This window comes from Ligilactobacillus pobuzihii E100301 = KCTC 13174, assembly GCF_000349725.1.
Classification (GTDB): domain Bacteria; phylum Bacillota; class Bacilli; order Lactobacillales; family Lactobacillaceae; genus Ligilactobacillus; species Ligilactobacillus pobuzihii.
On sequence record NZ_KB714693.1, the window covers coordinates 14433 to 129775 of the forward strand.

Consider the following 115343-nt stretch of genomic DNA (forward strand, 5'->3'; position numbering starts at 1 on the left):
GTGCCAAAAATCATAGCGTTTCTAGTCGTCATAGTAACAGGTAGTTTTGTCAACCATTTTCCAGGTACACGAGCGATCTCTGCCAATCCACCCGTATGATCGACCCCCAAACCATAACCTGCACCTAAAACCTGGTCTCCTTCTTTAAATTGTGGATCTTTCGAGGTCAACACTGTGCCAGCTAGATCAATTCCTGGAATCTGTGGATAATCACGGATCACGCCACCATTTTTCTGAAATGCCAGCATATCTTTATAATTCAAAGAAGAATATTCAACCTTAATAACTACATTACCTTCCGAAAGATCCGCTAAACTTAAAGTTTCTAATTCACCTTTTATCTCTGAACCTTCGTCACGTATAATAAATCCCTTAAATTTTTGCATACTCTGTTTCTCCTTTCGATCCAGGCTCGCTATGTCTTATTAATTTTAACATATAAAGCGCTATCATTAACTAAAGACCAACATTTGATCAAACTTATCAAATCAAGCCAGATTTTTTAGTAAGATTAATGTTAAAGTGAAATATACACAATTGAGTAGACAAACGAGGGCCTAATTATGAAAATTATTATTTCCCCAGCTAAAAAAATGGTTGTTGACCAAGATAATTTTTTACCAACTGGACAACCAATTTTTCTGGAACAAACAGAAAAGATCTTACATAAAATGCAACAACTTTCTTACTCAGAAGCACAAAAGCTCTGGAAAACAAGTGACAAATTAACCCAAATAAATTACGAACAACTACAAAATATCAAACTTGACCGTCAATTAACGCCCGCTGTTCTTAGTTATTCAGGGATCCAATACCAATACATGGCTCCAGATATTCTAACTAAACCTGCGCTCGACCATTTACAAGATACCTTGCGGATTTTATCTGGTTTCTATGGGATCTTAAAACCATTTGATGGGATCGTTCCCTATCGTCTTGAAATGGGAGCCCGTCTAAAAGTCGCAGGTAAAAACAACCTGTATGCTTTTTGGGGAGAGAAGTTATACTCTACCTTAAAAGACGACGGACCGATCATTAACCTCGCTTCAAAAGAGTACTCAAAGGCGATCGTTCCTTACTTACAAAGTACTGATCAATTCGTTGATGTAGTTTTTGCTCACTTAGTCGATGGTAAATTGCGGACTCGTGCAACACCTGCCAAAATGGCGCGAGGAGAAATGGTCCGCTTTGTTGCCGAAAATCACCTGACTGGAGTCGAGGAGCTTAAGGAGTTTGAATCCCCAACTTATAGTTTTGATGAAAAAAGGTCAACAACCAACAAGTTAGTTTTCGTCCACTAAAAAGGAAGTGAGACAAAAGATGCTACAAATCCGAATTATAACGATGATTGCGTTATTTTGAGTCGTAGCGAAGCGAAAAAACCAAAATAACACAATCGTTGTTACAGCAAGGCTTCGATCTTTGGGAACACGTTTAAAGGCCGTCGATTTAACCCATTAATGGGTTAAATCGACGGCCCTTTTAGAATCGCACAGTTAGTTATGTCCCAGCCTCTTTTTTATAAGTTTTTAAGACTGATCAATCTTTATGAGCGTACTTGTAACTCCATTGTGTACCAGCAGTATTGTGAATAATACCCTTCACGTTTGATTTTTGTAGATAAGCGGTAACTTGCTGATAAACAGGTGTCATTGCTTGTTCAGAATTCAAGATCTTAGTAGCTTCGATCAAGTCTTGCCAACGCTTGTTTTCATCATTAGCGTCTTCATTTTGAGCGCGTGCAACTAATTCATCATACTTTTTATTCGAATATTTTCCTTGGTTATATGATGTGTCACTGGTTGCAGTTTGTAAGAAAGTGATCGGATCACTGAAGTCGCCGCCCCAACCTGATAAATACAAGTCAAAGTCACCATCAGCAGCACGTTGGGTTGCACTATGAGTTGGAATATCGCGAATTTCAATATCTAAACCAGGTAAGATCTTATGGTAACGTGACTGTAGATATTCAGAGATCTGTTTACCATTTGCATCATCGTTATTGGCTAATAATGTCAATTTCAGACCTTTTTCCCCAATTTCTTCCAAACCTTTATCCCAATATTGCTTAGCTAATTTCGTATTGGAATCAACCGTATTTTTAACATACTGCTGATCAGCAAAATCTTGACCTGTTTTTGGATCTTGAGCCAGATTAGAAGCGACGAAACCTTTTGGAGTTTCTGAGCCATCGCCTAAAATTTTCTTAGTCAAAACGTCACGGTCGATCGCTAATGACATCGCCATACGAATATTCTTATTATTCATCGCCTTACGTTTAGTTTCATCTGAATCATTAAAGTTGTACTTGATGTAAGTCACATATGAATAAGGATACTGTTTAAATTCTTTGTCCTTCTTAAAGTTCTTGACCTGTTGACTTGTCAAAGGAGTCAAATCAAGCTTGTCTTGTTGATATAGTTCTTGACCTGTTGTCGGATTTGAAACAACCGTAAAGTTGATTTTATCTAACTTGACCACCTTTTTGTCCCAGTAATTGTTATTTTTAGTGAACTTCCATTTATTACCAGTCCCAGTCCAATCTTTAATTTTAAATGGTCCTGAATAAACCATGTATTCTGATTTAGTGCCATACTTCTTACCGTACTTATTAACTACTTTTTCATTTTGCGGTCCGAATAGCGGATAAGCCATCAAGGTCTTAAAATAAGCCATTGGTTTTTCAAGTTCAATAACTACAGTTTTTTTATCTGGTGCGAAGATCCCAATACTATCGGATTTAGCCTTACCATCGATAATCTTGTCCGCATTTTTGATCCCGCTAAATAAGTATGAATACGGGGACTTAGTCTTTGGATCAAGTGTCCGACGCCACGAATAAACGAAGTCATCTGCGGTGATCTGGTCACCATTGCTCCATTTAGCATCACGTAACTTAAAAGTCCATTTCAAACCATCATCTGAAACTGAACTACTCTTAGCTAATCCAGAAGTGACTTTTCCTTTATTCCCTAAACGATAAAAACTTTCAAACACATTACCAGTCTGACCATAACCAGTTGATTTAGAAATATCGATCGTATCTAAAGGTGCCGTAGCACTGAGATCAAGTTGTTGCTTGTTGTCGCCTTTGTTACTGGCACCATTTTTACCACAAGCTGCTAAAATTATAACTAACGATGCGGCAAAAATGGTAACTAAAATTTTATGTATCTTTTTCATCTTAAATCCTCCTCGTGTAAATAAGCAAAACAAGCCGCTTAAAAATTAAACATCTCAAATTAAAAACCGTTTACACTGATACCATTGTTGCAAAAAAATGTTCTGCTAACTCTTCTGACAGTCATAAAAACTAACAAAAAAATCACCTTTAATATACAAAAAGACGCGGGCATTCAGTTAAGAATCCTCGCGTCTGGGCTTTGTTCATTATACTTGTCTAGTATAAACTAAATTATTGCAACAATCGCAAAAGTCAATACTTAACAGGCCGAACATCGCAGCAGACGCGATGTACAGCAACAGCACATATCAGTATTAACGAATTGATTTGTCACAATGAATACCCCCTGTTAGTAGTTAAGTTAAATATAATCAAAGGATAAACTAAAGTCAAGCAAAATATTACAAAGAACAAAAATTTGTAACTAACATACAACCTAATTAGAACACTACTGCATTCAAATATTTATTTAGAGCTTCCTTTAGCGTTTCATTCAAGCGGAAAAAAATTATCCCGTGACTCTTGCAAACAACCGCATCGCCCCAGTTTTCTGGATGACCAACATCACTGTTTTTAAATCGTGGTAAATCACCAAATCTTTTAGCAAAAGTATTGACCGAAATGTTGAGAGTTTGAGCTAAATCACGTGCATCAGAAAAATACTCACTATTAATTTCATCACCCAGATCGGTACAATTTTTCAATAGTTCCCAGTATTCACGCATTATAATTCCTCCCTGGTTTTATAATAAAAATATATAGCTATAATTTATATTATAACACTTAGCTTATTATTTTTTAAAATAAAAAAGGAAGATGATTACAAATTATACGTTAATTATACTTATATATTTGCTCGAGCAAACCAACAACCTGTTCCTATACAAAAACTGCCTAAGGTTTTGTCCTTAAGCAGTTTTTTATCAAGAATAATTAACTATTTCAAATCAAAGCTGAACCGATCAATTGTAATAAAAACAAACCAGCTAAAACTACGAGTGTTTTTGAAAGATCTTTTTTCTGACCTGCAGCCAACTTGGCAACTGGATAAGCGACAAAGCCAAAAGCCAAACCTGTCGAGATCGAACCCGTTAGCGGAATTAGAACAATGATCAAAAAAGCAGGAAACCATTCAGAAAAATCAGTTAGATCTACTTGTCCAATCTGTTCCATCATTAGAGCCCCGGTAATTAAAATCACTGGTGCGATTGCTGCATCCGGAACATAACTCAATAACGGAATAAAAAATAATGATAGCAAAAACATTATTCCAGCAGTTAGTGAGGTCAGACCTGTTCTTCCACCACTTTCAATCCCTGAAGCACTCTCAGCTGCTGCTACTGTTGGACTAGTTCCCATAAAGCTCGAGCAAAATGCTGACAAAGCATTGGCACGATAAGCTCGCTGGAAATTAGACGAATCACCTAACAGGCCTTGTAGTAGTCCCATTGATTCAAAAACTAAGATCATGGTCATTGAAAAAACAGCTACCAGGAATTTAACGGTAAATATCCCATCAAAATCTGTTTGGAATAGTAGCTTCCCGTATGAACCAAGCATTGATAAACTAGTACTACTAGCAGCTTTGGTATCTAAACGTAAAATAAAAGCTAAGATACTAGTTACAACGATCCCGATCACAAAACCACCAGGAACTTTACGTAAATACAAAACCAACGTTAAGATCAAACAAAATAGCGCCAAAAGTACTAACGGGCTACTTAGATCACCTAAAGCAAGTAAAGAACGCTGTCCACCAGAACGGATCAACTGGGCTTTTTCTAGACCAAGAACCACTAAAAACATACCGATCCCAGCTGTGATCCCATGTTTAAGACTAGCGGGGATCGCATCTGCGAACAATCGACTCAAGGGGGTAAATGCCACGATCAAATACAACAACCCACTAACAGCACTAACGGCTAAAGCTTGCTGCCAGGTAAATTTCATCGACTGAACTAAAGTATAGGTGAAAAAAGCATTAACTCCCATTCCCGGAGTAATGATCACAGGCGCATTTGCAATAAAATACATTAACAAACAACCAAGTGCCGAAGAAAAAATTGTCGCAAAAACACTCAAAGATGCCGGAATTCCAGCATCTTTGAGAATAATTGGATTAACGATGATAATGTAAGAAATCGCGAAAAAACTGGTCATTCCCGCAATAAATTCTGTCTTTAAATTAACATTACTATTAAAACTATGTTGCTTTTTCATATTAGATTACCAGACAAATACTCCGACCATCGCTGCAGACAACAACGACACTAAGATCCCAGAAATCAACATATAACCAACATTAGCAGCAATTACGTTATTCTTTTCTTTATCAACTAAGCCCTTGAAAGCTCCGATGATCATACCAACCGTTGAAAAGTTGGCAAAAGATGTAACAAAAACTGTCAAAACAGCACGGTAGTGTTCAGAAAATGCTGCAGTTGCGATCGTCTTAGTAACTTTACCCATTACAACGAATTCGTTAGTAACTAATTTTTCACCCATATACTGTGCAAACTGGAATGCATCATCAACAGGTAGGCCCATCAGCCATGCAAATGGGAACATAACCACACCCAATATGTGTTCAAGTGACAGCCATGGTGTGATCCAACCCAAGACCTTATCGATCAAAGCGGCTAAGGCAACGAAGGCTATAACGTTGGCAGCAATAATTAAAACCAATCTACCAGCACCAAGGATAGAGTCACCCAAGAATGAGAAAAATGGTTCTTTTTTACCATTCTCATCAGCGTCCCCTGCTTCAGTTGCAGCAGAGCCGCCCATCGTAGCGATCGTATCCTCTTCATCAGGAACATAAACTGGATTAAGCATTGAGGTTACGATCAAAGCATTGATCACGTTGATCGGAATGGCTGTCAGAATAAATTCAGCCGGCATCATCTGTGTATACGAACCAACGATCGATGCAGTAACACAACTCATTGACATCATGGCGATCGTTAAGTTACGTTGAGCCTTCATTTGTTTCAACTGTAACGAAGAAACAGCTAAAGCTTCAGTATTACCTAAAAACATCATTTCAACCGCAAAGAATGATTCAAAACGTGGTTGGCCGGTTAACTTAGATAGCCCGCGGCCTAACCATTTGATGACCCAAGGCAAAACTCCAATGTAAGTCAAGATATCAAACAATGGAACGATCATTAAAATTGGCAAAAGAACCTGTACAAACCAATCCATTTGTTTAACATTGACCATACTTGGTAAAGCAAAAGCAATACCAGTATATGCTACATTAACCAGTTCATTAAAACCAGCAGCCGCAACATCAACGATCGTCCGCCCGATCGAAAAGCTTGTTAAGAACCAAGCTAGGAATAAGTTAAAGATAACCATTATAATAATGGCTTTCCAGTTGATCTTGGATCTGTTTTTAGATAGAAGCCAACCGAGCAATAGAAAAATTGCTAAACCGACAATATTTATCGCTAAGTACAAAAAAATCCCTCTTTCCTTATGTAGTATGACGAGGTTTAAGTTATCTTTGTGAAAAGATATTCCTAAGCCATTTCAAAATAAATTTACTAGAACCTAGTATAACGATTTCGCTGGTTAATGTAAATAAAAGGCGAACATTTGTCATTATGTTTTCAGTTTTCTTTAATGACAATATTAAGAATAGTAATAAGTAACTGTCTAGTGTTTAAACTTGGCGTATAATTGTATTATTATATCGATATGATCATACATTATTAGGGGGCATGACAGTGGAAAACAAGGCAATCAACGTTGGCGTGCTGGCCGGCAAGATTCTTGTTGAAGCAGGTTCAGAAATGTGGCGTGTTGAAGATACGACCAAGCGGATCGTTGACCATGCGTCAAACAATAAAACGGAAGCTTTCACAAGTTTAACTGGTTTACTAGTCAACCTTAAAGACACTCCATATACCCGCTTTATGCAAGTGGAAAAACGGGGGATCAATATGAATAATATTAATTCTGTTAACGACCTCTCCCGTCAATATGCCCAAGATAAATTGACCTTGGATGAACTCGAAGAAAAACTATTACATTTGCAACATAAAAAACCACAGTATCCTTTATGGTTACAAACAATCGGAGCTGGTTTTGAAGGCGCCTTTTTTATGTTTACTTTCACTCAAACATACAACTGGGAAGACTTTCCACTGGCCTTTTTCGCCGGAGCCTTGGGTTATTTAGTGACCTACTATGTTGGTTCACGTGTCAAGATCCGCTTTATGAGTGAATTTTTAGGTGCATTAACGGTCGGCTTGTGTGCTGTCATTGGTGTTCGACTTCATCTCGGAATCAATGTGCAAAATATTATCATTGGAGCCATCATGCCACCGTTACCCGGCGTTCCTATCATCAACTCCATGCGTGATATTTTTGAAGGGAATTTACTTTCGGGGATCGAACGACTAATGGAATCATTGATCATCTTAAGTGCGATCGCGTTTGGGGTAGGGTTAGTCCTACGTTATATGTAAGGTAAAGGGGGATTTTATGACGCTATATCATTTTTTAATTCAAGCAACTTTTAGTTATTTAGGGACATTTACTTTTGGTCTATTTATTAATCTCCCTCAAAAAGCGCTCAATTCTTCTAGCTTGATCGGTATGGCCGGTTGGCTTTTGTATTGGTTCATCTTTAAACTAGGTTACGGTTCGATCTTGGGCAACTTCATGGCCGCATTATTGGTTGGCATACTGGGACTTTTTTGCTCGATCAAAAAGAAAATGCCCACTACCATGTTTAGTAGTGGACTAGTGCCACTTGTTCCAGGAGCTAGTAGCTACCAGGCTTTATCTGCTTTCATTAACAGTGAAACAACGACTGCTATCTCTAAAACCATTCATGTGGCTATGGTTGCTGGTGCAATTGCTTTAGGGTATGTAACTGCACAAATGATAGCTGACCTGATTTATAAACGAAAAAATGTTTAATTTTCTGACAGTTAGTCCTACTTTCTTTGTTCTTAGGGAGCGTTTACCACACTGTATTATTCAGGTATACTGAATAATGTATGCTCCAAAGAAAAATTATTTACAAAAGATGAATTACATAGGAGGTTTTTTTATGTCTGAACCAATGACATGTCGCCAAACACTCGCTATTACTAGTCATCGTGTACTAGCCGGAGATTTGAACGAACATGAAACTGTATATGGTGGACGTTTACTAGAAATGTTAGATGGCACTGCCTCGATCTCGGCTGCAAGGATCGCCAAGTCTGTTAATGTTACTGCTTCAATGGATCAAACTAACTTCATTGCCCCATTTGGATTACAAGACTCTTTTTGTATCGAAACTTATGTTAGTGGTTGCGGCAATCGATCGATCGAAGTATTTGCTAAAATTATCGGCGAACATTTACAAACTGGTGAACGTTATATTGGTCTGACATCATTTCTAACTTTTGTGATCACTGATAAAAATGTTTCTCTAGATAAAATCATCCCAGAAACGGTAGAAGAAAAAATGATCAATGCTGGCTATAAAAAACGTCAGGCAGAACGAATGAGTAATTTAAAATCACAAAAAGAATTTAACGCATCACTAAGCTCTGATTACCCTTGGGATATCGAATAAGAAAATAAGACAAAGGATGCTTTGAAGCCAATCAGTAATAATGGTCGCGTTATTTTAGGCTGTAGCAAAGAACAAGAACAACGCAATTGTCAATTATTGTTATAATATGGGTCTTGTGGAACTTGTGGAACACGTTTAAGGGGTCGTCGATTTAACCCATTTAATGGGATAGATCGACGGCCCCTTTTAGAAGCGTACAGTTAGTTATGCCCAGCCCCTTATTCCTAACTATTTTCCAACTTTTTTACTTGTTTATCAGATGTGATCGAAAACACCTTACTTTGACTCTGATGTACAGCTTTAGCAGGAGTACCAACTACAGTTTTTTTAGGAGCAACATCTTTCAAAACCACTGCCCCAGCACCTACTTTGCTAAATTCACCAACTTCAAGTGAACCTAAAATCTGTGCATTGGCACCAATAAATGCTCCTCTTTTGATATGCGGGTGTCTTTTCTTTTCATCCGTCGCGTACCTTGAGCCCAACGTGACTCCGTGTAAAAGAGTGACATCATCTTCAATAACTGCAGTTTCACCAATCACAACTCCTACACCATGATCAATAAAAATTCTGCGACCGAGCTTTGCTGCAGGCGCGATCGAGATACCCGTGGTTTTAGCAGCATGTTGGCTAAGTAAACCAGCCAAGGTATACAAATGATGCAGGCTTAGATAATGTGCGATCCTATACCAAAAAAGTGCGCGTATACCTGGATAAGTCAACACAACTTCTAATAAACTGTGTGCCGCAGGGTCTCGTTTAAGAATCGAGCGCGCCGTTTCGAACATGATCTTGGCTTCCTTTCAAGTTGGCAAAACCTTGCTCTAAATCTAACAGTAGATCTTTAGGGTCTTCTACACCTACAGATAAACGGATCAATTCATCTTTGATCCCATTTTCTAAACGTGTTTCACGCGGAATAGCGCCATGTGTCATTAAAGCAGGAATCTCGATCAATGATTCAAGTGCACCTAAGCTCTCTGCTAATGTCACTAAGTGTAAGCCTTCCACAAATTCTTTGGGATCTAAACCATCTTTTAATTCAAATGAGATCATTGCACCAAAACCATCCATTTGTTTTTTCGCCACTTCATGATCCGGATTGTTAGGATCTCCTGGGTAATAAATTTTACTGACCAATGGCTGTTTGGATAGATAATCGAAAACTTTTTTTGTATTAGATAAATGTGCACGCATCCGTAAAGCTAGAGTCTTAATACCACGTTGTAATATCCAACTTTCTTGCGGAGCTAATATACTACCAATCGAGTTTTGTAAATAACCAATTTGCTCTGCCAATTTTTGGTCATTTGTTACGACTAGCCCTGCGATCACATCACTGTGGCCACCCAAATATTTCGAAGCACTATGGATCACAATATCAACGCCTTGTTCTAAGGGACGTTGAACATAAGGTGAGGCAAAGGTATTATCAATGATACTCAAAACGCCATGTTCTTTAGCGATCTGTGCAACTTTAGCAATATCAGTTACATGGAGTAATGGGTTAGTTGGTGTTTCTAAATAAATTGCTTTTGTGTTATCTTGAATTGCATTTTCAACAGCAGCCAGGTCACGTGTATCAACTACAGTAAATGTCATACCAAATCGTTTAAGCACTGTATTGATCAACCTGAACGTACCACCGTAAACGTCATTTCCGATCACAAAATGGTCACCTACTGAAAACATAGAAAAAACTGTATTGATCGCGGCTGATCCTGAAGAAAAAGCAAAGCCGTCATTTCCATTTTCTAAATCTGCGATCAATTTTTCAACAGCATCACGTGTTGGATTGCCCGAACGAGAATATTCATACTCTGTTTCTCCCACCTTTTCTTGGTGGAAAGTCGATGCCATGTAAATCGGGATCGAAGTTGCTCCAGTATATTTATCTTCACTTACACCTGCATGTATTAATTTTGTTTCAAATTCCACAATTTTACCCCTTTTCGTTTTTAAATTTCTACTTTAATCGTAAATTCCTTGGCTCAAATAGCGTTCACTACTATCAGGAAAAACCGTGACGATCGTGCTATTTTCTGGTAATTCCTGTGCAACTTGCAAACTAGCTGCAAGTGCCGCTCCACTTGAACTACCAATAAACAATCCTTGGTTTTTAGCAATTTGTTTGACCTGATTAAAGGCTGCCTGATCTGAGATCGTTAGTACTTGATCGATATTCAAATCAGAAAAGAATGGTGGTATAAACTCGACTCCGATCCCTTCTGTACGGTGGGCGTGGGCGAGTCCACCATTCAAAATCGAGCCTTCAGGTTCAACAACGACTGTTTTAATTGCTGGATGACGTTCTTGCAGATACTTGGCGACCCCAGCAAAAGTCCCACCGCTTCCTGCACCTGCAACAAAAGCATCAATTGGTTGATTCAATTCATTCACTAACTCAGGTGCTAAAGTGTAATAATATGCAGCTGGATTCGCTGGGTTTTTAAACTGCATTGGTACATAACTATTGGGTATCTTCGCAGCAATCTCCATGGCTTTTTTGATTGCGCCTTTGATTCCTTCTTCACTCGGTGTATGCACTAGTTTGGCACCTAACGCTTTCATCAACTGTTGTTTTTCAAAACTAAACTTTTCCGGAACTACCAAAATCGTTTTTAAGTGATGGGTACCTGCTGCTAAAGCTAACCCGATCCCAGTGTTTCCAGCAGTCGGCTCAATGATCGTTGTTGTTTCGTTAATTTTGCCCTGATTGATCCCGTCTTGAATCAGATATTGTCCTAAACGGTCTTTCATGCTGCCTCCTGGGTTAAACATTTCTAATTTGGCATATATGTGACTATTTTTCGGAACATCGATCTGTAAATCAAATAACGGAGTTTTACCGACTAACTGTGAAACTGATTTGAGTATCATATCCTAACCCCCAACAATTCATTAAATTTTTAATTTGTTCAAATCTATTTTATAAATTCTGATATAAAAAAAGAGCACGAAATTCTGTTTTCCAGAATTATCGCGCCCTTAGTTCAATTCCAACCCATGTGGACATTGAACATTTTAAGGTCATTATTCCTCAAAAAATGTTAATGTAAACAGGTCGAACATCGCCAAAAACGCGTTGTTCGACAACAACAAGTATTTACATTAAACATAAATTGTTTCATAATGACACCTCCGTTTGAATTAACTTAAATATACCTGAATTAACTAGACATTGTCAACAACTTTTGTTTTTACCAACTCAAGTTTACACAACTCTATTTAAAGCCTGTCCTAATTATTTATCTTCATCAAGAATCTTTAATAGATCATTGTACTGATTAGTCATCCACTCTTTATAGTTTTTATCAGCTGGCAATGTTTCAGTAACTTGAAGTACTGGAACATCATTTTCTTTAGCTAATGAAATAAAATTATCTACAGTCTTATTACTAACTTGTTTATTATAAACAAAAAAGGCAATTTTATGTTGTTTAATATTTTTTTGCATCTCACTGATTGTTTGTGGAGAAGGATCAGTTCCTTTTTCGACAGAATTTTCGAATTTCTTATCGCCAATTTTGAACCCCATCGATTCGATCGCATAATCAAAAACTGGTTCAGAAACATAAACCCCCTTATTATCTGACTTAGCGGCAACATCTTTTAGTGTTGCTATTTTTTTATCGACTGGTTTTAAAGAATCGATGTATTTCTCTGCATTTTTTTGAAAATACTTTTTATCTTTGGGCTGTTTCTTCCCTAATTCTGTAGCAATTCTTTTCGCAAGTTTAGGCATTGTTTGCGGATCATACCATAAATGCGGGTTGTCGCCGCTTTTTTTATCCATCACATCTTCGCCGACTTTAACATATTTTGCCTCACTGTCGTTATTTTTAACTAGGTTATTCATCCAACTATCATAACCCATGCCATTAGCGACAACTAACTGTGAGCCCGCTACTTTTTTAGCTGTTTTTGGTGTTGGGTCATAATCATGTGGATCAACACTAGGTTTGTCGATCACAGACGTAACTTCACCCTTATTACCAACGACTGCTTTAGCAACTTCACCATAAAAATCAGTCGTAGTAGTAACTTTTAATTTATCGGAGTTTTCATTAGCAGAATCACTAGAACACCCTACACCCACAAACATTAGTACAATAAGTAAAAGAACTATCCCCAAATTTCTGCTTTGCTTATATTTACCCATTATCTTTCATCTCCTTAGTCAAATGGTAATAATTACTCTTTAAAGATAATATCATATCGGTCATATAAATACAAATTAGTTTATACGAAATCACTTTTCCACCTGTGGATACATCTCACATATAGTTATACACACTTTTGGATTGTGGGTAAGTTTTAATTAATGAAGTTATCCACAAAAAACATCTGTATAAGAAAAAAGCCGAAATAAAGCCTGATCAATTACAAACACCGACCTAGGTTTTATTTCAGCTAATTTTTATTTAATTTTTGCAAGAAATTTCTTAATACCAACCATTTTGGAGCCAGAATGTTTTGGCACCATTCCATGAACCATAAGCGCTTGTCACATAAGCATTTGCAACCTTTTCTTGGTTAGCTGCAGAATAATCATGGTTCAAATAGGCATCCGTTAACTGGTAACGACCATAATATTGACCATTTTTTGCAGTATATGAACCGCCAGATTCCTTTTGCGCGATCCATTCCTTAGCAGCTGCTTCACTCGTAGACACGTTTTGCTTTGGCGTAGTTGTTTGTGTTGAATTTGTTGACTTCTGACTCATAGTTGGCTGCTGAACTTTAGGTTGCACAACTTTTCTTTGCACTGGTTTAGAAACATTTTGCTTACTTACTGTTTGCTGTTTAATACTACTTGTTACGACTTTTCTTTCAACCGGCTGTTGAGTTTCTGTTGTTGAGCTGGCAGATTCAGCTTGTTTTGATACTTGGGATCGTTCTTGAGCAGTAACAGACTTTGTAACACCATTATTAGTTTTTCTTGTCTGTGCGACAGAACTTTCAGTATTTACTTCATCAGTAGGGTTGTTTAACTCAGAAGACTTTGCTGTAGCCTTAGTTTCTGATGCCTTGACTTCTTGTTCACTAGTCTGTGCTTCAGCTGAAACTGATTGTTGCTTAGCAGATGCCTTTGTTGGTTCGCTTTGCTCACTAACTTGCGGTGTAGAACTAACTTGTGCATTTGCATTTGTATCCAACGTAACCTGTGAAGCTTGTTTAGACACGGTTAAATTCAAACTTTGACCTGGTTGAATGACCGATGAATTTAAGTCCAAACCATTAGCCTGGCGCAATTGAGCAACGGAAATACCCGCACTTTGCGCGATCGTCCATAAACTGTCGCCAGCTTTTACGGTATAACTACCATTTGTTTTAGCTTTAGGTTGAGCTTGAGTTTGATCTGAGTTGATCGTTAATTTTTGTCCTTGATAAATAATGTGAGTTTGTGGGTCAATTTTATTTTGCTTCTCAATTGCATCTTGTGACACACCATATTTTTGTGCCAATGCCCACACTGTATCATTTGAACTAACTGTATGTACCTCAGAAGCATTAGTAACTGCACTGGAAGCTAAAAACAAACCAGCTGCACCAACCGAACCCAAAGCAACATTTTTCACTGTTTGATTCATATTGGTTCACTTCCCCCTTTATTTTATGAATACGCATTAATTTTAATTAAAGCACGATACCCCAAATTAAGCAACTAATTCTGCTGCAAATGTATATTTTTCACAAAAGTTCTCCAATTTAAAATGTTAAACCTCAAACTCTGACAAGAAGTGTTCGATGCCTCTTTGTTTGGCTAATAGGCGATAATCGTCTGCTTGATTTTGTACTTTTCTTTTCTGTTTCATATATGATTCAACATCATCTAGCAACCGCATAAACTGTTCAGCTTTTAGCACATACTTGTGTCTGGAATTATCCTTTTCAAATATTTGCAAGACACTTAATGTTTGTGGATCAGTAAAAAGCCAATAACCCACCATGTGCCCAATTTCAGAATAATTTTCCATTCCTTTCACACCTCACTTTCCTTTATTTAGCATATCTATATTCTACAGTAATCTAAAAAAAAGCGTCGCAAGTCCCAAAACTCGCAACACTTTATATTCACAGAAAACTATACATCAATTGAATTAACAATATATTTAGCACTTTGCCCGGCAGCCATCGCACTCACATTTTCAGCAACGATCTGGGCCATATCATCACGTGCTTCAACAGTCGCATTACCCACGTGAGGAGTCAAAATCACATTAGATAGTTTTTTCAACTCATCACTAACAAAAGGCTCTTTTTCATAAACATCCAAAGCAACTCCAGCTATTTCTTTACTTTCCAACATTTCAGGTAATAATTGTTCATCGATCACCTGTCCACGAGCAGCATTAACTAAAATTGCTGAATCTTTCATCAATTTAAACTCACGTTCACCTAAGTAATGCGTCGTTTCTTTAGTAGCTGGAATATGCAAGGTTACGACATCAGAGCGTTTTAATAGCTCGTCTTTGGAAACATATTTGACATTAAGTTTTTCTTCAAGTTCACTAGGAGCTTGATGACGTTGAGTATATAAAATTTCCATGTCAAAAGCACGGAGACGTTTAGCTACTTCCTGACCAATTTGACCTAAACCAATGATCCCTACTGTCTTATTGAGCAACTGGTGTCCCAAGAAAAATAATGGCGCCCAACCATTAAAGCCTTCCGTTCTCATCAGCGCGTCACCTTCTACAACACGATGCATTAGTGCTAATATCAAACTGATCGTAACTTCTGCCGTTGAAATTGCTGAAACATATGGCGTATTAGTAACGGGGATCTTCTTTTGAGCAGCATATTCTGTATCAATGTTATTAGTTCCCGCGCCAAAGTTAGCAATCAACTTTAACTTAGGTGCAGCATCAATTACTTCTTTGTCAACCTGCGTTGATAAAGGGGTGATCAAATATTCAACGTCGGCAACCTTTTCAATCAACGTCTTTTTGTCAATCAGCTTTTCTCCTTGATACATCTCAAAGGTCAGGGCATTCTTCTTTAAAATTTCTAAAGCTTCTTGCGGTATTTGGTCTGCGATAAAAACATTCATAAACTTCCTCCTAGTTTAACTTGCTTATTTATAGTAACCCTAATTTTAGAATATTTTCCATAACGCCTCTTATTATACCGCTTTCATAAATACGTTAACAAGCCCCGATTCTTTTACCAGAAACTGATGACCTACATAATTTATATCATTAAAATAGACAAATAGCCGTCAACAAGTCACTTATAATTTAAAATAACCGGAAGCTTAGTTAATCTTAAAAAGATTTTATTATATTTCTTCTTCCACTTGTTCTTTAACACCCGTATGATTCAACAAAATGTTTAAGATCACAACAGTAAAGCTGCCGACAACCATCCCATTCCCTAAGATAGTTTGTAGCTGAGCGGGTAAAAATTGCAAGAGGTCTGGTTGAGTCGTAACGCCGAGTCCCAGCCCAATCGAAACAGCCATAATCAATAAGTTTTTATTATTCATTTCTACTGCAGATAACATTTTGATACCTTGGGCGCCGACCATACCAAACATCACAAGCATTGCACCACCAAGAACTGAACTGGGTATCAAAGTAGCGATCGCGCCGAACTTCGGTATCAAACCTAAAACCATTAATAAACCTGCTGAATAATAAACTGGCCGTAACTTCTTGATACCAGAAAGCTGCACAATACCCACATTTTGCGAGAAAGTCGAGTATGGAAATGTATTGAACACACCGCCTAAAATCGCAGCTAAACCTTCAGAACGATAACCACGTTTCATATCATCAGTACTTAGATCTTTGCCAGTCACATCCGCCAATGCATAATAAACTCCGGTCGATTCGATCATACAAGTTAAAGCCGCTAACACCATAGTTGCGATCGAGGACCATTCAAACTTTGGAACTCCGAAGTAAAATGGAATTGGTAATTGAAACCAGTTAGCCGAACTAACTGGTGAGAAACCGACACTACCTAAAGCGATAGCTAATAACGTTCCGGCCAAGATCCCGACTAAAATTGAGATTTGTTTGAAAAAACCACGACCCCAAATGTTGATCACAATAATGACTAACGCAGTCGTAAAACCTAAAATCAGATTAATTGGTGTACCAAAACTCTTAGCTGTTGAATCGCCACCGCCTAAATTTTGAAATGCCACGGGGATCAAAGTAAAACCGATCAATGTGATCAAGGAGCCTGTCACGATCGGCGGAAAAAAACGACGTAATTTGGCGAAAGGCCCGGCAATCAGCATAATGAAGATCCCAGCTGCAATAATTCCGCCATACATATAAGCCCAGCCAAAATTATTACCGATATTTTGCAATGGAGCTACATATTCGACCGCACAACCTAAAACAACTGGCATTGCGATCCCCGTCCACCGAGTTCTCTTGAGCTGTAAGAGCGTTGCGATCCCGCACATAAAGATATCCATCGATACCAAATATGTCATTTGTTGGGCGTTAAAGTTTAATGCTCCTCCGACTAACAATGGCACTAAAATATCTCCTGAGTACATTGCTAACAGATGCTGCAAGCCTAAAACTAAGTTTTTGGTGATCGATTTGTCTGTATTTTCCAAAGTTTTGTCTCCTTGTTCGATATTTACTGATTTATGTGTAGATTTTACCACCTAATCATCTGTTAAACAATGCAAATATGAATTTTAAACACAATTATAATTATAATGTACGTTTTTAAAATGTAAGTGCTTTATTAAACATCATGCGCGCACTCAGTTATAATATAATGTGAAAGGATTCACTGTGTCGACATCACGGAAAAGGGGCGTTTAATATGACACAGAGCAAAAATATTAATGTTAATCTCTCTCAGGTTCCGACAACCATGCGTGCCTGGATAGTTGAGAAGCAAGGACCAGTTGATTTGGATCCATCACCCTTAAAATTTGTTACCAAAAAAGTTCCACAACCAAAATCAGAAGAAATCTTGGTACGAGTTTTAGCTTGTGGCGTATGTCGAACTGATCTCCATGTCACGGAAGGAGACTTACCCGTCCATCAACAACATGTTATTCCCGGTCATGAAATAATCGGAAAAGTTTGTGCAACTGGACCTCATACTTCCCGTTTTAAAATCGGTCAACGTGTTGGTATCCCTTGGTTACGTTACACCTGCGGTAAATGTAGTTTTTGTCGCTCTGGAAATGAAAACCTCTGTCCCAATTCTAAATATACCGGTTGGGATCATGACGGTGGTTATGCAGAATACACAACTATCAACGAAGCTTTCGCTTATGAGATCCCAGCCTCATTTAGATCCACAGCTGCCGCACCACTTTTATGTGCTGGGATCATTGGTTACCATGCTTATCTAAAAGCCAATGTACCTGCTGGTGGAACGTTAGGCCTCTATGGTTTCGGTGGTTCAGCACACATTACAGCAGAATTAGCATTAAAGCAAGGTGTTAAAGTTCATGTTTTAACACGGGGCAAAAATGCCCAAAAACTTGCACTAAAATTAGGCGTTAGTTCAGCTGCGGGGGCTTACGACTTACCGCCTGAGTTGTTAGATTCAGCCATTATCTTTGCACCTGCTGGCCCGATCATTCCGAAAGCCTTAGAAGGATTGAAGCCTGGTGGTACATTAGCTTTAGCAGGTATTCATATGAGTGACGTCCCACCATTAAATTACCAACAACATCTTTTCCACGAAAAAATGATCACCAGTGTGGAAAGTAATACTCGTAAAAATGGCGAAGAATTTTTAAATTTGGCCGCTCGACTCAACATTCAACCGAAAACTCGTGAATATCCACTGGAGAAAGCACAAACCGCACTGCATTATTTAGCAGTTGGTGACGTTGAAGGTGCAGGTGTTTTACGGATCGCCAACGATTAACGATCAACATCATTTCTAGCTTTTAGTTAAAAAATAAGAAACTGGGACGTTACTAGCTGTGCGATTCTAAAAGGGCCGTCGCTCTATCCCATTAAATAGGATAGAGCGACGGCCCTTAAACGTGTTCCAAAAGACTAAAGTCTTACTGTAACGGCTTCAAACCACCTTTGTCTCACTTTCATTATTAACTTACAGGGTTTTCTAAGGTCGAATCTCCGGGCTTCCAATTGCGATAACCTTGATAATCAGCACAATGTAGCAACTTCTGAGCATTTTGAACCCGCTCATCTGAAGGAGGTTCAATTCCATCTAAACGGTACTTGACACCCATTTCAGCATACTTATGCACACCCATCGTGTGATAAGGTAAAACCTCAAACTTTTCCACATTATGCAATGTTTTAACAAAATCGCTAGTTTCAGTCAGAAATTCGTCGTTATCAGTGATCGTAGGGATCAAAACTTGTCTGACCCACATTGGTTGACCAATGTCAGAAAGATAATGAGCCAAATCTAGAATGTTGTCATTTGGATAACCCGTCAATTTCTTATGTTCTTCAGAATTGATGTGTTTGATATCCAATAGAACAATGTCTGTAACATCTAACAGTTTATTAAATTTGCTAAACCACGGCTCACGTCGGGTAAACGGCTGACCACAAGTATCCAAGCAAGTACTGATCCCTAACTTTTTACACTTAGTAAATAATTCAGTCGCAAATTCAATTTGCAATAAGATCTCACCACCAGATAAGGTGATCCCGCCTTTGTCGCCCCAAAAATCTTTATAGGCAAGTGCCTGATTTAAAATCTCATCGGAAGTCATAGGTGTTCCCACATTTTTCTTCCAAGTATCTGGGTTATGACAAAATTTACAACGCATGTTACAGCCTTGCATAAAAGCTACAAACCGTATTCCGGGGCCGTCAACAGCACCGAACGTTTCGATCGAATGAACGTAACCTTCAACTTGACCATCACGCATTGGTAATGGACGTAAGCGTGGATTTCTTTTTCTGGTTTTCCTTGTTCTTGTTCTCGTTTCTGTACTCATAATCTCTCTCTTAACCCCCTGCTTCTAGATAACTGTACAAACAATTACATTGAAGTATGGAATGTTCTTGAAATAACATCATCCTGTTGTTCCTTAGTCAAGTCTGCAAAGTATACGCAGTAACCAGAAACACGAATAGTCAATGTTGGGTATTGTTCTGGATGCTTCTGTGCATCGATCAAAGTTTCACGTTTAAAGACATTGACGTTGATATGATGTCCACTATTCTTCATGTAACCATCGATCATATTAACTAAGGTATCTTCTTGTTCATCTTCAACCTTACCAAGTGTTGTTGGTGTCACAGCAAATGTGTTAGAAATACCGTCTGTTGCATACTTGTAAGGGATCTTAGCAACTGAAAGTAGTGATGCTAAAGCACCTGAAATATCTGCACCGTATGCTGGGTTAGCACCTGGGGCAAATGGTTCACCTTGTTCACGACCATTAGGAGTAGCACCCGTATTCTTACCATAAACAACGTTTGAAGTAATTGTTAAAGCAGACGTTGATAATTTAGCACCCTTGTACAAATGATGGGTGTTCATCTTTTCGTACATCTTCTTAACTAACCAGGTGACGATCTCATCAGCACGGTCATCATTGTTACCATAACGTGGATATTCGTTATCAGCCTTAAAGTCAACTGTTAAGCCGTCTTCGTTACGGATAGCTTTAACATGACCATACTTGATAGCTGAAATTGAGTCAGCTGCGACCGACAAGCCTGAAAGACCTGTAGCGAAAGTATAATCTAAATCAGTATTCTTCAAAGCCAACTGTGCTGATTCATAGTAATACTTGTCATGCATATAATGGATAATGTTCAAAGCATTAACATACACGTCAGCCAACCAATCCATCATCTTATCTAATTTATCCATGAATTCATCATAATCAATGTATTCAGAACTCATCTTCTTTAGTTCAGGACCAACCTGTTGGCCAGTAATTTCGTCGCGACCCTCGTTCAAAGCATATAGAACTGTCTTGGCTAAGTTAGCACGAGCACCGAAGAATTGTACGCCTGAATCAATTGGTTGTGCAGAAACACAGCAAGCAATACCATAGTAATCTGTACCCCATTGTCTCTTCATTAAATCATCATTTTCGTACTGGATCGTTGAACTTTCAATAGAAACACTGGAAGCATAACGTTTGAATGACATTGGCAAGTTGTCTGACCATAATAATGTAATGTTTGGTTCAGGAGCAGCTCCCATGTTATGCAAAGTATTCAAGAAACGATAAGCTGTCTTAGTTACATGATGACGACCATCCAAGCCAGTACCTGCCAATGAAAGTGTGGCCCAAATTGGATCACCTGTGAATAATGAGTTGTATTCAGGTGTCCGCATAAAGAAGACCATCCGTAATTTCATTGTAAATTGGTCGATTAATTCTTGGGCATCTTTTTCAGTAATAACACCACGTTCTAAGTCACGGTTGATATAAATATCGATGAAAGTATCGATCCGACCGATCGACATTGCGGCACCATTTTGCGTCTTGATAGCTGCTAAATAACCAAAGTATAGCCATTGAATAGCTTCTTGAGCATTAGTAGCTGGTTTGGAAATATCAAAGCCATATGAGGCAGCCATTGTCTTCATATCTTTCAAAGCACGGATCTGATCAGAAATATGTTCACGTTTTTCAATGATGTCACTGGTCATTTCTCCGTCACCAGTATTATTCAAATCATGAACCTTGCCTTCGATCAAACGATCAATACCATACAAAGCAACACGTGGGAAATCTGAAACGATCCGGCCACGACCATAAGCATCTGGCAAACCAGTTAAGATCTTGTTATGACGTGCATGACGAATATCTGCGTCATAAGCATCAAAAACACCTTGGTTATGTGATTTTGCAATCTTAGTATAGAAATATTCAACTTCTGGATCGAGTTTGTATCCATTTGTTTCCAAAGCATCTTTGGCCATCCGGATACCACCTTGTGGCAACAAAGAACGCTTCAAAGGTTTATCTGTTTGTAAACCAACAATTTTTTCTAAATCCTTGTCAAGATAACCAGGAGCATGCGATGTGATCGTAGAAACAACCTTTGTATCAGCATCCAAAACCCCTACTTTACGTTGTTTCATCTTCAAATCTGTTAATTCGTCATTTAACTTAGTAGTAGCTTTTGTTGGACCTTGTAAAAATGACTCATCACCATCATATTGTACAAAGTTCTTCTCAATAAAGTCACGGATATCAAGTTCTGTTTGCCATTGGCCTTTTTTGAAACCATCCCAAGCAGAAGATGTAGTTTCTTCAACCTTATTCATCATAATAAATAACCTCCCCAAATTTGAAAGCGCAATGTCAAACGCTTTCTTCTCTATTATATTACAACACTTTGTGATTGTTTTCAACATTAAAGTAGCTTGCTTTTTAGGTCACGTTTCACAAAGAATTCAAGCTTTTAAAAACCGGTTTTCATTTCTATGTTACCGTATACATTGTTGTTTGTTTAGCAAACTTACAAAAAATAAAGTCATGCTATTTAGCAAAAAAATTAGCAATTTAGTTCACATAATTTTGCAAAATATAAAATAAATTAATCTTTTTGAACTTTATTCACTAATTAAAAATAAAAGGGGCTGGGACAAAACTAGCTGTGCGGTTATAAAAGAGCCATCGATCTATCCCATTAAATGGGTTAAATCGATGGCTCTTAAACGTGTTCCAAAAGATTGAAGCCTTACTGTAACAACGATTGCGTTATCCTAGTTCTTCGCTTCGCTACGACCCAAAATAACGCAATCATCGTTACAAATCGGCTTCAAAGCATCTTTTGTCTCACTCTCTTTAAATATAGAGCTAATTATTGCTTGAATTCTGTGCATAATGCAGCAAAAATAAAATCGCCTCTTGGTACGAACATGAACGCCTATTCATTACTGTTTCAACCAATTCTTCAGTTGAGGCTTTAGCTGTTAGTGCCATCCAACATTCCTCCAATACCGAATACCACGTTATCCAAACGTCCGTTCCGATCACCTGTTACTTACCTATTCTAACGCCCTTATTATTGAATTAAAAGAACGAATACAGTTAAAATATTTTACTTGACACATTTTTTCTTCATACAGCACGTAATTTGACCGAGAAAAAAATTTTTATGCTGCTGATTTTCTTTAATTTTTATGTATAAAAGAAATATCTAAAGCAAGAAAATAAATTATTTTCTTAATTTAACAGCATTTATAAAAGGTCTTTCTCTGCATATTTCAAAAAAATATCATTTTTATCTCAAATTAAAAAAGAAGATGTATCAACTATATAAAAGCAATATTTTTTTAAGTTCTGATTAAAGAGTTTATTTTCAAAATCATTGATAAGATTTATCTTAAATAAAATATAGGATAATGTTATAATTGTTTGTCGAAAATAAAAAAACATCCACAAAAAATGTTCTTATTTGAGGATGATTTCATTACTTTCATTTTTCTTTTAAAAACTACTGTAACCAACTTTTATTTAATGTTTCTAAATACCCCAAACGTTGTCTAAAACGTTTGTCTGGTCACGATCTGGACCAACAGAAAAAGTCGAAATTTTAACGCCAACTAAATCTTCGACTCGATGAATGTACGCACGAGCATTTTCCGGCAGGTCTTCTAAAGTCTTACAGCCAGTAATATCTTCCTTCCAACCTGGGAGTGTTTCATAAATTGGCTTACATGCCTTTAGTTCTTGCAAGTTAGCTGGATAATGATAAATCTTTTCACCATTTAAATCATAAGCTGTACAGATTTTTAATTCATCGAGCCCCGTCAAAATATCTAAACAATTTAAAGAAAGATTTGTCAATCCAGATACACGTTTGGCATGACGCATTACAACACTGTCGAACCAGCCGATCCGACGTGGACGTTTAGTGACCGTTCCATATTCATGACCAACCTCTCTAATATGAGCGCCGACTTCATCAAATAATTCAGTTGGAAATGGTCCACCACCGACACGTGACGTATATGCTTTGCATACCCCAACTACCTTGTTGATTTTAGCAGGACCAACACCACTACCGATCGTAACCCCACCAGCAACAGGATTAGATGAAGTTACAAATGGATATGTTCCTTGGTCAATATCAAGCATAACACCTTGTGCACCTTCAAAAAGTACACGTTTTCCGGCATCTAATGCATCATTTAAAACAACCGATGTATCTGTCACATACTCTTTTATTCGTTGGCCATATGCATAATATTCTTCGAAAATCGTATCAAAATCAAGCTGATCTCCTTCATAATCATACATATTCTTAAATAAACGATTTTTTTCTTCTAAGTTAACTTTTAATTGGGCTGCAAAGATATCCTTGTCCAATAGGTCAGCGATTCGGATCCCGACCCGAGCAGCTTTATCCATATATGCTGGCCCAATACCATGAGCAGTAGTACCGATTTTACTATCTTTCTTAGCTTTTTCTTGTAATTTATCTAAGACAATATGATAAGGCAAAATAACATGGGCTCGATCTGAAACACGCAAGTTGTCTGTAGAAACTCCTCTTTCTTTCAAATAGTCAATTTCTTGAGTTAAGGACTTAGGATTTACCACGACACCATTACCGATCACACTAATTTTATCTTGATAAAAAATACCAGACGGGATCAAACGTAGTTTATAAGTATCTCCATCGAATACGATCGTATGTCCAGCATTATCGCCACCTTGATAACGTGCGATAACTTCCGCATCATGACTCAGAAAGTCTGTAATTTTACCCTTTCCTTCGTCGCCCCATTGACTCCCAACTACTACTACTGATGACATTACATTCACCTCATTAATATAATTGTTGATCACAAATTTCAGTTTGTGCTCGTAAACACACCTTGATAATTGTATCAAACTACCACCTATCAATCAAGTTAAAACCGAATATTATTATATATCGATGTTTAAAAAATGGAAATTAACGAACTTTATACTTAAAAATAAGTAAAAAAACAACAAGTTACTGTATCGTTATTTTTTTGTATCACCAGGGATCATACGGCCTGAAAGGTAACCAACTACGTTGCCGATAAAGTTTTTCCATTTCTTTTAAGGTGTTAAATGTGGTGTCGCCGATAGAAATAGTTCCCTTAACTTTCAAGGAATACATCGCTAATACCACTTCTTCCATGATCTTTTGCGGTGGGATCTGCCGCTTATTTAATTTTTCTTCGGCCCGATCGATGATTTCCTGAACTTCCGCCCCACTAGCAGCATTTTCTATTTTAAAAATTGTCATCAATTGATTGGCTTGAGCCGCAATTGCTTTATTGGACTTCAATTTTTCATCTCATTCCGTAAATATTTAGTGTTATTATCCCATTTAATGATTATAATAACCAACTACTGCTCAAAAATATAGTGTCAACTTTATCAAAACTAAATCTATCCCTTGTTCAACATTTACTTGTAAGTTAGATAAAATCATCATCCCATCAATTCAATAAGACAGATAATTATCAAAATCACCGTTTTTAAGGGTGATCCAGTAACTTCCAAAAAAGACATCAAAAAACGTTATGACACAGCTTGTTCACATGTCATAGCGTTTTTTATTCAACTATATATGTTGTAATGTTCCATCCTTAATTTGACTGGTGACCACCTTTTTCAAAGCTCGTTTATTGATTTTACCTGTTCCATTCAAGGGAAATTCCTTAGTAAAATAATAAAACTTAGGGATTTTATACTTCGTCAAAAAGCGCAGCGCGTAGTCACTAAGATCTTTGACTAATTCAGTCGTCTCTCTAGGACATTTGTCCTTTAAGATCACCGCTGCAGCAACCGATTCCCCCCAGCGGTCATTAGGGAATGGGACGACACACACATTTCTTACAGCTGGATGAGCATGCAAAACATTTTCGACTTCAGACGGAAAGACATTTTCTCCTCCAGTAATTATCATATCTTTTTTACGGTCAACGATAAAATAGTCCCCATCTTCATCTTCATAGGCTAAATCACCTGTTCTAACATATTCCCCTGCGAATGATTCGAGTGAAGCTTTAGTATTATTCCAATAACCAATAAAACCATGTTCACCCGCGATTTGTAACTCACCTACTTCTCCTTGTTTGACTTCAACGCCGTCATCACCAATTAGTCGTACTTTTGCGAACATAAATGGTTTACCAACGGACGTAGGTTTATTTGTAACAGTTGTTTTACTCTTATTAAAATTATTAGGTCCAACTTCGGTTATACCATAAGAATTTTGAATGTATAAACCTTTCTCTTCGAAAGCCTGTTCAACTTTCTGGGACGGTGGTGCCCCACCAGAAATAAGCTGTTTGACTGATGATAAGGCCTCATAGTCGATCATACCTCTTTGCCAGAGATCATAATACATAGTAGGAACCATGAAGACCCTCGTTGGACGATATTTCGACATATTTTCTGTAGTTAACTGAGCTTCATAAGTCGGTTGTAAAATAACTGTTCCACCAACCAACAACAATGGGACCGTAAAACAAAATAATCCTGCTGAATGAAACATCGGTCCAATCGTGATAGTTGAATCTTGCGCAGTCAACTTCCAATTTGAAATGGTAAAGAATGCGTTATGAATTATCCCACTATGGCTTAGTAAAGTTCCCTTAGGAGCACCCGTCGTGCCGCTTGTGTAGATCATGACAGCTGGTTCATCTTTTTTCACATAGTTAACTTTTAAGTGTGCAAATTCTTTCTGCGAAAAAACATCTTCATAAGCTACCTGATGCACATCTCGTAGTTGATATTTATCACCAATATAAACCACTTCTTCTTTAACACGTAAACTTTCATCATAAAAAATAATTGTTGGATCACAGTCAGACAAAATATCATTTAATTCCATCAATGATAACCGCCAGTTAAGTGGTACAAAAATTGCACCGATTTTACTGGTTGCAAAAAAGAGATCTAGGTGACTAATATCATTTTTTGCAAATAAAGCAACTCGGTCTCCTACACCCACCCCATGTTGTTGCAAATAAGCAGCCAGTTTTCTTGCACGTTGATTTAAGTCAGTAAAAGTCCACTTTCTATCAGTCAACGAATCGATCACTGCGACTTTTTGGGGATCGATCTGTGCTCTTTTCTGTAACCAGTCAATATCCACTTTAATTGCCCCCTTAGGCTAAACAAGTTTTAAATCATGCTATCTTTTTGACTTTGATAAAAAAACAAATTGTTGTTCCTTTTTATGTGCAACAGTATATCTGTTCAGTAACAGGAGAAAAGTTCCTGGGTAACCATTGCTTAAACTTATCCATCCATTACAGTCTCTATATGGAAATACCATATACCAAGATTTTCTGTCCTGTTATTTATATGTACCTAGAGCCCCAGTGACACTTGTCCCTGGAGTCTCTAGTCTAACTAAAATTACCACCAAGTTGCATTTAGTTAATTATTTACCTGCAGCGCTAAAGTCTGGTCTGTATCCACCGACTGACGCCTCCAAGCCGATTTTAGCTTCTGGGTCAGCAAACATTGGTTTTAACTGTGATAATTCATAATCAATACCTTCATCGATCGTCATATTTGTCTGTTTGTCGATAATTGCAGGAATAACTTTCACTGAGTGAGGTGATTTATGAGAAATAGTTTTAGCAACCTTTTGAATGAAAGCGTCGTCTACTCCATCAACCGATTCGCCCTTCAATGTTTTCTCAATATTTTCATCAGAGAATGCGATCACAATCTGTTGATACGTAGCAGGTGTTTCACGATCATGATACTTATCATTTTCTCCAGCTGCTTCTAATTGTCCAATTGCTTCATCAACTTCTGTTGGAGCCGTATACTTAGTTATAATACCTAAGTCATTTGCTTCTTTTGCACCAACTGTCTTACCGGTTAAGACAAAGTACTTAGCGATCTCTTTACCGACCTGTTTGTTAAAGCGAAGCATGCCACCGTAACCTGGGAAGATGCCTAAACCACTTTCGGGGAAGCCAAATGTACCCTTGTCTGTTGCGACGATCGCCTGAGCAGACAATGCTAATTCTGAACCACCACCCAATGATAAACCATCAAGAACTGCGATCGTTAACTTGCTTGAAGTTTCGATATCACGGAAGAGTTTATGTCCGTCACGTGTAAAGTCAACAATATTATCTAAAGTACCATTATTTACATTTTCCACGAAGAACTTCAGGTCAGCTCCGGCAACGAATGCTTTACCAGCACCCTTAAAGACGATCGTCTTAACGGCTGGATCTGCTTCAGCTTTATCAAAGGCCTTACGTAATTGACCAACAACCACGTAATTCAAAGCATTCATGGCTTCTGGGCGATTGATCGTAATTGTAACTTTATCGCCGACCTTGTCGTAATCAACATAACGGAATTCAAATGGTTTTTTGGATGCGGCTTGGTCCTTCAACATTTTTACTTCTGGAAAACCAAGACGAGCTGCGGCCATTTCTTGTGTCCATTTGTAGACATTTTCGACTCCAAATTCATTAGCCAATTGGAAAGGCCCTAAGCGCCATTTCAAGCCAACAATCGCACCACGATTAATATCTTCGACTGTTGCGCCACCCTCATCAACTAATTTAGCAGCTGCACCGATCGATGTTGCCAACAATCGATGAGCAACCTCGTCGAATTTTGTACGGTCAACGTCCCCGTCTTCAACGTCCCACAAATTACCTTCTTCAACCTTGTCAACCAGTGTTTGTGGTGCTTTGTAAAATGGACTTAATTCCCGTTCAAACGATTCAGCTGAGTGCAATGCGATCGGAATACCCGTGGCATTCATCAAGGCAAAAGGCCCCATACCGATTTGGAATGCTTCTTCAGCAGCTTTGTCAATTGTTGCCTTGTTAGCAATACCTTCTTCATAGATCTTAACGCCTTCTGTTAACCATGGAACAAAGAAACGATTAACTGCAAATCCGGGGGAGTCCTTAACAAAAATTGCTGTCTTACCAGTTAAATCTGCGAATTTCTTAGCGATTTGGATCGTTTCATCTGTTGTTCCATCATGAGCAATGATCTCAAGCAAACGGTTCTTAGCTGGATGAAAGAAGTAATGAGTCCCCAAAACTTTCTCTGGCCGATTTGTTGCTTTTGCAATGTCACGAACATACAAACTTGAAGTGTTTGAACCCAAGATAGTTTCTGGTTTGCAGATCGCATCAAGTTTTTTCATGACGTCTTGCTTAACTTTCAGGTCTTCGAACACAGCTTCAACAACAAAATCAACGTCTTTAATTGCTGAATAATCTGTCGCCAAATTTACGCGGCCTAATGTTTCATCAACGTATTTTTGTGTAAATACGCCACGTTTTACACCTTGATCAAGCATGTCTTTGATTTTCTTGTACCCTGAGTCAACTTGCTCTTGTGTTACATCAACGATCGTTACAGGAACACCTTCTTGTGCGATTTTTTGCGCAATACCGGATCCCATTGTACCTGCTCCAACAACTGCTGCTGTAAATTCTGCCATTGTTCATCTTCCTTTCTTGTTCAATAAATCTTTTATTTTCTTAAATTTCTCAATATATCAATATAATTTCTTAGGAGGAAAAGAGAGGTCCTCGTTTATCAGCTTAAAAACGATAGATAAAGTTAGGGTGTTGGTATGATAACTATATAAGCCAAAGCTTGTTTTGCTCACTTATCCCTTCCAGTATCCGTTTTCTAACAACATTGCAATTCCTTGACCACCGCCGATACATGCTGATGCGATTGCATAGTGTACATCTGGACGGTTCTTGAATTCATACAAGACTTCTGTCAAGATCCTGGCACCACTCATACCTAATGGGTGTCCCATTGCTACAGCACCACCATGGGGATCAAAGTTGTTTTTATAATAATCTGAATCTGTTGAGATACCTAATTGCTTCAAGCAGCCTAAAGTTTGCGCTGAAAAAGCTTCGTTGATCTCTAATAAATCGATATCTTTTTGCAGATCCATCCCGCGACGTTCTAACAGATCTTGGATAGCCGCTACTGGTCCTAAGCCCATGTATTTTGGGTCGCACCCGGAAATTTGGTAATCAACCACCCGACCCATGATCTCAAGGCCCTCTTTTTTAGCAGTTGTTTCCGTTGTCATGATTTCGAAAGCAGCGCCATCATTCAAGCTTGACGCGTTACCAGCAGTAACTGAACCATCTTTTTCAAACACAGGTCTCAACTTGTTCAATTTTTCAATTGTTGTGTCTGGACGTGGATCACCATCTTTATCAACGACTGTAACTTTGCCTTTTCGTCCCTTAACTTCAACTGGGATGATCTCTTGTGCAAAGCGACCATTGTTTTGGGCTTCAACTGCGTTCATATTACTGCGGTAAGCGAACTTATCTTGTTCTTCGCGACTAATATCTAATAAATGGGCCACATTTTCAGCAGTATTACCCATGTGGTTGATACCCGAATCTTTACCCGAAGCTGTACGATGTCCTTCATCGTTAGCATCGATCAAGCGTTGATCCCCAGACTTCAAGCCGGCATAGCGCACTGATTCTGGCAAATAATAAGGTGCACGTGACAATGATTCTGCACCACCAGCAGCGATAAATTTCTTATTGCTAACTAAAAGTTCTAAAGCAGCTGAGACAGCTGATTGAATCCCGGAACCACAGATCCGGTTAACTGTCATACCTGTAGATGTCTTTGGTAAACCAGTATCGATCCCGATGATATTTCCCAAGTTATTGCTCGTCTGTGAACCAGTGACATGGCCTACGATAACTTCATCGATGTCTTCTGTTTTAACATTTGACCGTTTAATTGCTTCAGTTAAAGCTGTCACACCTAGTTCTTGTACAGGTACCGTTTTCAAGTCTCCCAAATATGAACCAACAGGAGTTCTTGCGGCACCAACAAATACGATATTATCTTCTTTTGCTTTTAACATTTTACTGATCCTTTCTTACTTTTCTTTTGCATTAATTTTGCTTTTACTCTTTAAACAAAAGCACCTGTGCCGGTATAATAACGGCCAATGATCAATGAATTGATCTCATTTGTTCCTTCGTATGTGTACATTGCTTCTATATCTGTGAAGAAGCGTACCACATCATATTCAAGTAAGATCCCATTACCACCACAAACTTCACGTGCCAGTTCGGAAGTTTCGCGAGCTTTCAGACCGTTGTGCATCTTTGCCATTGAAGAATTTTCTTCTAAATAGATCCCTTGCTCTTGTTCCTCAGCTAACCTAGCAGAGATCGCTAACGTTGACTGACAGTTCATTGCCATCTTAGCTAATTTTTCTTGGATCAACTGGAACTTAGACAATGGTCTACCGAACTGTTGTCTTTCACGTGTATATTTCAAAGCTGATTCAAATGCTCCAGCAGTTGCACCAGCTAATAACCAAGCAACATCGGAACGAGTATTCCGTAAGATGTGTGCTACATCTCTCCAGGAATTGACCTTTTGAGCACGGTCTGCCTCACTAACTTTTACATCTTTCATGATGATCTCAGCGTTCGGCATCATACGAAACAAACCTTTTTGTGGTTGAACAAATGTCTCGACTCCTTTTGTTTCACGTGGAACATAGAATAATTTAACTTGATCATCGTCAACATCACGAGCGAAGAACCCTAAGTATTCAACTACTGCTCCGCCACCGATCCACTTTTTATGACCGTTCAAGATCCACGTGTCGCCTTCACGTTTGGCTGTGGCTGAAACACCACCGGCAATATCGGAACCATGTTCTGGTTCTGTCATAGCCATTGCACCAGGATGTTCCCACGAACGAACACCAGGCATCAAGCGGGCAACCTGTTCATCACTTCCGCCCAAACGGACACATTCATGGAATAAACCGGCATTTTGTGTATAGAATGTTCCCACAACTGGGTCAGTTTTAGCTAAGGTATAAGCTCGGAAACCCCGGTATAATTCGGAAGTACTTTTATCTTCACGTCCTTTTGTCAATGAAGGGGCATCGATCAAATGTAGATCGTAGAGTTTTTGCATAGCATCTAATGGATACTGTGCTTTGTCCCAACCATCTGCCAAAAGTGGATGAATATCTTCTTGCAGCACTTTTTCTAATTCTTGCAACTTACTTTTTTCTGCTTGAGTCAATTTGTTAGAAAAACCGTAAAGGTCTGAGAAAAATAATCCGCGCTCTTCAAATTTTTGGTCTGCTTTTGATTCTTTCATGCTAGACATCCTTTCTTTATGGCTCATCCCAACTAGTGGGCTTACTATTTTGTTTTGGCATTAACGATATCAGCCAGCTTACCCCATTTTTCTTGGAAGATATCTGGGTTCATTTCAACTAAGTTTTTAGATACTTCTGGTTCGAATTCCATCTGGTCGATAATATCTTTTTGTAGATCGATACCAGGAGCGATCTCTATCAAACGTAAATGATTATCATGAAGATCAAAAACCCCGCGTTCTGTAACGTATAAAATATTCTGTCCCTTTTCAGTAGCGAATTCACCGGAGAAGGTCACCTGAGAAACATGCTTAACAAACTTCGGCATTTTTCCTTGTTTGTCGATAATGACCTTTCCATTTTCAACATGTGACTTACCACCAACAGTCAACGTCCCAACAAACACAATATTTTGTGTGTTTTGTGATATGTTGATAAAACCTCCAGGACCAGCAACTTGGTTACCAAACATTGAAACATTATCGTTACCCGCTTGATCGACTTCACCGATCCCTAGAACTGTTAGATCTAAGACGCCGCCGTCGTATAAGTCGAAGTGGTTGGCCATCGAGATCGATGCTTCAGCATTGTAAACAGCCCCAAAATCAAGTCCAGAAACTGGGCTACCACCCCAAACACCATTTTCAACTGTACTTGTAAACAAATCACCGATCCCTTCTTCTTGGGCAACGACTGGTACCAAGTCTGGTGTCCCAACTCCGACGTTGATTACTGTGTTGGCTTCTAATTCCATTGCAGCTCGACGCGCGATGATCTTCTTAGGTGAAAGTGGCAAAGGTTCCTTATCCTTGTCTAAAACCACTCGGATCTGGTTTGAAAGAGCTGGATCATAAACAACACCTTGTGTTTGCTTATGGTCTTCTTGTGGCGAAACCACGATATAATCGACGATCCCACCAGGAACAACAACTTCTTTTGGATCAAGTGAGCCATTTTCAACCAAGTGGGCAACCTGAGCGATCACGATCCCACCAGAGTTTTTAGCGGCTGAAGCGGCTTCTAAAAGCTCTAAAGTAGAAATTTCTTCTCTGATACTTAAGTTTCCATTTTCGTCTGCGTATGAACCGCGGATCAAAGCAACATCGACCTTCAAATCTGGGTAGCGTAAGTATTCTTTATCATCGATCTTAACTAACTCGATCAATTCTTCTTTAGTGATGGTTGTTGCTTTAGAACCATCTAAACGAGGATCAACGAAAGTTTTCAAACCAACCTGAGAAATAAGTGGTTTGTGTCCTGCGATCGAACGATACATTTGTGTGATCGCCCCTTGTGGCATCAAGTATGCTTCCACTGAGTTATCATTAACTCGTTTAACAGCTGCAGGAGAAGCCCCAACGTAGCCTGTGATGATCCGTTTGACTAAACCATCCTCACCGACCAACGGATCAGCACCTTGTCCATCTGTCCAGTTGCCTAAACCACATGACCACATAAATGTGATATCTCTAGGGTGACTTTGTTCCTGGAATCTCTTTTGGACCCCCTTGATCAAGTGCATTGGATAACCAGCCATTCCGATACTTTGAGCGGTAACTAAATCTCCGTCCTTGACTAAAGCGGCCGCCTGTTTTTGTGAGATCACTTTATTCTTACCCATTTTCGATAAGCCTCCTCTTGGAAAAATTTCCGTCAATGATCATCCCTATTGCTTTTTTATCTGATCTTTAACTATAGTTTATCTATAACCCCTTATAAAAGCATCGATATAAGCAATGAATGCGATTACATTTTTTGGTTAATTTGTAGGAAATTCCTATATTATCACCTTTTATCAGTGGACATTCATTGAAAAAATACTACAAATTATCCCATGATTCTATCAGCCATTACTTATTTTTTCTTTTGTAAACGCTTTTTTGGTATAATAAGCTTATTAGATAGACTGGTTAGCTACAAATACTCGTTAATTTAACCAAAATCATTAATAAAACTCATTTTAAGCCTTGAAACTCACAAAATATCACTACGTTAGTTTTATCCACTTTCCATCAAGCTTCTTGGCTTTCTAATTTAAAAGGAGATCATTATTTGAAACACACAGATCATACAATTAAAGAAGAAAAATTCATTACTTCCGTTACCAGACATATGAAAGAACTATCACACAAAGTCATGAAATTTGATACGCGCGATGAAATACTCCGCTATACTGCCCAAATGTTTGCCGATAACTTTAAGTGTGATCTGATCGCGATTGGTACCATCGTCAACGACCATATTCAATTGAGCAGTACTAACACCAAAGAATATGACCTCAGTGCTTTATTTCCCTATCCGTTAGCTAAGATCGATCCACTTTTTTTCGAAAAAAGTATGAATAGTAAGTCAAATGAATTTACACAAAGTACCCAAATTTCCCGGTATTTTCAACAAATCGGCTTTAAAAGTTGGTTTACCGTTCCACTGGTCGATGAAAAAAAGACCTTTGGCCTCTGTATTGTGGGCTACCGCGAACAAAATATTATATACGATGACTTACAAAGCCGTTTTGACGAAATGGGGCGTTTTATTGGTGTCGCACTAAACTTGATCACTCGTAATGAGGAAAAAGAAAGATCCTTATTCGAAATGCAACTACTTAGTTCTGACTTAGACTTACCGGCCATTATCAAAAATTTAGTCGAGAAAACCATTGTTTTTTGTGGACGTGAAACAAATTCAAGAACTGCTGCAATTTACTTATTTAATGAAACAAAAGACAAGTTGATACTTTACCAACCTGTTTACGGGATCAACGACAAAAAAAGCGTGATCCCGCTAGCCAAAGATAACTCGATCCATACTTACTTTCCAAATGTCGAAACGATTGGTTATACCTCAATGACTATTCCTTTAACTGTAGGGATCTCAATGATAGGTGTCTTATACGTCCAAAAAGAGATTGGTTATATCTATACTAGTAACGACCTTAACAACCTTAAAATGTATGCCAACTACTTTACCGTAATGTATGAAAACTCACAGTTGACAAATAAAGAACACAAACAAAAAGAAAATTTGCAGGAATTATTAAAGATCCAGCAAGCGATGCTCCATCAAACGATCCATTCTGAAAATTTCACTCAGATCAACAAGTCTTTTGGCAAATTATTTAATTCGAGCATTGTCTTATATGACCGCTATTTTAACTTGATCGATTACCATTTAAAAGAAGATGACCCGTTAACTCAAACACAACTAGTGGCTGCTGGAAAAAATTCTCACCAATTAAAAAACAAGGAACCAACCAACATTGCGATCACCGAAAAGCGCAACTTTAAATTACTCGAATTGACCGACGGGAGTGAATTACACGGTTATTTCGCCTTAGAAAATACAGACAATATCGACCCAGAATTATTTGACATCGTTCTAAGTATGGTGCGAAATATTTATTCGCTACAATTCATCAAAAAAGAAATTAAAACAACATCCATTGAAAACATTAAATCTGATTTAGTTTCACACTTATTCTCAGAACAAATCAAAGATCCACAAAAGCTAGCAACGGATGCCAGTGCCTTTAATTGGGACTTACATCGTCCCTACTATACAGCTATTTTCGCCTTACGTGAGCAACCCGAAGCTAAAGGGGCGGATCTACTAGAGATCCAAACTAAAAATAACGCCGCCTTTGCAGTAATGAAACAAATCATCAGCCGCTTATTACCCAGCGCGATCACAGCTATTTTTGAACAACAGTTACTCTTGTTTGTTCCAGAAAATTCCACTAATGAGACTAACTTTTGGCAGACTTTTTTCAAACGCATGCAACATATCAGTCAGCGTGAAGGATTTGAAAAAGAATTTGTGTTAGGGATCGGTGCATTATGTAACCATCCCAAAGATTATAATGAAGCCTATCAAAAGGCTGATAAAACCGTGAACGTTTTGTTAAAAGGTAAACTAGACATAAACTACGCGGCTTTTGACCAATTAGGGTCTTACACTGTTTTGAATACTTTTAAAGATGATCCGACTACCGAATTATTCGTACGTAAATATTTAAAAAAGCTCCATCTTGAATCACAAAATAGCCAAACCAACCTCTTTAAAACACTTGCAGTCTATTTAAACAATAATGGAAATGTGACCCAAACGGCCAAAGAGTTGTACTTGCACCGCAGTACTCTTGTTTACCGTTTAAATAAGATCCAAGGACTTTTAGAAATTGACATTAATGACGCTAATGAGCGTTTTAATTTACAATTAGCTTATAAAATGTCTGACCTCTATGATGACACGATCTTCGAATAATAATGTCCCAGCAAAAAGCTGTGCGATTCTAAAAGGGCCATCGATTTAACCCATTCAATGGGATAGATCGATGACCCTTAAACGTGTTCCAAAATATTGAAATCTTACTTCCTTCTACTTTAGTAGAAATGTAATTCGTATTTCTTTTTCTTACGATCTAGAAATGGTATCCTTCGACGTAAAAACGGATTCAACCAATAATCAAAACCAATTTTAAAACGATTAGGCCCAGCCAAGAGAATAATGATCCCCAAAAATAACAATAAAGGGTTAGTAGAAATTGAACCAGCTAACAAATAAATAAAATTCAACGCCAGACCAAAGAAATTGGCCAGCGTAGTCAACGTTCCTAACAACAAACCCAAACCGATCAATAATTCACCATATTGAACTAAGAAATTAAACAGTCCCATTTGTGGTTGAACAATTGTTTTAAGAAATGCCGTAAACCACGGATAGGCTTCATTTCCAAAATCATCTTTTACTGGGTGGTTGATTGCTTGCATAACAAAAGGTTTAGCTGTAAAGTTTCCCTTAAACTTGCTCAAACCTGCGATCAGCCATTCGATTGCCACAAACAGTCGGACTAGTGTTACGACTATCAAACCGCCCTTAGAATTTTTCAACCATTGTATCATCAAGAGCCCTCCAATATTATGTTTAAATAGTAACGCTACTTCACTTAATCTTATAGTACCTCATTTGCTTTTTTGACTAAACGCGGATTAACTAGTACTTCTGCCAAAATAACACAACCTACATTTGCGAAAGCAAATACTAAAAATACCCCTGCTGTACCTAATATATCCATCAAAATTGGGAAAATTAAACTGATCACGAAATTAACGATCCAAGTCGTAGCTGTCCCGATTGAATTAAAGGTCGATTTCACATGTTGTGGAAAAAGTTCTGACAATAACAACCACGTAACAGGACTAACTACTCCTTGTTGGATAGCTAAGAAAATCGCTAAGATGATCAAGACTAAAATATTGTTAGTTGTTTGAGAAAACATATCTGTTTTCATGACCACATTTAAGATAAACAAAGTCACACCATTTGAAATCAATCCAGCTACTAATAAATGCTGGTGGTGGACCTGGTCTAATAAACGACTTCCGACTAAAATAGCCAATGACGAAACTAGACCGATCAAAATATTACCGTAAAGTGAAGCACCAGACCCTAAACCGACTTTTTCTAGGATAACTGTACCATAATACATAACCGTGTTGATACCAGATGCTTGTTGAATAAAACCAACAGTAATCCCAGCAATGAGTAGGTAAAGCAAGTACTTATCTTTAAAAACACTGCTCCATTCAAATGAATCACCATTTTTAATTTCTTGACGTGCTTCAGTTATAGCTTCACGAATATCCAAACGTGGGAAATGCAAACGTCTGAAGGTTTTGACCGCTTTAGAACGGCTTTGGTTAAGTAACTGCCAAAAAGGGCTATTCGGTAGATCAAATGATAAAAGCCATAATAAAATTGCTGGAATTGCCGCTACAACCATCATAACACGCCAGATAGCATGCCAATCTCCAAAGATCGAGCCTAAAATAGCATTGACTGTGAATGCTGCTAACTGCCCTAACACGATCGCAATCGCATTTTTATTAACATTTTGAGCTTTAAGACGTTCCGGTGAAATTTCATTTAAATACAAAGGTGATAAACTTGAAGCCACACCCACTGATAGACCTAAAACAAAACGCGAACCAATCAACATTATTGGGTTAAACGACAAAGCACAAGCTAAGGTTGCAAGAGTGAAAATCACAGCGACCCACTGTAATAACTTCTTTCGGCCAATATGGTTAGCTAAATAACTATCCGACAATGCTCCGAAAGTACACCCTAAAACCAGTGAACTTGAAACTAAACCCTGTGCGGACGAAGATAAATCCAGCTGGTCTGGTAAGCTCAAAAATGACAACGCACCATTGATCACACCAGTATCATAGCCAAACAAAAATCCGCCTAGAGCAATAACATAAGAAGAATATCTTAAAAGCGAGCCACTAACTCGTTTTGAGCTACTATTTTCTCCCAACTCTTTCCTCTCCTTTTTGATTTAGCTAAAAAATTCTGAGCATTCTCAAAAAATAATCTGAGGACGCTCATTTTTCTGCAGCTAACTGTTACAAACCAAATATTTTTATACACTTCAAAAATAATTTTATTTGCCAAAGCTGTCAAGTAAAAGGGGCCCTAACGCCGTTAGTAAGCGGTTTACCATAAAAATAGACTGTTCTAGCAGCTTAAAAATTTTAAGCGCTCGTTACTTGTTGTTAACATATAAAGTATAATTAGATATAGCATATAAGAAAAACAAGGGGGTCATTAGTATGTTGATCAAAAACGTGCACATCAATAACCAAGCACAAGCACGAGACATTCGTATCACTGATGGTAAATTTAATCGTATTGCAGAAAATATCACGCCTAACGCCCAAGAAAAGGTGATCGATGGGAAAGAAAATGTTTTATTACCACCTTTTATCGATTCACACGTACACTTAGATACAACTTTAACTGCAGGTGAACCAGAATGGAACGAAAGCGGGACTTTGTTTGATGGGATCCGGATCTGGTCAGAAAGAAAGAAATCACTCACAAAAAAAGACGTCAAAGACCGTGCTAAAAAGACGATCTTAAAGCAAGTTAAAAATGGGGTTCAACATATACGAAGCCACGTTGACACCACCGATCCTCATTTAGTCGCAATGGAAGCTCTATTAGAACTTAAAGATGAGTTGAAAGATATTGTTGATTTACAGTTAGTCGCATTTCCGCAAGAAGGCATCCTGTCATATCCCAACGGTAAAGAATTACTAGAACAAGCAGTCAAGGAGGGCGCAGACGCGGTCGGTGGCGTACCTCATTATGAATTCAACCAACAATATGGTGCCGATTCAGTTAAATATTTAATTTCATTGGCTGAAAAATATGACAAACTCGTTGACGTGCACTGTGATGAGATCGATGATCCAAATTCGCGAAATCTTGAAGTGTTGGCCACACAGGCTTATGAAACAGGACTAAAAGACAGGGTGACAGCCAGCCATACCACAGCGATGGGCTCATATAATGATGCTTATACTTACAAACTATTTCGTTTATTGAAAATGGCAGGATTAAACTTCGTCTCTAATCCACTAGTTAACATGCATCTAGGCGGAAGATTCGACACCTACCCTAAACGTCGCGGATTAACACGGATCAAAGAATTAGACAAAGCTGGGATCAATGTGTCATTTGGTGAAGATGACGTGGCTGACCCGTGGAGCCCACTAGGCTGTGGTAATATGTTGGATCCCTTGTCGATGGGTGTTTATGCTGGTCAACTTATGGGTTACCAACAACTGCAAGATTCCTTTAACTTCGTGACTTACAATGGTGCTAAAACTCTGCATATCACAGATGATTATGGTATCGAAGTCGGTAAGTTCGCTAATTGCATTATCTTGGATGGCACAAACTTCTATGATATTTTAAACGAACATCGTAGCGTATTATTTAATATCCGTCATGGTAAAGTATTGATAGAAACTAAACCTGCAGAAACGACATTCAATTTCTAAAAAACAACACAAGTAATATTTAGCTGGGGACCATTCCCGAATATTACTTGTGTTGTTTTATATATATTTATTTTATCCTAACTCGAAAGGGACTGAGACAAAACTAATAATTCTGGATATAATACAGTTCTTGTTTTTATCCCAGTTTTTTTCACTTAGCGTTTATTTTGTCCAACCTTCCAAGAACTTTTCAGATACTAATTATACAAAATTAAACCTGAACTGCAATTTAAAAGAGATTATTGACAATTTAAGTTACACATCCTAAGCTAACTCCCGATTTAGTACAGGTTCTAGAACAACTTCAAATAAATTGTTCGTTAATTAGCATCAAAAAAGCCGCCCACTCCATCAAGGAGCAGACAGCTTGAGTTTAAGCTATACTAATTTCAATTAATTTGGTTTATCAGTACAGTACCACTTAACAAAAAATTATTTTTAAAGCTTGTGCTTAATATTCGCCCCAGTACTTAGACATTGTTTGTTTACCAACGCCTGGATTGAAACTGTTGGTTGGATCATTTTTCTTATAGTGGTTGACTAAGTCAGGTGATGCTAAGTATAAGTGCCCTACATTGTGCTCTGCCGGATAAACAGCGTGACGCTCATCCAAAATTTTTAGCATTTCTTCTTTTAGCTTATGTGCATCAACACCTGGTTTTAAAATATAATCCTGGTGCATGACGTGATCAAGTAAATGACCATAATAGATTTTGTACTCTATTTTATCTTCGATTTCCTTAGGCAAATGTTCAAACCATTTATATTCATTACTTGCCAATGCAATATCTAATGGCAAAATATCAATACTGTCCTGCTTTAATTCCTGATAACGAATAGCAACACCCGCTGTTACATAGCGGTGCGTTGCCGCCTTACTGGTCTCATTTGCATCAGCTTCAAAGTAGTCACCACTAGCCTTTGCGAAGTAAGACTTGAGGTATTCACGAGCTTCTTCAATTCCATTGCCGGCCATCTTTAATTGCAAATAATGGTCATACTTTTCATAATAGTCATCTAATCTTTTAGGCATTTGATTGGGGAATAAATGACTCAATGTTTGAAGTAAGCGATCTGGGAAATAATTTTTGAAAAATGGGATAGGCTTCAAGAAACGTTCGCCCCACGCTTTTAGCGCAAACAATTGTGGCAAGTGTCCTGTACCTATTTTTTCGATCACGACCAAAGAATCTTTACCATACTGCTTGGCTAATCTATAAGCATCTTTATGCATGTATTCACCAGAAACAGGTAATTCTTTGAAAGTTGTCATGATATGCCGACGTATATCTTCCAACTCGTCAGGATTGTTTGTTCCAATGTAAAACATTTGTGTTTTCTTATCCATTGGGAATGTATCTAATCTGACGGCAAGTGCGGCAACGTGACCAGAAGATCCAGATACTTCATACAATTCTTTAGGGTTAGAATTGTAGCGAATGGGTTTATCTGAATCAACATCACGCACAACTTTTTCATGTTGGTACATTGACCCATGACGTTTGGTAGCTGGAACTTGATTTACATCAAAATTACGGTTTTGCAAATTAGTAATAATTTCTTCAGGCGTTTCACCCAAATCAATACCTAAATGATTAACTAAGTGCATTTCGTCATTTTCATCGATCCACACATACAATGATAGCTCTGTATAAGCTGGGCCTCTTCTGATCAAAGCACCACCAGAATTGTTGTTAATGCCACCAATTACTGATGCACCTAAATTAGATGAGCCAATAACTGAATGTGGTTCTCGCTTGAGTGGCTTTAGTTTGTTTTCTAATTCAAACAGTGTCGTTCCAGGGAAAGCAAGTGCTTGTTTCCCATTATTGATCAACTGTAGATCTTTAATTTTCGATCCGCTTACGACAACTGCCGGCCGGTCATAACCGGGAGCTGGTGTGGATCCCTCTGTCAAGCTAGTGTTGGATGCCTGCATGATAATAATAATGTTGTTGTCATGCAAAACATTCAAAACACGCCACATTTCCATTAAAGTAGTTGGAAATACTACCGCTAGTGCATCCCCCTGACCTGAACGATATCCTTTTCGGAAACGTAAAGATTTTGCTTTGTTGGTAATGACATTTTTTTTACCAACAACAGTGACTAAGTCATCAACTAATTTCATATTAACTTCTCCCCCTCTATAACATTTCAATGACTATATTGTTATATGATACGCTTTTTTTATCATTTTGAGTAGTAAACAAACTCATGAAAAGTACTTAAAATCCAGGCCTCTAAAAAAATAGATAAATTGGCTTTTTGTCCATTTCTTCTTTTGAAGGAATGTGTTAATTCTGCATGTTTATTCTGGTTTTTTCAGAAAGATATCCTAAACTAAAAAAATTAAAGTATAGACCACACTTTTGAATGAACACGTCTTCTCATAGCAAACTTTTCATACACTATATAAAAAAGAGACCACAATTTTTCAATTATGATCTCTTTTGCTACTTTTATTCTTCTGGTTTAGTAATATCTTTACCAAAGTACTTTTCAGACAATTCCTTCAAAGTCCCATCTTTTCTAAGAGATTGAATTGCCTTATTAAATTCTTTTCTTGTCTTAGGTGTCTTCTTATTAAACATAGCTTTAATTTCAACTGGTTTTTCTTCACCATTTACATCTTTAAAATTCAAACCCTTAGTTGAGTTTTTCTTTTCATAAGAGTACCAAGCTTCAGCTGAATTGATCGTCCCATCGACACGGCCTTTTCTGATCAACGAAAGTGTAGCAGCGAAGTCGCCTGAATCAACTGTCTCAGCCTTATACTTCTTAGCGACACGTTCATTGTTTGTACCAGTACCTTCAGCAAACTTCTTGCCTTTAATATCTTTTAAACTAGAAATAGAACTATCATCAGGCGTGATCAAAGCAAAGTGAGAATAGATATACGGTTTAGAAAAATCATAAGACTTTTTACGTTCTGGTGTTTCAGAGATATTGTTGATCACAACGTCTTGTTTCTGCGAACCCAAACCTGCGATCAATGAATCCCATTTACCTGGGACAAACTTGGCTTTAACGCCCATTTTCTTAGCAGCTGCCTTACCCATTTCAACTTCGAACCCAGTTAATTTACCATCCTTACGATATGAATAAGGGGCATAAGTACCTTCAAGTCCGATCGTTAATTCATCCTTGTTTTTTAACTCTGATTTAAACGATTCCTCCTTACTATCTGCTCCATTTTTATTACCACAGGCAGCCAACGTTAATGTTAAAGCAACAATCATTAACGAAAAAAATAGTCCCCGAAACTTCTTCATTTTTTTAACTCCTTCTTTCTACATACTTATAATAATTATTCTTGTGGTGTTCCTTCTTTAATCCCTGTAAAAGACATTGATGAAATAAAATCATGGATCCTGGGATTCCCCTGTCTTTGGTCAAAGAACTCCTGGGACGATCCATCAAAGATGATCTGTCCGTCTTCGACAAAAACAATTTTAGACGCGATTTGCCGTGCGAAAAACAAGTTATGCGTCACTATGATCAGTGATTGCTTTTCATTTGCTAGATCAGCTAACACCTTCAAAACTTCCGCTTCAAGTTCTGGATCCAAGGCTGAGGTCGGTTCGTCTAGTAAGATATACTCTGGATGCATTGCTAAAGAGCGTGCGATCGCAACCCGTTGTGCTTGTCCACCAGATAATTGATCTGGATAAAAATCAGCCTTTTCCTTTAAACCGACCTTATCTAGTAGTTCATAGGCTTCTTTAGTTGCGGCATTTTTGTCTTGTTTTAAAACTTGGACTGGCCCTTCAATCACGTTTTGTAAAACTGTCTTATGTGGGAAAAGGTTATAATCTTGAAAAACCATCCCTGTTTTCTTCCGCACATCTAAGACTTGCTTGGAAGATATTTTTTTAGAAAAATCGATATTTAAATCCGCGACTTGATACAGTCCACTTTCTGGACGTTCTAACAAGTTCAACGAACGTAATAAAGTTGACTTACCTGATCCAGAAGGCCCAACGATCACGGTCGTCGCCTTTTCAGGTAATTCTACAGTGATATCTTGCAAAACACGGTTACTGCCAAATGTCTTATTAAGTCCTTGTAATTGCACTAGCTCACTCCCCTTCAGTCTGGTTCAAATGCCGGTTAGTTCTTTTTTCCAGGTAGTTTTGCCCAACCGTTAAAATTGAACAGAATATTGCATACACTAAAGCTACCAACGTATACATGATCAGTGGCTGATAGTTTTCTGCCGCGATCTGCTGACTAACTTCAAACATTTCGACGATCGTGATCGAAGCAGCCAAGGAAGTGTCCTTAACCAAACTAATAAAACTGTTAGCCAACGGTGGCACTGAGATCCTAAAGGCCTGTGGTAACACTATCCGACGTAATGTTTGACCGCGAGTCATCCCGATCGATGAAGCTGCTTCCCACTGACCATTCGGAACTGATGAGATCGAAGCACGAATAGTTTCCGAAGCATAGGCACCAGTATTCAAGGAAAAAGTAATGATCCCAGCGATAAATGGACTAAATTTGACCCCATTTTCAAGAATGCCAGGTATCGTCAAATACGGCAAACCAAAATAAACAATAAATAACTGCACGATCAAAGGTGTCGACCGAAAAAGCCAGACATAAAAACGAAAAATACCCTTAACGATCACAAAAACACCGCCACGATGAGATATCCTGACTAAAGCAGTCACTAAAGCAAGTGCTAAGCCAATGGCAAAAGCTATCAACGCTAACGGGATCGTGAACTTAACTCCAGCAGAAAGTATCTGGGGCAGTGAATAGGTAATAATATCCCACATAAAAAATAATTTCTCCTAACTTTTCAAATTTAATGATAATTCTTTTAATAAATACAACTGTTAACAAACCAAAGAAAGCTTGTTTTATCAACTAAACCTAACAAGCATAGTATATCATCTATTACTTTTTGAATGAAAAAATAAGTATCAACTGATTTAAAAAACAGTGCTCGCCAAACCCATTATCTAATATACTACTTTCCTTTCATTTTGTTAGCAAATTTTTTTACTTTTATATTTAATCGATTTTCTACTTGTTATGAAACGCGTTCCACAAGATAAACTATGTAGTGGACATAGAATTAGTAAATGTTGGCTCAAAACCAAAAGAAAAGGAAGATAAATCTCATGATCAAACATATATTTTTAGATATGGATGGAACTTTATTAAATAGTACAGGAGTAGTCAGCACCAACAATATTATGGGCATCAAAGATAGCGGACTCAAAGCAACTTTAGTCTCGGCACGTGCACCAATTGAAATGGCACCCGCGATCACACAATTAGGTTTAACTGCACCACAAATTGCTTTTAATGGTGGAATGATATTTCAGCCCCAAGTTAACGGCACTAATGAAATTATGGAAGCTTATCCGATCAAAAGTCAAACCAGTTTTCAGCTTATCTCTTGGCTCAACCAACATTATCCTGACGTTTGCTTAAGCTATTACACTAAAGATCGCTGGATCACAGATAAAATCAACTCCGGTATCGAAATTGAAATGAAGTTGACTGGCTTAAAGCCGAGCTTGACAGCTCAAAGAACTTTGAACTCTGACGCTCAAAATGGCATCTTTAAAGTAATGTTGATCATATTGGACAAGAAAGTTTTATTAAAGGTTCAAGCTGAATTGTTAGCCCTTGGTTTAGAAGGGATCAATATTCAACAATCAGGTACTTCTTATTTGGAGATCACTAGTCAAGACGCTACTAAAGCACGTGGGTTAGCATACATTATGCACGAACAAAACTTGCTTAAATCTCAAACAGCTGCTTTTGGTGACGGACATAACGATTTACCAATGCTGACAGCTGTGGGGACCCCGATAGTCATGGGAAATGCACTTGAAGTTATCAAAACCGCTGGCAAGTTTATCACAAAAACTAACGATGAAGATGGTGTAGCATACGGTATCAAAAACTTTATTAATGGACCTAAAGTAGATATGTCCCATATTTAAAAGCCAAAAAGTGAAACGGCTAAATTTAACTAACCAGACAAATTCTTTTTACATGGTATAGTAAAGGTGAAAAAATATTGCGGCTAGGGAGCTTTTGTATGACAAATATCAGAGATATCGCTAAACAATCCGGTTACTCAGTTACGACCGTTTCACGTTACTTAAACCAAAACGGCTATGTTTCTGAAGCAGCAGCACAAAAAATCAAAGAAGTGATCACAAAGTTAGATTATGTGCCAAATTCGATCGCACGAGATTTAAGTATTGGCCAGACTTCGACTATTGGTGTGGTCGTACCACACATGCACCATCCTTACTTTACCCAATTAGTCGCCGGGGTCATGGAAGCTGCATTTGCTAAACGGATCAATGTGACATTATTGCAGTCAAGATATGATGCTCAGCTTGAAATTAAATACCTAGAGCAACTGCATCAAAAAACTTACGATGGGTTAATATTTACTTCACATGGTATCTCACTAACCGACATGGTCAAATATCAAAAATATGGGCCAATCGTTTGCTGTGAAGATCCAGGAGAAATTAATTTATCAGCTGCTTATACGACACGAAAAACCACCTATCTCCAAGCTTTTGCTCACTTAAAAAAGCACCATTTTACCAATATTGGGATCATGTTGAGCCGGCCATATGAACTTAGCGCTACTAGTAAGCTAACTTTAGATTGCTATCTGCAAGTTTTCAAGCACTATCCTAATAAGCATTTATTACAAACGACCATTACTACTTATTCAGACGGGTATCAAGGAGCGTTAAAATATTTAAAATTAAGCTCCCAGCCAGATTTCGTCTTTACAAATGGTGACGATATTGCTGCCGGCGTCCGCCAGTGTTATATAGACCACCACCATACCGTGCCCCCATTAATGGGGCAAGAAAATCAACTAGCCAGTCAGTTAATGCAAATATCTACGATCGGCCATCATTTTAAACAAGTTGGTGCGCAGGCGTTTCATCTTCTATCTTCTCCACAAATCAAGCAAGTTCCTGTCACTGCTGAGCTAATAATTCGATAAAAAACGAGAAAACGGGCTCAGACAAAACTAGCTGTTCAATCTTAGAAAGGGCCGTCGATTTATCCTATTAAATAGGATAAATCGACGGCCCTTAAACATGTTCCAAAAGGTCGAAGCCTTGCTGTAACAACGATTACGTTATCCTGGTTCTTCGCTTTGCTACGACCCAAAATAACGCAATCGTCGTTAAAAATCGTCTTCAAAACATCTCTTGTCTCACTCTATTATATTTTACCTATTACCTAGTTTAACTATTCTTCTACAAGTTCAGGAGCTTCATCTGAAGTATAAACTGGGAAGATCTTATTTGGATTAAGGATCAAGTTAGGGTCAAAGGCTAATTTAACACGACTCATCAATTTGACATAATCAGTGCCATAGAAGTCTTCGAAATAATCTTTACGAGCATAGCCAATACCATGTTCACCAGACATTTCACCATCAGATTCTTTAGCAACCTTATATAAAGCTTTTAAGACGCGATCTGTCTTTTCACCAAACTCTGCATCTGAATAATCATCTTGACAAATATAGATGTGTAAGTTTCCATCACCTGCATGTCCGAAATTAGGTAATCTGATTTGTTCTTTTTCAGAAACAACAGCAACTTCTTTTAAAACTAATGGGATCTTGTTGATCGGTACAACCACATCAGCTTCGTCCATTGCTGTTGTGGTTTCTTGAACCGCTGTTTCAAATTGAGACCGTGCATCCCAAACTTCCTGTGCTACCGGATCTTCGGTTTTCATGATCAAAGTATTAGTAACTTCGTTTTCTTTAGCAACGTTCACAAGGTCAGCCAACTCACCATCAACCATCTTGTCATCATTACCGTCAAAGCTGACCATCAAATAACCACTACCATTTTTAACAGGGAACTCTTGATCAGCATATTCTTCCCATTTTTCAACAACTTCTTGACTGAAATATTCCACACTCGTTGGTGTTAAGCCTGCCGCAAAGACCTTTGGAACAGCTTGAATAGCACGTTGAATGTCAGGGAATGATAAGAGGATCGTTTTTTCATAACGTGGACGTGGAATTAAACGAAGAACAACTTCTGTCACAACAGCTAATGTACCCTCACTACCAATGATCAAGTCTTTGATATCATAACCAGAACTATTCTTAACAGTTTTATGACTACAGTTGATTTGTGTACCATCGGCTAAAATAGCTGTTAAACCGCGAACGTGTTCTCTTGTCGTTCCATATTTAACTGCCTTCATACCGCCAGCATTGGTGCTCAAATTACCACCGATCGCAGCCCACTTCATAGCGGGAGAAGGAACATAAACAAATGGTTCACCTTGCAAATATTCTTCAATGTCACGGATCCGCAAACCAGCCTGAACAGTTAATGTCAGACTACCTGGGTCATATTCCAAGACTTTATTCATCTTGATCATATCAATGGCAATTCCGTGTTCAACCGAAATATTAGCCCCCATCAAGCCTGTGGCATTCCCACGTACAGCAACTGGGATATGATGCTCGTTAGCATATTTCATAACAGCAGATACTTCATCATTACTGATCGGTTGTACCGCTACATCAGGCGCAGATTTCTTACCATTAAATTGATCATGGTCATAGTGCTTAGTCGTAGGACAGAAAAATCTATCTTCTGGAATGATCTTCCGTAATTCCGTAATGTCTGCTTCTGTAACCTTAGAATAATTCATATAAAATTCCTCTCCTTATAAATAAAATTTAAGTTATCTAAATCTAATTATTATAATATAAATATATTATAAAACGTTCACGTAAACGTTTTCAATAGTAAAGCAATTATTTCTTGCTTTTCTAAAAAAATTAGAAACAACAATTACCTACTTCACATATCTGTCAAAAACTTTTAACGAACAAGGCTTAAAATAACATCGAATTCATTATCAAAATTATTTCACTATCTTTCACAAGCAAAAGTTAACCACTTACATAAACCTTAACATCTGTAGTATACAATATTTGTTATATAATTTACAAGCTTTTTTAGAAACCGCATACATTTCATTTAATACAGATATTATTTTTTTATAGTAAGTTTAGTTACACCTGCTTTACAAATCTTATTTATTTGATCTAACTACATCCATCTACTTAAACATTTAACCAAAGTTTACTTTTAACAAGAAGAAAAGCATCATCTTTATTTCTCCGCATCATTTATTATCATACTCCAAGTCTATTATTACGATAAAAATTATGAATACAGGCAAACATATAAAAAGCTTCTAGTAACAACGAGATAGCTTAGAACTAATCCCACTATTACTAAAAGCTTACCAATATCATTCTTTTATTTGACTAATTGCTTCTTCTAACATTTTAAGCTGCAAAATAGTTTCTTCATCCTTAACGGTTTTTTCTTGTCGCTCAGTTAAGGTCTCATAAATATCTTCATATACGCGACTGTAATCGCCAGGTTCAGATGGCACTTTTTCTTCATGATATTTCCCCTGTTCATCCACATAAGTCAAAGTCCCATAATGTTCTGGTCGATCGATCCCAAAATCAGCATGATCCGGCATGTAAAACATTTTAAGATGTTCTTCTTGGCGATCTTTTGTTTCTTTAACAAACATCCCCTTTTTCCCATAGACGACAAAGCTTGGTCGTGGTTTGATCCGGAAATAGCTTGATTTGACTGAAACCTTCAGTCCACCATAATAAAGATCTATATCAAAATAATCATTCATGCGACCAGGACCTAATAATTGGCGAACATCATAGTGTACGTCGTCTGGCTTGCCAAATAATGAAATAACTTGATCTAAAGTATGGCAAGCGTGACTATAAACAAAACTGTCCGCCTGCGAAAATCCATGTGTATTTTGTGGTACTTCTGGGCGAAAATAGTCAAAATGCATTTCTATTTCTGTTAAATCGCCTAAAACTCCACTATTGATCACCTTTTGAACGGTTAAAAAGTCAGAATCATATCTGCGATTTTGATAACATTGGATGAACAAATCTTTTTGTTTTGCTAAAGCAAATAACTCTTCAGCCTCCTCAACGGTTTGTGTAAATGGTTTTTCAACTAAAACATTTTTACCATGTCCTAAAACTTCTTTCGCATACTGATAATGAAATTTAGGCGGTGTTGAGATAACTACTAGGTCTATCTCAGGATCATCATATATTTCATTAATATCCGTGGTGTAATGAACACCATCAATTCGTTTCCAATCATCTTTTAAATGACGCGAAAACATGGTCTTTACATGGAATTTATTTGGTAATTTTAAGACAAATGGCAAATGGTAGCGGTTAGCACTTTTGCCATTTCCAATAAAAGCTATATTTAACACTTTCGCAACCTCCATTATTCTATGAACTAAACTACTTACTTATTTTAACAAACTAATTACTAACAACACTAATAACTAAGCCAAAAAGTTTCACGTGAAACAATTGGAGCAAATGGCGAGAAGAATGATGGATATGTAGTATTATGTTGTATAGTCGGCATGACACAAAATTCCTCTGTAAGTTTTTGTTGGATACTTTAATTATCCAGATATGGAGTGATCCATGTCTATTTTTAGATAAAATCCCCAAGAAATCGGGGCTTTTTTATCTTACTTAACTTTCAACCTTTGATAAAATATTACAAACTGGCACCACGTGTAATTACATATAACGTATTGGTTATCTATCATATTTGTTTAACTTGCAGTTAAATATATGCACAATATAGGTTGAACAGTAAGAACAGTAAATTATTTTGCAAATCAAACTCATTCTATAACTAAAGTATTGGATAGCTCGAGTTTAGATACAACTTGTTGGAGCGTTCTTTTCTCCGTAGAAAATTCTTACTGTATTCTTTGTTTGCGTCAATGATATTTGTTGTACGACTGAAATTATTAAACTTGCTGCCGGTAATATTGAGTTGAATGTCTTTGATAGTGGCGATCACATCGCTTAAGATACTGTTGGCAGTAGGTAGTTCGCCAGCTCCAGCACCATAAAATAGTATTTCACCCACGGATGCCCCCGTAACTAAGACAGCGTTATTTTCATCTTTGATGTTGGCTAATGGATGGCCCTTTTTCACAAACATTGGTTGTACAGATACGGATAGGCTATCTTCTAGTATCTTTGCTTGTCCAATCAGTTTAATGGTATACCCATATTTTTGAGCCTGCAAAATATCATTTTTAGTTACTTGTTCAATCCCAGAGACTGCGATTTTTTCTAAAGGTACTGTGGTGCCAAAAGCAAATTCAGCTAAAATAGCCATTTTGTAGGCCGAGTCTTTGCCACTAACGTCATTTGTCGGATCGTGCTCCGCAAGTCCTAAAGCTTGTGCGTTATGCAAAGCCTCCCGATATGTCGAATGATTTTCAGTCATTTGGGTCAGAATATAGTTGCTTGTACCATTCACGATCCCAGAAACCTCGATTATTTGATCCGCAGTAAATGAGTTAGAAATCGTCCGTAAAATAGGAATTCCGCCTGCTACACTGGCTTCATACGAAAGGTTAACGTGATTTTGCTGAGCACATTTAATCAAGTGGGAACCATTGGTTGCAAGCAGATCTTTATTAGCGGTGATCACATTTTTACCGTTTTTAAGCAAGGCCTCGATGTATGTTTGTGCTGGTTGGATCGTACCCATGACTTCAATGGCGATCTGTATTTCATTATCATAAAGTAAATCGTTGATTTGGTCAGTTAATTTAATCCCTCGCAAGTCGACTTTTCTTTTTTTAGTCCGATCTGCCACAACAATAGTTTTGACCTGTATACAACAGCCTCTCGTTTCACGGATCTTCTGCTGATTTTTTTGAATGATCCGGACTATCCCAGAACCCACTGTTCCTAAACCAATGACCCCTAATTTAATAATTTTCACAGTAACCGCCTCGCTATCTTTTGTTTTCAAGTTCTACTTTCCCCAGAGTTCATGTTCCATTTCTGCTAATTTGTGCTCATCTGTTTCTCCGAATAACTCGCCACACGAAATTAGTTCAGTAATAGTCTGTTTTTTCAAGCATTCTTTTATTGTTTGCGTATTCAAACGTTCATTACAGGGGAGAAATTTGATTTCTTGGATTTGAGGGACCTTGATCGAGCGTTCTTCCCACGGCAAATAGACTGTTTTGCCATCTTGATAATCTGAGATCAGATCAAAATAGATATTTTTGTTGGTCGAATAAGTATATACGGGGCTTATAAATGCATTGCCACCTTTTTGGATAATCACCAGTATATATTGTGCTAAGAAGTTCACGTAGTCATTCTCCTCTCACATTAAAAAACGTCCTCGGAAATATTTACTCCAAGGACGTTTTTAGACGTGTTACCACCTTTATTTTTATCTAGCTCACACCAGACAACTTAGCGAGTGCAATAAGTTGTTATTAAACCCGAATACTGTAATGTGTATTAAACACGCATGCTTGACCTTAATTGCTAAGACTTGGCCAGCGAAGATTTCAAGACCATCTTCATAAAATATCTTACGCTTGCTTTCAGCGTGACAAGCTCTCTGGGGTAAGACTAATTTTACTACTCATCTTTTCATTATCTTTTAATGCTATTTGTTAGGATTATAAGTAGCACGTGCTTGTTTGTCAACTAAGCATTTTAAGTAAAAGACAACTTTTTTGGGTTATTTTGTTTATATAGCGGGGAAAGTTAAACACTTGATATGAAAAAATCAGGGGCTCAATATGTAAGTTACAATTAACATTTGACAAAAAATTAACCTAATGATACTATGGCAAAAATTAAAAAGAGATTAGACGATGAAGAGAAGAGTAACTGCTTTTTATAGTGTACAGAGAAGCTTGTTTGATGAGAATGGCGGCCTGAAAAGCAATGAAGATGAGCTTGGAGTCTGGCTACCGGTCTAATGGCTGGTATGTTCCGAAGTGGCACTCGTTAAAGATGCTAAGTCTACTAGAGCATGTAGACTTATTGAGCCCATTATCGTGAGATATTAGGAAAAACTCAGGTGGCACCACGAAACTTTCGCCCTGCACAGTTGGAAACTGTTGTGGACGAAAGTTTTTTATTTGGGAAAAATAATCATAAACAAAAAAACATATGCGAAAGGAGGACTTAAAATGACGGTATTTGTACAAAATGGTTTAGCGAGGAAAGCTAGTGTTGCACCCATTGACAGCCTACGGATCGGAGTCATTAATTTAATGCCGAATAAACAAGAAACAGAAGAGCAATTTTTAAGTATTTTCGATGAGTTTACTGAAAATATCGCAGTTTATTTTTATTATCCAACAACGCACCATTTCAAAAATAAACAGGCTCAAATGATCAAAGATAATTATTTAGCTTTAACTGAACAAATAAGGGTAGATTGCTGGATCGTCACTGGGGCACCAGTAGAACAAATGCCTTTTGAAAAAGTGGATTACTGGTCCGAATTGCAACAGTGTATCAGGCGACTAGAACAACAAAAAGTTCCTGTTTTGTATGAATGTTGGGCGGCACAAGCTGCTTTGCATACCTTGTATGGTGTTGACAAGAAACAGCGATCGACTAAGCTAAGCGGAATATATCTGGCAGATGAAATAGATCAGGAATCTGTTTTGATGCGCGGTTTTCGTGTAAGTGCCGGAGGGCTCTTACGAATGCCTCAATCACGACAGACTGATCTAGTATTTTCTAACTATCAAAATCAAGAAAAATTGACAGTCGTCGCGGCAGCAGCAATGGTTGGACCGTTGATCTTAGAAGACAGGTGTGGTGGAGTATTCATCACCGGGCATCCTGAATATTCCAAAGAAACGTTAGATCAAGAATACCAGCGTGATTTAAATCGAGGTTTCAAAGTCAACAAGCCGCAAAATTATTATCAAACTAATTCGAACAAAGAAATCGATTATTCTTGGAGAAATTGCAGTTTGCAATTTTATAGTAACTGGTTGACCCAAGTTGAAAAAAGAAAGCAGTGAATAATTTATGACAGAACAAAAGCAAAATAGAAAACTTCATTTTGAAACACTACAAGTTCATGCAGGACAAACGGTTGATGAAACAGGTGCACGGGCAGTACCAATCTATCAGACAACATCATATGTTTTTAAAAATGCAAAAGAGGCTGCAGACCGGTTCAATTTAACTGAACCCGGAAATATCTATACGAGACTGACTAATCCAACAACCGATGTGGTCGATAAAAGAGTGGCGGCTTTAGAAAATGGTACTGCCGGTGTCACACTTTCGACTGGTGCGGCTGCGATCACTGCAACGATCTTAAACATTGCCGGCCAAGGAGATGAGATCGTTTCTGCCAGCACTTTGTATGGTGGGACGTATGATCTATTTAATGTGACCTTGCCTAAATTAGGAATCAAGACACACTTTGTTGACCCTGATGACCCGCAAAATTTTGCCGCAGCGATCAACGAACATACTAAGGCACTCTATATTGAAAGTATTGGTAACCCAGGAATTAATTTGATCGATATTGAAGCAGTTGCTAAGGTTGCCCACGATAATGGCCTACTATTGGTGGTGGATAATACTTTTGGAACCCCATATTTGATCCGACCATTAGATTTTGGGGCAGATATTGTGATACATTCAGCTACTAAGTTTATTGGTGGACATGGGACAACAATGGGCGGTGTGATCGTTGAAAATGGGAAATTTGATTATAAGAAAAGTGGTCGTTATCCGAAATTTACTGAACCTAATGCTCAATATGATGGTCTAGTGTTCGCAGATTTAATACCAGCAGCTTTTACTACTAAAGTCCGTGCAGAATCACTGCGTGACCTAGGGGCAGCCATCTCACCCTTTAATTCATTCTTGTTACTGCAAGGATTAGAGTCACTTTCACTGCGAGTAAAACAGCATGTCCAAAATACAGAAAAAGTCGTGCATTTTTTGAATCAGCATGAAAAAGTAGCTTGGATCAATTACCCAGGCTTAGCGGACAATAAATATCATAAATTAGCTGAAAAGTACTTTCCCCATGGAGTTGGCTCAATTTTCACGTTAGGGCTTAAAGGCGGAGAAGAAGCTGGGAAGAAACTGATCAAACATTTAAAGTTATTTTCTTTGTTGGCTAATGTAGCAGATGCTAAATCGCTGATAATTCATCCGGCATCAACGACTCATGCACAACTGAGTGAAAAGGAACTATTAGAAACAGGAACGACACCAGATCTAATCAGAATTTCGGTCGGAGTTGAAAATGCAGACGACTTGATTGCGGATCTCAAGCAGGCTTTGGACAAAATCTGATGAGAGCAATACTTTTTTATAAGTCAGACAGGACATAATTTTGAAGTTTTAACTTAAAAGGAGTGTATTTAATGGCAGCTAGTGAGGATCTTGAAACGTTTTTAGTTCAAGCAGGCAATAGAACAGATGAGCAAAAAACTGGTGCGGTATCAACGCCGATCTACTTTTCGACTGCTTATCGCCATGCAGGCTTGGGCGAATCTACCGGCTATGATTATTCACGTGAAACTAACCCGACAAGAGACGTTTTGCAACAAACACTGAGTACTTTAGAGAAAGGAAAACAGGCATTTGCAGTGAGTTCGGGTATGGCTGCCATTCAACTTGTCTTTTCAAAATTTAAATCACACGACAAGATCGTGCTCTCAGATGATCTATATGGCGGTTCATTTCGCTATTTTGCTGATTTGCACACAAACTATCAAATTGATTTTATATTGTGGGATGGACAGGATCAGCAGTTTTTGGCAAAGAAAGTCAATGATCCGCAAGTTAAGGCAGTTTGGCTGGAAACGCCTTCTAATCCAACGATGAAAGAGATCGATATTAGTCAAACTGTCGCTACTGCACATCAGCATCAAACCGAAGTGATCGTGGATAATACCTTTTATACTCCAATCATTCAGCGCCCTTTAGAAGAAGGAGCAGACATTGTAGTTCACAGTGCGACTAAGTATCTCGGCGGCCATAATGATATTTTGGGTGGTGTTGTGGTGTGTAAAGATGATAAAAACGCGCAGATCTACGAGCGTAATTTAAATACAACTGGTTCTGTTTTGGACCCATTTTCTTGTTGGTTGTTATTACGCAGCTTAAAAACACTCACGCTTCGAATGGAAAAACATGAGAGAAACGCACGGGTGCTAGTCGCTGCACTAGAAGAAGAGCCCGCAGTCAAAAAAGTATTATATCCCGGACGTGGCGGTATGATCAGTTTTTATATCCGTGATGAAAAAGATGTCGATTGTTTTTTGAGAGCTCTAAACGTTATTTCTTTTGCTGAAAGTTTGGGCGGAGTCGAAAGTTTGATAACTGTACCCTCAATTCAAACGCACGCTGATTTGTCAGAAAAACAGCGAAAAAAGAAACATATTACTAATGATTTATTGCGTTTATCTGTGGGGATCGAAAATAGTAGCGCTTTGATCGAAGACCTGCAGCAGGCATTCCAAAAAACAGTAACGGCTAGAAAATAGGAAATGGGAGTGAGTACATGGTTCAACATAATTATCATGATCAAACAAAAGTGATCAAGGGGACTGTGAGACCTGATCTAAAGACAGGTGCGGTTAATCCACCTTTGCATTTATCGTCAACATTTGCACAAAAAGATCCAATAAACCTAGGAAAGTATGACTATTCCAGAAGTGGTAATCCGACGCGCGATATTTTAGAAGAGAATATTGCTCATCTAGAACATGGCAACCGCGGCTTCGCTTTTTCAACGGGAATGGCTGCAATTTCAGCTGCCTTTTTATCCTTACATCAAGGGGATCATGTAATTGTGACAAAAGATGTATACGGAGGAACATTTCGCTTGATCACCGAGCTTTTGCCCAACTATGGTATTACTCATACCTTTGTAGATCTAAATGATCCGTATGAGTTAAAATCAGCCTATCAGAAAAATACGAAAGTTGTGTATATTGAAACGCCTTCCAACCCAACTCTAAAGGTCACTGATATTCAAGCAGTGGCTAAATCTGCTCATGCTCATGGTGCCTTATTGTTTGCGGATAATACATTTATGACTCCAATTTTTCAAAAGCCGCTCGACTTAGGCGCAGATCTAGTAATTCACAGCGCAACAAAATTCCTTTCCGGCCACTCAGATATTTTAGCCGGCTTGATCGTTACGAAAGACCAAGAGTTAAGCAATACGATCTATTTCATTCAAAATGCGATGGGTGCGACTCTAGGGGTCAGCGATTGTTGGCTGCTCTTACGCGGCATTAAAACATTGAAGGTCAGGTTACAAAGTGAAGCTGATAATGCTTTAAAATTAGCGCGGTGGTTAGAGAAACAACCAGCTATCAAGAAAGTAAATTATCCCGGCTTAGAAAGTGACAAAAATTATGAGATCCAACAAAAACAGGCTAAATCCGGCGGGGCTGTTTTATCTTTTGACGTTCAAAATGAAGAAAATGTTCGCACGCTGGTCCACAATTTAGAATTGCCGATTTTCTCGGTTTCATTAGGTGCTGTTGAAACCATCATCTCGTATCCATGTACTATGTCACACGCTGAGTTAGATCTTGATGAACAAGCAAAAAGCGGGATCACTCCGGGACTTTTACGTCTCTCGGTTGGGATCGAGGATCTTTCAGATCTACGCCAAGATTTTCAACAAGCACTAGAAAAATTGAGTGCCTTTGAAGGGAAGACAAAACATGAAAAAATTTCGTAATATAGTCTTGACGCTAGCTGTTATTGCACTAACTTTCTCGTTGGCAGCGTGCGACAATAAAAAAGACTCGGCTGAGGATTCGTTTAAATCGGAGTTAAAAACACAAGGAAAATTAACGATTGGTCTGGAAGGGACTTACTCTCCTTACTCTTACCGTAAGGATGGCAAATTAACTGGTTTTGAAGTCGAGTTTGGTAAAGCAGTCGCGAAGAAAATGGGTGTTCAAGCACAGTTTGTGCCAACTAAATGGGACTCTTTGGTTGCCGGTTTAGGTTCTAAAAAATATGATGTCGTTACGAACAATATTTCGCAAACTCCAGCACGCCGCAAAGTTTATAAATTTTCTAAGCCCTATATTTATTCACGCTATGCCTTGATAACTCCTAAAAATAGTTCACTTTCCAGTTTGAAAGAAATCGCGGGACAAAAGTTTGCGGAAGGCACGGGTACGAATAACGAGCAACTGGCAAAAAAATACAAAGCACAGTTAATTTCATCTGGTGACTTTTCAACGACGCTTTCGCTGTTGAGATCTGGCCGTGCTGCAGGAACTATTAACTCGGCAGAGGCTTGGTATGCTTATAAGAAAGATAATTCGACGCAGGGTTTGAAATTTAAAGATTTGTCAAAAGAAGAAAAACCAGTCAAAATTTCTGCAATGTTCAATAAGGATAACGATAAAACGAGAGCTACTTTCAACAAGGCTGTTAGTGAATTAAGAAAAGACGGGACCTTAAAAAAATTGTCCGTTAAATATTTTGGTGCAGACATCACTAAAAGCTAAATAGATTGTTTTACTGTAGCGACTACTGATTAAAGCGGAAATGTGATAAGGCTAATGAAAATTAAGCTTAAAAATCTGCTTATTATGTTTTACCGATTTTCTCCAAGCTGCATAACACATTTCTACAGAGGATAGGATACAGTTTCTCAAATTTTTCCACCAAAGTTACAATTTCGTGGACCGCTTGCCGCGTGATCGCGTGTTGAGCTGGTGCGAGCTGCGTTTGTGCGCTAAAAGTATGGTGACAAGCACGATATAGATGGTGCTGTTTACGTAAGTTCATGCGGAGCGGCTGTTCACCTAAGCTAGGTAGTTTCATTTTGGTTCTACGAGTCCCGTTTCAGAAGACATTCGTAGAACCACAAGCCTCACAGCACTCGACGGGATAAACCAGCGTAGCGGAAAGAAGTTTTTCATGGACACCAGCGTGTAAAAGATCAGTGCAAGCCGAAATTTCAATATTAGGGTCTTGGATATTAAGTAAATTTAGGATAGAATTATTTTGGGACATCATTTATACCTCGCTTTGATTTTAATTAGTCACTTTAATCGTAGCACTTGAGGACAAAAGATGTCCTTTTTTGGTGTATAAAAATAGTGCTGATAAGATTCATCAACACTAAAAAGTTTAGACCCAAAAAATGATCCTTGAGGTTTGATAAACTTCCAACCAATTTGCTCTAAGCCATTTACGACAAAAATATTATTTTGTTTCCCGAATTCAATGACTTGCTGAAAATAAAGAGTGGTTGCGACAATTACCCCAAGTGATCAGATGAAAATCAGTCCAACAACCGAAAGATGAACAGTCTATAACACCGGTTTAATCTGTCACGTAAAAAGCCTACTAGTAAATGTTCAATGACATGCAACCCAGCAGTTGAAATTGCAGGTTCGTTAGATTGGACTGATTTCAAATCACAATTACTGATAATGCCCCACTTTGTACCCTTTTTTTCTGTAATCAAACAAATTTAGGACTCCTTGACTCTAGTATGACTTAGTGTGAAGATTTCTACTTTTGCCATTTTATTTCTCTCCTTTATTATTTTGCGTAAGACTTTACTCCAAAGATTAAGGGAGCAATTGCCCGTAAATATTTATCGTCAATATTGTCAAAAGTATTAAATTTTGGACTGTCTAGATCCAATACTCCCCAAAATTTATCATCGTTAAAAACTGGAACAACGATTTCTGAATTTGAAACACTATCACAGGCAATATGCCCTGAGAAATCATGTACGTTAGGCACGATTTCTGTTGTTTGTGTTGATGCGACTGTACCACAGACACCTTTTCCAACTGGAATATGCATGCAAGCTGGTTTTCCTTGAAATGGTCTGAGTACCAGCTCGTTGTTTAAAAAACGATAATATGTCGTACCATTTAAATCTGGTAAACTGTGAAAAATCAAAGAGACTATATTGCTCATATTAGCCACAAGATCAGTCTCATCTTCTAGTAAACTTTTGGCTTGTGTGAGCAACAATTTATAAGTTTCTTCTTTATTGGACATCTTTTTTCCCTCCCTAAGAACAAAAAAGCACTTTCGTCCTCTACCTATCAATGATAAGTAAAGGGCGAAAGTGCTTTTCCGCGGTGCCACCTTTTTTTAAGCAGCGTAAAGGCCGCTTGTCTTCAGACACTCAAAAAATAAGCTATTGCAATGTATTTCAAGTTATATCCTAACTCTATAACGGGAGTACCCGACATCATCTAGCCAAAGCTCAACGATGAGAACAAATTTAAGACCATATTCGGTTACCTGCTGCTGCCATTTTGCACCACACGATGGCTCTCTTTTTAACAACATAAATAACTTACTCATCCTAACGTTCGTTTGTAATTATCAATTTAAAAGGTAGTATACATATATCTAATCTTGTTTTCAACCGTAAACTTAAAATTTGATTAGGCAAAATGATAAGAGACTAATTCTACAGTTTATAGGTCCTAAAAATAAATACAACTGCGTGATGCTAGTTCGTAACACTTTAAAACAGATTTGTGGTTATTTGTTTCATAAATATTATCTTGCGTTTTAATAGGTGTATTCCTACCAGAAATGAACGATACCTTTAACTGGTTACTTAACTTGAACAGTATCAGTTACTTGCTGGAGCTTTTATGCATTTATGTGTTTTCGCAAAAACTCACATAAATTTCAGTCAGATTATACATTTATTAAAAATAACAAACATTTAAAACAAATAGCATAAAATTCCCGCGTCAACTTTGGGTAACTTTATGCTATTACTTTCTAACTAAAATCAATTAATTGCTAAAGGGACCTTATGCGTTGGACTTGGATATTCCTGATCCAATTTGTTTAACTCATCTGAAGAAAGTTCAAGCTCAGTCGCCTTCACATTAGCTTCAACATGCGAAACCTGACTGCTTTGAGGAATAGCGATCGTATTGCCATTTCGGATAGTCCATGCTAGTAAAACCGCATGTGCGCTAACATTATGCGTAGCAGCAATTTGTTTAACGACTGCATTGTCCAACATTGTTGTCCCTAGTTCATTGTGCAATCCACCGACCGGACTATAAGCGATCAATGGCAAATCATGTTGTGCTTGCCAGTCAGTAAGATCATACTCGATCCCACGTGTTTCAATGTTATAAAGATCTTCATTAGCGGCCGCATTGGGTCCCGCTGGTAATTGCCATAATTCTTCCAAATCAGCAACATCAAAATTAGACACACCCCAAGCACGGATCTTACCGGTTTCTTTTAGCCTATCTAATTCACTGATCGTTTCTGACAACGGTGTGCCTCCACGCCAATGATACAAATAAAGATCCAAATAATCAGTTTGAAGTCGTTGCAAACTAGCATCTAAATGTTCTTCCATTTTAGCTTTAGAAGCATTTGACGGCAAAACTTTAGAAATCAAAAATACACGCTCACGGTCATATGGTTGCAAAGCTTTTCCAACTAGTGTTTCAGAATTACCAGAACCGTACATCTCAGCTGTATCGACTACTTTTGCTCCTGCATCAAGTCCTGCACGAATAGCATTGATTTCCTGTTCTTCTTTTGCAGGATCGTCCCCCATGTGCCAAGTACCTATACCGATTGCTGGTAGCGCATGACCTGAAATAGTCACTGTTTTCATTTTGATCCTCCCTTGAAAACCCTAAAGAACTTATTCATATCTGTTATATTACCAGTCTAAATCAAAGTAGAATGCACATTCAATCAATACGTTTTTGAATAGGACTGATTTATAGTTCATTTTGAAGCATCCTTTTAAAACCATTGATCGTATCTGGGCTTGTAATATAAATCTGTAAGCAAAAAAGCGAACCCCCAAAGGCTCGCTTTTTTCATTTCTATTTTATTAACTTACCAGATACCGATAACTTTCGTCCACAATGTACCGACACCTAGCCAGATAACCATGTACACTAGCCCTAATACGAAGTTCATCTTCCACCATTCAGACTGAGTAACATATTTTGAACCATAGTAAATCGGTGCAGGCCCAGACGCATAATGTGTTGTAGAACCAGCCAGGTTACCAAAGAAACCAAGCATCAAGGCTGCTAAAACCGGTGGCACACCAGCAGCGATCGAAACACCAAGCAGTGCAGCATACATCGCACTAACATGGGCTGTCGCACTAGCAAACATGTAATGACTGTAGAAGTAGATCAAAATCACAAGTAACAAGACTAAAAACCAATTCATGTTACCTAAACTATTAACGATCAACTTACTGAACCAAGGAATAAAACCAAGTTTATTAAGTTGAGTAGCCATCATAACTAAAACAGAAAACCATGTTAATGTATTCCAGGCACCAGTTTCTTTCAAAACATCCTGCCAGTTCAAAACGCCCGTCAATAGCAGTAAAGCAAGAGCAGCAAATGCTGTTGTTGTGGCACCAATATTGGTTAAGCTACCAGTCATCCATGAAACTAATGCTAAAACAAAAATCACAGTCATGATTTTTTCAGCCTTAGAAAATTGACCCATTTCTTTTAACTGATCATCGGCCCACTGTTTAGCATTTGGAGTTTCCTTGATTTTTGGCGGGTACATTTTATAAATTATGAAAGGTATCAAAACTAAGGAAATAATACCAGGAATCAAGGCTGCCAAAAACCAGCCCATCCAACTAATATTGACGTTAGCTTCACCAGCAAATGCTTGTGCCAAAGGATTACCAGCCATCGCTGTTAGAAACATTGCAGAAGTAATAATATCCCCATGGTACTCCGCAAAAATCAGGAATGAACCAATTTTCTTACGTGATTCATCACTATCTGGTTTAGATCCAAAAGCATCAGCCAAAGATTCAATGATCGGATAAACAACACCACCAGCACGCGCTGTATTACTTGGTGTTGCAGGCGCTAAGACTAAGTCAACACCGATGATCGAATATGCCAGATTCAAGGTTTTTTTACCAAACAACGACACGAAATTTAACGCGATCCTTCGCCCCAGCCCGGTTTTAATAAACCCACGTGAGATGAAAAAAGCCATTGCGATCAGCCAGATACTACTATTACCAAAACCAGCAACGGCAGTATCAATATCCACTACATTTGTTAAAACTAAGACTACAAAACCAATGATCGAAACTGCTCCGATCGGCAGTGGTTGAGTAATACACCCAACGATCGTTGCCAAAAAGATCGCAAACATTCTCCACGCAGCAACTGAAAGAGCTGCTGGGCGTAATGGAGTACAGAACCATAAGACTAAGCCGATCGCAACCGGCCAAAAGAATTTTTTGTACTGTTCTTTACTCAATAACACATATATCACCTTTCCTTGTGATAACTCTATTGTTATCTTTGATCAGTGAACTCAAGTTTTAGGATTGGGCCAAATCTAGGGTCTAGATAAAAAAATCAGCCAAACTATACACACTTCTTTTTCTAGGACATTAGTCATAAATCAACTTTAACTAGAAAAAGTAAGCCGCCATAGTTTAGCTAATTTAAACTTCACCTAATTTTGTCACCTTAGGCATCGTCCATGATCAAACTAAATAATTTATTTTAAATTTGCCAAATATTTGTAAGCTTGCTGACCAGTTTGACGTCCGAAAACAACTGTTTCGGCGATCGAGTTACCACCGATCCGGTTGTTACCGTGTAAACCACCAGCAACTTCACCTCCGGCAAACAAACCAGCGATCGGTTGGCCACTCTCAGTCAAGACATGTGTCTTAGCATCGATCTTCAAGCCACCCATCGTGTAATGGACTGCGGGAGCAATATGAATAGCCTCGTAGCCGCCATGATCGATCGTCCGATCCATCCCGGAATCACGACCAAAGACACTATCTTGTCCGCTTGTGACAACTTCATTCCAGCTAGCAACTGTAGCTTGTAAGGTCTCAGGATCAACATCAATATTAGCTGCTAAATCTGCCAATGAATCACCATGCTCGACCAAACCAATATGGTCATAAAAATCAATTGCAGGAACGTTTTCACGAATTCCAGAATCATAGATCAAATAAGCACTCTTTTCTGGTAGTTCATTGATCGCGTTCGTAACGTTTTTACGCGTGTCTAATTCGTTGACGAAACGCTCCCCTTTGGCATTGACCAAGATCGCACCTTCACCACGAGTAGCTTCACCGATCAAATAAGCATGCCCAGTATCTTGCTGAACTGTTGGGTGAACTTGCACTTGGTCCATATCAACCAAACCAGCACCAATTTCTGTAGCTAATTTGATTCCATCACCCGTTGCACCGGCTTGATTAGTTGTATCGTAACCATCCAAGTCAGGGCGATATTTCTTCAGCAATTCTTTATTAGCACCGAAACCACCAGTTGCCAAAATCACAGCTTTAGCGGAAATTTCTTTGGTCTCATCATTTGGCAGTTGGACATCCAAGCCTGTGACCTTATCTCCATCAGCTATTAATTTATCTACCTTGACTTTAGCAAATAACGGGATCTCTTCTTTTTCAACTTGTTTGAGCAATTCAGTTACCAAGTAACCACCAATTGCAGCTTTGCTAGCCGGACGATGTGTCCGCTTGATCTTCATTCCACCCGTGATCGTAATATCATTTAATTCGATCCCACGGTCTGCCAGCCAGTCAACAGCTAACGCACCATGTGAAGTGAAATAGTTCAGCATTTCTTTATTATTTAAACCGCCGCCACCTGTGAGTGTTTCTTGATAAAAATCTTCAAAACTATCAACAATATGGTGCTGCAGCTGAAAATCTGTTTCCGCTGCATTCATCCCAGAAGATGCTCGGTTAGTGTTGCCGCCCATTTTATCCATCTTTTCTAAAATGACCGGTGACAAGCCTAATTCCTTAGCTTGCAATGCAGCCACCATCCCAGTACCACCAGAACCAATGATCACTAAATCATAACTATCTTTCATTTCTTTTATATCTGTTGGCTTAAAAATATATTTTGCCATTATTTAAATTCACTCCCTTAATAATAGGAATCATGTTGTAGACAGGTTGCTTCTCCTTGTTTTTAGTCAGGTTTCGAAATGCAAAAGCCTGTGCCTAGCTAACTTCGACAGCACATCGCTAAGCTCTCGCAATATGCTGTCAAAGTCTGCTAGTGCTCGGCTTCTGACCGCATTGCTCCACCTTGTTTTTTTAGTCGGGTTTCGAAATGCAAAAGCCTGTGCCTAGCTAACTTCGACAGCACATCGCTAAGCTCTCGCAATATGCTGTCAAAGTCTGCTAGTGCTCGGCTTCTGACCGCATTGCTCCACCTTGTTTTTTTAGTCGGGTTTCGCAAGCCAGACAATTCCGCTTATCCAAGCTGTGCATCATAGTACTAAAACCGTACTATAATCCTCAGCTCCGATAATGCTCATTGTCTGACCGGCTTGCTCCACCTTGTTTTCTTAGTCAGGTTCCGAGAAACAGAAAGCTCCGTCTATCCAACTTCAGCATCATATTGCTCAAACCCGCAATATAATGCTGAAGTCCGATAGTACTCGATTTCTACCGTTTCTCTCCACCCTGTTTTTAAATATTTGTCATCTTCAACGGATCTACCCATTCGTCAAACTGTTCTTCTGTCAACTTGCCTGATGCTAATGCTGCTTCTTTCAATGTTGTTCCATTCTTGTCAGCATCTTGTGCGATCTTGGCACTATCATGATAACCAATGTGTGGTGATAAGGCAGTTACAGTCATCAATGAATTCTTAACTAATTCGGTCATTCTTTCTTCGTTAACTGTCAAACCATGGATCATCTTATCAGCGAAACCTGTGATCGTTCCTCTCAGTAAATCAGCCGATTCAAGGAAAGCTTCGATCAAGACTGGTTTGTAAACATTCAACTGGAAATTACCTTGTGAAGAAGCCATATCAACTACCACATCATTCCCCATAACCCGAACGGCTGCCATTGTAATTGCTTCAGCCTGCGTTGGGTTAACTTTACCTGGCATAATAGATGAGCCTGGTTCGTTAGCAGGAATATTTAATTCACCATAAGCGGCACGTGGACCACTTGCCAAGAAGCGAACGTCATTAGCGATCTTCATACAATCAGCTGCCAAAGTCTTCATGGCACCGTGAACTACATTCAAGCCAGAATGTGCTTCCAAACCATCAAACTTGTTTGTATCAGCATTGAATGTAACTCCGTAGATCTCACTAACTTTCTCAGCAATGTTGGCAGCAAAATGTGGGTCAGCATTCAAACCAGTCCCGACAGCTGTCCCGCCCATTGAGAATTCAAGTAAAGTATCATCAAGTTTTTCCAAGTAGTCTAGGTCGTGTTCTAACATGCTGACCCAACCACTGACTTCCTGTCCAAATGTCAACGGAGTGGCATCTTGCAAATGAGTCCGCCCAACTTTAACGACTCTCCAGTATTTGTCTTGTTTGACCTTTAATTCTTCGATCAAATGACTAACTGCTTTTTCTAAATCTTTCACAGCGACACTAGCTGTCATATTCATCGCTGTTGGGAAAATATCATTAGAACTTTGTCCTCGGTTAACATCATCGTTTGGTAAAATTTCTGTGCCATCCGCTAATTTTGTAGCTAAATGTGCAACTACTTCGTTAACATTCATATTTGTCTGAGTACCTGAGCCAGTTTGATAAACTTTAAGTGGGAAATCAGCACGTAGTTTCTCGTCAGATAAATCTAGCAAAGAATCGATTGCTTTAATGATCGGTGCCGTTTTCTCTTTGGGCAATTGGCCTTCTTTTTCGTTAGATTGAGCCGCTGCTTTCTTGATCTGCAACAAAGCTTTAATAATTTCCAATGGGATATAACTGCCAGTTGGAAAATTATTTCTACTCCGTTCAGTTTGTGGTCCCCATAATGCAGTCGCAGGTATCTCAACTTTCCCAAGTGTATCTTCTTCTACTCTAATATCTTTAGTCATGAATATGTGACCTCCTATAAAATGTCTTACACTTACAAAACATCAAAATCAGAATTTCTAACCGTTACTGTTTTTCGCCCAAAAGAGTTGATCAATACATTCGTATATGTGTTACTTATTTCACATACATCAACAAAAAATTTTCCCCAGGTACTCCTTTCTTTACAGTTTTATAATAGTGGCAAAAAACGTGTATAGTCAAACATGTTAGACGTCATAAATTATGTTTATAAGCGTTGATAGATAGCGCTTACAAAGGCAGCATCAAAAAAATAAATTTATATTACAAAAATAAGTTAATATTTACACAAAAAAATTTGGCAACCAATTCGAATTTTTCTTCCTTGGACACCAAATTAATGTTGTAACTTGTCTTTTATTTTTAATAATTGCGTAACTAACTCCCACTCTTGATTTTTCAATAAATAATTTTTTCTCGTTACTATCGAAATATGAAATTTATCGTCAAAATCACCTGTAAGTGGTGTACTTTTTAGTTTATCTCCTAAGGCAACTGCGTCTCCTACTAGTAAAGCAATACCAGAATTTTGTTCAACCATTCTTTTTAAAATCGAGATACTTTGTGTTTTAAAAATAATATTAGGTGTAAAACCAGCTCGACCAGAGTAATGTTGCAAAACTTGACGATGAATAAATTTACTATCTAATGAAATAAATTGCTCACCCTTTAAGTCAGAAAAAGAAACTTCCGTATAACTATTAAGCCAATGCTTATTAGAAGAAATTATTGCAAAATCACGACTAGTGATCCGTGTTGCAGATAGCCTTGGATCACTGATCGGGGCAAAACTGCCCAACAAGCCAATATCTATTTTCCCTGCAACCAGGTCTTTCGTTAACTGCTCAGACCCTGACTCATCAACTACCATATTTTGCAACAGATTTTTTTCGTTTAATTCAGGAACTACTAGAGGTAAATACAAGTTACCAATAATTGGAGGTAAACCAAACCTGATCTTGTCCTGAGAAAAGTTATTGATTTCAATTTTTGTAAGCTGAACTTCATTTAATATACTAGTTGCATGTTCATATAAAATTTTCCCAGGAGAAGTTATTTTTAAAAAATTCTGAGAGTGGTCCCGGTAGACCAGTTGAATATGTAAACTGCTTTCTAAACGTTTGATCGCCAAGGTTACCGTCGGCTGCTTCACATTAAAATGCTTGGCTGTCTCAGTAAAACTTCCGACTTGACACAGGTAACAGAAATATCTTAAATCTTTTAATTTCATTCTACCCCCTCCTCGTTTATCCTAAGAATATTGTAGCAAACTCAATACATATAAGCTTAATTATTTCCGATTTTAACTTAAAAAATACTTTCAATTATCAGAAAGCTGACAAAAGAAAGTATTCTTTAGACATATTAATTACATACCACGAATGGTAAGGTCATTCACATCGTTATTATTTCAGGGAAAATTACAATTCAGGCGAAATCATAACTTTAACCTGTGATTTATCCTCTTGTAAGGATTTGATCCCTTCGACCGTATCATCTAAAGAGATCTTCTTAGTGATCATCTTTTGGAAAATCTCTTGATTACTATTAATAATGTTGATGACAGTTGGGAAGCAATTTTCATAGCCCAGTGTAGTATGAATATTGTGTCCTTGCATGATCGCATTATTAATATCAAGTTCGATCGTTTTGCCAAATAATGCATCAACCTGAATCAAGCCAGTCGCAGTTGTGATCTGTGCGGCTGTATCAAATGTCTGCTGTACACCAGCGCATTCAAATGTGATATCGACACCCTCAGGTAAATCAGCATGAATTTTTTCAACCACATCATCTTTAGTTGGGTTTAGGGTGTTTTCAATACCAATTTCTCTGGCTTTTTCCAAACGTACTTCTGATACGTCAGAAATATACACTTTGGTTGCACCCGCAATTTTAGCCAAAACGGCAGTACACAAACCGATTGGGCCGGCACCCATAACAGCTACAGTTTGCCCTTCGATCAAGCCACTCCGTTTGATACCTTCATAGGCTACGGCAGTTGGCTCCACCAGGGCACCTAGATCAAATCCCATTTCGTCTGGTAATTTATGGGCAAACTTAGCTTCAACATTAGCGTATTCGGCCATACCGCCGTCACCTGAAACACCAATAAAGTTCCCACTACCATCTGGACCCACAGCGTGTAGACAATAGTTATACATACCTTTCAGACAGTTCCTGCAATGTCCGCAAGATAAAATTGGTTCGATCGCAATACGGTCATCAACTTTCACATCATGAACATTTTTACCGGCCTTGACTACTTGGCCCGAAAACTCATGCCCTTCAATGATCGGAACAGTTTTACCAGTTAAAGGATTTTCTTCGTATGGTAGGGATAAACCTTCTGCATACATATGAATATCACTACCACAGATCCCGACAAATTTAACCTTTACTTGAACTTCATTTTCCTTTGGTTCTGGAATATCAACATCTTCAATGCGGATGTCTTGTTTGCCATAAATTCTTGCTGCTTTCATGCATTTGTCGTCTCCTCTCTATTCAATATGATAAATTTATCACAATTATGAAACCGCTGTCAATAATTATCTTTGGCACAATATTTATGCCTTATGGTTAGTTAAGTTATTTTAAATTCAGCATTATTTTAAAATTAACTACTTTCCTTAAAGCTACATAAAAATCACACATTTTAATATGGTTAAATGATTCACAATATTTAGGTAAAAATCAAGTTACTTTACCAGTACCTAAAAAAGAGAGTCACTTTTTATGACCCTCTTTTAGAATGGCTACTTATTATTATTTTTCGGGTGAGATCAAGATCTTAACTTGTGACTTGTCATCCATTAAGGATTTGATACCTTCTTCAGTTTCGTCCAAACCGATTTTTTTCGTGATCAATTTTTTGAAGAGATCACGATGCTGGTTAACAATGCTGATCGTTTGTGGAAAGGCATTTGCATAACCCATTGTTGTGTGGATCTGTGCACCCTTATTTTGCATTGTTGCAATATCGATCTTATAGTCACCATTGAACAATGCAACGATTTCAAGTACTCCAGCAGGAGCTGTTAATTGAACAGCCTGGTTCAATGTTGGTTGTGCACCAGCACATTCGAAGACTACATCCACACCGGAAGGGAATTGCTCGTGTACATGTTTAACAAAATCAACTTCACCAGAATTAATTACATCTTCAAAGCCAAGTTCTCTAGCTTTTTGCAAACGAACTTCCGCCAAATCAGCAATATAGATCTTAGTTGCTCCCGCTACTCTAGCCATCAATGCTGTTAATAAACCAATTGGGCCAGCACCAAAAACAACAACTGATTGCCCGGCAACTAAACCACTATCTCTTACTGCTTGATAAGTAACCGTTGCTGGTTCAACTAATGCACCTAAGTCATAGTCCATACCTTCTGGTAGTTTAAAAGTAAAGTTTTCTTTGACGTTAGTATATTCAGCCATACCACCATCTTCAGAAAAACCAATAAATTGTAAACTGCCATCTTCACCAACACCATTAACACAGTAATTGTAAAGTCCTTTACGACAGAATTCACACTTACCACAAGCAATAGCTGGTTCGATACATACATGATCACCAGCAGAAAAACTTGTTACGTCTTTACCAACCTTAACTACTTCACCAGAGAATTCATGACCTTCTGTCAAAGGAACGGTTTTACCAGTTAATGGATGTGGAGTATAAGGGATACCGCTACCTTCTTGATACATATGAATATCACTACCACAAATACCTACATATTTGACCTTAACTTGAACCTCATCATCCTTAGGTTCACGTAATTCAACATCTTCGATCTTTAAATCTTGTTTACCATAAATTCTTGCTGCTTTCATTAAAACTTGCCCCTTTCTTAAAAACGCTTGCATTTTATTTTTTAATAAAAAAGTTCTACTAGAATAAGTTTCTAGTAAACGCTACTGCAAACGCATTCAACATATATAGTGTACCACCTATTTTTAAGATTAACAGAATTTTCGTATATTGTTTTTTTAGATAAATTATTTTTAAAGTTTTAGTTAGGCTTACTTGAACTTAAGCATCTGAGATTTAAAAAATCTTCTCCCAAAAATTTTAAATATGTTACTGCATTTAATTTCTTGATTGGACTACAAACTTCTCGATACAATATACTTACCTGCTTATTGCCATTAATTTACTTTACTTCTTATCTTTTTCAATTCTTTTATCCTTATTTTTATGTCGTCACTATATTTTAATTTCTTAACTAAAACAATTTATTAGATTTTCGGGCTATAATAAATAATATACAGTATATAGCTAGATTACCCTGCTTAAACTTTTTTTGCGAACATGGTACTTAAACATACATCGAAACCAAAAATACTCAGTGTAATGCACCTTATCTTCAGAATGGAGGAACAATTAGCTATGAAATACAATTTAATGCCTCTCAAGTACTTCATTGACGTTGTACAGACCAGGGGATTTATTTCGGCTGCTAAAAGGAACTATGTCTCTGAAACAGCAGTTAGTTCAGCAATCAAAAAACTAGAAATAGATTTAGGTCAACAATTATTAAATCGTTCTGCTGGAAATCTCTCTTTAACGCCCGTTGGTAAAGTTTTTTATAAACGCTCAGTTAATATCCTGACCTCTTACAATGAGATCTGGCATCACCCAGACTTTCATCCTAATCAACTACTAAAGATCCACTTTTTACAAGGGTTGGAAAATGAAGCTGCATTATTAACCCAAAAATTACCCAACAACTATCAAGTCAGCTTTGATGAAGAACTATTTGATAACAGTATAAATCGCCTATTAAATGGAGACTATGACCTTTTAATTGGTTTTCAATTAGCCTTTATCAATAATACCAAAATCAAACTCTTTCCCATTAAAACTGTTAGTTTTGATTTAATCTTTAATTCCCTCGAAGTAAAAAAATATCACGAAAATCTCCAAGAACTAGCTAAAAATTCCATGCTTTACATGCAAGAGTGGAAATCAACTGGTATTTTAGATATTCAAACATCCATGCTTGAAATTTATCAACAAGACAATTGGACTTATAAGCAAATTTCTGGTATCAATAGTTTCGCGTCGGCTTGTCTAAATGTAAATTTTGCTGGTGGTTTTTCACTAATCCCCCATAACTTTTCCCTTCCAAAAAAATGTGATAATATACACAAATTCAGCCCACAACATCTTTTAAATAAATTTGAAGTAGTTGCGGCCCTTAATAGTGGTGGTTCAGACGATTTAATATCGCTAATTTCTAAGGTAACAACTTAAAGTTATCAATAGAAACTAAACTATGTTAGCTTTTGTTTGTGAAAATATATACAATTATAATTGTATAGAAAATATTTAAGGATAGGTGAAGAAAATGGAAACATATTCAACCACTGTAGTTATTGTCGGTTCAGGCTCATCTGGTATTTCGGCTGCCTTTGAACTATATCAAAAAAAGATTCCTTTTATTTTATTAGAACGGGGAGATAAAGTAGGCGGCGCCGGTAAATTCGGTGCTCACGGAATGTTTGCTATTCACTCCAAACAACAAGATGAAAAAGGAGTGGACTACGGTTATGAACAAGCATTTACTGAATTAACCACAGATAATCATTATTTTGTTAATGGTGAACTTTTAAGCCGTTTCCTTAAAGAATCAGGTGCAAATATTGCTCGGCTTGACGAAATGGGACTACCAGTTACTGTTGAACAAAGTGAGCAAAAGCCGCATTTAAATGATCCACTAGTCTATCATAAATTCAATAATTTTAAAGATAAGATGGCAAGCTGGGACAAACTGCCAGAAAAGTTTACTGCAGACGGTATTAACCAAGTTCTCACCAATACTTCAGCTATTGATTTAGATTATGACAACGGATTAAAGGCTGTGATTGCAGCAGATAACCAAGGTGAAAAACTCCGTATTGAAACTAAAAAAGTGATCTTTGCTGATGGTGGGTATTGTGGTAACGCAAAAATGATGACCACTAAGTATGACGATGCAGATGAACTATTAAACTTAGGTGAACATAAATCTGATGGCACTGGAATAAGATTATCCCAGAAATTAGGGGCAAACACTTACCATAACCCCGTTTTATTTGCTCATGCCTGTGCACCTAGTTCAACTATCAACCCGATGGCACGAGATAGTAGTGTCGAAACATTAACCAATTTGCCTTTGCTATGGGTCGACCAAACGGCTAATCGTTTCGTAAATGAAGACATCGTGTACGATTTTGCTTTATGGGGCAATGCTGCTCACAACGTAGGGGGCAAATATTACGTAATTCTTGACCAAAATACACTTGATTATTTCAAAAATAATGAAGTTAATTTAGAAGACTCGTTCGAAAGACAATTCTGTGATGTCGGAGAAATACCACGTACTTCAGTCGGACCACTGCCAAATATTCAAAACGATTTTGATCAAGCAATTAAAAGTGGGGAAGTAGTTGTTGGCAAAAATGTTGAAGATTTGGCTCATAAATTAGGGCTGCCTATAGACGCTCTAAAAAGAAGTTTAAAAAACTACAATCAAGCAATTAAAAATAAAAATGATGAAGTCTTCTTAAAACCAGCTAATGAATTACTGTTTAACGTTGCCGATGGTCCTTTTTATGCAATTGTTGAACATTGTGCCATTTTAGGGACACTAGATGGCGTTAATGTTGATCGTAATTGTGAACCTGTTAGAAAAGATGGCAGTCCAATCAAAGATTTATATATCGTGGGTAATAATGTTAATGGACTTTATTCAGATGGATACCCAAGCTTTGAAGGAATCGCAAATGGTTTCGCCTTTGTTTCCGGATGGATCGCAGCTAAGGAAATTCAAAAAAATTTAGCTTAACTCAATTTCAAAAATAAATCAGGAGGTTTTTATAATGCTTAAAAACAAAGTTGCTTTAGTAACTGGTGCGGCACAAGGAATAGGACTAGCTATCAGTGAAGAGTTTGCCGTACAAGGCGCAGATGTTATTTTATCAGATAACAACCCTCAGGTTTTGGACACTGCCAAAAATCTAAATCAAAAATACCCTGGCAAAATAACAGGAAAAATCTTAGATATCATGGACGTGAATAGTATTCGCGTCGGCCTTGAACAAGCAGTTTCTGAGTTTGGCAAATTAAATTACGCAATCAACAACGCTGGTGGTGGAGTTTTAAAGCCATTTGCCCAATTAACCGATAGCGATTTTGACACAACGATCAATTTAGACTTACGTGGAACTTTCTTATGTATGCGTGAAGAAATTAAACTTTTCTTAAAACAAGGTTTTGGCTCAATTGTAAATACCGGCGCACTTGGAAGTATCTATAATCCTGGTGGGATGGGTGCTTATAATGCCGCTAAGAACGGGATCATGGGTATGACCCAGGCAGCCGCAGTTGATTATGCTGATAAAAATATTCGTATTAATTGTGTAGCCCCGGGCTTAACCAAAACAGCACTCAATGAAGGTGAATTTTTAGAGAAAGTATTACCCACAGTTCCAATGAAACGCGCAGCAACTCCAGCAGAAATAGCCAAAGTTTTCGTTTTTATTGCTAGTCAAGCAAGCTTCATGACCGGTCAAACAATTTTAAGTGACGGCGGTGTTTCAGTAGGCTTGAAATAATCAGGGGGGAGGTAAAACATGTTTCCCAAAGAAAAAAATTATGATGTCGTGATCGTGGGTGGCGGACTGTCTGGTTTAGCGGCGGCCATCAGTGCTAGAGAAAAAAATCTAACCACCTTAGTCTTAGAAAAAGGTCGCACAATTGGTGGCAACGGTAATTATGTCGAGGGTGCAATGGGTGTTGATAGTTATTTACAAAAAAAACAAAACATTAAGGTCAATAAGCTAGCCCTTTTGCATGAAGAACTAAACTACTCGCATTATGAAGCAAGTGCCCGACACCTTAAAAAGTTTATTGACCATAGCGGTCAAACTATCGATTGGCTCCATTCACTCGGTGTTAAATTTAATGCAGTCAGCAAACAAGGTGATAGTTGGCCTACGATACATCCCTTTACTGGTGGAGGCCATGCTGCGGTTCAAACAATGTATAATACAGCTGTTAAAGCAGATGCTGAATTTATCAACAGTACCAGTGCCCAAAAGGTCCTTGTCCAAAATGGACAAATCTGTGGCTTGATCATTAGAAATGAAGCCACAGGCCAAGAACGTCACCTCACTACTAACAATATTATTTTAGCTACTGGCGGTTATGTTGATAACCCTGAATTGGTTCGGAAAAAATCTCCTTTTTCTGACCGTTTATTAACTGTTAGTAACGGTAAAGCCACTGGTGATGGAATACAATTAGCTTGGGCTGTTGGTGCTAAACATTATCAGATGGGTGCAATTCAATATGGTGGTGGCGCAATCTACGATACTGTTAAACCACCATTTATTCATATGTCTTCACAACTTGCTACTGCGGCTACACAAGAAGCCATTTTATGGGTCAATGAGCGTGGCGAACGTTTCGTCAATGAAGATGTCAACGATAATATGTGCCATGCTGGAGCTTCGATTCTAACACAATCTCGTGTCTTTTCAATTTTTGATCAAGAAGCTATCGAACATTTGTCAAAAATTGGCTTGTATAAAGAAGTCGGTAATTCACCAGTATCTCCAGAGACACTAGATAGACTACCTTCCGAAATAAAAACTAGTTTAGAAAATCATGAAAAATATTTAACAACAGCTGCTTCGCTGACAGAATTAGCCGAAAAACTACAATTACCTAAACTTTCAGAAACGATTTCTCACTATAATCGACTTGTTCAAGCAAAATATGATAGCGATTTTGGTAAAAATAAATCTTATCTAACGCCTGTGAAAGTTGGACCTTTTTATGCAGTCGAACTAGGTGTTGGTATGGCTTGTGCACTAGGTGGCTTGCGTGTTGATAATAATAACAATATTTTAAATAGCTATGGTTATCCTATTCCTGGATTATACGCAGTAGGAAACGATGCTGCCGGGATGTTAGTTGGTGACACTTATGCAGTCACACTGCCCGGTAGTACAGCAGGGTATGCAGCCTATTCTGGAAGAAACGCAGTTTTAAATATTGTCATTAATAATTAAAGAGGTCTATTATAATGAAAATTGATTCTGCAACTAAATCATATATTTCTAAAACACGTTTAGGTGTTTTAGCAGTCAGTACAATGGGCATGGCAGCTTTAGCCATCACACCCTCATACGCTGCCATCGCTCAACACTTTAACTTAAGTAATACAGGAGTTCAAATGCTAACATCATTTCCTAACTTATTTATGATGTTAGCCGGACTAATTATTGGAAAGTTATCCACTAGTAAAATCAATTTAAAAACACTAACTATTAATTCGATCACTTTAGTTATGATTGGCGGTCTTTTGCCACTTGCCTTTCATAATAACTTTTTGTTCCTCCTATTTTGTTCTTGTTTAGTTGGATTAGGACAAGGGGCTTGTACTAATTTGTCACAGGTTTTAATTTCAACTATGTTACCTAAAACAGAACGTGCAACAACAATGGGATTATTCACTAGCTTTACCAATATTGGGGGTATTATCTTTATCATGGGTGGTGGTCAGTTAGCAGCTACAAATAATTGGATCAACAATTACTGGATCTATCTTTTTTCGTTACTAATTTTGATCACTGTAATTTTTTTAGTTCCTTTCCACCCATTAAATTTAAATACTGGTGAAGAAGTTAAAGTTAACGGCAAAATAAAACTTAATAAATACGTTTTCTACTGCTCATTTTGGGCGTTTTTCACGATGCTTTTAAATAACGTCTTAAACAATAATATTTCACTATTTGTGGTTAAAAATGGCTTGGGAGCCACATCACAGGCTGCCTTAACTTCCACGATCTCACTAGTTGGTGGCTTATTATGTGGCTTTATCGTGGGAATAATCGGGAAGAAATTTAAACATTCATCCATTGCCTTGTCATTTATTTTATATGGGTGTGCATTTTTGATAATCGGATTTTGCCACTCATTGACATTAATTTTTATTGGCAGCTTTATTGTTGGGGCAGCCATGAGCATTGCGATGGGGCAATACTCATACCTACTGTCACTTGCAGTTGATAGTAATAGTCTTTCCATGGCTTTAGGTATTTATGTTGCAATCAACTCACTCGGTGGTGTCATGAGTCCCTTTATCGTTAATCCCTTAACGTCAATAACAAGTAATCTCGGTTTAAACGTATTTTCTGTTAGTGGTATTCTCGCCTTGCTTTTGGGTGCAATTTGTCTAGGAGTAAAATTTCAGACAAATCTACTAAATAATTCAGTTGATTAACCTTAACCTTTTTTGATAAGTTCATTGATATTGATGTTAATCCGAGTTTATTTAAACCTACTCTTGGCAACGAATGTGGATCCATTAAGACGTAAAATTACCTTTTGAATTTCCAAAAATGAAAAACCATTCGCTCCATTTAGAAACAAGCAACTTAAACTAGCTAGACCAATTACTTTTTGCTTTTGAACTGTTCAGAATAATATAGTAAAGTTCGACACTATCAAATTTTTCCGTTAAAATAGTATTAAAAACTCATAGGATAGTGTAATGAATAAAAAAGAAGAGCCAAGCTATGTTTCTGCATATGAACTTTTAAGAAATCAAATATTAAACGGGGAAATTAAACCCGAAACTAAGCTAACAGAAACAATGTTAGCCAAAAAACTAAACTTAAGTCGGACACCAATCAGATCTGCCATGACTCAATTAAAAAACGAAGGTTTCATTAAAAACAAACATGTTCATGTACCTAGTGAAAAAGAAATTCGCGATGTTTTTCAAGTACGTGTTATTCTTGAAGGATATGCCGCTAAATACTGTGCTAATGTCATTTCAGAAGAAGCTTTACAGCATCTGGAACAATGTGTAGCAACAGCCCAAAAGGGTTCCAAAGATGAAATATTACAAGCAAATTATGAATTTCATCAAGTCTTAGTTGAAGAAACTCATAATCAAGAGGTTATTAAGATTATTGACCAAATGCAAACAATGATTTTTTTAATGCGACAAACAGTAACATTACATCGGCGCGTCCACTTAATCGATGAACATGAAAACATTTTAAATGCAATCAAAGATAATAACGGTCCGCTAGCCGAAAGACTGCTACAGGAACATTTAAATAAAGATCTTGAGTTCACAATGAATCGCTTAAAAAAATAAATGAAAAAACGCTAAATAAGTTGAAGTTTAGCAAAAAGTTAGACATTTAAATAACTTCCAACTAGTAAAAGTAACTGAGACAAAATTATTATTTCTGCCAATAAATACAAAAAACTGCATCATAATGAGATAGAAGAATCTCAATATGATGTAGTTCTTATTTTTACTCTAAACTTGTTTTGTTACAACTTCTTGTTTTCAAGGACATTCGTCCATTGTTAACTACATAATCTTCTGCGATTATAGCCAGTTTTCTTCCTTCTTTAGTTACATAAACATTCCTAAAATTAAAATGCAAACCAAACCAATTACGCCGATTATTGTAGTCAAAACCGTCCATGTCTTAAGTGTTTTTACAATTGACATATTAAAATACTCTTTTACAATCCAAAATCCAGCATCACTAACTTGAGAAAAACCAACGCTACCTGCACCAGCTGCTAAAGCTAATAACTCAGGGCTGATCCCAGATTTTGCAGCAATTGGGGCAAGTATTCCTGCAGCCGTCATACTTGCAACTGTAGCAGATCCTAATGAAAAACGTAAAACTGCCGCAATTAGCCAAGTTAAAAATAAAGGTGATAACGATGAATTCATCATTACAGAAGCAATCATCTTATCAACATGACTATCAACTAAAACCTGCTTAAAAGCACCACCACCAGCAATAATTAAAAGTATCATAGCGATACCTGAAACTGCATTGGCAAAAGTATTCATGACATCTTTAATTGATTTTCCTTTTCTAATTCCAAGAGTATAAACTGATACTACAAATGTAATCATCAATGCAGCACCAGGCTCTCCAATGAAATCAGTAAACGTTAATAAAGATGATTTGGGTAATGAAAAATCAGCAATAGTTTTTATAAAAATAAAAATTATCGGTAAAACTGCTGTTAATATACTAATACCGAATCCTGGCATTTCCTGTTCAGTAAATTCCCTATCAGAATATACCGCCTTTGGTGCCTGGACCTCAAGATCTTCTTTTTTAAAGAATTTTGTAAATAGAGGACCTGCAATGATAATAGCCGGGATTGCAATTAAAATCCCAATAATCATCGTTTTACCGATATTTGCACCAAAGATGCCTGCAATAGCTGTTGGAGCCGGATGTGGTGGAACAAAACCATGCATAGTAATCAACGCTGCTAATACTGGTAAACCAATATATAAAGCAGGTATTTCTGCTACCGCTGCTATTGAAAAAACTAGCGGTATCAAAACTACAACACCTGTTTCAAAAAACATAGCAATTCCTACTACCATCGCAGTAACTACTGAAGCTGCTTGAACGTGTTTTCTTCCAAAAGTATCCACCATTGTTGTAGCTATTCTTTGAGCAGCTCCAGTGTCAGTTAGCATTTTACCAATAGCTGCTCCAAAGATAATTACCAACATTAGACTGCCAGCAGAAGAACCCAAGCCATTCTGTATAGATTCCATGGCCTGAACTGGTGTCATACCTTCCATTAATCCAACTGCTAAAGATGTCAAAATTAAAGATACAAATGCATTTACATGCAATCCAATCATTAATATTAGTAATAGAATAATTCCGATTATTATCGCTAGAAATGCCATATATTTACCTCTTATCTAAAATTTCTACTGCCTCGCGCAAGGTTTCTGTCTCGCCGACATTTCCTGGAAAAATAATATAAGACAACTTAGGAAATTTGGCTTCAGAGTCTGTATACCAAACAGGAATTCCTGGTTTGATTTGTCCAGCAATCAGAGCACGTTTAACACCTAAACCATTAACACCAACATCACTCGAAGTAATTCCACCCTTAGCAATCATAAATTTAGGTTTTACAGTTAAATTTTTAACAATATTAGTTAGAGCAGTTGAAATGGAAACCGATAATTTTAAAGCTTCTTCTTTTTGGTCATTAGGTAAATCAATTCGTTCTCTGGAAGTATATACAGCAACAGTTACTCCCTTCCGTAATAAATTATTTACTTTTTCAGAAACTCTAGCTACTTCTGGTTCTAATCCCTGAGCTCTCAAGACCTGATGAACATCAAATTCTATAAATTCAACGTTTTTCAATTTTTTTAACTCATTTAACTGATTTGTTGTCTTTTGTACATGTGAGCCGATAACTATCAGACCACCAGCCTCAGTTTTTTCAACTAGTTTGTCTTTAGTTAGCAAAGGAATATCGCTTACTCCACCCAATACTTTAGGTAAAGCCGCGGCTGTCCTAAAAATAAATTGCTTTCCTTGTCTAATAGCTCTAATCAAGGCAATTACAAATATTTGAACATCGCAATAATTAACAGCATTTACAATTACTTTATTATAGTCTTCAACCTTCATTAATTGTTTAGTAATTTTCTCGATTTCTACAGATCTTAAGTCTTCTAGTTCTATTGCTGTAACATCTTCTGCTCGATATTGACCACAAGTTTTTTCTTCAACCCAGTCTTTTAAATTAGAAGACTGATAACCAAATGTCCGATCTTCAGCAAATTCTGTTTCGCCAGCTGGAACTAAATCTTTCCCCATCTGCACATAATGAACATCATCAATTGTAAAACGTCCGCCTTCTTTAAAGAATGGCATGATAACTTCCCCATCATATTTAACATCTGTTTGTTCTTCAACCGTCTTCTTTAATATCTCTGTTTCAAGCGGATAATGTCCTCGTAAAGTGGAATCACTTCTACTGATGATCAAAAATTTTTGCCCAGTTTCTTTAGAAACTTTGCAGATATTTTGTGCAACTTGTTTATGAAGCCTAGTTGTTTCGTCTTTAGTTAATCCACGTGAATTAGTAAGGATGTAAAACATTGAGTTTTCTTCAGCAAATCCTTGTCGGATGCTATTCAAATCCCAATTGGTATAAACAGAAATATCGTGAACAGTTTGACTTCCTGTTGGATCATCATCCAAAACAACTACTTTGTTTTTTAACTGTGCTAATTCTACTTGTAATAAGTTTCCAATTTTTTTACTGTCTGGTTCTCGTAATAATTTAGCAAAAGTTTTTTCGGCGTTAATAGCAGACATTATTTTTCACCTCTTGTTACTGTTACATTTGCAATTTTTTCAAAGTATTGAACAATCCCACCATGATCATTCATAATCTTTCCATCAGCCTTAAGAGAATGGAAAATTTCTAGCAATTGACTTGAAAATGGAACTGGAACATCCAAGTCATGAGCAGTTTGTAATACATTAGTTAAATCTTTCATATTAATGGCCATTGTGCCACCTGGTTTAAAGTTTCTATCTAAAATTAACGGTACTTTTGCATCCATAACTGTACTACCAGCTAATCCACCACGAATTGCTTGATACATTTTCTCAATATCAATTCCAGCTTTAGCTGCCAAAACCAAAGCTTCAGAAAGAGCAGCGATATTCAAATTAACAATTACTTGATTTGCTAATTTAGCAGTAACCCCGCTGCCATGATCTCCAACTAAAACAATATTTTCTCCAATTACGTGCAAAATTTCATCTACTTTATGTAAGGTATCTTGTTTACCACCAACCATAATTGATAAAGTTCCATCAATAGCTTTAGGTTCACCACCACTAACTGGTGCATCAAGTGTTTCCACACCATATTTAACGGCTTCACTTGCAATTTTTTTGGCATCAATAGGTCCAATAGAACTCATATCTATCACTATCAATCCTTGATGTGCATTTTCAAAAATTCCATCTTTACCTTCTAATGTAGAAAGTACATGGGCAGCAGCAGGAAGCATCGTAATGATCACATCTGATTCCTGTGCCATTTTCTTAGTAGATTTCTCTTTTGCACCTAAATCAACTAGTCTCTGAACTGCATCTTTATTTAAATCAAATACAGATACATCATATCCTGCTTTTACTAAATTTTTAGACATTGGATTTCCCATAATTCCTAATCCTACAAAACCAATTTTTTTCATTTTTACTTTCCTCCATTTTTAAAGCGATTTCATTTTGTCGACAGATTAAATTGTACACCACATTTTTTATATTGTATACATTTTTACCAAAAATGAACACATTCACAGAAAAAGATTATTTTAAAATAAAAAAATGCAAACCTCTTTCAATAAAAAAGAAATTTGCATTAAACTCTAAATAAGCTTATTCATTATCATGTTTATATCAGAAATTATACAAACCAATTTCCTTTTATTAAGTCTAAATCCCACCTTTTTCTTCTTAATTACCACCAAAAAACAGTATATATTTACCTGCATGAAATTATTTACACAATCTTTTTTCGATTAGGATCTAAAATTTAGTTCTATTTCTACATTATGAATAGGAACGTTTCACATGAAATACTAAAACATCACCTTTTAATACTTTTCGTGCTTGTTTTCATTGCCATTAACTAACCGTCGAAAATCAAGATAACCATTATCTAATCCACGTAAAATAACCTCTGCTGTTCCTAAATTAGTAGCCAACGGAATATTATAAACGTCCGATAATCTGATCAATGCATTCACATCTGGTTCATGTGGCTGTGCTGTCAGTGGATCCCGTAAAAAGATAACAGCATCAATTTTATTCTGTGCGATCAAAGAACCCACTTCTTGGTCTCCACCTAAGGGTCCAGAATTAAAACATCGTACATTCAAACCCGTAGCCTCAGAAACAATTTGGCCAGTATGACCAGTTGCAAATAGTTCGTGCTTTTCCAAGATTTTTTTATACGCTAAAGATAATTTTTTCATATCTGGTTTCTTCTTATCATGTGCGATCAACGCAATTTTCACTATATATTCCGCCTTTCTTTTTAATAATCATATTTTAAACTATATTTTCTAGAATTGAAAACGTTGTCTATAAAAATGCGTTATGCGGATGTCAGTCAAATAGCCATTTCCTTTTAGAAATTCTTGTATAGTTTAAGCTAATAAATCACGAATTTTTTGTTATTTTATTTTATAAAGACTTATTTTATAGAATATAATTAGGTAAAATTAAGTAAAATTATTGTTGACTTTTACTAAATACAAAATATAATAAAGATGTTGGCTGAAAACGCATTCTACAAAAGATTCAATATGTTTTTTATTACTAAGGAGGGTTTTATATTATGAGTGCTGGTATTCAAAAGAAAGTCGAGAAACTTAAGCCATTATTCGAAAAAATTGCTGCTAATCAATACATTGCCGCGATCCGTGACGGTTTTATCGCAGCGATGCCAATTATTTTATTTTCAAGTATTTTCTTAATGATTGCCTATGTTCCAAACGCCTGGGGCTTTTATTGGTCAGATAATGTTACCAATAATTTACTAACGGCTTATAACTATTCGATGGGACTCTTAGCTTTGTTCGTTACAGGGACAACTGCTAAAAATTTGACAGATTCCAAAAACTTAACGTTACCTAAAACTAACCAGGTCAACCCGATCTCAGTTATCATGGCGGCCGAAATTTCATTCATTATCCTTGCCATTGTTCCATTAAAAAATGGTGTTGACTTAACGTACATGGGAACTCAAGGTTTGATTGCCGCTTATATTGTTGGTTTGATCACACCAAATATCTACCATGTCTGCATTAAAAACAACATTACTATTAAATTACCACCACAAGTCCCACAAAACATCGCACAGACTTTTAAAGACCTTATCCCAATGGCTTCAACAGTTACGCTTTTCTGGGCAATTGATCTAGCTTTCAGACAATTATCCGGCGTTAACTTACCAGAATTCATCATTAAACTCTTATCTCCACTTTTCAGTGCTAGTGAGTCTTATCTCGGATTATCAATTATTGCTGGTGCTATGGCCTTCTTCTGGTTCTGTGGTGTCCAAGGACCATCGATCGTTCAACCTGCTGTTGTACCAATTATGATCGCTAACACTGCAGCTAATTTGGAAATGTACCAAGCTGGACATCAAGCCTCACATGTTTTAGCTATGAACACTATGGATTACGTTATGAATTTTGGTGGTACTGGTTCAACACTTGTTTTGGCGTACATCTTTATGTTCTTCGCTAAATCAAAACAGTTAAAAGCTGTAGGTACTGCTTCCTTTATTCCCGGAACATTTTCTGTTAACGAACCAATTTTGTTTGGAACACCGATCATTATGAATCCAGTCTTCTTCTTGCCATTCATTTTGACACCTATCGTAAACGTTTGTATGTTTAAGTTCTTCGTAGATGTGCTTGGTATGAATTCAATTATGTACACAATGCCATGGACGTTACCTGGATTTATCGGGATACCTGTTTCAACTGGGTTCGCTCCATTATCATTCGTCTATGTTGCTTTGATCATTGTTTTGGATATCTTAGTCTACTGGCCATTCTTTAAAACCTACGACAAAACTTTACTTGCCGATGAAATTGCCAAGGAAGAAAATATTCAAACTAACGGTACAGATGTTCCAGCTGATCAAGATGGTGATGTTGTTGTTGCCACTACTGATGAAGACCATAACTTACAAACTGCTAATGAAAATGCTATCCCTGAGAACAGTACAGTATTAGTTCTTTGTGCCGGTGGAGGTACCAGTGGGATCTTAGCCAATGCTTTGAATAAACTAGCATCGGAAAGAAGCTTAAGCTTATCAGCTGCTGCTCGGGCTTTCGGACAAGATATGGACCTGATTCAAGATATGGATCTTGTCATTTTAGCTCCACAAATGGACAGTATGAAAGATAACCTGAGAAAGATCACCGACAAATACGGTGTCAAGATGGTCTCAACTTCTGGCAAACAATACATTGAATTAACTCGTGACGGCGATAAAGCTTTAGCTTTTGTTTCAGAACAATTAACTAATAAATCAGGGCAAAAAGAATAATGTTGATTGATCGATAAATACCTTATAAAAAAACAAGGATTGAGAGGAGACTATTACATGAAATTTCCAACAGATTTTTATTTTGGTGGTGCAACTGCAGCATTCCAAACTGAAGGAGCAGTAAAAGAAGGCAATAAGGGTGAAGTTTTATGGGAACCTTTCCTGAAAAAGCAGGGTCGCTTTGATCCTGAACCTGCCTGTGATTTCTATCATCGTTACCCAGAAGACTTAAAGTTATCTGGTGATTTCGGCTTGAATTCGATTCGGATCTCGATTGCCTGGACACGTATCTTTCCAACTGGAAGTGGTCAACCAGAACAAGCTGGGGTTGATTACTACCACAATATGTTCGCTGAATGCCGTAAAAATGGGATCGAACCATTTGTAACATTGCATCATTTTGATACACCTGAAGCTTTGCACCAAACTGGTGACTGGCTAAACGAAGAAAACATTACTAAATTCGTTGACTACGCTAAATTCTGTTTCCAGGAATTTAGTGAGATCAACTACTGGATCACGATCAACGAGCCAACTTCAATGGCCGTCCAACAATACACTACTGGAACTTTTCCTCCTGGTGAGAAATATAATTTCCACAAAACATTTCAAGCTGAGCATAACCTAAACTTAGCTCATGCACGAGTTGTTAACGAATTTAGGAAATTACAGATCAGCGGACAAATTGGTGTAGTACATGCTTTGCAAACTGTTTATCCATTCGACTCTACTAAAAAAGGCGATATGCACGCCGCTAAATTACAGGATGTGCTAGACAATCGTCTCTTTTTAGACGGAACTTTAGGTGGAGAATATAGTCAAGAAACTCTCTCCTTAATGAACGAGATCTTAGCGGCTAACGACCAAGCAAAAATCTCGATCACTGATAGCGAAATGGTAGAACTTAAGCAGGCTTCAGATCAATTAGATTTCGTAGGAGTCAACTACTACTTCAGTAAATACATGAAAGAATATCACGGAATTTCTGAAACTATTCATAACGGGACGGGGAAAAAAGGTTCATCTATTTCCCGCTTACAAGGAATTGGTGAATCTGGTGTACCAGATGGAATTGAAATGACTGATTGGGATTGGCCGATCAATCCTCAAGGTCTATATGACCAGTTAGAACGAATCCATACTAATTATCCTAAAGTTCAAGACATTTATATTACTGAAAACGGCCTAGGTTTGAAAGAAGAAAAACCAGCTGAAAACGAAATTTTGGATGATTCAAAACGGATCGATTATATCAAGATCCATTTGCAAGAAGTCCTTCGTGCGATTGAAAATGGTATTAATGTTAAAGGATATTTCGTATGGTCCTTGCAAGATATGTTCTCATGGACTAACGGTTACTCTAAACGTTATGGCCTATTCTTTGTTGATTTTGATACCCAGAAACGCTATCCAAAAAAGAGTGCTTACTGGTTTAAAGAATTAACTGAAACAAAAGAATTATCAAAAACAAAGTAATTATCTCTCAATAATCTATATACAGTAAAAACATGTCAGAAAAGCCAAATTGCTTTTTCTGACATGTTTTTGGTTTCTTCTTTAGGATTATCATTCAAATTCCTAAAGCTTACCGTTTGCTCATTGCTATAAGTATAATTAACTTGACTTTATTGACAGCAGTAGTTCAAAATAATAAATAGTAACAGTACAAATGTGTTCTAAATTAACGTAAGGGAGAGCTGACCAGTGAGCTTGAAAGATATCGCAACTAAAGCAGGTGTCTCTATTACCACTGTTTCACGCATTTTGAATCAAGATAGTTCTTTATCTGTCACAAATGAAACTCGCCAACGAGTGCTTAAAATCGCGGATGCAATGAATTACAATTCAGGTAAGAAAAAGACTCGGCCAGCTACCATCGGGATCGTAACTTGGTTCACTGCAAAACAAGAACAAGATGATCCTTATTATTTAACCCTACGCTTAACAGCTGAAAAAGAACTCAAAAAGCGCGGTTATAAAACTATCCAGGTCTTTGGAGATTCTCCTTGGACCAATGTTAGACGCTGCGCGGGCGTGATCGCTATCGGCCGGTTCAGTACAAATCAACGACTCCAACTAAAAGCCTTAAACTCACAATTAGTGATCATTGGTGATAATTCGCTAGAAAATGATATCAGCTGTGTTACTAGTGACAATGAAGTTGGTGTACAACGAGTCTTACAAGACTTTATTGATCATGACCGTGAAAATATTGGGATCTTAATTGCTGAAGGACGTACCAGCGATGATTCAGAAAAGATATACGATCGACGTTTAGTAGACTATCGTCATTATTTACGTTCCAAGCATCTTTATCAGGCTGAAAATGTCTTTTCCACTAACGCAGTTTCTCGTTCAGTCGGTTATTCCACCATACAAACCGCCTATCAAAAATTAGGAGATCACTTCCCCAATGCTTTATTTGTAGCTAGTGATCTCTTAGCCCTAGGAGCACTAGATTTTTTCAAAGAAAATAAAATCGCAGTCCCAAAACAAGTTTCCGTAGTCAGTTTTAATGACTCAGAACTTGCCGAAAATGCAGAACCAACCTTGACATCCGTTAAAGTTTATCTACCTTTAATGGCTAAACGTGGTGTAGAAATGTTGGCCCAACTACTTACTGCTAAAGAACACATTCCCGAAAGAATGATCATCGGTACTTCGATCAGTTATCGTGAAAGTAGCGATTAAAAAACACCTAACAATTTTGAGTATAAACTCACTGTTGTTAAGTGTTTTTTCTAGCTTTAAATTATAAAAAAACGAATGATTATTTATGCGTCTGTTTCATCATCTTCATTAAGTTTACCCATCACAAAATCAAGGGCTTCTTTAGGGGAACGAGTTAAATCAATATACTGTTTTCCTTGTGTTTTGATCAGCTTGATACCGTATTTATCAGTATCTTTTTTAATATCTTCATAGTAAGTCTTAACTTGTGGTGCCAAAACAACTACATTAAAGTTAGGCAAGATATCATAGTGAGAACCATAAGCTCCAGCTCTAGCCGTCAAATTAACATTATATTCTTCTGCACCTTCTTTAAGGGCATTCGCTAATAATTCACTTGTACCTGCACCAGCACAAAGTACTAAAACTTTAGTTGGGTCATCAGGATCATCACTCGCCGAATTAACTGGAGCATCTGTTGTTTCTTTTGCTTCTGGTTTTGCAGCAACGTTTTCTTGTGCTTCACTTACAGGCATTTCTGGTTCTGCAGCTGGGACAGATTCATCTGTAACACCCGCTGTAGCTGTTTCTTCTGCTAATTTTGCAGCTTCTTGGTCACATAATTCTTTATCATAAGCACGACAGAACGGCAGATAAATCAAGACATCTACTGCCAGTAAGGCCACGATAAAGAGCAAGGATATTGGTTGAAAACCGGTAGCTAGGAACGTCCCGATTGGTCCCGGCGTTGCCCATGGCAAGACGTACATAAACCCGTTCATTCCGAGGAATTGAATAAATGCTTTACCGATCAAAACGTTGGCAACTGGGGCCAAAAGGAACGGTACGAACATATAAGGGTTTAAAATCATTGGGGCGGCAAACAATAGTGGTTCATTGACCGCAAACATAACAGGGATAAAGGATGCTTTACCCACAGCTTTTAACTGTTTAGAATGCATTGCGATCATGAAAATAAATGGTACAACGAAAGTGGCACCTGTACCACCAAGTTCACCAACGAAATTACCAAAGTTTTCTGTCAATGCATGCGAAGGATGTTCACCTGCTTTTTGCAAAGCCAAGTTCAAAGTTGTGTTCCCGAATAATGGAGCTTCGATAGCTGGTTTAACAACAGATGGGCCATGCACACCAACGAACCAGAACAATGGAATAAGGAACCAGATAAAGGCCATTCCTAGATATGATTCTGCACCATTGAACAGTGGCTGGAACAATTTAGCAATAACTTCAGCAAATGGCACTTTAACAAAGGAACGTGCCAAGAAATCAATAAGAGCACAACCTAAAACTGAGAACGAATATGCGAAGATATCACGGAAGTTTGCGGCAATTGTACCAGGAACTTCTTTGGGCATATGAATCGTAATATCTTTAATGATACAAAAACGATATACATTTACTGTTAAGAAAGCAGAAACGAATGCTGATAAAATACCGTTCGTACCCATGTTAGCTGTCACAAAAGAACCATCTTTTTGTTGTGTAACAGCAAGTAATAAGAAACCACAAATTGAAGCGATCATAACTGATACTTCACTGATAGCCTTACCAGCAGGCATCTTACTACGGTTCATTGAACCTGCTAAACAACGTGCAGTCGTACCTGCAACTAACATCCCAACTACACCCATCGTGTAGTTATAAATCTTGTTCAACCAATCGGTCAAACCACCGGGCAATGAAGCGCCAAAAACTTCTGGTAATGATGCACACAAGAGAAAAATACTTGAGAACAAGATAACCGGCATGGCCGCTAAAAACCCATCTTTGATAGCTTGCAAATAGATATTACGCGAAATCTTTTCGAACGTAGATTGGTGTTTTTCTATTGCTTTAATAATACCATTCAAAGATCTTCACTCCTTTTTATTAAAAAAATTATAAAACACTTATTTAAAAACCGCAGTCAGAAAAAGCTACATCAAAATAAGGAAAAACTATTATTTTTAGTGCTTTCCCGACTGCGGTCACGCCTAATTGAATAGTAACGATCCGCCATAAAGGGAATATTATTGAACAAAAATTTTTTAAATAGCACGGCGACAGTCCGTCCTAATTTATCACATTAATTTTATGAAGGATTCCCCCAGTTATTGTCACCAAATCCGCCAGATCATCTCTAGCCAGCTTTCATACCACATCGTTAAAAATAACAAGATGATATGAAAACTGGTTAGAAATTCTCTGCTAACCGAGCCTTCAATCCTTTTTATTTTATCGTATCTGCTAATTCTTTGAACCACAGAGCACTCTTCTTGATATAACGTTTCTGTGTTTCAAAATCGATAAAGAACAAACCATAACGCTTGTTGTATCCATTAGCCCATGAGAACTGATCTTGCAAGGACCAAACAAAGTATCCTTGAACATCGACACCTTCATCTCTTGCCCTTAAAATAGCCTCAATATGTTGGTCAATGTAGTCGATCCGTTTATCGTCTGCTAAAATCTCGCCTTCAGCCGGCTTTTCTTCTTTCATACCTAAACCATTTTCGGTAATATAAATAGTTTTACAGTTTGGATAGTCGCGCGAAACACGTTTCAAGGAATCGTATAATCCTTCTGGGTAAATATTCCAGTCCCAATCAGTTGTTGGAACGCCTTCCTTTTTAACTGCTTCACCAACACCTTTAAACTTAAAGGATGATGTTCCTTTATCACCCGTACCATTAAAACTATTGGTACTTTCGCCATGATATGCTTTGATAAATTGATTTTGATAATAGTTCATTCCAAAGAAATCATTTTGAGGAGCCGCTTTGGCTAAAATATCTAAGTCACCATCTTCAATTTCTAGATGTGCATCATTCAAACGTAAAATCTCATTGATCGATTCCATAGTGTCATCTGAGTAATAACCTAGAAATGTCCCGTCAAGCAAAAATTTATTCATAAATGCATCTTGTAATTTAGCAGCGTGTACATTTTCTGGCGTGTCATCAATTGGATAAATCGGTTGAATAACATGAATCAATCCAATACGCCCAGGTAAGCCCAACTTCTTATAGAGATTTACTACACGTGCGTGGGCAACTAGCTCATTGTGTTGCGCTTGGATCCCACTTGTTACATCAAAATGGTGGTTAGGTGGGAAATTTCCTTGAATATACTGTGAATAAGCCAGTGAAATCAGCTCATTGATCGTAAACCAGTTTTTAACTTCCGTAAATTCCTTGAAACAAAATTCAGCATAGTCAACAAAGTAATCTATGTTCTTCCTATTTAGCCAATCACCATTTTCAAATAAAGTCTGTGGACTATCAAAGTGATGTAAACTAACGTAAGGTTCCAAGCCTTGGTCGAGACATTCTTTAAACAAACGATGATAATAAGCCACGCCTTCTTGATTAGGCTTCCCGTACCCTTCAGGGAAGATCCGTGTCCAAGCGATTGAAACGCGGATCGAATTCAAACCATATTTTCTTGAAAGTTCAATATCTTCTGGATAACGATTATAAAAATCACTGGCCGGGTCAGGTGAAAAACGACCCTGTGCTTTTAGGTAATCGTCCCACATCGTTTTACCTTTACCAGCAACTTTAGTACTTCCTTCTACCTGGTAAGCAGCTGTTGCTCCACCCCAAACAAAATCTTTTGGTAAACTTTTTACTCGATTCAATAAACTCATAAATTAAAGACCTGCCTTATCTAAACGCTCTTCGATCTTTGCGATCCTTTCATATTCGTTAATAAAATATTCTACTTGATCTTTTAACATCATTGTTGTCATCAAAGTATCCTGTCCATGCACCATAATAAATGTCACATCCATGTCTGAACCGCCAGCTTCTTGTGTTAACAGAGTAGTTTGTTCGTTGTGAGCTTCAACAATGTTTTTATTAGCAGATTCTACCAATTCACGCGCTTTTGCAAATTTCCCATCACGTGCTTGATTCAAAGCTTCTATTAAGTCCGATTTTGCATCTCCCGCATAAGCAACAATTGCAAAACCCACCATTGAGATATCATTTTTTGTAGCCATTAGTAATCCCTCCAATTAACTTTTAGTTAATATGTTTATTTTTAACCATTATTTGAGCTAGTCTCCAAACCGCTTTCATTCTCTTTTTCGCAGATAATTCTTTGAATATGGATCAATAAATATAACTCTTCATTTACTCCCAAGTCCGCATCCAATTCGTGACAAATTGCTGAATAAATTTCATGTGCAATTTGATATGAACGTGGGTATGAAGTCCTCATTTCCTCCTCGATCTTAGCTATTGACCGCTCATTACTTGACTGATGCTGTGATAATCGTTCTGCCAAATAGCCTAAATGAATCATTAAACGATCATAAAAATTATGATTAGTTCCATTTCTAAGTACCGAATTTTTTTGTAAGATGCTTTGTACCAAATCATTCAGATCCACTGTGATCTGAGAAGCTTGATTCCCTGTCGAAGTATTTTCACTCTCACTACGGCCGTTGATAAAGTGAAGTGCAATACTTTTAATTTCATCCTTAGGGAAATACACCTTCAAATTCGCATTAATGATTTTTAAACCATCAGTGGCAATACGATACTCCATTGGGTATTGTTCTTGCATATCTGGGACTGGCGTTCTTTGATACGTATTATTTTGCAGATGCTTATACATACCATTAATATGGTCAGCTAAAGTTACATAAACAAAATCAGCTAGTTGGTAACTGTACTTACTTTTAGCATTATCAACTATTTCATAGGTCGTAGTAACGATATTGATCGGGATATCTTTTAACAAAAAAGTCAAGTTTTGTTGCGACTCTTTTGTCGCCAAATACATCACTTTTTCGATCCGTTCACTGTCTAATTGGTCACCTTTCCTTTTTTGATAGGCAACTCCGCGCCCTTTGACCAGAGCTTGGCGACCTTTTCCTAAATCTACGATAGCGCAATTGTTATTTAACACTTGGATGATCCCCAGCAAGAAAAATACCCCCCTTCGCGTATTTGGACAAAAAAAAGACCATAAGAGTAGCAGACACTTCACAGTGAATTGACTTATTCCTCTCATGGTCATGCCTAATCTAATAGTAACAATCCATTTTCTATCCACAATTTAGTATAAACTATAACAAACATTTTGTAAACGGTTTTTTGCAAATAATGTTTGTTTTAAAACAAAACATAACATTATAAAACAGAAAGCTTCAGTTAATTATCTGGACCTGTCAGTTCTTTCTGTACTAAATCTAGGATACTTTTTTCATCATATGACAGTATTTTACTTTTTCGATATGCTGTCGACATATAAAAAGTGGGTTGTTCTTTATCTAACAAAATTAATGAATGTAATTGATCAGTTCGTGCAATTGCCGATTCAGTTAAAAATCCGATTCCCACATTCTCAGCAACCAAAGATTTTAAGATATGAATATCAGAAGTTAGATAGACTACTTTCGGCCTGCAATGTGCGTGACGGCTCACTTCTTTTAACGCTTTTTCATGTACAAACCCTTTGTCCAGCACAATAAAATTTTCACCTTTTAAATCTATAAAATTGATCGTATCTTTTTGAGCTAAAGGATTTTTGTTAGAAACGATAATTTTAAATTTAGATTTGGCAAAAAGATCCACCTTTAATGTCTGATCAATAACTGGTGAAAGAGAACCTAATAAAGCAATATCAACATCTCCCTTAGTTAGATTTTGTCTTAACACAGCTGACCCTGCTTCAATAGTATCAATTTTATTGATCAATTGACTTCTAAAAAGTGCTGGAGATATTTTAGGAAAATAATAATTACCAATGATCGGTGGTAAACCTAGCCGTACTTTACCAGATTCAATTTGGGTCAGCTCTTTTTTGGCCAAATCTAACTCAGCCAGCATTTTTCGTGCATGGACCAATAATTGCTGACCTTGACGAGTGGGTTCTAGCCTTTGATGTGAATGATCCCTTAAAAACAAGACAGTCCCAAACTCATTTTCTAAACGTTTAATGGCTAGAGTAATTGTAGGCTGTGAAACGTTTTTTTGGATAGCAGCATTAGAAAAATTTTTTTCATCAAAAACCGTTACAAAATATTCTAAATCTTTTATGTTCATTTAAACTCCCCCGTTACGATATTTATAAGTTACGTATAAGTAATGTTTATAAGTAATTGAAGATTTGACTATAATTTTAGCACACGATTATACTAACGATCGTTCAAAAGGTTAAAAAGTTATAAATAACTTTAGGAGAACTTTAGATCTTTAACTCTCAGTTGTTTTTAGGACAGAATGTCTTAGTTAAACTTTAAGCAGACTTCGAGAAATAGAAACTCACGCTTACAAATTCCAGCATAACAGTGAGAAAGTCATATGCGGAAGTGTGCTAACGTCTATTTTCTATGTTTACTCTTTGTTCTGTATTTTTAGTCGAGCTTCGCATGGCAGCCGGATTGCGCTTAACTAACACACACTACAATGCAAAAACGCATTATAGTGTGTGTCCGTTATTGCTCGCCAGCTGACCGCCCTGCTCCGCTCTGTTTTAATAGTCGAGCTTCGCAGCTCAGCAGACTGTGCCTAGCTAACTTCATCACCACATTGCAAAAAGCGCAATATGGCGCTAAAGTCCGCTAGTGCTCATCTTCTGTTCGAGCTGCTCCACTCTGTTTTAATAGTCGAGCTACATGAACCAGAAAGTTCCGCCTAATCAACTTAGACACCACGACAAGAAAAACACTTGTCATAATGTCTAAGTCCATTAGTGCTCGCTTTCTCCCGGCTCATTCCGCTCTGTTTTAATTTAGGAGGTTTTTTATATGGAAAATGCACAAAATATTTTAAACGATCCCTTTAAAAATAAAGGTACCGCATTTACTGAGGAAGAAAGAGACAGATATGGTTTGATCGGTACTCTGCCTCCTCGTGTTCAAACACTAGAAGAACAAGAAAAACAAGCTTATAACCAATTCAAGAGCAAAGATTCTGCTCTTGAACAACGTTTGTTCTTAATGAATATTTTCAATACTAACCGTACTTTATTTTATTCATTAATGGGCCAGCACATCACTGAATTCATGCCAGTTGTTTATGACCCAACAATTGCTGATTCAATTGAACAATATGGTCAATTATTTGTTGATCCACAATACGCTGCTTTTTTGTCTATTGATGACCCTGACCATATTAAAGATGCCTTGGCTAATGCAGCTGGTGATCGTGATATTCGTTTGATCGTTGTAACTGACTCACAAGGTATTTTAGGTATCGGCGACTGGGGCGTCAACGGTGTGGATATCGCCGTTGGTAAATTGATGGTTTATACTGCTGCCGCAGGCGTTGATCCTTCTCAAGTATTACCCGTCGTTTTAGATGTTGGTACTGACAACCAACAATTATTAGATGACCCAGAATATTTAGGTAACCGTCATGGACGTGTGCAAGGTAAAAACTACCTTGATTTTGTTGATAAATTCGTTGCTGCTTCAACTAAGTTCTTCCCTAAAGCTTTACTTCATTTTGAAGATTTTGGACGTGCTAATGCCTCGGTTATCTTGAACAAATATCAAGACAAGATCTTAACTTTCAACGATGATATCCAAGGAACAGGTATTATTTCCTTGGCAGGTGTCTTAGGTGCTTTAAACATTTCTGGTGAAAAAATCACTGACCAAAAATTCTTGACCTTTGGCGCCGGAACAGCTGGTATCGGGATCGCATCAATGTTATATGATGAACTAGTTCGCGCTGGTCTGTCACCAAAAGAAGCTAAAAAACACTTCTACCTGGTCGATAAACAAGGCCTATTGTTTGACGATAGTCCAGACTTAACAGACGGACAAAAGAAATTTACTCGTTCGCGTGATGAATTTGAGAACCCTGATTTATTAAATGACTTGTATTCAATAGTTAAAGCCGTTCATCCTACAGTCATGATCGGTACTTCAACTCAACCAGGCACATTCAATAAACAAGTTGTAAAAGAAATGGCTGCACACACAAAACGTCCGATCATCTTCCCACTATCAAACCCTACGAAGCTAGCAGAAGCGAAGGCTTCGGATTTGATCGACTGGACAGATGGACGTGCATTAGTAGCTACTGGTATTCCTGCTGGTTGTGTCGAACACAACGGCGTTAACTATGAAATCGGACAGGCTAATAATGCTTTAGTTTATCCCGGTGTTGGGTTTGGCGCAATTGCTGTTGGCGCTAAGATCATCAATGAAAAAATGTTGGCTAAAGCTAGTCATGCTTTAGGTGGTATTGTTGACACGACCCAACCAGGTGCTGCAGTCTTACCACCAGTTTCTAAACTAGAAGAATTTTCAACCACGGTGGCCGAAGTCGTTGCGCAAAGTGCTATCGACCAAGGCTTGGCAAAAGATGGTGTCACTGATGCCAAAAAGGCCGTTCATGATGCTAAATGGACGCCTAAATACTAATTTCTAGTTAAACAATAGATCATTTTATATTTTAAAAAAGGAAGGTAAACAGATCATGTCTGTATTTCTAACATCTGTTTCCAGCGTTGTCGTGATCGTTTTGATTATGGCTCTGGGATATTTACTAAAAAAATTCAAGTGGGTCGGTGACTCATTTGGTAGTGAAATTTCTTCAATAATTACCAAAATCGCCTTACCAGCTTCAATCTTTACCGCTGTTATGAAAAACTTGACCCGTTCAAGCTTGATCAGTCTTTCAACCGAACTAGTTTTTCCGGTTTTAGGTGTTGTGATCGGCTATCTCATCGCTTGGCTCATGGTCAAAGTCTTCAAAATCAAACGCGGTCGTCGTGGTATTTTTATCAACGCCTTTGTTAACGCCAATACGATTTTTATTGGGATGCCTTTAAATATGGCACTTTTTGGCGAGAAAGCCATGTCTTATTTTCTGATTTACTATATCGTTAATACCGTTTCAACTTGGGCCTTTGGTGTATTTTTAATTCAAAATGATGATCCGACTGTTGACAAATCAGCCAAAAAACAACAGCATAAGATCAACTGGCAAAAAATTTTACCAATGCCACTCGTGGGCTTTATCGTAGCAATCGTTTGGATGTTATTAAACATTCCTGTACCGAATTTCTTGGGACAAACTTTAAACTACGTCGGCTCCCTAGTTACACCGCTCTCTTTGATTTATATCGGGATCGTCTTGTACAATGCCGGTCTAAAGAACTTCCACTTTGAACGTGATTCGGTGCTTGCCTTGATCGGTCGTTTCATTATTTCACCACTAATTTTGATTATTTTGATCAAAATCGGTGTATCATCGGGCTTTTCAATGCCGAGTTTGATGAGTCAAACATTAGTCGTTCAATCTGCAACACCGATGCTGGCTGTATTGCCTATTTTGGCTAACGAATCGCACGGTGATGTTAAATATGCAACAGATGTCGTGGTTATGAGCACTGTATTATTTATCGTAGTTGTCCCTATCTTAATGACTATCTTACAATTTATCTAATGAAGTTGGTTTATTCTCACCAAAAAATAGATCAATTTAAAGAGTGAGACAAAAGATGTTTTGAAGCTGATTTGTAACGATGATCGCATTATTTTGAATCATAGCAAAGCGAAAGACCAGAATAACGCAACCGTTGTTACAGTATGACTTCAATCTTTTGGAACACATTTAAGGGCCGTCGATCTAACCTCTTTTTAAGGGGATAGATCGACGGCCCTTTTAGAATTACACAACTAGTTATGTCCTGCTCCTTTTTTACAACAAAATAGGACCAGTCGCTATCAAAATATGACTGATCCTATCAATTTAATTTTTTAAGTCAATAATTAACTTATTTAACTTTACTTTCCCATGATGAAGCTGTAGCTGCAAGAACTTCATTCAAATCTTCGATGTTCTTACGGCCAGTTGTCCGCATCCATTCACGACCTGCTTTTTCTCCATCTTTAGCAAATGGTTCGATCGAATGACGCCATGTGGCACGTCCACAAAGCACACCGTTAAAACTAGAACCTGCTTCATGAGCAAACTTCAAAGTTTCTTGGAAGAGTTCTGCAGAAACACCAGCACTCAAGAAGATAAATGGTATTCCAGCAGTAGCCTTGTCTTGTTCTTTAAAGAAGTTTAAAGCTTGTTTCTTACTGAAGATAACTTCATTATCACCGTTATAGCCTTCAACATAGTCCATGTTAACTGGAACTTCAACCTTCAAAACGTCAACATTATAACGACCTTTGGCAAATTCTTCAACCATGGCGTTAACCTTGTGTGGTTTAACTTTGGCATATTCTGCACTCTTTGTATCATCAATATTTGCATCATATGACATTAATTCCAAGAAGAATGGCATATCTTCAGCAACACATTCGTCACCGATCCGTTCTACAAATGCTTGTTTCTTGCGATTGATCTCTTCGCCTTCATCAACGTCATAATACAACATGAACTTAATCGAATCTGCACCAGCTTCTTTTAAGCGTTTAACAGACCAATCAGCCAACAAGTCTGGCATGCGGCCAGGTGCTGTTGTGTCATAACCTGTCTTTTCATAAGCAGTTAACAAACCACAATCAGCATCACGTTGTGCAGCAGCTGGCAAGCCATATTCTGGATCCAGTAAGATCGCAGAAGCATATTTTGTTAATTCAGAAGAAATAACTTTCTTAAATTCAACAATATCATCTTCATTAGCAGGTTTATTAGCTGCTGCAGCTAACATTTTCTTCAAAGAACCACGTTGGTCGATCGCTAAAGCAGCAATTACACCATTTTCATTGGACATACGTTTTAAAGCTTCAATTTTGTTGGACATACTATTCTGTTCTCCTCTTTATCGTGTCTAAAATATCCTCAGTGTTTTTCGTTAGCTTTCTACTTAAACTAACTTATACACATTAATCGTGGTAGTAGCCTTCATTCCATAACTTCATTTCGTCATCATAGAAATGTGGGTTATCATGTTGTTCAGGGTTGTCTTTTTCGATCCCATCGATTTTTTCGATCAAAGCTTTGTTTTCTGGCGTTTCTTTATATTCAGTCTTCAAGAAAGTATTGACGATCTCTTCAGCTAAATGTTCACCCACAACTGCTCCACCAAAACCGATCACATTTGCATTTAATTCTTCTTTAGCATACTTAGCTGTCGTTACATCGTTAACTAAAGCAGCTCTGATACCTGTGTTCTTATCAGCAGCAGTCGAAATACCAACGCCTGTACCACAAAGAACTACGCCTAAATCAGCTTTACCATCACGTACTAGATCTGCAACTTTCAACCCGTAAATTGGATAATGAGTTCTTGTATTATCATACGTTCCGACATCGATCACTTCATGGCCTAAAGATTTGATGAAATCTGAGATTTGAATTTTTGTTCCTGTAACAATATGATCATTTCCTAATGCGATAATCATTTTATTTCCTCCTCGAAGTAGATATTTTTTTAAAGCAAACTGATAACTTTTTATGCCAAAGTAAGTATTAAGATAACTTCTCTAACATGTCCAAACGGATCTGATGACGACCACCAGCATAATCAACACCAAGATATTCATTGACTAATGATTCAGCCTTCTTTGGTCCTACAATACCTGCACCGATTGCGATCGCTTTTGCACCATTATGTTGTGTAGTCATGTGTGACGTATTTTCTTCAGCAACATTAGCTGTGACCATTCCATGGATCTTATTTGAAGCCATTGCTGAACCAGCACCAAATTCATCAAACATAATTCCACGTTCAGCTTTACCATCAAGTACTGCGTGAGAAACTGCGCTAGCAGAATCAACAAAATCAGCAGCTGGTTCTTCTGATAAATCAACTACATCATAATTTTTACCCTTTAAATAACTCTTGATATATTCCTTTAGATCAAAACCGCCCTTGTCTGATGCCAATGCAATTTTCATGATAAAATCTCCTTTGTTTTTAAGTTAAACCATTATTTAAATGATCCAACTATTATTTTTAAGAGTGTGTGATAACAACTACCAACTCCACTCTATTTATTCCTTTGCTAAAATAACTTTTGTATACTGCTGATAATGTGAGACTGTTTCATCATTTAACTCATCATTAGTGATCAAATAATCAACATCGTATAAGTTATAAAATTGATAGAAATCATCCCGATTTATTTTGAAACGATCAGCCAAAACGATTTTTGTCAGACTATTATTAACAGCAATTGCTTGGGCGCTACCCTCTTCAGTATTCGCTGTCATCATGCTTTCATTATGGAGGCCATTCACACCCACAAAAGACTTATTAAATTTCAAATCTCTTAGAGTGTCGCTGGCTAAACCACCAATAAAAGCTCCTGACCGTTCACGAAAATTACCACCAACTAAAATCAAATCAACATTTTTGTTTTGCCAACATTCAAAGACTGGCAAACTATTAGTGACAACTCTCAAATCAGCAATATCATCAACGTAATGAACTATCAGTTCCTGAGTCGTTCCAGGTCCAATATATATCGTGTCACCTGCATTGATCATCTTGGCAGCACGTTGAGCAATTTGTTCTTTTTGTTCAAGGTGCAATTCCTTTTTCTCAATGTGAGATAGCTCAGTTGCATCACTGCTCGCAACACTTTGAGCTCCGCCATGTATCCTAACTAACTTACCGCTATCCGCTAATTCGTCAAGGTCACGACGGATAGTCATATCGGAAACCCCCAGCTTACCAATTAGGTCATTAACGGTCATAATGCTGTTTTGGTTAACCATATCAAGTAGCATCATCAGCCGTTCTTTCTTTAACATGCTAGCAGCTCCCTTTTATGGTTGTTTTTGTTTGTTAATGTTCCTTACATGTATAAATTAGCACTAAAAAAGACTTTAGTCAACGTTTTTTGTGTCTTTTTGTTTGTTTATTTTTTATTAAATGACAATAAAAAATCAGTGTATGATGTCTTTTTTTAGCGGTATATTAAATAATATTGATGATGTTTTTTTAATTTCAAGCAAAATATAAGTAAACATTTATATTCATAAACTTTTTTAATAAAAAAGAGGATACCGTAAATTAATACGACACCCTCCTATCAGCCATTCACATGACCTGATTTCGTGAAAAACCATGGAAAATGCATTGACCGATAATTTTAATTTTGTTGTTGACGTTCGCTCTTATACTTCTCATGTTCTCTTTTATTACGTTCAACACGTCTATAATACGATTTTGGAACACCAACGGTTTTATACAGAGCATATAATGCAATGATCGTTGAAGCAGTTTCTACTATTGGGTTAGGAAACGCCGTCGCAATAATACTTGAAACAATTACGATCGTTGCCCACAAAATAAGATTAGCACGTTTGGACATCTTATCGGTTGCTTTTTTCATGATTATCACCTCTAATTCTTTAACAAGTAAACTTTATTACTAAAATTATTCGTAACTAACTTAGTTGCTTTCTTTAGCAGCAGCATATTCAGCGTTACGTTTCTTCATTTGTTTTGCGTACCACCAGAAGATCAAGCCATATGCGATCAAGGCAAGAGCTGCATAAATAATAAACTCGATCTGTCCGTCAGAAGCCTTACCGACTAAGTAAGCCAAGAATTGTTCAATAGGTCCTTCTTTAGTAGCTTCGGCAATTTGTGTACCTGAACCAACACCAGAAGGGAATGCACCAACATTTTTGGCAACACCAGTGATGAATGGAGCAGATAATGTACCAGCCCACAAGAAGATCGGCATTTCAATTGCACCAATAACGATCATACGAATGATCTTACCACGAGTAACAACTAACAAAGCAGGTGTAACACCCATCGCAATGATAGAACCTAAAGGCATAATGTGGTTACCAGGAAGTACCAATGCTTCAACTAACATAATAGGAGCTAAAACGTTAGCTGCAGCCCAAACCTCGGCACGACCAGCGATAAATGGCCAGTCAAGACCAATGTTAAATGTACGACCTTTAAATCTCTTATTAGCAAAATCAGAAATACCTTGTGATAATGGTTCCACAGCGGCAATAAACCATGAACCGATCAAACTAAATAGTTCCAAACATGTACCACCTGTGAAGGCCAAAGTTAAAATGGTCTTAACATCTTGTTGTGATAACAAACCGATGAAGACACCTAAGTAAACACCAATGGCAAAATGACTACCCCAGAAACCGATTTTTTTGTTCAATTCAGCTGAGTCAAAGTCATATTTATCTAACCATGGGAAGATCTTGTCGAAAATCTTATCAAATACCATGATAATTGGGTTCATCATGTAGTTCAAATGGGTTGTAGTCATCGGGTTTTCATCCGGTGCATCTAACAAGTCATTAAACGTTGGTTTCATCAAATCAGAGTTAACGATCTTCAAAGCACCAATGTACAAGATCAAAAGCGTTGCAACAAAGAGGTTTGCACCAAAATACATTGCCATCAAAGCTGTAAAGGAAATATGCCAAATATCGAAAATATCAACGTCCAACGTATTTGTCTTGTTTAAGACTAACATCAAAACGTTTAACAAAATCATGATCAGTAAGAAGAACAAAGTATAAGGTGAACCCCAAGTGATCGTTCCCAATGGAGCCCAGCCAACGTCGGTGATCGACAAGTGAATACCAGTTGACTCAACAAAGTCGTTCAATGGTTTCTGATATGCAGTCGTTAGTAAGTTAATGATATCACCGATAGCCGTCAAAGCGATCGCTAAACGAATACCACCTTCTAAGGCACGGGAGAACTTAACTCCGAACAACAAAGCTAGTAATGTTAAAATGATCAGCATGATCGGAGCAGCGCCCAAATCAATGATCGGCTGGAACACTTTGTTGGCCACATCAATAATAGTTTGCATTAAAAGTTTCACTCCTTTATATATATAAAATTATTGCTATTTAAAAATTTAATGCCTTATTGCGAAAAAGGACGCTTATTTCAGTCCTTTATCTTTAATAGTTTCTTCAACCTTGTCATAAACTGGCTTTGCCATTGCAGGGATCCGGTACAAAATAGGACCAGCATCAATTACAGGGATCGAAGGTGTGAAGCCTAAGTCAGTCTTGGCGATCGGTGTAAAGATATCATAATTACTGATTTTATCTTCAGTAATATCTTTGACCATAACTGCGTCACACTGTACATCATACCCACGGTCGCCCATTTCTCTTTCTAAAGCGTCTTTGATTTGATGGCTTGAGTTAACTCCTGCACCACATGCTGCTAAAATCTTGATCATAATAAATTCCTCCTTAAAATATTAAATAACTTATTTACATATCTTGATCAGCAAATGATCTATTTAAAAACTGATAGATTGCTTTCGTATCTGTGCTCTTGAAAAATGTGCCCAAATCATTAGCCGAAATCGTTGTACAAAAGTTCATAATTTGAGCTAAGATATTCGACTGCCCTTCTGGATCATTATTCAAGATAATGAACAAAAACCTCACTTCCATACTTGAGCTAGGATCGATCATATTTTTAAATGTCACTGGGTTTTCTAAGTGAACTGGGATCACTCGACGAACATTGACAAATTCGCCTTCTGTATGAGGAATAGCAATATTCGGTAAATCTTTATTCACAACCCCTAGATCGATCCCGGTAGGATAATCTTTTTCACGCCCGATCACATTTTCGTAAAATTCGGGTTTGACCAGCCCCTTTTCAAGTAACTTGTCTGAAATTTCTTTAATGACCTCTTCTGCCGTTGTCTTTGAAGAAATATAGACTGTGTCTTCAACAAAAAGTGGTTCCTCTTTCTCCGCTTGCACTTGTCACGATCTCCTTTCTTGTTTATTTTTGTTCAATAATGTTTACAAACTAATATTATAGCGTTTTTTTTAGAATGTCAACCACTAATTTGAAAAGGCTTTCCCTTTGAGTTGTGTACAACAAACCACGCTACTTGCCGCTATTATAGGAAGTAAATCGTTTTTTATCTCCCTTTCAATGATTTCTATCATTATTAAACATTTTTAATATTAATCTTCATTAATTTTAAATAGCTTTTATTTTATTATTTTAGTAAAAGCAGCTTATAAATTAGCAATGAAACCGAGAACATCTAAGCCTATTTATGTTAGGTCATGTTAGGTCATATTTCCAGTTCTCCTTGACTTATTTTCGTTCTGATGATATTTTTAGCTTTGAATAAACAATTAAAAACATTAATAAACAAGGATGGTTTTTTATGTCAAATAAAATTTTAGCGATCACCATGAATCCGTCTGTAGATATCTCTTATCCCTTAGATCATCTTAAAATCGACACAGTTAACCGAGTATCTAGCGTCACAAAAACAGCTGGAGGTAAGGGTTTAAATGTAGCACGTGTCATTCATCAACTAAATGAACCTGTTTCAACTAGTGGTGTTTTAGGTGGAACGATCGGTGATTACATCTCTAAACAGTTAAATGAAGTTGGGTTACAAGAAGAATTCCTCCATATTCCACAAGAATCACGGAATTGTATCGCGATCTTACACGATGATGGACAACAAACAGAAGTTTTAGAAGCTGGACCAACTTTGACTGCTCAACAACAAACCGAATTTATGCAGCATTTTGCTGACCTATTGAATAAAGTTAGTTTAGTCACCATTTCAGGCAGTCTACCTCAAGGTTTTACAACAGACCTTTATGCCCAAATGATAGAAGCTGCCGCCAAACAAAACGTTAAAGTGATCCTTGATTCATCAGGAGATTCACTATTAAGCGGTATTTCCGGAAAAAACAAACCGTTATTGATCAAGCCTAATCAAGAAGAGATCGCTCAACTAGTCGGACGTAAATTAGCAGGTTTATCCGATTTGCAAACAGCATTATTAACTGAAGACATCTTTACTGACTTAGAATGGGTCGTTGTTTCTTTAGGTAAAGATGGTGCCTTAGCTAAAGCTGGCCAAGAGATCTATCGTGTTTCTATACCGAAAATCAATGCTGTGAACCCTGTCGGATCCGGTGATTCAACTGTCGCTGGTTTAGCAGTTGGAATCAACCGTAAAGAAAGCATCCCTGATGTTTTAAAGACCGCCATGACAACTGGTATGTTAAATACAATGGAAAAAGAAACAGGCCATATCGATCCAGCATTATTTGATGAATACTTTGCTAAAGTTTCTGTTGAAAAATTAAATTAGTCACTCGGAAAGAAGAATAACTTTGAATAAATACGAAAAAATCTGTAAACAAAACCCAACTTACACGATCAAACAAATCTCAGATCCAGAATTTACTAAATATGGCAAAATTTATACTAACTATGACGTTACAGATGTGATGAAATACATGGACGAAAACATCACCATCGACAAAACTAGCAACATTTACGTACCTTCAAATGCAGAATTAGAAAAGATCCCTTCAATGCAAACTATCGCAACTGATATTTTTGCCGGGATGCCTTTTGAAGCTGGTGAATGCACTGGTCAATCATCAAACTTTACAGCAGTCGAATACCACCAGGGTAGTGAATTAAATGTGATGTTGACTGATGTAGTCATGGTTTTAGGTAAACGGAATATCCTGGAAGAAAATGGTACCTTTAATGCCAAAGAACAAGGCGAGCTATTTTTTGTTCCACGTGGAACAGTCGTTGAATTTTACAGCGATACTTTGCACTATAGTCCCATCAAGGTTGACAATAGCGGCTTTAAAATCATTGTGATGTTACCAGCTGGTTCTAATCAACCACTACCAGAAAACTTCCATTCTAACAATCCGCGGATCGTCAAAAAAAATAAATTCCAAGTCGTTCATGAATCACGAACTGACAAAATTAAACAAGGGGCACAAATTGGTGTTTCCGGTGATTTGATTGAATTAGTTCCATTAAAGTAGAAATAGCTATTAAAGAAAGAGCGGGACAAAAGTCGTTTTGAAGCCGGTGTGTAACGTTGTTTACGCTAATTTTGGCCGTAGCAAAGCGCAGGACAGGAATGGTGTAAATGGCATTACATTGAGGATTCAAGCTTTTGAAACGTGTTTATGCTACAAAAATTACAAGTGATAATTTGATTATTATTAGCAAAAGAAGAGATTGGAACATTGTTTTGTCCCAATCTCGTTTAAGGGTCCTCGATCTTAACCCATTTAATTGGTTAGATCGAAGGCCTATTTTGTCGCTTAAGTGTTAAATATGTATTATGCTAAGTTTTGAATAAAACATTTTAAAAGGGAGTGCACTAACTTGGATAAACAATTAGTTAGACTAAGTAAAAAATTGTCCTTTATTTTGCGTCATGAGCCTGAACGGATCGGGATCACCTTGGACCAATTTGGAAGAGTCGATCTTAAAGAATTGATTCAAAAGTTCAACCAACATTATCAAACCCCCATCGATACAAAAAAGATCGCTCAAATTTCCGCGCAAAGTAATAAACAACGTTTTGCGATCGAAGGAAATACTATTCGTGCACTATACGGTCACAGTGTCCCAGTCAAACCATTGGCTAAAAAAAGCCAACCTCCAATGTTTTTATATCACGGTACTTCACATTTGGCAGCTGGTTTAATTATGCAAGACGGTCTCAAAAAAATGGAACGCTCCTTTGTTCACCTATCGGCTGATTTTCAAAATGCCCAACAAGTTGGTCAACGTCATGACCCACACCCTGTTATTTTAAAAATCAAATCACAACAAGCAGCATCTGCAGGTATCTTATTTTATCCAACCAAAAGTGGGGTTTGGTTAACAGACTACCTGCCACCTCAATTCATCTTGCCGGAATAATCAAAAATGGAGCTGGGACATAACTAACGGTGCGATTCCAAAAGGGTCGTTGATCTATCCCATTAAATGGGTTAAATCGACGGCCCTTAAACGTGTTCCAAAAGATTGAATCCTTACTATAACGACGATCCTTATTCTGATTCTTCGCTTTGCTACGACCCAAAATAAGGATCATCGTTACAAATCGACTTCAAAACATCTTTTGTCTCACTCTCACTCTTTTATTTTATGATCTGTAAATTATGTGGTTGTTCAGCCACAATTTCTGAATGGTTTTGTAAGTATTGAATAATCAACTTTGGCATATCATCAGCATATTCACGCACAATTTTATCTGCACCAAACATCGAATAATCTCCACCGCCAACTCCGCGATATTGATTTAATACCACTTCTACTTCTTGTTCATCTAATAATTCGGCTTCATCAAAAAAAATAGGCCCGACTCTGTGACCCACAGGCTTTTTTAAATCAAAGGAATAATCAATTCCAGTATAGTAATCATAATTATAAAATTCTACCTTGGGTGTCCTAAATGCAAACGAAACCTTGATCGATCCATCATCTGCCAATTCAAAAAATGAAGCACAACGTTCTAACGCCGCTCTTAAATCAGCACCAGTTACTTTTTCAACTACTAAGGTATTAGGATATACATAACTATTCATCACATTACGCACAGTTACATTCTTGCCGAAACCTCGCACACCATCGTTAAATAAGGATGTCCCTGAGATTTTTGCCCCCGTTGCATCCATTTGAACTCGATTAACTAAGTCCAAATAAGGATGTCCATACAATCGCGCAGCCATATGATCAGTGAGCCGCATATCTCCTGAGATCGTAGTAACCGGTTGATCTAGCCATGCCTGGGTGGCCTCATACCAATCTGCGGCAATTTCTTTCAGATCTGTTGGTAAGTCATATTTGTCGACTGATAGTAATTGCGCAGAACTTTGAATGAGCTGTTTATCATCATTAAGCTCTAATACTATTTCCCCCACATCGCTCCCCCGATAGCCGGGCTGATTCACTGGGATTCCATTAACTAGTCCTGCTTCACGACGATGCTGATGCCCTGTCACTAACGCATCGATTTCTGGAATTTCTCGTAAAATAGCTGAGCCTTCATTTTCACCAGTGTATTTTTCAGTAGGAACACCACTGTCTAGATCCGCTTCAAAACCACCATGATAAGCCACTATCAAAACATCGACCTGGTTACGCAATTTACTGACAATTTTTTTTAAAGTTTCAAGAGCTGATGCAAAGTGCAACCCTTCAATATTTTTAGGATCTTCCCAGTGGGGGATAAACTGTGTGGTCAAACCAATGATCGCTAGTTTAACACCCTTTTTTTCAATAATTCGATACGAGGCATCAATGATCCTTTTTGCATTTGGCCCACTAATGTTTGCACCTAGGATAGAATAAGTCCTTTTTTTGAAAACATCACTCAAATAGTTTAAACCATAATTAAATTCATGGTTACCTAAAACGGCTGCATCTGGTGTAAGACTATTGATCATAGAGACGATTTTTTGCGAATAATTAGTCTGGTCTTTAGTATTATAGGCATACGCGTCCATCGGTGAGCCCTCGATAATATCACCATTTTCAATATATAAAACAATTTCGTCTGCGCTTGCTTGTCTTCTTTTTTGTTTAATCAAACTTGCAGCCTTAAAGAAACCTAGTTCATGTTGATCATCAACTGTACTAAAATCTGTCGGATAAAAATAACCATGAACATCACTTGTAGACAAAATTCTAATTTTCATTTAAACTAACTTCTTTCTGATCGAGCCTGAGATCAAATCGATCAGCGTTACCATCACAATGATCCCCAACAAAATAATCCCGACACGTGACCAATTTCTAGTTTGGATCGCAAACAATAGGGGCGTCCCGATCCCACCAGCACCAACCATACCTAAGATAGAAGCAGAACGTACTGCAATTTCAAAACGGTAAAGTGTATACGATAAAAACTCAGGCATGATCGTTGGCATAGTTGCTAACAACCACATATCCGCCTTACTACCACCAGCAGATTGAATTGCTTCTTCAGAACCACGATCCATGTTTTCGATCGCTTCACCAAATAATTTACCTAGCATTCCGATCGAATGGATAGAAACAGCTAACACACCGGCAAATGAACCAGGACCTACGGCTTTGATAAACATGATCGCCAAAACTAGTTCGGGAAATGTCCGAATGAACACTAAGACAAATTTGCCACTAGTCGAACGTGGGTGAAACTTTCCTTCTTTAGGCGCACGCGCTGCAAAAAAAGCAAATGGAACACTTAAAATAGCAGACACAAACGTTCCTAAAAAGGCAATTGCTAGTGTTTGAATGATCAAACTGAACAGATCTTCGCCACTACCGTCATAAAAATAACTCCACTCTGGATGGAACAAACCATTTATGATCGATTTAGAAACCTCACCAGCTGATTCTTGTAGGCCACTAAATTGTAAGCCTGTCAACGACCATATATAAAGAAAAACTACTATTATTCCCCAAAATATCCAGCCATAACGAGCCGTAAAATTCTGTTTTTTGCTGATTTCTGTCATTGCAATCTCTCCCTTAATTTGTTACTAACTGCATCGATCACGATCACAACTAGTAAGATCGCGATCACGATCACAGCTGTCTGGTCATATCTAAACGAAGACAAGGAGCGTTGCAAGTACACACCAATACCACCCGCACCTAAATAACCCAGCACTGTTGAAGCACGTACGTTGATTTCAAATGTATATAGAAAATAGCTCACAAAACTATTCAGAACTTGTGGGATCACGGCAAACACAACGACTTGCACATTATTAGCCCCTGCCGCTCTTAAGGCCTCAAGTGGTCCATCATCGATCGTTTCGATCGTTTCATAAAACAATTTAGAGATCATTCCAAATGAAAACACAGCTAAAGTCCAAACCCCCGCAGTCGACCCAATACCTACAACTGCTACAAATAAAGCTGCTAACAACAAATCCGGTAAAGTTCTAACCAAGTTTAAAATAAAACGAATTATCCCACGTACTATTGGGTTTTTAACCAAATTCCGGGCTGCCAAAACTGAAAAAGGAATAGCGATCAGTGTCCCGATGGTAGTTCCGATCAAAGCCATTTGAATCGTTTCAATGATCGGTTGAATCACAATGTTGGTGTAATCCCACGCAGGATGTGCCATGCGACTCAATAGATCGAAAAACTGGTCTAAGTTTGTAAAAAAATCACCCCAATTAACTCCTGTCATAACAGCAGATCCCCATAGTAAAAAGAAAAATAGAATTGTTCCGCCAATTCCTCTAACGTGATATTTTTGTGCAAAAGAGCGTTTAGGAAGTAAATCTTTATCCATTTAGCGCACCCTCCTTTACAGCCTCATTTTCACTATAAATACCCTCAAAATCATCCTGAGAAACTTCAGCGATCGGTTTATCATAAACTAACTGTCCTGCACGCAGACCAACTATCCGATCCGCATACTTCATCGCTAATGGTACAGAATGTAGATTAGCTAGCACAGTGATACCTAAATCTTTATTCAAACTCAACAAGTCGTCCATTACTGCTGTAGCTGTTAGTGGATCAAGTGAGGCGATCGGTTCGTCGGCTAACATAATTTTTGGATCTTGCATCAAAGCGCGCGCGATAGCTACACGTTGTTGTTGTCCGCCTGAAAGTTCATCAACTCTGGTATATAATTTTTCTGTCATATTCACACGATTTAAAGAATCAAGTGCACGTTTTTTATCTTCAGATGAAAATAAGTCTAAAGAACTTTTCCAAGTCGGATAATACCCTACTCTGCCAGATAAAACATTTCTTCTAACACTAGAACGATTCACCAAATTAAAGTCCTGGAAGATCATCCCAATACTTCGTCTCAAATTGCGAAGTTCTTTTCCTTTATATCCAACGATCGATTGACCATCGACTTTTAGATCACCGCCAGTAACATCATGCATGCGGTTGATCGCACGTAATAAGGTACTTTTCCCGGCGCCAGATAAACCAACTACGGCAACAAATTCACCCTCATAAATTTTCAAATCAATATCTTTTAATCCGACCGTTCCATTTGGGTACACCTTTTGTACGTTATCAAATTCGATCATAACCGGTCTATCGTTCATTTTAAATCCACCCTTCATGCCGTTAGATATAACTAAGAGCAGAAACAAAAAATAGCTGTTTCTGCCCCTTCTTTTAAAATTTTAAATTCACTGCTTAAAAACATCCGCTTATATCATAAAATAAAACTACTTTCTTAGACGAGTTAGAATTTACCATCTGTACGGTTTTCTACTCTTTTTTATTTGTCTAATTTTTCTGCTGTTTTGCCATATTCGCGAATAACATCAAAGTTACTGTCTTTCGAATCGGTGTAACCTTCGTGCGAATAGACACTAGAAATAATTTCATGGCCTTTCTTTGTTTTAGCAACGTCCTTGAAAGCCTTAGAGATTTTTTTTTGCCATTTTCCATTCATATCTCCACGGACCGTGATCGTATCATTTGGGATCTTCTTTGTTTCATAAATTGGTACGACCTTGTCATAAACATCAGGCGCATCTTTTTTAACCAGACCACGAGCACTCTGGAAAACAAACGCAGCATCAGTATTTTTGTTATAAACAGACAGAACTCCTTGGTCATGTCCTTTAACTTGTGCTGTTTTAATACCATTTTTATTGATATTTACCCCATGTTTGTACATTTCAACTGCTGGGAAGATCCAACCAGCTGTTGATGTTGTATCTTGAACAGCAATTTTCTTACCCTTTAAATCATCAAGATCCTTAATCCCACTGTCCTTGCGAACTAAAATCTGTGAACGATAATAATCAACATTCTTATCGCCTTCATGTTCATCTTCACCAACAACTTGTTTACGTTCAGCCTGCAAAATAGCCTTAGCATTATTTTGCTTATGAGCTAAAACATAAGCATCGGGTGGTAAAAAGCCCACATCAACTTTTTTGGATCCCATAGCTTCCACGATCGTGTTGTAGTCAGTTGATACACTAACCTTCACTGGAATACCTAATTCTTTTTTCAATAATTTTTCCAATGGTTTGGCTTTAGCCTCGATCGTAGTTGCATTAGATGATGGTACAAACTGTACAGTCAATTCCTTGGGTGTGTATGTATCTGAATCTTTAGAGCCCTTAGAATTACCACATGCTGCTAAACTAACCGCGCATAAAAGACAAGAAGCAACAATTGCAGCTTTCTTAAAAAACTTCATTCAAATTTCCTCCACTTCAATTTGTTTGCTGTGAACTTTTCTGTTCAAAGAATATTATAAACAAAAAGCGCTGTGCTACGCAAGATAAAAAACGAATATTTTTTATTGTATAGTTTAAATAGTTCTATTTTTATAAAATAAAAATGTATGAAAACGATATACATTTGTATTAATTACTATATAAGTGAACTATTTTTCATTTGGCAAAATGATGTTTTGCCAAATAATACAATAAAAAAAGGACCTCCCTGGGGGAAATCCTTGTATATTTGTTACTGTTCTGGTTGATAAGCTATATTTGAGAATTTATTATACGATTTAATAAATAACAGTTTTACTGTTCCACGTGCACCAGCACGGTTCTTTTCAATAATCAGCTCAACTTCACCAACATCTTGATTTTCTTCGTCTTGCTCATCATTGTCATCATCGTCATCTTCACGTTCGTAATAATCATCACGGTATAAAAATGCAACAATATCGGCATCCTGTTCGATAGAACCAGATTCACGTATATCAGACAAAACAGGTCGTTTGTCTTGCCTTTGCTCAACTCCACGTGATAACTGTGACAAAGCAATGATCGGAACTGATAATTCTTTCGCTAATTTTTTTAGCTGCCTGGAAATTTCAGATACTTCTTGTTGACGACTTTCTTTATTAGAACCTTCAATTAACTGTAAATAGTCAACAACGATCAAATCTAAGCCATTCTTTTCTTTAGCTAGACGCCGACATTTTGCTCGGATCTCGCTCATTTTGATACCAGGAGTATCATCAATATAAATATTGGTCTTCGATAATGCCCCCATCGCCACGATCAAATTTTGCCATTCGTCATCGTCAAGTTGCCCGTTTCTTAAATGATTGGCGTTGATCGAACCCTCTGCACATAACATCCGGTTAACTAAAGATTCCGCACTCATTTCCAAAGAAAAAATAGCTACGTTAGAATCGGTTGCTGTTCCCACATTTTGGGCAATATTTAATGCGAAGGCTGTTTTACCAACGGCTGGACGCGCAGCCAAGATAATTAAATTATCAGGTTGTAACCCCGCAGTCATCAAATCAAAGTCACGATAACCAGTTGGTAAACCAGTAATATCTTCATGCTCCTGCGATAGCTTATCAACTTCTTCCAAAGCATTTTTTAAAACTTGATCGATCGGCTTAAAGCCACTTCGATTTCGTCGCTCCGAAACATCCATGATCTGTCGTTCAGCATCGTCTAATAAAGCTGGTACATCGTCATCTTGGTTTTGAGCAGAACTCATAATGTTAGTAGCAGCTGAGATCAATCTCCGCAACATCGCTTTTTGTTCCACGATTTGTGCATAATAAGAGGCATTTGCTGCCGTTGGAACTGCCTGAGCTAATTCGGCAATATAAGCCACTCCGCCGACATCATCAAGTTGATTATCCTGCTCCAGACGATCTTTGACAGTCACAACATCGATTCCTTCCCCGGCATCATTTAGTTCGATCATGGCTTGAAACATAATTTGATGTGCACGGCGATAAAAATCATCGGGTTCAACATATTCCATAGCATCAGCTAATGCATCAGTACTCAAAAAAACTGATCCAAGGACTGCTTGTTCGGCCTCAATATTTTGTGGCGGTAAATTATCCGTTAAAACGTCATTATTCATGACTGCGATCCTTTCTAATCTTAAATTCTTACTTTCAAATCATTATAGTCGTTTTTTCACTAAATTCCAGTAAAAGAAAGGGCCTAAGAATCACCACTCTTAGGTCCCTTTAAACAACATATGGCAAAGTGCCTTTTATAATTTATTATTGTTCGGAAATATGAACCCGGATCTTAGAGGGAACGTCATTGTGCAACTTAACTGGCACATTAACATACCCCATCGAACGAATTGGTTCTTTTAAATCCATCTTACGTTTATCGATTTTAAGGCCATATTGTTTTTCCATACCCTGTGCGATTTGCTTTGAAGTGATCGAACCAAACAAACGGCCATCTTTACCAGCTTTAGCCTTCAATTCAACCACATATTTGCCAGATTCTAATTTTTCTTTTAAATCTTTAGCTTCAGCCAAAATCTCGGCTTCTTTTTTAGCTTCGGCATGTTGCTGGCCCCTTAGTTTACTCATGGCGGCAGCACTTGCACGTTTTGCTTTATCGTTTTTGATCAAGAAGTTAGCATATCCATCAGGAATTTCTTTAACTTCCCCTCTTTGTCCTTTATTACGAACATCTTGCGTAAAAATTACTTTCATCAAAATACCTCCTCAAATTTTCAAACAGAGTGGAGTAAACTGATCAAGACTCTTCAGCTTCCTCTTCATTTTCCTGCTGATCATGTAAAATTTCAAGCAACTCTTCACGTACTTTTGAAACAGTTGTATCATCAATTTGGGTCGCAGCGACGGATAAATGACCGCCACCACCCATTTGTTCCATGATCAATTGCACGTTCCGCTTACCACTACTACGTGCAGAAATACCAACAGAGCCCTCAGATCGCTTAGTGATGGCAAATGAAGCTTCAACTCCACTAACATCTAACAACGAATCTGCAGCTTGTGCTGCTGTAACAGGGTCATAGCTACGATCATCTTCACCAGCACAAATTGCATTACCATCATCCCTAAATTCGACCCGGTCGATCAAATGACTACGATTCATATAACTATCAACATTTTCCTTCATAAATTGGCTAGATAGTGCTTGATCGGCGCCCAAAGCTCTTAAATAACTAGCTGCATCAAATGTCCTTGTCCCTGTATGCTGTGAAAATGATTGTGTATCAACCACTATTCCGGTCAACATTGCTGTTGCTTCGATCCGATTGATCGGCTCACTTTCACGAGCCTGATATTCAAACATTTCGGTGATCAATTCACAGGTCGAACTAGCATACGGTTCAATATAAACTAACATTGGATTTTCAGGGAATTCTTCTCCACGACGATGATGATCGATAACCATCAACCGGTTTTCTAGTTTATCATATAAGTCCGGGCTTGCTGAAATAGAACGCTTGGAATGGTCAGCCATGATCAAAAGATCCTCTTGATCAGCCTTTTCTATCGCTTCTTCAGAGGTAATGATCGAAGCATTGATCTTCTCATCTTTTTTTAGTTCATCCATCAAGCGTGCCACATCCGAATGTAAGTTATCTTGATCGATAACGACCCAACACTGTTTTTTATTCATAGCCGCAATTCTTCTGATACCTAAACAAGCACCGATCGAATCCATATCTGGTCTTTGGTGTCCCATTACGAAAATCTGCTTAGACTGTCCCATTAAATCACGTAATGCCTGCGAGATCATACGTGCACGGACACGTGTCCTCTTAGCCATCGGGTCAGTTGTTCCACCATAAAAGCGTGCTTGACCATCAACTTTACGTACGACGACCTGGTCACCACCACGACCTAAAGCAAGGTCTAAGTTATTTTGTGACTGTTCAGATAATTCTGAAAGGTCCTCATCACCATATGCGATCCCAATACTCAAGGTCAATGGGGAATTACCCTTCGATGTTTTTTCACGAACAACATCGAGTATCTTAAATTTTTCATTTTCGATTTCATTTAAAATACCAGTATACGCTAAAACAAAATAACGATCTTCAGCAACTTTTTTCAAAAACATACCGAATTTCTGCGCCCAATTAGACAAAGTATTAGCTACAAAGCTATCTAAATTAGTAATTTCTGTATCATTTAACGACTTAGTTACTTCATCATAATTATCTAAAAAGACCTGGCCTATGACCAGTTGTGAATCATCATATTTCTTCTGAATTTCAGCATAATGCGTAATATCTAATAAATAAACAGCGCGCATGTCTTTTTGAATCAATAAATTAAAGTAATTATCATGCCACTGGATCTCCGTCGTACCTTTTTGATCAATATTTTCTTCGATCATTTTCGCTAAATCTGGATCAACTTCATTTAACTTACGCCCTAAAATATCAGCTTTACCAAAATAACTTTGCAAATACGGGTTGACCCAATCGATCTCAGTCTCTTCATTAAACAATAAAATCCCGATCGGCATCCTGATCAAAGCATCTTGCTCATCTCGCTGGATCCGATACGTTAAATCCGAAATATAATCACTTGTTTGTGCACGGATCTGCGTCAAAGTAGTAAACGCCCCAGCAACTACTAAAACTAAAATCAATAAAAAAATAACCCCAAAGATCCAATTAAAAGCAAACGCTAAAACATCACTCACAGCGGCCATTATAATCAATAAAATAGCAACTAGACGGAACTGTTCGTTTTTAAAGATCTCAGGTATATCGCCAAATGTTTTTATAAACTTGTTCTTCATAAAACTTCCTCTTCTTTTTCGACCCCTACTATGTAAAATTTAAA

The 115343-nt window shown here is 37.6% G+C and carries 94 protein-coding genes and 2 pseudogenes; 29 read left to right on the forward strand and 67 right to left on the reverse strand.

The genetic code is table 11. From position 1 onward, the window contains the following. Positions 1-386: alcohol dehydrogenase catalytic domain-containing protein (locus LACPOB_RS11755; protein ID WP_040532819.1), on the reverse strand; the 386-nt coding region annotated here is incomplete at its 3' end. 177 nt (positions 387-563) lie between these two features. Here LACPOB_RS11755 and yaaA point away from each other — a divergent pair. Continuing rightward, entirely contained in the window at positions 564-1301 is a 738-nt protein-coding gene (yaaA, locus tag LACPOB_RS0104215) for a peroxide stress protein YaaA (RefSeq protein ID WP_017867582.1), read from the forward strand. A gap of 238 nt (positions 1302-1539) precedes the next feature. On the opposite strand, the gene LACPOB_RS0104220 is transcribed toward yaaA, so the two are convergent. From LACPOB_RS0104220 to LACPOB_RS0104235, 4 genes are all read right to left on the reverse strand, one after another. Further along, positions 1540-3183 carry a peptide ABC transporter substrate-binding protein gene (locus LACPOB_RS0104220; protein WP_017867583.1) on the reverse strand — a complete coding sequence of 548 codons (1644 nt, stop codon included), beginning with the start codon at positions 3181-3183 and terminating at the stop codon, positions 1540-1542. A 441-nt stretch (positions 3184-3624) separates the two neighbouring features. Continuing rightward, positions 3625-3909, reverse strand: coding sequence for a hypothetical protein (locus tag LACPOB_RS0104225; protein WP_017867584.1), 285 nt, complete (start codon positions 3907-3909; stop codon positions 3625-3627). A 217-nt stretch (positions 3910-4126) separates the two neighbouring features. Beyond that, positions 4127-5404, reverse strand: coding sequence for an NCS2 family permease (locus LACPOB_RS0104230; protein ID WP_017867585.1), 1278 nt, complete (start codon positions 5402-5404; stop codon positions 4127-4129). A 6-nt stretch (positions 5405-5410) separates the two neighbouring features. Beyond that, complete coding sequence (locus LACPOB_RS0104235; RefSeq protein ID WP_017867586.1) at positions 5411-6646, reverse strand: NupC/NupG family nucleoside CNT transporter; 1236 nt, start codon at positions 6644-6646, stop codon at positions 5411-5413. A 263-nt stretch (positions 6647-6909) separates the two neighbouring features. Between LACPOB_RS0104235 and LACPOB_RS0104240 the strand changes: the two genes are divergently transcribed. From LACPOB_RS0104240 to LACPOB_RS0104250, 3 genes are all read left to right on the forward strand, one after another. Further along, on the forward strand, positions 6910-7659 hold the full coding sequence (locus tag LACPOB_RS0104240) for a threonine/serine exporter family protein (RefSeq protein WP_225429639.1): 750 nt from the start codon (positions 6910-6912) through the stop codon (positions 7657-7659). 16 nt (positions 7660-7675) lie between these two features. Beyond that, positions 7676-8116 carry a threonine/serine exporter family protein gene (locus LACPOB_RS0104245; protein WP_017867588.1) on the forward strand — a complete coding sequence of 147 codons (441 nt, stop codon included), beginning with the start codon at positions 7676-7678 and terminating at the stop codon, positions 8114-8116. A 133-nt stretch (positions 8117-8249) separates the two neighbouring features. Further along, entirely contained in the window at positions 8250-8762 is a 513-nt protein-coding gene (locus tag LACPOB_RS0104250; protein WP_017867589.1) for an acyl-CoA thioesterase, read from the forward strand. 224 nt (positions 8763-8986) lie between these two features. Here the strand turns inward: LACPOB_RS0104250 and epsC are convergent, their stop codons facing one another. From epsC to LACPOB_RS0104290, 8 genes are all read right to left on the reverse strand, one after another. Then, positions 8987-9550 (reverse strand): serine O-acetyltransferase EpsC, encoded by a 564-nt coding sequence (epsC, locus tag LACPOB_RS0104255; protein WP_017867590.1) that lies wholly within the window; start codon positions 9548-9550, stop codon positions 8987-8989. Continuing rightward, positions 9522-10700 carry a trans-sulfuration enzyme family protein gene (locus LACPOB_RS0104260; protein ID WP_017867591.1) on the reverse strand — a complete coding sequence of 393 codons (1179 nt, stop codon included), beginning with the start codon at positions 10698-10700 and terminating at the stop codon, positions 9522-9524. Before LACPOB_RS0104260 ends, epsC begins: the two co-directional genes overlap by 29 nt. Positions 10701-10733: 33 nt before the next feature. Then, positions 10734-11642 carry a PLP-dependent cysteine synthase family protein gene (locus tag LACPOB_RS0104265; protein WP_017867592.1) on the reverse strand — a complete coding sequence of 303 codons (909 nt, stop codon included), beginning with the start codon at positions 11640-11642 and terminating at the stop codon, positions 10734-10736. Positions 11643-12006: 364 nt separating this feature from the next. Continuing rightward, on the reverse strand, positions 12007-12924 hold the full coding sequence (locus tag LACPOB_RS0104270) for a metal ABC transporter solute-binding protein (protein ID WP_017867593.1): 918 nt from the start codon (positions 12922-12924) through the stop codon (positions 12007-12009). Between the two features lie 283 nt (positions 12925-13207). Continuing rightward, a complete protein-coding gene (apf, locus tag LACPOB_RS12270) occupies positions 13208-14356 on the reverse strand; it encodes an aggregation-promoting factor (protein WP_017867594.1) in 1149 nt (382 codons plus the stop codon). Between the two features lie 126 nt (positions 14357-14482). Further along, entirely contained in the window at positions 14483-14743 is a 261-nt protein-coding gene (locus LACPOB_RS0104280; RefSeq protein ID WP_017867595.1) for a hypothetical protein, read from the reverse strand. Positions 14744-14850: 107 nt separating this feature from the next. Further along, entirely contained in the window at positions 14851-15819 is a 969-nt protein-coding gene (locus LACPOB_RS0104285; RefSeq protein WP_017867596.1) for a 2-hydroxyacid dehydrogenase family protein, read from the reverse strand. 228 nt (positions 15820-16047) lie between these two features. After that, positions 16048-17346 (reverse strand): nucleobase:cation symporter-2 family protein, encoded by a 1299-nt coding sequence (locus tag LACPOB_RS0104290; protein ID WP_017867597.1) that lies wholly within the window; start codon positions 17344-17346, stop codon positions 16048-16050. Positions 17347-17561: 215 nt separating this feature from the next. Here LACPOB_RS0104290 and LACPOB_RS0104295 point away from each other — a divergent pair, with 215 nt between their 5' ends. After that, positions 17562-18626 (forward strand): zinc-dependent alcohol dehydrogenase family protein, encoded by a 1065-nt coding sequence (locus LACPOB_RS0104295; RefSeq protein ID WP_017867598.1) that lies wholly within the window; start codon positions 17562-17564, stop codon positions 18624-18626. Positions 18627-18810: 184 nt separating this feature from the next. Here LACPOB_RS0104295 and pflA read toward each other — a convergent pair whose 3' ends face one another. The 10 genes from pflA to LACPOB_RS0104345 all read right to left on the reverse strand — a co-directional run bounded on the left by pflA (position 18811) and on the right by LACPOB_RS0104345 (position 33446). After that, the gene (gene pflA / locus LACPOB_RS0104300) at positions 18811-19680 is read right to left on the reverse strand and encodes a pyruvate formate-lyase-activating protein (RefSeq protein ID WP_017867599.1); all 870 of its coding nucleotides are present in this window, start codon (positions 19678-19680) and stop codon (positions 18811-18813) included. A gap of 44 nt (positions 19681-19724) precedes the next feature. Beyond that, positions 19725-21980 carry a formate C-acetyltransferase gene (gene pflB, locus LACPOB_RS0104305; RefSeq protein WP_017867600.1) on the reverse strand — a complete coding sequence of 752 codons (2256 nt, stop codon included), beginning with the start codon at positions 21978-21980 and terminating at the stop codon, positions 19725-19727. Between the two features lie 532 nt (positions 21981-22512). Further along, positions 22513-22638 (reverse strand): hypothetical protein, encoded by a 126-nt coding sequence (locus LACPOB_RS13000; protein WP_017867601.1) that lies wholly within the window; start codon positions 22636-22638, stop codon positions 22513-22515. 543 nt (positions 22639-23181) lie between these two features. Continuing rightward, entirely contained in the window at positions 23182-24477 is a 1296-nt protein-coding gene (locus LACPOB_RS0104315; RefSeq protein ID WP_017867602.1) for an adenylosuccinate synthase, read from the reverse strand. A 208-nt stretch (positions 24478-24685) separates the two neighbouring features. Then, positions 24686-24982 carry a hypothetical protein gene (locus LACPOB_RS0104320; protein WP_017867603.1) on the reverse strand — a complete coding sequence of 99 codons (297 nt, stop codon included), beginning with the start codon at positions 24980-24982 and terminating at the stop codon, positions 24686-24688. A 279-nt stretch (positions 24983-25261) separates the two neighbouring features. Continuing rightward, positions 25262-26800, reverse strand: a complete 1539-nt coding sequence (locus LACPOB_RS0104325; protein WP_017867604.1) for a class I adenylate-forming enzyme family protein — start codon at positions 26798-26800, stop codon at positions 25262-25264. Positions 26801-27091: 291 nt separating this feature from the next. After that, positions 27092-29140 carry a 3-hydroxyacyl-CoA dehydrogenase/enoyl-CoA hydratase family protein gene (locus tag LACPOB_RS0104330; protein WP_017867605.1) on the reverse strand — a complete coding sequence of 683 codons (2049 nt, stop codon included), beginning with the start codon at positions 29138-29140 and terminating at the stop codon, positions 27092-27094. 171 nt (positions 29141-29311) lie between these two features. Then, the gene (locus LACPOB_RS0104335) at positions 29312-30559 is read right to left on the reverse strand and encodes a thiolase family protein (protein WP_017867606.1); all 1248 of its coding nucleotides are present in this window, start codon (positions 30557-30559) and stop codon (positions 29312-29314) included. A 50-nt stretch (positions 30560-30609) separates the two neighbouring features. Then, on the reverse strand, positions 30610-31824 hold the full coding sequence (locus LACPOB_RS0104340; RefSeq protein ID WP_017867607.1) for an acyl-CoA dehydrogenase family protein: 1215 nt from the start codon (positions 31822-31824) through the stop codon (positions 30610-30612). Between the two features lie 44 nt (positions 31825-31868). Then, complete coding sequence (locus tag LACPOB_RS0104345; RefSeq protein ID WP_017867608.1) at positions 31869-33446, reverse strand: acyl CoA:acetate/3-ketoacid CoA transferase; 1578 nt, start codon at positions 33444-33446, stop codon at positions 31869-31871. A gap of 431 nt (positions 33447-33877) precedes the next feature. Between LACPOB_RS0104345 and LACPOB_RS0104350 the strand changes: the two genes are divergently transcribed. Further along, the gene (locus LACPOB_RS0104350) at positions 33878-36085 is read left to right on the forward strand and encodes a helix-turn-helix domain-containing protein (RefSeq protein ID WP_017867609.1); all 2208 of its coding nucleotides are present in this window, start codon (positions 33878-33880) and stop codon (positions 36083-36085) included. Positions 36086-36204: 119 nt separating this feature from the next. Here the strand turns inward: LACPOB_RS0104350 and LACPOB_RS0104355 are convergent, their stop codons facing one another. Beyond that, positions 36205-36723 carry a DoxX family membrane protein gene (locus LACPOB_RS0104355; protein ID WP_017867610.1) on the reverse strand — a complete coding sequence of 173 codons (519 nt, stop codon included), beginning with the start codon at positions 36721-36723 and terminating at the stop codon, positions 36205-36207. Positions 36724-36773: 50 nt separating this feature from the next. Continuing rightward, positions 36774-38144, reverse strand: coding sequence for a sugar porter family MFS transporter (locus tag LACPOB_RS0104360; protein ID WP_017867611.1), 1371 nt, complete (start codon positions 38142-38144; stop codon positions 36774-36776). A gap of 295 nt (positions 38145-38439) precedes the next feature. On the opposite strand from LACPOB_RS0104360, the gene codA reads away from it, so the two are divergent. Next, positions 38440-39675, forward strand: a complete 1236-nt coding sequence (codA, locus tag LACPOB_RS0104365) for a cytosine deaminase (protein WP_017867612.1) — start codon at positions 38440-38442, stop codon at positions 39673-39675. Positions 39676-40126: 451 nt separating this feature from the next. Here codA and dld read toward each other — a convergent pair whose 3' ends face one another. The 4 genes from dld to LACPOB_RS0104385 form a co-directional block, all read right to left on the reverse strand. Further along, positions 40127-41806, reverse strand: coding sequence for a D-lactate dehydrogenase (dld, locus tag LACPOB_RS0104370; protein WP_017867613.1), 1680 nt, complete (start codon positions 41804-41806; stop codon positions 40127-40129). 331 nt (positions 41807-42137) lie between these two features. Continuing rightward, positions 42138-42950 (reverse strand): transporter substrate-binding domain-containing protein, encoded by an 813-nt coding sequence (locus tag LACPOB_RS0104375; protein WP_017867614.1) that lies wholly within the window; start codon positions 42948-42950, stop codon positions 42138-42140. Positions 42951-42985: 35 nt separating this feature from the next. Further along, positions 42986-43753 (reverse strand): amino acid ABC transporter ATP-binding protein, encoded by a 768-nt coding sequence (locus tag LACPOB_RS0104380; RefSeq protein WP_017867615.1) that lies wholly within the window; start codon positions 43751-43753, stop codon positions 42986-42988. A 4-nt stretch (positions 43754-43757) separates the two neighbouring features. Beyond that, the gene (locus tag LACPOB_RS0104385; RefSeq protein ID WP_017867616.1) at positions 43758-44462 is read right to left on the reverse strand and encodes an amino acid ABC transporter permease; all 705 of its coding nucleotides are present in this window, start codon (positions 44460-44462) and stop codon (positions 43758-43760) included. A 348-nt stretch (positions 44463-44810) separates the two neighbouring features. Between LACPOB_RS0104385 and LACPOB_RS0104390 the strand changes: the two genes are divergently transcribed. Both LACPOB_RS0104390 and LACPOB_RS0104395 read left to right on the forward strand, forming a co-directional pair. Next, the gene (locus LACPOB_RS0104390) at positions 44811-45644 is read left to right on the forward strand and encodes a Cof-type HAD-IIB family hydrolase (protein ID WP_017867617.1); all 834 of its coding nucleotides are present in this window, start codon (positions 44811-44813) and stop codon (positions 45642-45644) included. A gap of 98 nt (positions 45645-45742) precedes the next feature. Then, positions 45743-46681, forward strand: a complete 939-nt coding sequence (locus LACPOB_RS0104395) for a LacI family DNA-binding transcriptional regulator (RefSeq protein WP_017867618.1) — start codon at positions 45743-45745, stop codon at positions 46679-46681. Between the two features lie 251 nt (positions 46682-46932). Here LACPOB_RS0104395 and LACPOB_RS0104400 read toward each other — a convergent pair whose 3' ends face one another. From LACPOB_RS0104400 to LACPOB_RS0104415, 4 genes are all read right to left on the reverse strand, one after another. Continuing rightward, positions 46933-48366: an FAD-binding oxidoreductase gene (locus tag LACPOB_RS0104400; RefSeq protein WP_017867619.1), complete on the reverse strand. Its 1434-nt coding sequence runs from the start codon at positions 48364-48366 to the stop codon at positions 46933-46935. Positions 48367-48975: 609 nt separating this feature from the next. Next, positions 48976-49995 (reverse strand): Gfo/Idh/MocA family oxidoreductase, encoded by a 1020-nt coding sequence (locus LACPOB_RS0104405; protein ID WP_017867620.1) that lies wholly within the window; start codon positions 49993-49995, stop codon positions 48976-48978. 440 nt (positions 49996-50435) lie between these two features. Beyond that, the gene (locus LACPOB_RS0104410; protein ID WP_017867621.1) at positions 50436-51575 is read right to left on the reverse strand and encodes a homoserine dehydrogenase; all 1140 of its coding nucleotides are present in this window, start codon (positions 51573-51575) and stop codon (positions 50436-50438) included. A 3-nt stretch (positions 51576-51578) separates the two neighbouring features. After that, positions 51579-51923: a hypothetical protein gene (locus LACPOB_RS0104415; protein WP_017867622.1), complete on the reverse strand. Its 345-nt coding sequence runs from the start codon at positions 51921-51923 to the stop codon at positions 51579-51581. A gap of 838 nt (positions 51924-52761) precedes the next feature. Between LACPOB_RS0104415 and LACPOB_RS0104425 the strand changes: the two genes are divergently transcribed. The 5 genes from LACPOB_RS0104425 (at position 52762) to LACPOB_RS0104445 (ending at position 58098) form a co-directional block, all read left to right on the forward strand. Next, positions 52762-53610, forward strand: a complete 849-nt coding sequence (locus LACPOB_RS0104425) for a homoserine O-acetyltransferase/O-succinyltransferase family protein (RefSeq protein WP_017867624.1) — start codon at positions 52762-52764, stop codon at positions 53608-53610. Positions 53611-53617: 7 nt separating this feature from the next. Next, positions 53618-54907: an O-acetylhomoserine aminocarboxypropyltransferase/cysteine synthase family protein gene (locus LACPOB_RS0104430; RefSeq protein WP_017867625.1), complete on the forward strand. Its 1290-nt coding sequence runs from the start codon at positions 53618-53620 to the stop codon at positions 54905-54907. 71 nt (positions 54908-54978) lie between these two features. Further along, a complete protein-coding gene (locus LACPOB_RS0104435; protein ID WP_017867626.1) occupies positions 54979-56103 on the forward strand; it encodes an aminotransferase class I/II-fold pyridoxal phosphate-dependent enzyme in 1125 nt (374 codons plus the stop codon). Positions 56104-56120: 17 nt separating this feature from the next. Then, complete coding sequence (locus LACPOB_RS0104440; RefSeq protein WP_017867627.1) at positions 56121-57314, forward strand: trans-sulfuration enzyme family protein; 1194 nt, start codon at positions 56121-56123, stop codon at positions 57312-57314. Beyond that, the gene (locus tag LACPOB_RS0104445; RefSeq protein ID WP_017867628.1) at positions 57298-58098 is read left to right on the forward strand and encodes a transporter substrate-binding domain-containing protein; all 801 of its coding nucleotides are present in this window, start codon (positions 57298-57300) and stop codon (positions 58096-58098) included. The genes LACPOB_RS0104440 and LACPOB_RS0104445 overlap by 17 nt, the downstream gene beginning before the upstream one ends. 760 nt (positions 58099-58858) lie before the next feature. Here LACPOB_RS0104445 and LACPOB_RS12430 read toward each other — a convergent pair. Together LACPOB_RS12430 and msrC are read right to left on the reverse strand one after the other, a co-directional pair. Beyond that, positions 58859-59072, reverse strand: a pseudogene (locus LACPOB_RS12430) (S-ribosylhomocysteine lyase); the annotation flags it as partial. Positions 59073-59143: 71 nt separating this feature from the next. Continuing rightward, a complete protein-coding gene (msrC, locus tag LACPOB_RS0104455) occupies positions 59144-59614 on the reverse strand; it encodes a free L-methionine (R)-S-oxide reductase MsrC (protein WP_017867629.1) in 471 nt (156 codons plus the stop codon). A gap of 522 nt (positions 59615-60136) precedes the next feature. Between msrC and LACPOB_RS13005 the strand changes: the two are divergent. Further along, positions 60137-60296, forward strand: a pseudogene (locus tag LACPOB_RS13005) (amino acid permease); the annotation flags it as partial. 72 nt (positions 60297-60368) lie between these two features. On the opposite strand, the gene LACPOB_RS0104465 reads toward LACPOB_RS13005, so the two are convergent. The 7 genes from LACPOB_RS0104465 to LACPOB_RS0104495 all read right to left on the reverse strand — a co-directional run bounded on the left by LACPOB_RS0104465 (position 60369) and on the right by LACPOB_RS0104495 (position 70311). Beyond that, positions 60369-61220 carry an aldo/keto reductase gene (locus LACPOB_RS0104465; protein ID WP_017867631.1) on the reverse strand — a complete coding sequence of 284 codons (852 nt, stop codon included), beginning with the start codon at positions 61218-61220 and terminating at the stop codon, positions 60369-60371. A 230-nt stretch (positions 61221-61450) separates the two neighbouring features. Beyond that, positions 61451-62872 (reverse strand): anion permease, encoded by a 1422-nt coding sequence (locus LACPOB_RS0104470; protein WP_017867632.1) that lies wholly within the window; start codon positions 62870-62872, stop codon positions 61451-61453. Positions 62873-63112: 240 nt separating this feature from the next. Further along, positions 63113-64510 (reverse strand): flavocytochrome c, encoded by a 1398-nt coding sequence (locus tag LACPOB_RS0104475; protein ID WP_017867633.1) that lies wholly within the window; start codon positions 64508-64510, stop codon positions 63113-63115. A gap of 568 nt (positions 64511-65078) precedes the next feature. Next, a complete protein-coding gene (locus LACPOB_RS0104480; RefSeq protein ID WP_017867634.1) occupies positions 65079-66458 on the reverse strand; it encodes a class II fumarate hydratase in 1380 nt (459 codons plus the stop codon). Positions 66459-66814: 356 nt separating this feature from the next. After that, positions 66815-67708, reverse strand: a complete 894-nt coding sequence (locus LACPOB_RS0104485; RefSeq protein WP_017867635.1) for a LysR family transcriptional regulator — start codon at positions 67706-67708, stop codon at positions 66815-66817. Between the two features lie 190 nt (positions 67709-67898). Next, the gene (locus tag LACPOB_RS0104490) at positions 67899-68963 is read right to left on the reverse strand and encodes an alcohol dehydrogenase catalytic domain-containing protein (RefSeq protein WP_017867636.1); all 1065 of its coding nucleotides are present in this window, start codon (positions 68961-68963) and stop codon (positions 67899-67901) included. Between the two features lie 283 nt (positions 68964-69246). Continuing rightward, a complete protein-coding gene (locus LACPOB_RS0104495; protein ID WP_017867637.1) occupies positions 69247-70311 on the reverse strand; it encodes a 2,3-butanediol dehydrogenase in 1065 nt (354 codons plus the stop codon). Positions 70312-70867: 556 nt separating this feature from the next. On the opposite strand from LACPOB_RS0104495, the gene LACPOB_RS0104500 reads away from it, so the two are divergent. From LACPOB_RS0104500 to LACPOB_RS0104525, 6 genes are all read left to right on the forward strand, one after another. Continuing rightward, positions 70868-71734: a LysR family transcriptional regulator gene (locus LACPOB_RS0104500; RefSeq protein ID WP_017867638.1), complete on the forward strand. Its 867-nt coding sequence runs from the start codon at positions 70868-70870 to the stop codon at positions 71732-71734. A 94-nt stretch (positions 71735-71828) separates the two neighbouring features. After that, on the forward strand, positions 71829-73307 hold the full coding sequence (locus LACPOB_RS0104505; protein ID WP_017867639.1) for an FAD-dependent oxidoreductase: 1479 nt from the start codon (positions 71829-71831) through the stop codon (positions 73305-73307). Positions 73308-73341: 34 nt separating this feature from the next. Continuing rightward, positions 73342-74076 carry an SDR family NAD(P)-dependent oxidoreductase gene (locus LACPOB_RS0104510; RefSeq protein WP_017867640.1) on the forward strand — a complete coding sequence of 245 codons (735 nt, stop codon included), beginning with the start codon at positions 73342-73344 and terminating at the stop codon, positions 74074-74076. Between the two features lie 18 nt (positions 74077-74094). Next, the gene (gene vprA, locus LACPOB_RS0104515) at positions 74095-75537 is read left to right on the forward strand and encodes a vinyl phenol reductase (protein ID WP_017867641.1); all 1443 of its coding nucleotides are present in this window, start codon (positions 74095-74097) and stop codon (positions 75535-75537) included. Positions 75538-75551: 14 nt separating this feature from the next. Beyond that, positions 75552-76751, forward strand: coding sequence for an MFS transporter (locus tag LACPOB_RS0104520; protein WP_017867642.1), 1200 nt, complete (start codon positions 75552-75554; stop codon positions 76749-76751). Positions 76752-77021: 270 nt separating this feature from the next. After that, complete coding sequence (locus LACPOB_RS0104525; protein ID WP_017867643.1) at positions 77022-77636, forward strand: GntR family transcriptional regulator; 615 nt, start codon at positions 77022-77024, stop codon at positions 77634-77636. Between the two features lie 267 nt (positions 77637-77903). Here LACPOB_RS0104525 and LACPOB_RS0104530 read toward each other — a convergent pair whose 3' ends face one another. The 4 genes from LACPOB_RS0104530 to mgsA all read right to left on the reverse strand — a co-directional run bounded on the left by LACPOB_RS0104530 (position 77904) and on the right by mgsA (position 82376). Next, entirely contained in the window at positions 77904-79223 is a 1320-nt protein-coding gene (locus LACPOB_RS0104530) for a gluconate:H+ symporter (protein ID WP_017867644.1), read from the reverse strand. Between the two features lie 4 nt (positions 79224-79227). Next, positions 79228-80658, reverse strand: a complete 1431-nt coding sequence (locus LACPOB_RS0104535; protein WP_017867645.1) for a four-carbon acid sugar kinase family protein — start codon at positions 80656-80658, stop codon at positions 79228-79230. Continuing rightward, the gene (gene garR / locus LACPOB_RS0104540) at positions 80658-81551 is read right to left on the reverse strand and encodes a 2-hydroxy-3-oxopropionate reductase (protein WP_017867646.1); all 894 of its coding nucleotides are present in this window, start codon (positions 81549-81551) and stop codon (positions 80658-80660) included. The genes LACPOB_RS0104535 and garR overlap by 1 nt, the downstream gene beginning before the upstream one ends. 402 nt (positions 81552-81953) lie before the next feature. After that, positions 81954-82376 (reverse strand): methylglyoxal synthase, encoded by a 423-nt coding sequence (gene mgsA / locus LACPOB_RS0104545; RefSeq protein WP_017867647.1) that lies wholly within the window; start codon positions 82374-82376, stop codon positions 81954-81956. Between the two features lie 335 nt (positions 82377-82711). On the opposite strand from mgsA, the gene LACPOB_RS0104550 reads away from it, so the two are divergent. The 3 genes from LACPOB_RS0104550 to LACPOB_RS0104560 all read left to right on the forward strand — a co-directional run bounded on the left by LACPOB_RS0104550 (position 82712) and on the right by LACPOB_RS0104560 (position 87115). After that, complete coding sequence (locus LACPOB_RS0104550; protein WP_026142751.1) at positions 82712-84424, forward strand: lactose-specific PTS transporter subunit EIIC; 1713 nt, start codon at positions 82712-82714, stop codon at positions 84422-84424. 57 nt (positions 84425-84481) lie between these two features. Further along, complete coding sequence (gene lacG, locus LACPOB_RS0104555; RefSeq protein WP_017867649.1) at positions 84482-85900, forward strand: 6-phospho-beta-galactosidase; 1419 nt, start codon at positions 84482-84484, stop codon at positions 85898-85900. A 228-nt stretch (positions 85901-86128) separates the two neighbouring features. Then, the gene (locus LACPOB_RS0104560) at positions 86129-87115 is read left to right on the forward strand and encodes a LacI family DNA-binding transcriptional regulator (RefSeq protein ID WP_017867650.1); all 987 of its coding nucleotides are present in this window, start codon (positions 86129-86131) and stop codon (positions 87113-87115) included. 83 nt (positions 87116-87198) lie between these two features. Here the strand turns inward: LACPOB_RS0104560 and LACPOB_RS0104565 are convergent, their stop codons facing one another. The 5 genes from LACPOB_RS0104565 to LACPOB_RS0104585 form a co-directional block, all read right to left on the reverse strand. After that, positions 87199-88968: a PTS lactose transporter subunit IIBC gene (locus tag LACPOB_RS0104565; protein ID WP_017867651.1), complete on the reverse strand. Its 1770-nt coding sequence runs from the start codon at positions 88966-88968 to the stop codon at positions 87199-87201. 359 nt (positions 88969-89327) lie between these two features. Further along, complete coding sequence (gene lacG, locus LACPOB_RS0104570) at positions 89328-90746, reverse strand: 6-phospho-beta-galactosidase (RefSeq protein ID WP_017867652.1); 1419 nt, start codon at positions 90744-90746, stop codon at positions 89328-89330. A gap of 3 nt (positions 90747-90749) precedes the next feature. Continuing rightward, positions 90750-91100: a PTS lactose/cellobiose transporter subunit IIA gene (locus tag LACPOB_RS0104575; protein WP_017867653.1), complete on the reverse strand. Its 351-nt coding sequence runs from the start codon at positions 91098-91100 to the stop codon at positions 90750-90752. Positions 91101-91141: 41 nt separating this feature from the next. After that, a complete protein-coding gene (locus tag LACPOB_RS0104580) occupies positions 91142-92032 on the reverse strand; it encodes a PRD domain-containing protein (RefSeq protein ID WP_017867654.1) in 891 nt (296 codons plus the stop codon). A 227-nt stretch (positions 92033-92259) separates the two neighbouring features. Beyond that, positions 92260-93153, reverse strand: a complete 894-nt coding sequence (locus LACPOB_RS0104585) for a LysR family transcriptional regulator (protein WP_017867655.1) — start codon at positions 93151-93153, stop codon at positions 92260-92262. Between the two features lie 704 nt (positions 93154-93857). Between LACPOB_RS0104585 and LACPOB_RS0104590 the strand changes: the two genes are divergently transcribed. Together LACPOB_RS0104590 and LACPOB_RS0104595 are read left to right on the forward strand one after the other, a co-directional pair. Beyond that, the gene (locus LACPOB_RS0104590; RefSeq protein ID WP_017867656.1) at positions 93858-95483 is read left to right on the forward strand and encodes a malolactic enzyme; all 1626 of its coding nucleotides are present in this window, start codon (positions 93858-93860) and stop codon (positions 95481-95483) included. 55 nt (positions 95484-95538) lie between these two features. Continuing rightward, a complete protein-coding gene (locus LACPOB_RS0104595; protein ID WP_017867657.1) occupies positions 95539-96510 on the forward strand; it encodes an AEC family transporter in 972 nt (323 codons plus the stop codon). A 331-nt stretch (positions 96511-96841) separates the two neighbouring features. Here the strand turns inward: LACPOB_RS0104595 and lacD are convergent, their stop codons facing one another. The 8 genes from lacD to LACPOB_RS0104640 form a co-directional block, all read right to left on the reverse strand. After that, the gene (lacD, locus tag LACPOB_RS0104600) at positions 96842-97822 is read right to left on the reverse strand and encodes a tagatose-bisphosphate aldolase (RefSeq protein ID WP_017867658.1); all 981 of its coding nucleotides are present in this window, start codon (positions 97820-97822) and stop codon (positions 96842-96844) included. Positions 97823-97904: 82 nt separating this feature from the next. After that, positions 97905-98423 carry a galactose-6-phosphate isomerase subunit LacB gene (gene lacB / locus LACPOB_RS0104605; protein ID WP_017867659.1) on the reverse strand — a complete coding sequence of 173 codons (519 nt, stop codon included), beginning with the start codon at positions 98421-98423 and terminating at the stop codon, positions 97905-97907. A 67-nt stretch (positions 98424-98490) separates the two neighbouring features. Next, positions 98491-98919, reverse strand: coding sequence for a galactose-6-phosphate isomerase subunit LacA (gene lacA / locus LACPOB_RS0104610; RefSeq protein WP_017867660.1), 429 nt, complete (start codon positions 98917-98919; stop codon positions 98491-98493). A gap of 96 nt (positions 98920-99015) precedes the next feature. Next, the gene (locus LACPOB_RS0104615) at positions 99016-99777 is read right to left on the reverse strand and encodes a DeoR/GlpR family DNA-binding transcription regulator (protein ID WP_017867661.1); all 762 of its coding nucleotides are present in this window, start codon (positions 99775-99777) and stop codon (positions 99016-99018) included. A gap of 341 nt (positions 99778-100118) precedes the next feature. Next, positions 100119-100361: a hypothetical protein gene (locus LACPOB_RS0104625; RefSeq protein WP_017867663.1), complete on the reverse strand. Its 243-nt coding sequence runs from the start codon at positions 100359-100361 to the stop codon at positions 100119-100121. Between the two features lie 60 nt (positions 100362-100421). Further along, positions 100422-101831: a PTS transporter subunit IIC gene (locus LACPOB_RS0104630; protein WP_017867664.1), complete on the reverse strand. Its 1410-nt coding sequence runs from the start codon at positions 101829-101831 to the stop codon at positions 100422-100424. A 75-nt stretch (positions 101832-101906) separates the two neighbouring features. After that, the gene (locus LACPOB_RS0104635) at positions 101907-102215 is read right to left on the reverse strand and encodes a PTS sugar transporter subunit IIB (protein ID WP_026142752.1); all 309 of its coding nucleotides are present in this window, start codon (positions 102213-102215) and stop codon (positions 101907-101909) included. A 31-nt stretch (positions 102216-102246) separates the two neighbouring features. After that, a complete protein-coding gene (locus LACPOB_RS0104640; protein WP_017867666.1) occupies positions 102247-102750 on the reverse strand; it encodes a PTS sugar transporter subunit IIA in 504 nt (167 codons plus the stop codon). 419 nt (positions 102751-103169) lie between these two features. Here LACPOB_RS0104640 and LACPOB_RS0104645 point away from each other — a divergent pair, with 419 nt between their 5' ends. The 3 genes from LACPOB_RS0104645 (at position 103170) to LACPOB_RS0104655 (ending at position 105709) form a co-directional block, all read left to right on the forward strand. Beyond that, entirely contained in the window at positions 103170-104117 is a 948-nt protein-coding gene (locus LACPOB_RS0104645) for a hexose kinase (protein ID WP_017867667.1), read from the forward strand. Between the two features lie 22 nt (positions 104118-104139). Then, a complete protein-coding gene (locus tag LACPOB_RS0104650) occupies positions 104140-104817 on the forward strand; it encodes a DUF4867 family protein (protein ID WP_017867668.1) in 678 nt (225 codons plus the stop codon). Between the two features lie 349 nt (positions 104818-105166). Continuing rightward, the gene (locus tag LACPOB_RS0104655) at positions 105167-105709 is read left to right on the forward strand and encodes an RNA 2'-phosphotransferase (protein WP_017867669.1); all 543 of its coding nucleotides are present in this window, start codon (positions 105167-105169) and stop codon (positions 105707-105709) included. Between the two features lie 221 nt (positions 105710-105930). Here the strand turns inward: LACPOB_RS0104655 and LACPOB_RS0104660 are convergent, their stop codons facing one another. The 8 genes from LACPOB_RS0104660 to LACPOB_RS0104695 all read right to left on the reverse strand — a co-directional run bounded on the left by LACPOB_RS0104660 (position 105931) and on the right by LACPOB_RS0104695 (position 115299). Next, a complete protein-coding gene (locus LACPOB_RS0104660; RefSeq protein WP_017867670.1) occupies positions 105931-107490 on the reverse strand; it encodes a bifunctional metallophosphatase/5'-nucleotidase in 1560 nt (519 codons plus the stop codon). Further along, positions 107491-108294 carry a phosphonate ABC transporter, permease protein PhnE gene (phnE, locus tag LACPOB_RS0104665; protein WP_017867671.1) on the reverse strand — a complete coding sequence of 268 codons (804 nt, stop codon included), beginning with the start codon at positions 108292-108294 and terminating at the stop codon, positions 107491-107493. It abuts the gene before it with no gap. Further along, a complete protein-coding gene (phnE, locus tag LACPOB_RS0104670) occupies positions 108291-109085 on the reverse strand; it encodes a phosphonate ABC transporter, permease protein PhnE (RefSeq protein ID WP_017867672.1) in 795 nt (264 codons plus the stop codon). The genes phnE (LACPOB_RS0104665) and phnE (LACPOB_RS0104670) overlap by 4 nt, the downstream gene beginning before the upstream one ends. Beyond that, the gene (gene phnC / locus LACPOB_RS0104675) at positions 109078-109863 is read right to left on the reverse strand and encodes a phosphonate ABC transporter ATP-binding protein (RefSeq protein ID WP_017867673.1); all 786 of its coding nucleotides are present in this window, start codon (positions 109861-109863) and stop codon (positions 109078-109080) included. Before phnC ends, phnE (LACPOB_RS0104670) begins: the two co-directional genes overlap by 8 nt. A gap of 179 nt (positions 109864-110042) precedes the next feature. Beyond that, complete coding sequence (locus tag LACPOB_RS0104680; RefSeq protein ID WP_017867674.1) at positions 110043-110978, reverse strand: phosphate/phosphite/phosphonate ABC transporter substrate-binding protein; 936 nt, start codon at positions 110976-110978, stop codon at positions 110043-110045. A gap of 272 nt (positions 110979-111250) precedes the next feature. Further along, a complete protein-coding gene (gene dnaB / locus LACPOB_RS0104685) occupies positions 111251-112630 on the reverse strand; it encodes a replicative DNA helicase (protein ID WP_017867675.1) in 1380 nt (459 codons plus the stop codon). A gap of 145 nt (positions 112631-112775) precedes the next feature. Beyond that, positions 112776-113225 carry a 50S ribosomal protein L9 gene (gene rplI / locus LACPOB_RS0104690; protein ID WP_017867676.1) on the reverse strand — a complete coding sequence of 150 codons (450 nt, stop codon included), beginning with the start codon at positions 113223-113225 and terminating at the stop codon, positions 112776-112778. A gap of 43 nt (positions 113226-113268) precedes the next feature. Then, positions 113269-115299, reverse strand: coding sequence for a DHH family phosphoesterase (locus LACPOB_RS0104695; protein ID WP_017867677.1), 2031 nt, complete (start codon positions 115297-115299; stop codon positions 113269-113271). Positions 115300-115343: the final 44 nt, after the last annotated feature.

Bases quoted from the DNA above. Each gene is read 5' to 3' on its own strand.
- LACPOB_RS0104265 (WP_017867592.1), bottom strand. From the start codon at position 11,642: ATGATACTCAAATCAGTTTCACAGTTAGTCGGTAAAACTCCGTTATTT.
- phnE (WP_017867671.1), bottom strand. From the start codon at position 108,294: ATGACAGAAATCAGCAAAAAACAGAATTTTACGGCTCGTTATGGCTGG.
- LACPOB_RS0104525 (WP_017867643.1), top strand. From the start codon at position 77,022: ATGAATAAAAAAGAAGAGCCAAGCTATGTTTCTGCATATGAACTTTTA.
- apf (WP_017867594.1), bottom strand. From the start codon at position 14,356: ATGAATCAAACAGTGAAAAATGTTGCTTTGGGTTCGGTTGGTGCAGCT.
- LACPOB_RS0104285 (WP_017867596.1), bottom strand. From the start codon at position 15,819: ATGAATGTTTTTATCGCAGACCAAATACCGCAAGAAGCTTTAGAAATT.
- LACPOB_RS13000 (WP_017867601.1), bottom strand. From the start codon at position 22,638: ATGGCACTAACAGCTAAAGCCTCAACTGAAGAATTGGTTGAAACAGTA.
- yaaA (WP_017867582.1), top strand. From the start codon at position 564: ATGAAAATTATTATTTCCCCAGCTAAAAAAATGGTTGTTGACCAAGAT.
- LACPOB_RS0104520 (WP_017867642.1), top strand. From the start codon at position 75,552: ATGAAAATTGATTCTGCAACTAAATCATATATTTCTAAAACACGTTTA.
- LACPOB_RS0104395 (WP_017867618.1), top strand. From the start codon at position 45,743: ATGACAAATATCAGAGATATCGCTAAACAATCCGGTTACTCAGTTACG.
- LACPOB_RS0104335 (WP_017867606.1), bottom strand. From the start codon at position 30,559: ATGTTAAAAGCAAAAGAAGATAATATCGTATTTGTTGGTGCCGCAAGA.
- dnaB (WP_017867675.1), bottom strand. From the start codon at position 112,630: ATGAATAATGACGTTTTAACGGATAATTTACCGCCACAAAATATTGAG.
- LACPOB_RS0104230 (WP_017867585.1), bottom strand. From the start codon at position 5,404: ATGAAAAAGCAACATAGTTTTAATAGTAATGTTAATTTAAAGACAGAA.
- LACPOB_RS0104590 (WP_017867656.1), top strand. From the start codon at position 93,858: ATGGAAAATGCACAAAATATTTTAAACGATCCCTTTAAAAATAAAGGT.
- LACPOB_RS0104375 (WP_017867614.1), bottom strand. From the start codon at position 42,950: ATGAAGAAGTTTCGGGGACTATTTTTTTCGTTAATGATTGTTGCTTTA.
- LACPOB_RS0104240 (WP_225429639.1), top strand. From the start codon at position 6,910: ATGACAGTGGAAAACAAGGCAATCAACGTTGGCGTGCTGGCCGGCAAG.
- LACPOB_RS0104345 (WP_017867608.1), bottom strand. From the start codon at position 33,446: ATGGGTAAGAATAAAGTGATCTCACAAAAACAGGCGGCCGCTTTAGTC.
- rplI (WP_017867676.1), bottom strand. From the start codon at position 113,225: ATGAAAGTAATTTTTACGCAAGATGTTCGTAATAAAGGACAAAGAGGG.
- LACPOB_RS0104355 (WP_017867610.1), bottom strand. From the start codon at position 36,723: ATGATACAATGGTTGAAAAATTCTAAGGGCGGTTTGATAGTCGTAACA.
- LACPOB_RS0104480 (WP_017867634.1), bottom strand. From the start codon at position 66,458: ATGACTAAAGATATTAGAGTAGAAGAAGATACACTTGGGAAAGTTGAG.
- LACPOB_RS0104510 (WP_017867640.1), top strand. From the start codon at position 73,342: ATGCTTAAAAACAAAGTTGCTTTAGTAACTGGTGCGGCACAAGGAATA.
- garR (WP_017867646.1), bottom strand. From the start codon at position 81,551: ATGAAAAAAATTGGTTTTGTAGGATTAGGAATTATGGGAAATCCAATG.
- LACPOB_RS0104250 (WP_017867589.1), top strand. From the start codon at position 8,250: ATGTCTGAACCAATGACATGTCGCCAAACACTCGCTATTACTAGTCAT.
- lacG (WP_017867649.1), top strand. From the start codon at position 84,482: ATGAAATTTCCAACAGATTTTTATTTTGGTGGTGCAACTGCAGCATTC.
- LACPOB_RS0104425 (WP_017867624.1), top strand. From the start codon at position 52,762: ATGACGGTATTTGTACAAAATGGTTTAGCGAGGAAAGCTAGTGTTGCA.
- LACPOB_RS0104490 (WP_017867636.1), bottom strand. From the start codon at position 68,963: ATGAAAGCAGCAAGAATTTATGGCAAACAAGACATCCGCATTGAAGAT.
- LACPOB_RS0104465 (WP_017867631.1), bottom strand. From the start codon at position 61,220: ATGAAAACAGTGACTATTTCAGGTCATGCGCTACCAGCAATCGGTATA.
- epsC (WP_017867590.1), bottom strand. From the start codon at position 9,550: ATGTTCGAAACGGCGCGCTCGATTCTTAAACGAGACCCTGCGGCACAC.
- phnC (WP_017867673.1), bottom strand. From the start codon at position 109,863: ATGAACGATAGACCGGTTATGATCGAATTTGATAACGTACAAAAGGTG.
- LACPOB_RS0104430 (WP_017867625.1), top strand. From the start codon at position 53,618: ATGACAGAACAAAAGCAAAATAGAAAACTTCATTTTGAAACACTACAA.
- LACPOB_RS0104270 (WP_017867593.1), bottom strand. From the start codon at position 12,924: ATGGGTAAATATAAGCAAAGCAGAAATTTGGGGATAGTTCTTTTACTT.
- phnE (WP_017867672.1), bottom strand. From the start codon at position 109,085: ATGGATAAAGATTTACTTCCTAAACGCTCTTTTGCACAAAAATATCAC.
- LACPOB_RS0104440 (WP_017867627.1), top strand. From the start codon at position 56,121: ATGGTTCAACATAATTATCATGATCAAACAAAAGTGATCAAGGGGACT.
- lacG (WP_017867652.1), bottom strand. From the start codon at position 90,746: ATGAGTTTATTGAATCGAGTAAAAAGTTTACCAAAAGATTTTGTTTGG.
- LACPOB_RS0104220 (WP_017867583.1), bottom strand. From the start codon at position 3,183: ATGAAAAAGATACATAAAATTTTAGTTACCATTTTTGCCGCATCGTTA.
- LACPOB_RS0104435 (WP_017867626.1), top strand. From the start codon at position 54,979: ATGGCAGCTAGTGAGGATCTTGAAACGTTTTTAGTTCAAGCAGGCAAT.
- LACPOB_RS0104615 (WP_017867661.1), bottom strand. From the start codon at position 99,777: ATGTTAAAGAAAGAACGGCTGATGATGCTACTTGATATGGTTAACCAA.
- LACPOB_RS0104400 (WP_017867619.1), bottom strand. From the start codon at position 48,366: ATGAATTATTCTAAGGTTACAGAAGCAGACATTACGGAATTACGGAAG.
- LACPOB_RS0104445 (WP_017867628.1), top strand. From the start codon at position 57,298: ATGAAAAAATTTCGTAATATAGTCTTGACGCTAGCTGTTATTGCACTA.
- LACPOB_RS0104225 (WP_017867584.1), bottom strand. From the start codon at position 3,909: ATGCGTGAATACTGGGAACTATTGAAAAATTGTACCGATCTGGGTGAT.
- lacB (WP_017867659.1), bottom strand. From the start codon at position 98,423: ATGATTATCGCATTAGGAAATGATCATATTGTTACAGGAACAAAAATT.
- LACPOB_RS0104315 (WP_017867602.1), bottom strand. From the start codon at position 24,477: ATGTCATCAGTAGTAGTAGTTGGGAGTCAATGGGGCGACGAAGGAAAG.
- lacA (WP_017867660.1), bottom strand. From the start codon at position 98,919: ATGAAAATTGCATTGGCATCAGACAAGGGCGGTTTTGATCTAAAGGAA.
- LACPOB_RS0104340 (WP_017867607.1), bottom strand. From the start codon at position 31,824: ATGAAAGAATCAAAAGCAGACCAAAAATTTGAAGAGCGCGGATTATTT.
- LACPOB_RS0104535 (WP_017867645.1), bottom strand. From the start codon at position 80,658: ATGTCTGCTATTAACGCCGAAAAAACTTTTGCTAAATTATTACGAGAA.
- LACPOB_RS0104330 (WP_017867605.1), bottom strand. From the start codon at position 29,140: ATGGCAGAATTTACAGCAGCAGTTGTTGGAGCAGGTACAATGGGATCC.
- LACPOB_RS0104245 (WP_017867588.1), top strand. From the start codon at position 7,676: ATGACGCTATATCATTTTTTAATTCAAGCAACTTTTAGTTATTTAGGG.
- LACPOB_RS0104585 (WP_017867655.1), bottom strand. From the start codon at position 93,153: ATGAACATAAAAGATTTAGAATATTTTGTAACGGTTTTTGATGAAAAA.
- LACPOB_RS0104475 (WP_017867633.1), bottom strand. From the start codon at position 64,510: ATGGCAAAATATATTTTTAAGCCAACAGATATAAAAGAAATGAAAGAT.
- vprA (WP_017867641.1), top strand. From the start codon at position 74,095: ATGTTTCCCAAAGAAAAAAATTATGATGTCGTGATCGTGGGTGGCGGA.
- LACPOB_RS0104505 (WP_017867639.1), top strand. From the start codon at position 71,829: ATGGAAACATATTCAACCACTGTAGTTATTGTCGGTTCAGGCTCATCT.
- LACPOB_RS0104645 (WP_017867667.1), top strand. From the start codon at position 103,170: ATGTCAAATAAAATTTTAGCGATCACCATGAATCCGTCTGTAGATATC.
- LACPOB_RS0104390 (WP_017867617.1), top strand. From the start codon at position 44,811: ATGATCAAACATATATTTTTAGATATGGATGGAACTTTATTAAATAGT.
- pflB (WP_017867600.1), bottom strand. From the start codon at position 21,980: ATGATGAATAAGGTTGAAGAAACTACATCTTCTGCTTGGGATGGTTTC.
- LACPOB_RS0104625 (WP_017867663.1), bottom strand. From the start codon at position 100,361: ATGAAAAAAGCAACCGATAAGATGTCCAAACGTGCTAATCTTATTTTG.
- LACPOB_RS0104385 (WP_017867616.1), bottom strand. From the start codon at position 44,462: ATGTGGGATATTATTACCTATTCACTGCCCCAGATACTTTCTGCTGGA.
- LACPOB_RS0104500 (WP_017867638.1), top strand. From the start codon at position 70,868: ATGAAATACAATTTAATGCCTCTCAAGTACTTCATTGACGTTGTACAG.
- LACPOB_RS0104485 (WP_017867635.1), bottom strand. From the start codon at position 67,708: ATGAAATTAAAAGATTTAAGATATTTCTGTTACCTGTGTCAAGTCGGA.
- LACPOB_RS0104595 (WP_017867657.1), top strand. From the start codon at position 95,539: ATGTCTGTATTTCTAACATCTGTTTCCAGCGTTGTCGTGATCGTTTTG.
- LACPOB_RS0104495 (WP_017867637.1), bottom strand. From the start codon at position 70,311: ATGAAAGCAGCAAGAATTTATGGTAAACAAGATTTAAAGATCGAAGAT.
- codA (WP_017867612.1), top strand. From the start codon at position 38,440: ATGTTGATCAAAAACGTGCACATCAATAACCAAGCACAAGCACGAGAC.
- lacD (WP_017867658.1), bottom strand. From the start codon at position 97,822: ATGTCCAACAAAATTGAAGCTTTAAAACGTATGTCCAATGAAAATGGT.
- msrC (WP_017867629.1), bottom strand. From the start codon at position 59,614: ATGTCCAATAAAGAAGAAACTTATAAATTGTTGCTCACACAAGCCAAA.
- LACPOB_RS0104695 (WP_017867677.1), bottom strand. From the start codon at position 115,299: ATGAAGAACAAGTTTATAAAAACATTTGGCGATATACCTGAGATCTTT.
- LACPOB_RS0104295 (WP_017867598.1), top strand. From the start codon at position 17,562: ATGACACAGAGCAAAAATATTAATGTTAATCTCTCTCAGGTTCCGACA.
- dld (WP_017867613.1), bottom strand. From the start codon at position 41,806: ATGAAATTAGTTGATGACTTAGTCACTGTTGTTGGTAAAAAAAATGTC.
- LACPOB_RS0104680 (WP_017867674.1), bottom strand. From the start codon at position 110,978: ATGAAGTTTTTTAAGAAAGCTGCAATTGTTGCTTCTTGTCTTTTATGC.
- LACPOB_RS0104630 (WP_017867664.1), bottom strand. From the start codon at position 101,831: ATGCAAACTATTATTGATGTGGCCAACAAAGTGTTCCAGCCGATCATT.
- LACPOB_RS0104660 (WP_017867670.1), bottom strand. From the start codon at position 107,490: ATGAAAATTAGAATTTTGTCTACAAGTGATGTTCATGGTTATTTTTAT.
- LACPOB_RS0104575 (WP_017867653.1), bottom strand. From the start codon at position 91,100: ATGGCTACAAAAAATGATATCTCAATGGTGGGTTTTGCAATTGTTGCT.
- LACPOB_RS0104530 (WP_017867644.1), bottom strand. From the start codon at position 79,223: ATGGCATTTCTAGCGATAATAATCGGAATTATTCTATTACTAATATTA.
- pflA (WP_017867599.1), bottom strand. From the start codon at position 19,680: ATGAGTACAGAAACGAGAACAAGAACAAGGAAAACCAGAAAAAGAAAT.
- LACPOB_RS0104280 (WP_017867595.1), bottom strand. From the start codon at position 14,743: ATGGAAAATTATTCTGAAATTGGGCACATGGTGGGTTATTGGCTTTTT.